Source organism: Candidatus Nitrosotalea sp. TS (assembly GCF_011319465.1).
GTDB lineage: Archaea > Thermoproteota > Nitrososphaeria > Nitrososphaerales > Nitrosopumilaceae > Nitrosotalea.
Genome location: NZ_RCMB01000009.1, coordinates 1 through 107089, shown reverse-complemented (window position 1 = coordinate 107089; position 107089 = coordinate 1). Strand labels below are relative to the sequence as shown.

The following is a 107089-nucleotide window of genomic DNA, read 5'->3' as shown; positions in this document are numbered from 1 at the left end:
ATTTTCTGAACAGAGTCTTGCGGCATGTGGGTTTATGTCTATGTTGTAAACATGACATTTTTTCTTTTTTGCAGCAACTATGGAAAACATTCCTACTCCGCCAAACATATTGATGATTACTTCTCCGTCTTTTACCAAATCAGCTATTCTGAGACGTTCAGTTGCAAGTCTGGGCGAAAAAAATGTCTTTTCAACATCCACCTTAAATCTGCAGCCATGTTCTTTGTATTCTGTCACTGTGTTGTCTTCTCCGGCAAGCAACTCTAGTTGACGAATTCTGTAATCGCCTTCTACTGGAGACGATTGATAAAAGATTGACTTGGCAGTTTTCACCTTCTCCAAAAGAATTTCGCCTATTAGTTTTTTTTTGGAAAGTAGGGCGTCTGGGATTCTTAATATTATTATGCTTCCTATCTGGTCAAAGGCACCATACAGCTCTTCAGTTTCCTCTGGTGTCAATATGCTTGCCATTGCTTGTTTTAGCATCTTTGTCAATTTCTATAATAGAAATGCCCAGATTGTTTTTGTTCTCTATCTAACCTACTTTCTGATTTGTTTACTCTGGGCCTCATGCTTGTTTCGTCTCTTCGATAGGTAATCTCAAGTGACCTCAAAAATTGATTCATTCCTTCAGATTTTGGCATTGGGGATGTGGCATGTCCTTCTCTACCGGGGTTACCATGGAATATTACAAGAGAATCTGAAATCAAATCCATAAGCTGTATATCATGATCAATTATTATTGCTGATTTTCCATACGAGCGAACAAACCTCTGAATTAATTTTGCCATTGCAATTCTGTCTTCTACATCAAGAAACGCAGAAGGCTCGTCAAGTGCATACAGATCAACTTTTTGTAATAAACATGCGGCAATTGCTACTTTTTGAAGTTCGCCACCTGACAAATTTTTAACTGATTTATTGTAAAGTTTTTTAATTTTCATGGGATTGAGAATAATCTCTTCTTCTGTTGTTCCGTCAATGCCTCCATTGTTTGCTTTTTCTAATAAGGCGATAACTTCTACGTCATAATCATTTGAAAGATACTGTGGCTTGTAAGCTATCTTGATTTTGGTATCTATAGTTCCAGAATCTATGTTCTCAACGCCAGCTATCATCTTCATCATGGTTGTCTTTCCCAACGCATTTGCACCAACTATTCCAAGTACCTCGCTCTTTCGGATTATGCCTGCATCAATTGTTAGAGAAAAGTTGGCAAATTTCTTCTCTAATGCAGGGTATTCGACAATATTTTCTGCCATGACGAATTCATCTGTTGACGTGGATGCGTCAAATCTAAATGCCACATCTCTGAACCTCACATTCTCATTGGGTAGATAGCCATCCAAGAAGACGTTTATTCCAATTTTTGTTGAAAGCATGTTTGCAACTATTCCATATGCTGCAGGCTCTCCATAGACAATCTCAATAAAGTCACTGAGATAATCTAGCAAAGTCAGGTCATGTTCAACCACCATGACACTTTTTTCCATTTTTGCAAGATTCTGTATAACGCGTGCTACTCCCATCCTCTGGAAAACATCATTGTACGAAGAAGGCTCGTCAAAAAAGTAAAAATCGGCCTCTCTTGAGGCGGCTACCGCTACTGCAATTCTCTGTAATTCCCCTCCGCTTAACTCTGATATCTTGGTATCTAGTGCATTTTGCAAACCAAGTTCTTGCACAAGCTCAGGAATTTTATTTCGCTCATCATATTTTTCAAGCAATTCTTTTGCAGTTCCGTCAAAGACCTTTGTAAGATTGTAGACTTGTTGTGGTTTTATGGAGGCCTTCAAATCGTTATTTGCGATTTTTTCAAAATGCATCTTCAATTCTGTACCGTGGAAATGTTTCAAAATCTCACTCCATTCAGGAGGTGAAGAATGATTGCCAAGATTTGGTCTGAGATTTCCGGACAAAATATTTACTACTGTACTTTTTCCTATTCCGTTCCTTCCAAGCAAACCCATTACCTGACCTTTCTTTAGGGAAGGAATTCGATATAGCCTAAATGAGTTTAATCCGTATTGGTGAATCTTGTCTGATTTTAATTCCTCTGCAAGGTTGACAATTGTTATTGCATCAAAAGGACAAACCTTTACGCAAATACCACATCCATTGCAGATGTTTTCATCGATCTGGGCTTTTGCAGTCTCTTCGTTTAGTATTATGCAGTCTGCTCCTGATTTGTTTACTGGGCAATATTTGATACACTCAAGCCCGCACTTTTTTGTCTGACAGGATTCCTTATCAAGAACCGCTACTCGATGAGTCATGGCTAACCACGACATTCTTAATTTATATCTCTATCAAGGAAGATTAATACAGGACATTATTTGTCAAACTAATCAAGCCGGCCATAGCGTTGGGGTCCGACCCGGTCCCATTCCGAACCCGGAAGTCAAACCCAATGTCGCTACTGTGTTACTAAGGTGCGAGAGCCCTTGGGAAGCAGTAGTGCTGGCGCCCTTCTATTCTAATGCAACAGAGTTGGGAGAGCCTTTCCATACTACTTGCGTGCAATATTCTTGTCAATGCCTCTCTTTTGGGCATCATCTGGGAAGCTTTCTACATAATCTGATATCAGTGTCCTTATGGTCTGGTCAATCTCTTCCACCGAACCTGTGTCAGTGAAGAGGTATGATATCTCGCTACAACTTACTACATATCCATTGGCGTTAGGGTCTATGGTAAAAGTTAGTTTAGGTAACTTTTGAGTTCCTACCATACATTATCTATATCGTAACAAAGACTAAAAAGATCTCTGTTTATTTGATAGATCTATGGCCAACTGTGCAATCTGCGGTGAAAAATTTGCCGATGACATACGATTTCTCAACCACATGATGGAAAAACACGGATTTAGGAATCCAAATGTTGGAACCACTGATCGAAATAGCAGAGGATATTAATTCAGTTATTATCTCCGTTCAATTCTAAAGTTACTTTAATGGTATTTTTTGGCTATTTGAAAGAAGAGTCTTTACTCTCATGAAAAGCGCCTTTGTAGTTTTACAATCATTTCCGTATATTAGAGGAGTGTCCTTCAAAGGAGTCTTTCTAGATTTTCTGCTTTAGTATGAAGAAAACCAATGGTAAAATTCCTGCTCTTCCACCATATGCTGTTTTATCTGTCACAAACCAAAACATCCTTGTTGAATCGTGATCCTTTGGAAAGATCTCTGATTTAATTTCTTTACCTATCTCAGTATAATGACCAACAATTAGGATGTTTTTTCCTGCAAGTGACTTGGCAATGCTTGCAAATTTTGAGCAATGATAACAGCTATCATCATAAATCAATATCGGTAGTAGATCCTTGATGTTCATGTCTTTAATTGGCTTGCTTTGGATTAAAATTTTGTGAAATAACTTTTTATTGGCTCCACATGCGCTAAAAATCATGGGTTTGAGTTCGCAAAATGATTATCTAGAAATTCAAATTTTAGAACAGATATGGGCCTAAATTACTATCGCATTCTCAAAAGAGTACGAGAGGCCAGAAAACTTGTCATCAAAGGGATAACAGCTGCCGGTTCTGGTCATCCAGGTGGATCATTTTCTATGGCTGAAATTATGGGGATGTATGTACTCTAAATTCCTTCATTATGATCCAAAAAACCCTCTCTGGCAGGACAGGGACAGGTTAGTCCTATCAAAAGGTCATGCATCTCCTGGACTTTTTTCAAATTTGGCAGTTGCAGGATACTTTGACAAGCCTGAAATGGAGACCCTGAGAAAATTTGGGAGCAGACTGCAAGGTCACCCAGATTTCAAGTGTCCAGGAGTTGAATTCTGTGGAGGTTCGCTTGGACTGGGACTGTCATTTTCAATTGGTATGGCACTTGCAGCAAGAATAGATGGCAAAAATCATCATGTTTACACTATAATTGGAGATGGCGAATCAGATGAAGGACAAGTCTGGGAGGCAGCCATGGCAGGATCGAAATTTAGACTTGATAACTTGACAGTTTTCTTGGACAGAAATTTCATTCAACAAGACGATTACACTGAACGGGTCATGCCTCTTGACGAAGAACTAGTTGGTGATGATATCTCTGAAATGTGGAAAAATGCAGCAAGGTGGAAAGTGGGTGACAAGTGGAGATCTTTTGGATGGAATGTTATAGAAATAGACGGTCATCGCATAGAGCAGGTTGTAAAGGCAGTACATTCTGCATTGCAGACTAGGGGTACACCATCGCTAATTGTGGCACGAACTATCAAAGGAAAATCAGTTGAACACATGGAGGATAATCCAAAATGGCACGGTGTAGCGCCAAATCCACAAATCTCTCCAATAATTGATCTAGAGCTTGACTGTCAGTTTCTTATCGCCCCGTCTATTATTGCAGGGGACATGACCAACCTAGAAAACGAAGTAAAAAGAGCTGCTCATCGGAAGATCTGACTTTATACATCTTGATGTAATGGATGGTCAGTTTGTCCCTAACAAAACATTTGATCATGAAAAAATAAAACAACTACGACCAATCACTCACATTCCATTTGACACCCATCTTCATGATAAATGAACCAGTAAAACATGTTAGAGACTATGCTAATGCTGGCAGCGATATTATCACAGTGCATGCAGAAGTTTGTGATGAATCAAGCTTTGGTGAAATTCATGATATTCTACGATCAAATGAGATTGGTCTTGGTCTGGCAATTAATCCTGACACAGAATTGCCGTCTTGGTCTGAAAAATTCATTCCAGATTTGGACCAGTTGATAATAATGTCAGTTGTTCCTGGAAAGTCAGGTCAAAAATATATTGAATCAACTCACGAAAAAACTCAAAGAATATCAAAATTCCTTGCAGAGCGAAACTTCCAAGGTCTAATTGAGGCAGATGGAGGGAGTAGATCTATCAAACGTGGAATCGTGCTTCTTGGACGGTGCTAGGGTATTTGTTGGAGGCAGTGCCATAATAGGACAAAAAGATGTACGTCTAACCATTACCGAGTTCAGAAAGCACTTGATGCACGCAAGAAGAAAACTTTTGATAAATAAAGCTCACAGTCTTGGCGGTACAGAACTTGTAAACAAGTGGATAGATCTTCACGAAGTAGGAAAGAAGAAAACAGAACTTCTTCAAATTGCAAAGGAGGCTGGCTTTACTTGACAGAATTTGCAGATATGAGAACAGTTTACGGGGATACTTTGATCAAGATTGGAGAAGAAAATCCAAACGTGGTTGTAGTAGGTGCAGACACCACTGATTCACTTAAAACAAAGCCATTTGGTAAAAAGTTTCCAAATAGATTCTTCAATGTGGGAATTGCAGAAGGAAACCTAGTAACTATTGCAGCTGGTCTTGCCAACGAAGGCAAAATTCCTTTTGCCAGTACCTATGCTGCCTTTCTACCTGGTAGATGTGTTGACCAGATAAGAAATGCAATTGCGTATCCTACAAGAAATGGAAAAAATGGACTAAATGTGAAGATGGTTGTTTCTCATGGTGGCTTGAGTGTGGGTGCTGATGGGGGATCTCATCAACAAATTGAAGACATTGCAATAATGAGAGCTATTCCAAACATCAAGGTTCTAATTCCTGCAGACACGATTGCCGTAGAAAAACTCACACGACTAATCTCACAACAATATGGACCATTTTATATGAGACTGACAAGATCAAAATCACCAATCATACATTCACAAGACCAAGAATTCCAACTGGGAAAAGGAATTGTATTGCGTGATGGCGCTGATTGTACCATTGCAGCATGTGGAATAATGGTACAGATGGCGCTTGATGCTGCTGATGCGTTAAAACAGGAAGGAATTTCATGCAGAGTGATAGACATGTTCTCGAATAAAGCCAATTGATTCTGATCTTTTGGAAAAAGCAGCACGTGAGACAGGTGGTATTGTTACATGTGAAGAACACAATATCATGGGAGGTTTTGGTTCTGCTGTATCTGAGGTAATCTCTGAGAGATATCCAGTACACATGAGACGAATAGGTGCCAAGGACCAATTTGGCGAATCTGCACGAGACAGTGAAATTCCACTGTTATTAGAAAAACACGGTATGACATCAATTCATATATCTAATGCTGTTAAAGACATCAGGAGTAAGAAACAATGAAGATATTTCTTGATACTGCAAATCTTGCTTCGATAAAAATGTACAATGACATGGGTCTTGTAGATGGAATAACAACCAACCCATCACTTTTGGCAAAGGAGGGAGGAGATCCACAAAAAACAATGGAAGAGATTGTTCGAACTGTAAAAGGAGATGTAAGCCTAGAGGTAGTCAGTACGGAGACTTTGGGAATGATAGATGAAGGAAGACGTCTTCAAAAATATGGCAAAAATGTTGTTGTAAAATGTCCACTAACTGCAGAAGGCCTCAAGGCATGTAAAATTCTAACATCTGAAGGAATACCTGTTAATGTGACTCTTTGTTTTTCCGTAAATCAAGCCATATTGTCCGCAAAGGCAGGGGCAAAATATGTGAGTCCATTTATCGGAAGATTGGACGATAATGGTCAGGATGGAATTCATTTGATTCGAGAAATTCATGAAGTGTTTCAAAATTACAAATTTAGCACACAGATTCTAGTTGCAAGCGTAAGGCACCCAATGCATGTTGTAGAGGCAGCAAAGATTGGGGCAGATGTAGTAACCTTACCTCCTGATGTATTGGGAAAGATGCTAAAACACCCACTAACTGACATAGGCCTAAAGAATTTCCTTGCAGACTGGGAAAAACTCAAGAAAGAAAATCCAAACATCAGAATTTAGCTAGAACTGAATAGCTAATTGTCAATGCTTTCCAATCCACTGGTATCTGTATTCCTTCATCAAATAGTTCTGATTTGATATCATTGGAGTCTGTCTTGGAATGCGGCTTGGCCTCAAAAAATCCCTAGACTTCCTTTGTATGGGATTGGCACTCTAAGCTCTTTTGGATTTTTCAATAAAAATCCATACTTGTGGTCAAGAAATTCACTACTTGCCAAGTGTTTACTGTAATCAGACTTTAGCTCTTTTGCAGTATTGTATACCTTGACATCATAAAGTTCTGCTCTGCCTATTATTACCCCAGTTCTAAGGCTCTCTTTGTCAATTCCTAGTTTTTTGCAAACCTCTGTTTTTATTACAAGTGGCGCATGCACAAGAAATTCGCCTCTGAATTTGGTGTTCCATGTTCTCAACTCGACAGTTTTCTTGCCCTGAATTATGAGATCTGCGTATGGTTGAGAGACTGACAGACATTTCATGTCAGTCTGTTCCTAGTACATTTAGGACTCGCTTTGGAATCTCATTTAATCTGCTTACAGCAAGAGTACGTTCGTAGCCTAATCTTCTCAAGTTGTTTGCTATTGTGATCGAATATCCTGTATCGGAACCAACACCTATTGCTACCATCTTTATTCCTAGCAGCTTGAAATCTCTCATTATTGATCTGACAGCATCTGGATCTGATGGCTCTCCATCGGTTAGTGTAAGAAAGATGTCAGGTTTTTTTGAACGTATTGTGGGCAGTAAGAGATTGTAAACTTCAGCTAACGGAGTACTGCCGTTGGCCTTTATTTGTGCAAGTCTCTTTGCCGCAGTATTATTCCACTGCAAGTTTTCAGGTTTTATCATCCAACACTGTTACTTGTTTCTGTTCTGTGTTAAACGCATACACTGAAAACTGTACTTTTAAAAAGTCTAAAACTTCGCAAAGAGCAAGCGTTGCTTTTTTGTACTGTATTTCTTGCTCAGCTATGCTAGAAGAGTGATCAAGAAGTATGAATATTCTTGTCTTGATTGCTATCTTCTTGTCTGCGATGAATGGTTTGTGGCCTTCCATGTAGGTCTCCTGGTCAAATTCGTCCCCTGTAACCAAATGTTGTTCTTTCCAGCCTGACTTCCATTCTTTGAATTTAGCTTTTAGATTATTGATCAAATCGGTATCGTAGATTCTAGTTTCATCCACATTTGTTAAAGCAGGAATGCTAATGCCTATGACATCCGTTGTTAGACCCTTATTTTCACTCCTTTTTGCTTCTTCAAGCAAGACCTTGAATTCATCAAATACCTGTTTTCCTTCTGTAATTTTTGTTGGATCTAGTTCTCCAAAGTCACTTTCTCTGTATTTTGAAACCTTGTTCAGTGTTCTCATGAATTCCTGCTCTGTCATGGCAATTCCTGAGGCAATTTTTGGTATGGAGATGGGAATAGTAAGAAGCGGATCAATTTCCAAAGATCTGATAATTTCAGAAGCCTTCTTTTCCATCCAATCAGTTCCATATTTTTTCTCCACTGCTTCTTTTATTGCCTCATTAGCTATTTTTGCCGCTTTCTGAATTTTCTCAAATGCACTCGGAGGCATCTCTCCCTTTATGTCTCCCAACAGGAAATACTGTGTAAATCCCTCGACAAGTCTATTGTGACCATACAATGAATTGAGTAATGGTCTGTACAACCACGCAAATCCGTAATTGAATATTATTTCTTCATCCATCCCCTGCCAATATTCTCTGCCTATGGTCTCTATTCTTCTCGTTTCTAATGTATTTAGTATAAATCCAAATGCGTGATCATTGCTTAGAATTTTAGTTGAATGCCTTATTCTCATTGCTTCATACCAGAGAGCAGTTCTGAACTGTCTGTATTTTTGAAAATCTGTGCCTTGGTATTTGTCCAATGGGAAAATTACAACTTTGTTTTCCCGTCAACTTTGTTTGGACTTCTTTTTGATCCTTGATGTTTAAAGTGATATTTTCCTTTCCAGACCATCGTCGAACTAGAAACGTGCCTATCTCAAGTATTGTGTCATTTCTTAGTTGTAGTGAACGCATCAATTTCCAAACATCGATGTTATGATATCATTTACTTTTTGATATTCTACATTGCCCCACTGTGCATATACATTTGCAAATACAATGTCGGCAGCTTGTCTTGGTTTCATTCCGGAATCAAGTATCTTGCCAAATGCTATGGTTTCACGCAGACTGGGTGAATAATACAATTCTTCAACTGCGGCTGCTTGTCGTAATGTATTTGCAAGCCTGATTCCCTGAGCGAGCTCATTTTCATGGGACCCTTTTACATATTTTTTTACTATTTGTAACTCGACATCTTCTGGAGGATAATCAAGCCTAATCCTTACTGGAAATCTACTGAGCAACTGTGGCGGAAGTTCTTTGGTACCAACATGTGATAGTGGATTTATAGTTGCAATCACAAACCATCCCTTTGCAGCCTCAATTAACTGACCGCTAGATTCTTTGAGTACTAGCTGCCTTCTATCATCCAACGCTTCATCTAATCTAAGCAAAACATCTGCTTCAGCCGAGTTTACCTCATCAAGATAAAGCATGTTGCCTTCTTTCATAGATTTTACCAGTATGCCTTCTTCAAAGCCCACTGTTCCACTCTCTAGCGTTTTTGAACCTATCAGGTGGCTCTCACGAGTTCTTAAACTAAAGTTAATTGATTCAAGCTTCATCTTTTTTCTTGCAGCAAACTCTCTGACAAGCGTAGTTTTACCAGTTGCCCTTTGGGCCTATTATGAGAACAAATAGGCCTGAGGCATATGCTTTATCTAAAATTTCAAAGGAATTATTCCAGTCTATGTACAACTGCTCCGCTAGCATAATTGATAACTGATTTTTCCTTAATTTAAGACTGTCTTAATTTATCCGCACTAGTTCTGGTTTTCAAGTCTTGCATAAGACTCGTCTAGGATCTTATGTAGCGTCTTATGCCATGCATCGTAACCATCTGGTGTCTTTGGAAAATCATGGTAATGCTCTGTCAAAGCCTTGTTTTGTTGTGCAGTAAACCTTAATCCCTCAGCTAATTTTTTGTTCAAAGCTCCTCTTATCATCATTCCAAGCTTTCCTAACTGTTCCAAAGTCAGGATGCTCTCCTTTACTTATGGCCTCAACATCCAGCTTTGACAAAAAGTGTTTCATTCCATAGTTTATCTGTTCATTTGTCAGAGTTTGGAGTAATCTTCGGAAGATCTCAAGTCCTGCAGTTTTGTAGCCGTAATCATTAATGAAATCAATGTTGTATTGCCATAATCCTCGTTCGCTGACGTCTCCTGCTTCGATTGCTTCAACCGCGTTCTTTCCAATTATTGTTGCAGCAACTATTGCAGGACCGATGCCTCCAGCATCTAGTGGTTTTGGCATCCATGCAGAATCGCCTACCAACATGTATCCATTTGCAACCAAGCAATCATTCTGTCTTCTTACTGAGACTTGCCAATTGCCTGTTACATTTACTGAGTCACTTTGGTCATCAGATAATCTGGGATTCTTTATTGCCTTGTTAATCTTGACATAATCGTTTATCAATTTGGTAACATCATCGCTTTTTCCTAACCTTTGATTTCTTTTCAGCAGCTCTTTTTGCTGTACGCCTAATCCTATGTTTACTTTATTTTGACCCTTGGGAAAGACCCAGCCGTATCCTCCAGGAGCAATGTCTTGATCTAAATGTATGATGCAGTAATCTGGGTCAAAATCTATCTTATCATCCACGCCATGCTCGAATTTCATTATGTGTCTTCCCGTGGATTCTAAATCGTCACGGTCAATCTTTTTTTCAATTTTTGAACTTATGGATAGTCCATTTCTTAGCATTGATGTAACGCCTGTGGCATCAATCACTATCTTTGCAGTTTTCTTGAATGGTTCATTAGAGATAAGATTGGTTCCTTCTACTCCTACAACAGCACCGTTTTCATATGTGAGACTTCTTAGTGCCACAGAAAACTGCATGTTGATTCCCATCTTCCTTGAGTCACTAAGCTGACGTTTGGGCAGTTGTTGTCTATTTAGCATGAAACCGTCTCCATCAAAAGGAATTGAAGTTTCTCTATCTGGTGAAAAGGCCATCACTCCTTTAACGGGATGTTCAATCTCTGGATTTCCCCAACTGATCTTTATTCTCTCTGTCATGTAATCGACAGTGTTCTTACCTACTGCATCTCCGCAAATCCAACCGTTTATTGTCTTCTTACCTACGGTTGGTTCTTGATTTCTATCTATAACTAGAATTGATAATTTTTGATTTGAATAGAAAGCGGCTGATTGTGCTGCGATCATTCCAGCCAAACCTCCACCTGCTACTATAATGTCGTAATCAGTTTTCACAGCCAAAAAACGGGATCTACTCTATTTAAAAGAACCGTATCTACACAGATCAGGTTTTTGGGTCGGTTCGTCGCGGCTTCCTCACAGCGTATGCTCAGACTGGAGCGGCAAAATATTTTACCTCATTCCCTTTTGTCTTGGGTCTTCAAATACTATTAAACTATGCTTCAAAGACAGAAAATTTTGTAATTTAGACCTTCAATAATTCAGTATATGTTTTTGTAATGTCGGATTTTTTGTAAATTGGAACTTTTATCCTAATTTTTACTGCATTATTTTGTTGCAAGCTGATGTTCTTTCTTGCGAGTTCGCCTTTCCCTATTCTGAGAAATAAAGAAGAATCTTCAAAGTACATGTCAATGTTATCTAGAATTTCATCTAGCTGTAATTTAGAAACTTTGGAAACCAGCGTCTTTACAAAGCCTTCCGCCCTTTTCTTTGTAAGTATGATTCTAAAAAGCAGGATTGTATTTCCATAGTGGCCTACGATTTTCTCCTGTGCAAACTCTTCTTCTTTTACCTGAAATATGTCAAAAAGGGGCATGAAAATTTTGTTGCTATCTTCAGTAGCGTGAAGTATCACCTCGATACTCACTTCTACTTGGTTTGCCATAGCACTAAGTATCTTGTATGGCGATTAAACTATTTGGCTTGCAACAGGACAGTCTCTGCTTCTGCAGTTCTGATTAGTTTTGCCTTTTCGATTCCTATGTGCCTTACATGAATTACTTTCTTAACTGCTGCCATTATGTCAGAATTTATCTTACCAAAAGCAGTAGCCTGGATAAACTGGTCTATTGTCATCTCTGGTATTGTTTTTGCCATTACGTCCTTTGCAATCAGCCTCAAAGCATGCTTTCTTGAGGTGTTAAGCTTTTTCTGAGTTAAGGCAATAATCTTGACTCTGAAAAGATATCCGTCCTTAGTTCTTACATCTCCGATCAAAGTAATCAAAGAAGAGCCGCGTCGCACAAGGCTTCTGAGAAACTCCTTGGCATACTCATATCGTTTAAAGATTGAAATCGCAGTATCTCCTTCTACTTTGCTTATTTGGAAGTAAAGCTTGAATTGATGTTGAGAAGGATCGCCTTTTACAATGTCAAATAAGGTAACTTCGACAACTCTGCCGACAGCACTTTCATCGTCAGTTATGGGAATATACGCAATTGGTGCGTTGTTGAACGCTAAAGGAGCGATAACTGTAACCCATTTTTTCTCTCTCCACTTGTCTTTGACTCTTGTAGTCTTTTGGCGTGCCAACTAAAACCAACCTTTGAAGCCAAAATATAAGTTATGTCAATACTTTTCGTACTCAAAACAAGATCTAAACTTCTCCTCAAGCCGACGTTAAAGACTTTTTAAAGTAACTTTTTGCGGCTTAAACTATCGTGATATGTGATTTGTACAATATTTTAGATTGTGCTTGTACCGACGTATTTCTGTAAAACCTTTGGTATTGCTATGTGTCCGTCCTTTGTTTGAAAGTTTTCCAGTATTGCAACCATTGTTCTTGTAGTTGCAACAAGAGTGCTGTTTAGCGTATGAAGGTACTGTGGTTGCTCGTTTGTCTTATCGCGGAATCTTATCTTGAGCCTTCTTGCCTGAAACTCAAGACAATTCGAACAAGAGATTATCTCTCTGTAATTGTTCTGACCTGCCATCCATGCCTCTAGATCATATGTTTTTGCAGAAACCTTTCCCATGTCACCACTTGAAAGTAACACGACTCTGTATGGTAACCCAATTTTTTGATAAAATTCCTCTACGATGGCAAGCATTTTTTCATGCTCATTCCAAGATTCCTCAGGCCTTGAAAAAACAAATTGCTCTACTTTTTCAAATTGATGGACTCGAAATATCCCTTTTTGGTCACGGCCATGGGCTCCTGCTTCCTTTCTAAAACACGGGCTAACTCCTGCATATCTGAGAGGCAAACTTTTTCCTTCTATTATCTCGTCTGCATGCATTGAAGCGACTGCATGTTCTGATGTGCCAATTAGGTAAAGATCTTCTCCCTCCACCTTGTAAATCACATCTTCAAAATCATGTGCAATTATTGCCCCCTCCATGGAATTCTTGTTTATCATGTAGGGAGTTTGAATGGGCGTGTAATTTTTTTCAGATAGAAAATCTAGTGCAAACTGGATTAATGATTGGTTTAGCTTGACAAGTTGATTTTTCAGATAGTAAAATCTTGCACCAGATACTTTAGCAGCTCTTTCAAGATCCACTAGATCAAGACTTTGTGTCAAGTCTATGTGGTCTCGTATCTTGAAATCAAACACGGGGATGTTTCCCCATTTTTTTATTTCCTTGTTTGCCGTTTCATCCTTTCCAGTAGGGACTGACTCGTGAATCATGTTAGGTAGCGTTAGGGAAAGTTTCTGGTACGATTCTTCAGCTCTGACCTGAGTCTCTTCTAGTCTCTGCAAATTCTCTGAGACTGAGCGCATTTGTTCGATAAGACTTGACGAATCTTCATTTGCTTTCTTTTTCTTTGAAATCTCTACTGATATCTGATTTCTTGTTTTTCTCAGTTCGTCTGTTTTTATTATCAGTTCTCTTCTTTCTTTGTCTAGTTTTATGAGTTCATCAAGCGAGAAATCCACATTTCTTGCTTTGAGCATATTTCTTATTTTGTCAGGACTATCTCGGATGAGTTTTGGATCTAGCATTAACTGGTCACTCTGAGAATAACTTGAGTTTGTTCAAGAACTTCATCAATAGTAGAGATCAGTGTTCGTATATTTCCTTTACCTTCAAATGTAAGAATTAGCGCTTCTTTGGCATTTTCAATTTTAAAGGACAAATCCTTTGGAAAATCTACATTGTCAGGTTCCAAAGCTTTGCGAATAGCTTCTGCCTTTTTTTCAGAAATGTTATTTAGAAATACTTGCACTTTGCATTCTAGAGACATTTTCTTGCAGGTAATCTAGGAATTCATCTAATTTATCCTTGGTAATTCTGGCACCGGCGGCAGCATTATGCCCGCCACCTACTCCTGAAACTCTTGAAGCACATTCTCTCATGAGTAGCCCTAAATTCACTTCTGATTTGCAGCCTGTTGATTTTCGTGAAGAGAATTTTATGGTGCCCTCCTCGCCATTTGTTCTAAGTATTATTATCTTTCCAGTGTTTTTTTGTGAACCTCCAAGAAGTGAAGATACTGCCCCTGTCATGTTTTCTGGTACTAGGCCCTCGCCATTTACAAGTACGTAAGAACCATTGTCTGTTACCCTCCATCTTTCGCTTGATAGTGTATTCATGTATGTTCTCAAAAATGTCCTGTATTCTACCAAAATGCCCTCTCCTTCTTGCAACATTTTTGTTCTATCTCCCATGCATATTGCAACCCCTACGCCGGCCTTGCGTATTCTGCCACACGAGTTTAACATTGTAGAGAATTCTCTTGCATCACGCAAGAAGCTTCGTCTGTCCTCTCCTACCAGCGTGTATGTGTAACCGACAAGCTCGTCAATAATATCACTAGCATTCTTGCTTGGAATGAATTTTGAAATAGTTTGTAATAGAGTCCTTTTTTCGTCTTCAGTAAGTTCTGATGGCACTCTCCACCTGCCGCCATCTTTGAGTTTTATTCCAGATGAATTTAACAATGAGAGACATGCATCGCGATTCCACGTGAGACCTTCTATGAAAGGCTGTGATGTAAAGGCAAGAGCATCGGGAAGTGGTCTTGTTTCTCTTCCTACAAGAAGTATGTCAAGATCAATCTCAACCTGGTGATTCTTTTTTGCTGTTGCAGCAATTTCGAGGTTGACGCCAGTAAAAGATTTTTTCTCTCCCTGATCCTGTCTGTCTCCTAGTGCAGCTACTACTGCAATCCACGCCAAATCTGTATTTTCTTTGTGTAATGCATTTGAAACTAAATATGCCATACCGCCGGCTGATACGTCCAATCCGCCATCTAGGCCATATTTCCAGGCATTGATGACTCTTTCATTATCCAATTCTTCTTGAGGAATTTGATGATGGTCAACAACCATCCAGTTATCATCAAGTGCACCATCCAATTCTTTTGCAAATCCTCCTCCAAGATCAGTTACGATGTGAAATTGCCTTGAATCGTTTTTGAGTTTATCAATCAAATTTTTGCTAAACTCATTGACTGTTTTAACAGTACATTTTGCTCCAGATCTGATAAGAGATTTTGTTACAATACTTCCAGATGTAATTCCGTCACAATCTAGATGAGTTATTACAGAAATATTTTTGCCAGACCTTATGCAATCAGAAACTTTGTCATGAAAATAGGATAATGCTTGGTCAAGCTTACTCATTACTCAAGTTGAGCAATGACTGCCTTATATTTCCAAGTTTTGGGAATGCGGTCGATCTTCTTGTAATATGAGGACAACCTGTGAACTTTGGCCTCTAACAATTCAAGCGATCTGACATTTCTCTTATCGGACTTGTGAGCCTTTAGATGCTTTTGCAGACCTAATGCCTTTGTAACAAGATTGTTGAGGTCTTCTGGCATGTCTGGCTTGACTCCTCTTTGTTCCAAAATCTGCACTATTGATTTTTTAACAACTTGCTTGGTAAGTGGAATCGCATATTGATCTCGTAACTTTATGCCAATCTCGCTTGTCTTAAGACCCTCTTTTGCATACTTTACTACGAGTTCTTCTATCTCATCTGGAGTCTGCTTTATCCAAGTTGGTGAACTAGGAGTAACAGGTCTGATGGAATGAGATTTTCCGTGTCTATGTGAATGGAGTCGTCCCACGAAGCGCTTGTTTTTTCAGCAAACATAAATGTTACTTGCAGATCGGATGCTCCAGATTGCATAAGAGTTAAATATCAACAGAAGTCATTTTGAGTAGGTGCTATAGAATGAACAAACCAATAATTATTGGAGCTGCACTACTCACTCTCTTCGTAGTCTCATCATTTGCTCCATACGCTGCGGCACAGTACGCAGGTGTGGGAGGCGGTGGTACGGTTACTCCTAGAAGAGCAGCTGAAGCTAGCGCGATCAAGAATAGCTGATGTACAAGCAAATCCACACGCTGGTTCTGGTACGCCATACCTTGACGCTAATGGAGTCATTGGCGCAACAATTATCTCTGGCGCAATATTCGGCGGAATCTTCATTGCTTTCGTCGTAAGAGCAAAGCAAGTGGAAAAAGCAAGAAAACAGCACTAGATCTTCTCTTTTTCTTATTTTATTATTTATTGCAGGGATCTGCCTTGCCAAATCCCACAGAAATGTATATATCGTACATAAATTGTTTTGAATAATATGATGAGCGCGATATTCATGCTCGTAGGCATGCTATCTAACTTTGCAGGTCAAATAGGTCCAAACTATGACCCGCTCTTTTACGACGTCATGACCTACATATTTGCAACGATGATGTTCGCAGTATTCTTACTCGGCGTCATTGCTTTCTGGCTCAGAGCCCACGGATTGGGTCAAAGCGCTGTCCGCGAAAGATGGGTGGCAGAACTCGATAAGCACTTTGAGCGCGAAGGTATTGGTCTGATACCAGACAACGGCAAATACTGGTAGAATTCCTCCTTTTTCCTTCTTTTTAATCAAGCCCAAGGTATCGTAAGATTCTTTGGTGTTTCTAATTTGCTTTAGATGTCGTAAGATTAGTGATTGTTCTGACTAGTAGGGGGGGTAAATGTTGGTGCGCCTTCACTGTTCTTTGTGACAAATTCAGCCTTGTAAGTGGCACCATCTTGTAAAACGGTATTTATGAAATCAGGCGACTCTAGTCCGTTGACATAGATCTTGGACGTTTTGTCATCCGTATCGCGATAATCAAACCCGCTTATCCACAAGAAATGGCCAACCGTAAATGCATATGGCTTGGTCCAGGCAGCATGAATTACTCCATCATCTGATAGAGTGTACATTGACCGTTGGCAGTTTGGTGTAATCCCAATATTGGCAGGTATGTTTTGTTTTACTCCGTCTACGTAGATCTCCATGGTGGCACTTATTTGGTAGGTTATGTCACGGCCGTTTATGCATTGGTAAAGAGGATCATCTGCTTTTACTATTTTTTGTATTACTAAGGTATTGGTTAGTGCTATTCCGATTCCTATGGCCGCCGTAATTGCAAGATATCTGAAGGTTTTTCTTCGTTTTGAAGGATCCCCCATTCCTGGCCAGATCATGAGCTTGTTTTAGGCTGATCGAGTTATATACATTCACATCTTGTATGCGATGCTAAAATAATTTGGTGAAAAATATGTAAAAGAAATTTAGAGTGAGGACTCGCCGCGCTTCTTGGTTCCTACATCTATGGCGTCATCTACATTATAGATGAATATCTTGCCTTCACCTGACATGCCAGTACTTGCATGAGATGTTATGGCATCCACAACTTTGTCCACCATGTTATCGTGTACTACCACATAGATGTTTATGTTCACATTATAGGCAGATTGAAATCGTCCACTTCTACCGGATGAGACCATCTCTCTTGGTCTTTTTCCTCTACCTTTTGCTGTGAAATATGTGAAGCCACCGATGTCAAGTTGCGTTAATGCACTAAAGACTGGCTCTAACTTGTCTTCTGGAATTACAGCTTCTATTTTCTTCATAGCTAGATTCATTGCAACTATGAAATGCTTTTATTAAAATTATTGCTTAGAAGTATATTCAAGAAGAACTAATATCATAGAAAGATAATTTTAGGATAAAATACCTTTTATAGAACAAAATCCCAATTTTGAAAGAATGAGCGAATCTAAAGTCAAGAAGGTTCCAATCGTAGGAAAAGTTCAAGAAAAGCTCAAACAAGGAATAGATAACTACAGAGCAGCAGGTGACGCAGCACCAAAATTTGACGTCTATGATGTGATAGAAGAAGTTTTTGCAGCAATTAATCCAACAGTAGCTGACGAAGGTAAAGTAACAGTTGATGAGGTCAGCGGTTGCTTGCGAGCTTCATATCTGGATAGAAAGATCCATCTGAGAAAAGTCACAAACAGATGATGTCAAAAATTATGCAAAAGAGTGCATTGAGCATCATGGAAAAACCCGTAACGGGAGAACTTGATGCAGGCTCTGGCGTAAAACTAGTTGGTACAGCAGAAAGAGTTGAAGACGATGTAGCGATGGTGTTCAAGGCAGTAGATGAATTACCAGAAATGCCATATCCAGAACACTTCATACAACTGAATTCGTATCTGCACATGTTTGACAAACCTGAAGGAGTGATTGTCTACTTCGACAAGGAAGGAAATGAAATGGAATTCCAAGTTCCAAGAAGTAACAGACTCATGGGTGAAACCAAACGTAGAGCTCGTATATTGAACACATTGTTGAAAAATAATGTAGCTCCTACAATCGAACCATCAGAGAAATGCCTCGAATGTCCTCATAACGAAAAATGTTACTACACATCTGAGGACAAGGTAAAGTGGGGATTCTGGGCTCGTGGAAAATGGCGCGAACTTAAACCCAAAGACAGCATCCTATAACTACACTTTTTTATACTTTTATTTTATGGAATACCAATAATTGTATTTGATTTTTCATCTCTGATCACAACTGAATTTTCTGGAATCCATTCGTACGGTGTAACTAGATATTCCATGCCTCCAATTGCCAGTGTGACATATTTGTATCTTGTAACTAGTTGCTTATTTCCCACAGATCTAATTATGCAGAGTAGAATTATGTACTCCTATATTTCAATAAATTAATTCTCATCATTCTTGAGGAAAACGCGAGTTTTGTACGGTTTTGGCAGATCTTTGTGATAGTAGAGTGCCTTGATTCCATGTTCAAAAGGCATTATCTTAATCGAGTCTGTTGGTTGTAACGTATTGTCAGTTTCTCTGAGATACTGGCTTCAGTTCTCTCTCAGACATACTGAGAATTTCATCTACACTTTTTCTGCTTGGTTTCAATATGTAAAAAATTCAACTCTTGTATATAATGTAGCTTTCTAATGTTTCATTATGAATAATAGTTCAATAGGTCTAATGTTAAATACAGTAAATGTTTTCAAACGTTTTGTATGGTTGACACTAAAATTGATTGGTTTGATGATTTTCTAGGTCTTGGATACCACATGTATGATGTTAAACCAACAATTTTCCTAATGTTTGATGGAAGAAAAAAGGTTGGCAATATTTGGAACAAAATAATAAAATATTTTCCAGACGATGAGATAAAAATCAGATTTGTAGAAAAAGAGTCTAATTATGACTTTGTTCTTTACTGTCAATCACGCATATTGTCAACTACATGGGTTTTCTTAAAATCTCTCAAGATTTCTGAACATTACAAACAATTCAAAGAAGACTATGAAGGCACTGCCAATCTGAAGCTTGCACTGTATATCCCAAAAAAAGAAACATATGAACTTGAGATATTCAAATATATAAAAAGAGTCACGGACGTCAAATTTCCAGCCGAATCTGAAATAGAACAAGATTTCATACTGTCAAGGTCAATTAAGAATCTGCAGAGTAGACCTGACAAATATTGATGACGAATCTCTGAAATAGATTTTGAAAACACTACATGTGTGATTTTAGCAAATTTATCCAGTCAGTCCAATCCAAGCTATAATACATCAATGGTTGTCTCTGTGGGTAGCTTATCACTGATCTTGTTATTGCAAAATCATATTTTTTTAACTGGTTTTTTTTATCCTTGAACGTTATTCTCAGAAAATTCACTTTTCTTATTGTAACGCTTTCTGCATCTACTAGGGAATTTAACGGGCATATCCAGCTCTTGGAATTCTTGGATATGTCCTCATCTAGATCCGCCTCGGAATAATGGGCAAGTTTTGTTACTTTGGCCTTGTCATCCCCAAAGTACTTTTCTCTCTCTTTTGACATGAGTTGCAGGAATCTTGGCACAAAGATCAGGTTTTTGTTTGTTAATGCAAGAACTCCTTCCTTGCTTTTATGGAAGAAACCTGATAATCCGTGAGCAATGTCCCAAATCTTTGGAAGAGAGGCTGTGATGTACTCATCATCATCGATATTAATTCTCATTAAAATGATGCAACCTGTTATAGTAAATCAATCTATCTTGTTGATATGAAAATATTAAAAATAACGTGGATTTTATGGATGGCCTTCGCCTTCAAATGTCATTCCATAAGTTCCGACATGTTTGCCTTCTTTGATTCTCTTGTATCGATACGCCCTTTCACCAAAGTAAATGGCAATCGTAATTCCAAGAGCAACTGCGGTTGCAACGAATATAGTTATGTCCGCTTCTGCCATGTCAAACATACTTTGTAGCTTGTATAATAATTTTTTTTAAGATTTTTTGAAATTTTATGATACCATGTTTGATGATCAAAATGGCGATCAGTTGTTACTGTATCATAAAAAGAAGTTTTTAGGATAAAATACCTTTTATAGACGGCACCTTCTCTACGAAAAGATGTCGGAAACAATCTCGAGAATGCCATTACAGATACTATCTAAGCACAAATGGCCTATCGTTTTTGCCCTGGCAACATTGGTTGTTACAATGTCAGGATTCACTGCAATGCAAGAGGCCAACGCACAATTTGGTCCGATTGGTAATCTTGCCAATCCTCAAAAGACAAATGAAATTCACTGTGGTCAAGCAATGACGCCACCAGGCAACGGAACTTTTGGTGGTAGCGAAGCTCCATGTATTGATACGGGAGACACGACCTTCATGTACATCGCAGCTTGTATCGTCATGATTATGACTCCGGGAGGTGTAGGCTTCCTATACGGTGGCTTGTCACGAAGAAAACAGGCACTCATGGTGATCTTACAAAACTTCATGGTATATTCAATTGTCAGCGTTCAGTGGGTCATTTGGGGCTATTCAATCATGTTCGGTCCATCTGCAGATCCATATGGTTTCATTGGAAACTTGGATTGGGTTGGACTCAATAACGTCTTCCATAATGCACCAGCTGATGTTTATGCACCAACAATTCCACATTTGGCCTATGTGATGTTCCAGCTCATGTTCGCTGCTATCACACCTGCATTAGCAATCGCAGGATATGCTGATAGAGTGAAGATGAGTGCGTTCCTAATACACATCGTATTATGGACTACGTTCATCTACGACTTTGTTGGACATGCAAACTGGTCACTTGGAAGTCAGGGTACTTCGGTAGGTTGGTTAGCTAAAATAGGAACAGAAGACTTTGCAGGGAGGTACAGTCATCCACATTACATCAGGTTTTGCTGGATTAGCTGCAGCCATGTTCCTTGGACGAAGAATAGGTTATGGAAAGGCTCCATTTGAACCTCATTCGATTCCGCTAATCATGTTAGGTGCTATACTCCTCTGGTTCGGTTGGTTCGGTTTCAACCCAGGAAGCGCAGGATTTGCAGGTTTCCTTGAAACACAAGCATTCCAAAACACAAACCTTGCAACAGCTGTTGCAGCAATTTGGTGGATGTTTTTGGCTTGGGCTCACACTGGGAAAGCGAGTGCGATAGGTGCTTGTAACGGAGCAGTAGCCGGACTTGTGGCAATTACGCCAGCATCTGGATTCATAGGCACATGGGCATCAATAATTGTAGGCTTTGCATGCGCAACTGTCTGCTTCTATTGTGTCCTGATAAAGAATAGGGCAAGAATAGATGATGCTCTAGATACTTGGGGTGTACACGGAATGGGCGGTGTACGTTGGTGCTCTCTTAACGGGTGCATTTAGCGAAACACGTATCAATCCGTATGGTCACAATGGACTATTCTTTCGGAAACCCAATGCAGTTTGTGATAAACTGTGAAGGTGCAGGATTCGGTGCAGCATGGTCATTTGGTATCACATACATCATATGGAGAATACAGGATGCAATTTGGCCTGGTGGTGTAAGAGTAACGCCAAAAGAGGAAGAGATAGGCTTAGACTTGGCACAAGTAGGAGAAAGGGCATACTCGCAGTTTGCGGAGTAGCGCTTTCAAGAACCCCTTTATTTTTCTGTTTATTTTCTATTGGGTACTTAAAATATGATCAAAATGAGACTTGAGTTTGTATTGATTTTAGAAACGGTAAAAAGGATGGGGGCTTAGACTCAAGCGATGGTCGATAGATGGCTAGTATTTTGTGGCTTGCAATTTGTAAGTGGAATGCATAGGATTTTTGTGGTCGATTTTATACGCGAACTCCGATCTTCATGTTTATTGGGAGGTTTCTTTTTCTCACTTGGCGTATTTGCCATAACGCGATGGGGATACGATAGGTGGAAGTCAAAACAAAAACCAAGACGACGCAAATAAAAATTTCAAACTTTTATTGTAATTTAAAATAATTTTTTAGAGATTAGGTTTGTTTATATCAACCACATTACGAGGATCCTTGATATTATTTGTCCAAAGCCAATCGTCTCGTTTGAACAGAAAACGAAGATTGCTAATTTTTGCAGTAATTACAGCTATAGGAGTAACGGTTGCACTTTACAATGCATTAAACGGCTTCAATTACACACATTCAAAAGAATGGAGTTTTGATTCTTATCAAAATAATACTGCGCCTGCAGACTTTGCGCCTTTTCAATTAAATTCTCCATCGGGACTGTGGATGGTAAAGTCTGATAGCTCGGCTCCATCGCCGCCTAATGTGCTAGTAGCATCGCCTGTAGCGAACAGCTCGGGGTACCATATGCAAATAATGCCAAACTCTCCTATGGTATCTGATGCACAAATAAGCGTGAAAATTAAGATAATTCCAGGTCATGCTGTAGAACAAGCAGGCCTAATAGTGCGTTTTATGGATCCAAGTCACTATTTTGTTCTGGTATTGGACCCACTGAATAATAGAATCTCACTGTGCAAATCCGACACTGAATTCCTAATTTGTAATTACGAAGCTCACGCTATAGTCAGTGTAGGGACAGTGGCATACATTGCAAGCCACCATATCGTCCCAAGGCATAGGCGGTTGGTTGGATGGTGTAGAGTTTATCAAAGCCAATAATCCAATACTATCTGACAGGACAAGTTGGATTGTGGACCAAGGATGATACTGGAGCAGATTTTGATGATCTGTCAATAAACTATTGATAACTCAATAATTTTCGATAACAGATTTACAAATTGAAAGTTTAATAAAACGATTATCTGAAACCAAAGTATGTTATTTGGAATTTTTGCCGTATACATAATCCTAGAATCATATCTGTTGAAACAACACTCAGAAGCAAGAAAATTTTTCTTGAAATTGAAAATAAGCTGAAATTGAACATCAAGAAATTTCATGTATCTGAAGATTGTCGCATTCTACATGTCGGTACTTGGACATGAATGGGATAATCATCCTGGATGGAAAAAGTGCACATGACATAGAACATCTTTGCATCGCTACTAGAATTTCGTCGATAAGTACGATGAAAAGTCGTACTCTGCAATCAATTTTCAAGATACTAGTAAAGCTACTAGTATCTGAAAATCGTGTATGCGTAGGCGTACATTTTCACTGTGCCTCAATAGGCAGGAATTAGTATGGCAAAGACCAAGGATTTGCTGTGAGCTCAGATAATGATAACAACACTAAACGAGTCGGCCTCAAAAGTCAACTAGTTCTTGCGTTAATTCCAAGTTTTATTTCGCAGATGATTGCATTTTATCGAATCAAAAAAGTGTTTTATGGAGTTATAGTTGAGGTTGTAATTTTTTTCATTGCACTGGTAATCAACTTGGCAATATCTTGGCCTGCCGGAATGATAATTGCCTTGCCGATAACAGTTGGAGTGCCAACATATTACATCAGAAAGTGGACTTTGGAATTTAATCGTGAAAATAAAGGATTATTCAGATAAGTAAACTATCAAGTCGGGGACTTTAATAAAATGAAAAGAGAGGGGGTGATTTTTCTAAATCACTTGCCAAGGTCTTGTTGCAAATGTAACCGCATAACCGACTCCAATGATTATTGATTGATATACAATGTTTGTATATGGAATTGGTTTTACGATTGGGTCGCCTGTTACGACTATTGTTTGTCCTGGACCAAGACCTGGACCGATGCTTGCTATGTTAAGCTGCGTATGCATGTGATATACTGCTGGTTCTAGAGCTCTAATTGTGAGCTTGTATGGAACCACTCCGTTTGCTGGAATCGTGATTACGTTTCCAGGTGGATCTCTTGCGACGATCTCCCATCTGTTACCTGCGTTTGGAGAGTCACCGTATACTGTGTACCAGCCTCTTAGGTCTCTGTTTACGAGGCTCGTAAACTTGCCAGAGTCTGTCAGAGTATCGCCTGTTTGGACAGATTGTTTAGACCAAGTCTCATCGTCTATCCTAACGAAACGGCTTTGCAGCTGTGCCTGTACACCGTGAGCTTCTGCATGTTGGAACATTTGTGCAACTGATGGTCCAACTGCTCCGAGTGCGACTATCACACTGATTGCAGCTACAATAAACTTCTTATCGACCATATCGCTTAACTAATCCAACTGACAAACAACAATGATATATGTTTTGCCCTGCCTGTTGTCGATCTGAAATAAACGTGAGGCAAATGATGATTAACATCCATGTTCATCATGGTGGCATTGATTATTTGCTACTAAATTAATACTAGTATTTCATTCTGGAGTTAGATATATTTTATAATTTTTAGGCTAGATATGTAATAAATAGAATTAATATTGTAGTTTCTATAACTGATACTTTAAATAAACAATTAACAACTCACCATACATGGCACAAATGCCGGCACTTATTCCAAAAGAAGTTGAGATCCAGAGACTGAAGAAGATCTGGATGATCATCATCGCAATGGGATCTGTCGCTGCATCAGTAGAGGTCGACAACTTTGTTGACGGCTCTTTACATCAAACATCCATCAGAGACAGTGCCTTCACACCAGCACACTGGTGGTTATACAGCCACTTTATTGCTCTACCATTAGGTTGGGCTTCAGTAGCAATGTATGACAGAAAGGTACCAATCCTGAGAGGTCCAAACAACTCGATGAATACTGGTCTTAAGATGACTATTCTAGGTTATCTTGCAACCATGTTTACAATCGGTGTTAATGAATTGTGGCACTTTTGGTATGTAGAGGAAATCTTTGCAGTTCCAAACCACTGGATGTTCAATATGGGTGTAGTCGTAGCATTCATGGGCGCACTTGCCTATGTAGTTAGAGTCTACGCACGTCTTGTCGAACTTGGCGCAGAAACACCAGGTGAGAACCCATACGTTGCAGAGATGTACAAGATGGCCTTAGAAGGCAAACTGTACAGCAGATCAATCCCATAAACACGCGCACAACGCGCATTTTTTCTTATTTTTGAGATCAACTAATGTGAAATTAGTGCTTTCGTTCGGGAAAAACTTAAAAGCAAATGCCTTTCTAATTAAGCCAAATGACCTTACCAAAAGGATTCGGTTCAGGTGGCGGCGCCTCAAGTTCTGATGTCTCCAAGATGATTGGTAGACGTATAGAGAACTACATTGGTCCAATCACAGGCATATTCATTGCCTTGTGGCTAGGCACATGGGGAGGAGTTGCCGTTGCAGTTACCTACTATCCGTGGGCATATCCACCGCCAAGTGCACATTTTGCACTGACTGTTTTGACCATCATTGAGTCTATTGGATACCTATTCTGTGTTAAAGTAGCAACAGAGGGTACAGATAAGGCAAAGACATACAATGGTCTTATCGCAGGTGTGATCGCAGCAATCGCCGTCGCAACAGTTTTGACAGATTGCTTCTTCTTCGGATAAAAGGAATATCCATTTTTCCTTTCTTTTATTAAATACGCCTCAGCCTAGGCTTTCTATAATGCTGATCTCGTACATCATAAAATTTTATATACATCACCTAGTCATTAGTAGCTAATGGTCTGGCTAAGACGATGTACTCACTACTTATTCATAGTAGTGGTAGCAGTAAACTCGACCTTGTTGACAATCAACGCGGGAGACTACATCTTCTATACTGACTGGGCATGGACATCATATGTGATATTCACTTTATCACAATCATTGATGCTCGCAGTCGGTGCAGCATATTACCTTACGTTCACTGGTGTACCAGGAACAGCAACCTACTATGCGCTGATAATGACAGTGTATACATGGATTGCAAAAGGTGCGTGGTTCTCCTTAGGATATCCGTACAGCTTCATCGTTGTACCAATATGGATCCCATCTGCAATACTGATGGATCTGGCGTATTGGGCAACCAAGAGAAACAAGCACATGCTTATCTTGGTTGGAGGTGTGCTGTGTGGAATGTCAATGTCGATGTTTAACATGGTTAATCTATTGACAATAGATGATCCATTAGAGACTGCATTCAAGTATCCAAGGACTACATTGCCTCCATACATGACTCCTATAGAACCTCAAGTCGGAAAGTTCTATGATAGTCCTGTAGCGTTAGGTGCAGGTGCGGGCGCAGTTTTGACAGTCACAATGACTGCATTAGGCTGCAAATTAACAACCTGGACTTACAGATGGATGGCAGCTTGGTCTAAATGGGACTAAAACCCCCTTTTCCTTTTACTTTATTTTATTAGGACTAGCCTTAGGTTTCCTCAACATCACTTTGATTAAAAAAAGTTACACAATGTGTGATCTTTTGTTATCATCGTAGAGGAAATTCTATTTTGAAATTATTCTGTATTGAAGCAAGAATATAGATTAATTTCATCTACACCAAAGCCCTTTGTAAAGTGGGCTGGAGGAAAAAGACAACTCTTGCCTGTGATTGCAAATCATGTTCCAAAGTTTGAGAGATATTTTGAACCATTCTTGGGCGGAGGTGCAGTGTTTTTCAGCCTGGTCTCTCAAGAAAGACGTGTCAAATGGTTTGTCTCTGATTTGAATTCTGATCTAGTCTTGTCTTATGTTACAATACGAGACCGAGTAAAAGAATTGATTTCTGCCTTGGAATTGCATTCTGCATATTATTCAAAGAACGCAAGTTCATACTATTACAAGATTCGCGAGAGCAACCCAAAAGGCCAGATTGATAAGGTATCAAAACTCATCTTTCTCAACAAGACATGTTTTAACGGACTGTATAGGGTAAACAGCAAGGGAAAATTCAATGTGCCTCTTGGCAAGTATGTCAATCCAAATATCGTAAACAAGGAAAACCTTCTTGCAGTAAGCGAGATACTACAATCAAAAGAGATCTCAATTAAATGCCAGGATTTTGAGCGGGCACTCAAAAATGCATCAAGTGGAGACTTTGTCTACCTGGACCCGCCATACCAGCCAGTAAGCGAGACTGCAAACTTTACAAGCTATACAGGAAAAGATTTCGGTTACGAGGACCAGGAAAGGCTGTTTGCCAAATTCAAGGCACTAGACAAAAAAGGGGTCAAGGTGTTGTTATCAAACTCAAAATCTGATGAAATCATAGAACTATTCGACGAGTTCTCTGATGGTATTATAGAGATAAATGCAAATCGATTCATAAACTCTGTATCCAGAAAAGAACTGGCCACACTGAACTTTTGATTAAAAATTACTAGTGTCTGGCGGTATCATCAGATAAAGTAAAATCAGAGATGCTTTAGAGTTGTAAAGTGTGAGCAATACAGAAAAAAGTGATCTATTGCATCTTGCTGAATCTGTAAGTGTGGAACTCTTGGAGGAAAAAAAGCCGCTGCACGACATACTGTTGGCATGCAAGCAGATATGCAAAACACTCCAGATCTTGGACGAGAATTACTGGATAGAACTTGAATTAAATGGATATCTGGTAAGATACAAGACTCGGGACCAACTTTACGATAACCTACCAAACTATAGAAAAACTGACTGGAAGTTCTATGATCTGTACGGGAACATGATATCTCTGCCGCCTGACATTGCGAATCTTTTTGGCAAATCAATCATATATCACTCTGTGGCGGATCTTGAAAACAGCAATCAGATTGTAATAGGGAATCAGTTTTTTGAAAAATTCAATAAATTCATCACTGACCATGGGATGGATTATGCGTCAAAAAACGTAAGAATACATGAGGCAAAAGTCTCAAAAAATGAGATAAACCAGGTGTTAACGGGACTCAAGAGCAGAACTCAGGAATTTCTTGACGGTATCATATCGATTCTTGAATTTGGCCAAGTGTCATAGCCACATAACTGATTTCTAAATTTAGTGATTCGCTTCAGGCAACTCATGAAAAGTTAATCTTCTGGTTTCACCTTATCTTATCATTGTTAGGGGTTGGCAAGGATTCAAAAGTATTCTGTCACAATCTACTGATTCCAGTTGTACTTTTAGACTCTAATCATTCAACAACTATTGGCCAAATTTTTGATGCCAAGAAAAGGAAAACATGAGCTCGTTTGGTTCCATCGGCGGCCTGTTGATAGGACTCTTAGGTTTGTTAGCTGCCGCTTACGGGTTAAATCCTACTACCCCTTATGCAAGCCAGGCCTTCTCGGTAGGTGTTGTGGGCGCAGCAGCTGGCGGTATTATTGTTTGGCTAAGTGGTAGAAAACCAAGAAAAAATATCCTTGTTCAACAATCTGAAAACAACTCTTCAAAGAATGATTCTTTTCAGGAACTGATAAAATACAAGAATCTTTATGAAGGGTCTCCTGTCATGCAGCGAACTGTTAACACTGATGGAATAATAATTGAGTGCAACCAAATATACGTGAAGAACTTTGGTAATGAAAAAAGCGACATTATTGGAAAATCCCTCTTTGAACATACAGCTGAGCAGAGCAGAGAGAATATGCAAAAAACATTTGAAAGCTGGAAGAAAAGCGGCAGGGTTGAAAACGAGGAGATCTGGCTTAAACGAAAAGATGGTAGTACATTTCCGACCTTGCTTAGTGCAAATAACATATACGACGACAAAGGCCGATTAATTGGAAGTAATACCATGATAAGAGATATTTCTGAAACTTATCATGCGCACAAAATCGTGGATGATCATGAAAGGCAAAAAATCCAACTCGATGAATTGAAGAAGATGGATGCACTAAAAGAGGAGTTTTACATGATGGTCTCAAAAGAATGTCAAATACCTACAGAACGAGTAAAAAAGTACTGTGATATTCTAAAAGATTCTGTAGCTGGAAACCTAGACGCCAAACAGCTTGAAACAGTAAATGAGATTCATAACAATGCTGGTAAATTAGAACAATTAATACAAGACATAATTGATGTGCAAAAACTCAACGGCAACAAAATGGAATTTAAAAAGGAAATATTGCAAGTTGATGAATTTATGCGCAATATGGATGATGTTTTCTCCCCCAATGATGGAAGAAAAGAAGATTGAATTTGTCTCTCATGCCTCTACAAAATATGCACTTACTAGCGATAAAATGCGCTTGAAGCAGGTGTTTTACAATTTGGTACAAAACGCAGTTGACTTTGTTCCGCAAGAGGGGGGAAAAATTGAGATTTCAGCACGTGAGGAAGGAAATTCCATCTTATTTCATGTCAAAGATAACGGAATAGGAATATCTGAGAAGAGAAAAGAATCAGTTTTTAAGAAATTTTACCAGGTGGAATTATCCTTTAAAAGAAAATATGGAGGAAGTGGATTTGGACTGGTCATCTGTAAGGGGATTGTAGAAAATCTTGGCGGAAAAATTTGGTTTGAAAGTAAGGAAGCGGAAGGAACCACATTTTATTTTTCAATTCCAAAATAAAGTCATCAAAAAACATTAAGCTTCGAACGGGATTCGATCCCGCGACCTTTACCTTACCAAGGTAACGCTCTACCAGGCTGAGCTATCGAAGCATGACATGCTCGCTCTTGTGAATCCTTATTAATCTTACTTGGTTTTGAAAATATTTTTCATAAAACGTTTAATTTCTCCAAACTTGTGCTAATAAAACGCAGGAGTCGCCGAGCCTGGCCAAAGAAGGCATGGCCTTTGGATGCGCGGGACTTAAGATCATAAAAATGGGTGATCCCGTCTCTTAGGGGTTCGTGGGTTCAAATCCCACCTCCTGCACCTTTTATCTTTGGTGCTTGATTCCTCTAGCGTTTAAAACTTCGTACACTTCGGAAAGTGAAAATACAAATCCGACATGGACGCAGTCTTTCTCGTCACACAATAAACAATAAAGCTCGCCGTTTTGAACTGCAACTTCTGCAATTCTGTTTTTGATGTTGTCTTTTATCACTACTCTGTCACCATCGGCTGATATTTTTTCTAGCTTGGGTGCATATCTTGCAAAGGTTTCGTCCTTTTGCATAAGATCTTCCATCATGAATGTAATGTATCCTGCAAAGCTGTTGACGCCTTTCATTGCAAGTTCGTGCCTGTTTTTCTTGTAGATGTCGTGGAATCTGTTGTAGACTTCTTCTGAAACTGTTATTGATTTGAAACCCGCTTTTGGCAAATTATGTACCTATACCGTACTTTAAAGTACTGATATTTAACGGTTCTGAACGTGGAATTGTTAACTTGTTGTCAGATCTTATTTGCGCAAGCTGCGCTGTCTATTTTGTGGCATTCCATACGTGATATTTTCTGAGGCAAAACAGAATGCTGATCAACATCACCACTCCAAAGATAACAAAAAGAAGTGGAATGGCTGTACCTGATTGATTGTTATGTGCTATGATATTGTGTATCACTGCGTAGGAAATTATTGAAAAGGCGCATGTAATAATACAGACTCTGACAATGAGTTCAGTAGCAATAGTTGCCATAACACAAGCCTGCCTCCAAGCTTAATGAATATGTTCTAATTATCTTTTGATCTGTTTTCAGATTGTATTTTAAATCAGATCTACCGTTTCTTTGAATGGTAAAATCGCGAATCTTTGATTCGAACTTTTAAGTATTTAGTATTAATGATGCGCGGTTTTTAATTACTTTTTTTGCGTTTATACCATCAATAGTGCGCCGCTTGTGATTTGAACATCCACCCTGCAGCACTTGGACCATACCAGACCATACCAAAGTACCTGTCAGCAGGGGCCTAAAATTTAGGTCTCTGCTGAATTAATAATTCTAAATACCAGAGAACCCGATTAGGAACCAGTGACACGAGGATACAATCCTGAACAAATAAAGGAAAAACTGATTGATGCTCTAAGCAAATCCAAAACCGGCCTTACCGGCATGGAGATTGCCGAAAAACTTCGTATCAACCGGGTAACAATGTCAAAATATCTCAAAGTTTTTGCAGCAGAAGGCCTTATCAAACAAAAAAGCATTGGCAGCATGAGCCTGTGGTTTGTTGAAAAAGGCGTGGACCAGCTAAATTTTCCAGCAGATCTTTTCCAGGTAAAAAATAGGTATCTGGAATATGTCTTATCTGCAGCAAGCCATGAGGCGCACAATCTCATGAGAACATCACTGCATTCTGGCGCAAACCCGTCCAAACTGGTAAGTGAGGTAATCGTACCTGCAATAGACGCTGTGGCAAATTCTTATGAAAGCGGAAAGATAGGAAAGTCGGAAAAGAACTTTCTTGACGAGATAATATCGTCGTCAATATATCTAATCAGACTATCAGAAAAAGAGGTAAACTCTAAGAAGAATATTGTAATTGTCGCAACTGATTACCAAAATTCACTTCTTGCGCAAGCCGCTGCATCTGCATTTCAGACAGAAGAATGGAAAGTATCGCTTTTGGGGGACATGTCTTCTGCAATAGATGTATTATTTGATATTGATTTGCAGAGGTTTCTCAACAAGGTGTGGGTAAAAAGAGAGGGAATGATGATAGTTGTCATATTTTCTTCTACGGAAGGTGCAATCAAGTTCTTCTCTCAAGCAGTTGATGCAAGCAAGGAGAAATTTAGCAAGAATCTCTATCTTGCACTATGCAGCAAAATTACGAAAAAGCCAAAAGTTACGGCAGATTTTATCTCAGATGATTTGGAAGCGTTACTGCAGTGGTCCCAGACTGTTTTTGAAAGTTCCCAGAATTAATGCGACAAAAGTTTTATTATCTTAAATGGAATCTCTGAGAAATCAATTCCTTTCTCTGTTGACAACAGCAAGACATTTTCTTTTACGGGAAAGCTCATGATTATCACTTTTTCTCTGTATGACATGGCAAATTGTACTGGCCCTAGCACCTTGTCAAACTCGCGCCTCATTTTTGCTCTCAGGACCAATTCCATGTACAGCATTTCGTCGTCTCTTGAATCCTCTAAAGACTTGAATCCCTCTCTCATCCCTCCTGCAAACAATCTTCCTTTTTCATTTATGATACCCGCAAACCTGATCTTAGGATCAAGATCCATTACTTTTTTGCATATTTTTTCATAATCCATGGCCTGTCATCCTATCGCCCAAATGCACTGGCAGGTTGATTCTTGGCAACAGAGGTGATATAGAAGTCACAACTATTTATCGAGATCTCTTGTGGAAACCTGTCCAAAATAGTTAAAACAAAAGTGGGCCGAATGGGATTCGAACCCACGACCTTTCGATATCTGAATAATTTTATCAGTCGAACGCTCCAGCCAAGCTGAGCTATCGGCCCAAGAAATTTTCCGATTCAACTGTCATTTAAGTCTGCTGGCTTTTCAGTTCAACTACTTATCGGGGTTTACAAACAAGCTCAGTTATTGGGGCTGGCTTTTCCACTTGATGGAACAACCCATGGACGGGTCAAAGTCTCGCTCTATCTTTTTTCCTGAAAGCAATTTCTCTACATTTGAAATCATTGTCTTCTCTGTAGGGTTGTCTTCTGGTTTCATTGCATTGTCTATTCTGCCATGGAAAACAAGTCTTCTGTCACTGTCAAAGAGAAACGGGTCTGGAGTGCAGACTGCGCCGTATTTTTTTGCAACTTCCTGCTGTCTCGTCTACAAGATACGTGAATTTTATGCCTCGCTCTTTTGCAAACGTCTTCATGGCATCAAAACTGTCGTCTGGATAGTTTGTCGGGTCATTGCTGTTAATCCAATCATTGCTAATTTTCCCTTGAATTTTTCAGCAACTTCGTTCATTGCGGAAACCTTGGCTTGTACATATGGGCAGTGGTTGCACATGAAAACAACCAGTAATGCCTGGTGTTCCTTGAATTCTGATAGGGCGTGCTTTTTGTCATCTATTCCAAGCAGGCTAAACTCTGGCGCCTTGTCGCCTGTTTTTAAAACGATCTCGGATTTGAGTAAGACCATGATATCTTTTTGGTGTGACAATATCAATAAAATCTTTGTCACACAAAGAGAACAATTAAAATCTGTGCGCTTTTCAATCCATGCAATGGGCTGGTAGTTCAGCGGTAGAATACCCGCCTTGCACGCGGGGGGTCAGGGTTCAAATCCCCTCCAGTCCACTCCTTACGATGGTTACACATATCGCTTTCCGGTCCAGAAATTCTCAAATACTGCCTTTTCTCCGGGCAAAGTAGCGACAAATCATTTGCTTTTTCTTTTTTTATACCTGACTTGGAACTCCAAAATAGAAACGTTGTCATCGAAAACAGTAATGGATGGTAAAATACAAGCCGAGTCTATAGATTCTTATGATATAACGTTTTCATTTCTGTTTTTAATGGAGATTCTACAAGAATTATTTCATATGAATCACAGTAACATTATTCAAAAGAAAAACAAAATCCATTGCGGAAAACGGAATTCCAAAACCTACTAATCCATCCCTGAAAAAGTGGGGGAGTTTTTTTAATTCAAAAACAAACAAAATGGTTGATATTGTACTTATGGTTCCTATGCTGCTAAATATGATACGGGGCAACAACTGCAAAATAATGCTGTTAAAGTCGATCGTAATATAGTAATTTCCTATTAATGATGAAAATACACCGACTAGACAACCTGCTAGCAAGCTTCTTTGAGTTGGTGTCAAATAATAGTAATGAAAAATTGATTATTGTAATAAAGTCTTCTGAGATTCAATAATATTTTAGCCTTGTAGAAAACACTGGAAATTAAAAGGAAATTTCTGTTTATCCTGTAGCAATTGTATGCTATCCGCATGGTTCAAACAGGTCGTATTCTAAACTATGAAACTCTGGTTGACCAGACATCAAACATGGACCACTTGTGACAACTTGGGCATCTCATGTATCTTTTTTTCCCAAGTCTGATTACTGTAAACGATGCGGATCCGCCAGGTATCCACCTGTAATCAAATATGTGCGAGCATTTCGTACATGTAAGCCTGGAAAGATATCCGTATCCCTTGCTTGGAAGAACTCTGAAAATTACAAAAGAGGCAGCTAAAATAACTGCAATAATCACAAATACAACTTCCTTCATTGTACAGATATCGTTAGACACTGAATAAAAGCATTGGATATCTTTGTTATTGATCCACCTTTGACAAATCCCATCCTTTTCTACCAATCAAACCACAAAAAAACAAGCAAAATACAAAAAATACAAGGGGCCATTTTTTCCTATTTTTTCCTATTTATCCAAAATGGCATCCATAGCATTCTTTATACTATGGAAAATACCGGGCAACATTAAATGGCCTGGGACTTTGACTCTGAGATGCTGCTTTATCTTGCTATGATTACTGCCGGAATCTTCTTGGTGCCAATGGAGTCAAATCCACCATATCTTTTTGCCATAGGTGCAGCACTTGTAGTATCAGGAGTTGGTCTGGTGTACCGCAAAGTAAAGAAGAACTAGTTTCCCTTGAACTTGGACTCTGCCTTGAGTTTGCTTATCAGCTTGCTAAATATCTCGTTGTGGCCAACATCTGTAAAGTTAACAGTACCGCCCTCTTTTACCACCTGTCGCTCAAACTTTTCCTTGACTGCAAATGTTACAGATGAATAGTGTATTTTTCCTTTGATCTTTTCCTGCACTGTAGTTTCAGTGTCTGGAAAAGTTGAAAAATGAAACGCAATTCCGTCTGCCCAAAAGATTGTGGGTATGCCACCCCCTGCTGATCGCGCAGTTGCAATCACCTGGGTGACCCAGTCATCAAACTTTAGCTCGAGCACTTCATGTATGATTAATTCCTTCCAAGGATCTATTGTTATTTCCAAACCTAGTTTCAACTCTAGTCTCGTTTTATTTAAAGAAGAATGGTCCATGAGACGCGATTTCTGAAAGATGGATTTAAATACTATATCGTTTCTGATTAGCTAGGTAATTAGAAAATGCAAGATTGGAGTCAAGCAGGCGTATACATACCATTGGCCGTTGGTTTAATCCCCGGATTCGTGTACTGGTGTGTAATCACTGCAATAAAGAAACACAAGTAAGTTACCACCTTTTATTCTTCTTTTTGTAATTGTATCACGCCTGAGTATATTTTGGTAAAAGCTTCTAGTCCACGTTGTATAGATTATGATATGTCGCATATGATTAATCACTTGCGCAAAAAGTATGGTATATGAGAATCATAATTCTTTCAGGTCTGCTGATTTTTGCATTGTTTTCAGCCGGCATTCTTTGGACATCGGCAGAGGGAACTGCAGCCCAGTCTCCATGCCAGCAAAATGCCCCGCAAACAGGCGAGAATCTACCTCCTTCAACTACACTTACAGTTGTTGTCTGCTCCACATACAGCAGCAAGGCGCCAGATGGAACAACGGTAGTCTTGGGCGAAGTTGAAAATACCAACAGCTTTCCAGTATCAAACGTCAAAGTCGGCATTACATTTGAGGATGCCAACAACAATGTACTAGAATACAAGACCGGCACCACACTTCTCCAAGTTGTAGCACCAAACTCCATGGCACCATTTTCAATATCCTCAACAAAGGCCAACCCGTCAATTAGCCAAGTGGCAGTTGACCTGGCAGGCTTTACGCCAGCGTCTGTAAAAGATCAGGTGTTGACAATACCGTCAATCTCACTTCAGCTATCTGACAATCTTATCTTAGATGGCACCCTCAAAAACGGAGGAACATCCACTTCCACAAATACCCATCTATATCTAATAACATATGACGTATTTCAAAGAGTAGTTGCAATTGATACAACTACGGTACCAGACACTGCTGCAGGAAATAGCGCAAACTTTACCATAACGTCTACCCCTAGCAGCAGAGCAAAAACATTCCAGATCATTGCCGAGTCTGACAATTACCAATCGATGCCTACTGATGTCACAAACATCATTGCGTCGTTGCCTGTCCTGATAAGCAACACAAACGTCACAAATCCTTCCGGAGGCCAATATGCTTCCATACCAGTAGATGCTCCAGTCAAGATAAGCAGCGACTTGAGGTACCTGCTTAACAGTCCGCAACCCTATGTCTATTATGTACAAGTAAAGAAGTTTGGAGGACAGGTAGAGTTTATTGGAAATACGACGGGCATATTCTTGGGCGGAACTGACCAGGACCACACAGAATCCATATCCTGGACTCCTGATAACGCGGGCCAGTATTATATCGAAACATACGTGTGGGACTCTAACGGCATACCAATTTCATCTGCAGGAACCAAGATTAACATCGCGCTTGTCAAATAGTGATATCATTTAATTGGTATCTGTAGTCATATCTATATGAAAAAATACAGGACAGTAGCCCTTGGCGGAACATTTGATATTTTACATATAGGACATATGGAACTTTTGCGCAAGGGGTTTGGCATATCTACCAAAGTCATTATTGGGCTGACAGGAGACGAGCTTGCTGCAAAAAAAGGCAAGCACCTGATTCATGATTATGTACAAAGGTACCACGCCTTGGAAGGTACCATACAAAGAAATTTTCCAGGTGTGGTGTATACATATTAGCAAGCTAGAAAATGACTTTGGCCCGGCAGTCTTGGAAAAAGAGGTAGAGGCCCTGGTTGTAAGTCGAAGAGACTGCATTTCAGGGAAATGAACTCAATATGCTTCGAAGACAGAAAAAACTTGCCCGATGTTGACGTGATTGTAGTGCCAATGGTTCTTGCAAGGGATGGTATACGCATATCAACATCACGAATCAAGAGATGCAGAGATTGACTCTGATGGCAATATTCTTGACCGTTGACTAGTCTATATTTGAGTAATCGTTCTAAAACCCCAAAAATACCTCTGTAGTACCATTGAAGGAAATAACTGACAGCATGCTAAACAAAATGTCTTCTGATATCGATCTCCTAAAGGACGGTCTTGATCCTGCAAACATTGCATTTTGGTACAAGAAGGTAATTGCAGAGGCAAAAGAGATGGCGCCGCCGTGGTTAGTAGACAAGATAAATGTAAAACAAGATCCAATTTTGTATCTCAAGTTCAACTTGGATATCTCAAAGCGCGCAGTACGGTATCTCATGATTGCAATAGGAAATAACATCGATGACATGCCCTATACGACCAAGCTGTACTTTCTCAAAGTGCAGGAAATTGTATCGCAAGAAATGGACAAGTCTCTGGTGTAGAATTATTCTTTAGTTATTTCTACTACATTTTGGGTGACTCTGGTATCAACAAGCCTGTTGGCCTCTTCTATTACAGACTGGATAAAATCTGCAAAGGATTCTGCTCTGACCTGTCCTTGAAAAGTATGCTGATGAGCTGATTTGTCCTTGAGCGATATCACAAGCTCATTTTCAATGATTTCAAGTATTCCAGCTATGAAGGTTTCATTGTTGTCTTTGATGTAGATTAGGCTTGCAAGCTTTTGCGCTTCATACTCGTCTTCACAGGATATCTCTTTTTTCATCTTCAAGACTTGTCAAACAAGAACTGGTCTACCTGGTCCTTTGCCTTTTCTCGCTTCTTTTTAAAATCTGCAATGAATGGCTTTGTGGCATCCTTGAGGTTGCATTTGCATTCGCCGCAAAGAAGCTCGCCTGCCCTGCACTTTCTTGCCCGCTCGTCTGATTCTTTCTCGGTGTCAAAAAAGTATCGCAGGTACCAAAATACAGAGCATATGCTAAAGTTTGCCCCAAGCTTTCGCTGCATGTCTACAGTTGGCTGGCCTCCGGTAAATGCACTTGAGATCTTTTTGTCTATTGCCTCCTCTGTATCGGTTGTAAATATTGCAGTCTCTGGAATGGAAGATGACATTTTTCCCTGCATCCCAAGTCCTGGCAGAAATTTAGAGTGGATCTGTGCAGGCTTGGGATACCCCATCTTTTCTGCAATATCCCGTGTGACACGCCAGTATGGATCCTGGTCTATTGCAGCAGGTATGAGAACAGGTGTCGGCTTGCCTTCTATGACTGACGGAAGAAAGCATGGCGCAGCCTGGATTGGAGGAAAACCTATCATTCCTATATTTGTAGAATTTTGAAATCCAAAGACTGCCTTGACAGTTGAAAATGTTATGCGTTTTGCTATCTCAAGTGCTATTGGGTAAATCCTCTTGATGTCTTTAGTATCTACCAGAATCTTTGTCTTTTTTGGATCAAACCCTACTGCTATAATATCATAGATGTTCTCTGTTGTGTGCTTTGATACGTCCTGGAATGACTTTTTCATCATTATACAAAAACTTTTCATCGTCAGTAATCTGGAAGATGAGGATTTGCACCAAATTTTTCTTGCAAATATTTGGTAAATATCCATGGCAGCAAATGTCCCATGTGGATAGAGCCTGAGGGACCCCTGCCTGTATACAGGTAAAACTTGTTGCCTTTTTCATATTCTGTTAAAATTTTATCAAAATCTCTGTGGCTGAAAAAATATCCAAGCTTTAGCATCGGGTGAACCTCGCCTGTTATCTTTTTTACGCGTGCCTGCAGCTCGTCTGAAATTTTTTCAGTGCCAAATTTCTGTATCAATTTGTCATAATCGATATCGCCTTCTACGCTCCAAGGGGTTACTGTGAAATCCTCAGACGACATTCATGGTTTAGTTAGGTTAAGGTTTAAAAAGTCTTTATGGTAAACTGGCATGATACAAATGGGAACAAAAATTTTCATAAATCTCCCGGTGAAAGATCTAAACAAATCTAAAGAGTTTTTTGCAAAACTTGGTTTTACCTTTAATCCACAATTTACTAATCAGAATGCAGCATGTATGATAATCAGCGAAGATAACTATGCAATGCTTCTAGTAGAATCGTTTTTCAAAACGTTCACAAAAAAAGAAATTGTTGATGCCAAGAAGAACACTGAAGTTTTGATTGCATTATCTGCAGAAAACAAAGCCAAGGTTGATGAAATGCTTGGCAAAGCCTTGGCTGCAGGGGCAAAGGAGCCAAGAGCACCACAGGATCACGGTTTCATGTATGGACGAAGCTTTGAAGATCCTGATGGTCATATTTGGGAAATATTCTGGATGGATCCAAAGGCAATAAATCAGTGACCCAACAATGCGATAAAAAAGTAAAAGACTAGCAAGTTTACCACAGTCACAATTGATCCTATTTTTAAAAACTCAAAGAACGTAAATGCCTTGATTCCCTTAGAATCTGAGGCCTGAATTATGATGACGTTGCTTGCAGCGGCAAGAATTGTTAGGTTGCCAGATATGGTACTTGCAGCTGCAAGCATCATCCACTGTGCCACGTTGTCACTTGAAAATCCATTGTTTATCATTACATAGTGGTACAGTGAGACAAACGGAACATTGCTCAGTACTTGGCTCAATGTTACACTTGTAGCAGAAATTACAGCATTGCTTTGTAACAAGTCATGTGGATTTGGAGTTGGTATGTGAGTCATTATCATGGGTATTGCACCTGATGACCAAACTGCCGCTGTAACTATGAACATTGCAGCAAAAAACACCAAAACCGAATAATCTCACATTCTGCATTATCTCTTTGCGTTCCTTGCTTATGAGATAGATTACTGCCGCACCTGATAGCGCTACCACGCTGACGCTAATGTTTGCAATCTGAAGAAAATGAAGTGCCTCTGTAACAAAAAAACCAATGATGGTTGCTACAAGTACAATTATGGAAATTTTTGCAAGCCTCTTGTTTTCTATGTGGAATCATCCAAGGCAATGCTTTGGTAATCAACAAGAACAAGTTCCTTTTTGAAATAAAAACGCAGTATATAGTATGTCAAAAATAAATTGATAATTGTGGGCACTGCAAGAAACTTTAGAAAATCAGTAAAGGGAAATGCTATCCCGCTTTGAATTGCAATCAAAAGATTCTGTGGGTTGCCAATTGGCGTCATGGCGCTTCCAACCGTAATGCTAAATGCAAGTGATATCAAAAATACTGCAGGCCTGATGTTTAGCTGTCTTGATATGTACACAACAAGCGGTATGCCAATTAACGCAATGGTGTCATTTACCAAGAAAGCAGAAAGAATTCCCATGCCAACAACAAAAATCATGAGTAACGCATTGACTGATCTTGCTTTTGCAAGCATCTTGACTGCAACCATTCTCAAAACTCCTGCCTTCTCAAGGGCAGAGACTATGCTGAACATGCCAAAAAGAAACATTATGACATCAAGTTGCACTGCCTTGAAGGCAGATTCGGGACTGATTATCTGAAAACCTATCATTAGTGCTGCCCCGATCAGCATGGACGCCCATATTGGTATCTTGAATCTTATTCTGCCAACTATGAGTATGTAGATGAACACAAAGATTGCAAGCGCAATGTATTCTTTCATGACTAGTTCGTACTAGTTCTACCCATTAATCTTATTTTCAAGACCCCAAAAAAGCATGCTTTAAAAAGTCTTTTTGGGTGTCTGTCATAATGTCTCAAGTTCTGCATCCGATAGAACAAAAGATCCTAAAGTCATTGCTTGAAAAGCAAAACCTGACACCAGAAGAACTATCTGAAAAATCCCAGTTATCAATAGACCAAGTAAGGCGTGGCATAGAATGGCTCAAGTTCAAAGACTTGGTCCAGGTCACAGAATCTGAAAAAAGTTTTGTCGCACTGGGAAAAAGGGGAACCGAGTCATTGCAAAAGGGACTGCCAGAGAGACAACTTGTCGATTATCTAAAATCACTACATGCATCCTCATGTGAAATCAACGAGGCAAAAGATCAACTAAAAAATGAATTTAGCCCAGCCATTGCAAACGCCAAGAAAAATGCCTGGATAGAAATACATGAAAACAGAATCATGCTCAAGGGGTACCACGATACCACATCAGAAGAAAAAATCATAAAATTAATTGCATCAAAAAATCCTGCAACTGTACTACTAGACGAGATAGAAGACAAGGACGCACTTGACTTGCTCAAAAAAAGGCCAGGAGTTTGTCACTTTTACCTCTACGAAATATACCACAGTGAGCGTAACAGAAAAAGGAACAGAGGCTGCCAAGAATGCAAGCCAGGTAACAGACGAGTCTGCAAGCCGCGCAATTGATGTGGAGGCACCTGCCCCTGTAGTCTTTGCAGCACGAAGCCATCCATTGGCAGACGTAATTGATGAGGTCAGAGAGATATTTGTCAGCCTGGGATTTGCTGAGCTGGTCGGTAACAGTACACAATCCAGCTTTTGGAACTTTGATGCATTGTTTATTCCACAGGACCATCCTGCAAGGGAAATGCAGGATACATTTTATCTCAAAGATGTCAGCGCAAAGTCCGTTGCAACACCAAAACAAATCAAGCAAGTCGACGCGGCCCACAAGAACGGATGGCACTATGACTGGCGTCTAGATGCTGCAAAAAGAATGGTCCTGAGAACTCATACTACATGTGTTACCATAAGGGCGCTGGCAGACCAAGAATACGATGAGGCAAGGCTATTCTCAATAGGCAGAGTCTTTCGCAACGAGAAGGTCAGCTACAAACATCTAGTGGAATTCAATCAGGTGGAAGGAGTAGTTGTTGGAAAGAACGTAACACTGCGAGACTTGATGGGATTGCAGATGGAATTTTATAGAAAAATGGGAATTAAAAAAGCCAAGTTCTGGCCAACATTTTTCCCGTATACCGAGCCTTCCCTCCAGTCCATGATATACAATGAAAGACTTGGCAAGTGGGTGGAGTTATTTGGAATGGGAATATTTAGACCCGAAGTTACAAAACCACTTGGCATAAAGAATCCAGTTCTTGCATGGGGAGGAGGAATTGAGAGAATTGCGATGCTAAAGTATGGGCTAGATGATGTTCGTGAACTGTACAACAACAAATTGGGATGGTTGAGGAGCGTACCAAAATGCCAGTAGTTACATTATACTTTAACAGGATAACAAAACTGCTGGGAAGAAAGATTGCAAAAGAGAAAATCATTTCCGCATTGCCATTTCTGGGTCTTGATATTGAAGAAGAAGCGCAAGACCACATCAATGTTGAATACAGCCCCAACAGGCCGGACTTTTCAACAGATTATGGCATAGTTACCAGCTTACAAGGCATACTTGGGATAAAGCTTGGAGTACCGCAACTCAGGGTCAAAAAAGGAACTCATGTGATAAAAGCAGATGCTTCCGTTGGAAAGGTCAGGCCATATATCGTTGCAATAGAGGCACTAAATGGAAAGATGGATGATGAAACCATACGACAGATAATCACAATGCAGGAAGATCTGCATAACGGTATTGGGAGAAAAAGAAAGAAGGTCTCGATCGGCGTACATGACCTGAGCAAAATAAAATTCCCTCTTGTATACAAGACTGTGGAGAGAGTCCACAGGTTTGTCCCACTAAATTCACAAGACAGCATGACTGTATCTGAAATACTTGATAAAAAAGAGACTGGCATGACATACAAGCACCTGCTGGAAGGAAGCAAGAAAGTTCCTGTTATTGTGGATTCTGCACAAAACACAATATCATTTCCACCAATAATCAATTCAAAGCTGACCGAAGTTACAACTGCAAGCAAAAATCTCTTGGTAGAGGTAACTGCCACTGACAAAAATGCCGCAGAAGACGCACTTGCCGTGGTGTCATATGCCTTGCAAAGTGCCGGATTCAAACTGTCATCTGTCAGAATATTGGGACCGAGAAACTCTACTCCACTGTTGGCATCTAGGAAAATGCTGCTTGATCCAGCACTTGTGAAAAACACGCTAGGGCTTGATGTATCAACATCTGTTATTGTAAAGTCGCTTCGAAAGAGTAGGCTTGATGCAACTGTAAAGGGTAAGCAAATTCTCTGCCTTGTTCCAAGATACAGGACTGATATCTTTGGGCCAATTGATCTTGTAGAAGAGGTTGCACTGGGATATGGTATTCAAAATCTAATCCCTACAATACCGCAGGCAAGCTCTGCCGGTCAAAAAAATAAAGTCACTGTATCACTAGAAGCAGCAAGGTCTACAATGATCGGTCTTGGATATTCTGAAGTGATGAACTTTGGATTGACAGGAAAACAGATTCTATATGATTTGGCAAAAAGAGACTCGTCTGGCATGATATCAGTATCTGACTCTAAGAGCCAGGAGCATCAAATACTGCGTGACGCACTACTTCCAGGATTGGTTGACGTCCTGTCAAGAAACATACACGAGACATATCCTCAGAAAATTTTTGAGATAGGAACTGCGTTTTACAGAGACGATCCAGTTGACGAAGAGATTCATCTTGCATGTGCAAGTGCGCACAACGATGTAAGCTATACAGAAATAAAATCAATCTTGCAATCCATTTTAAAGTCAGGATTTGATGTTTCCACCACAACAAAAATTTCAAATGATCCGTTATTTGTTCAGGGAAGAACTGCAGACATTCTTGTTAACGGTAAAAAGATTGGAATTATTGGGGAGCTGGCACCTGAGGTACTGGATAACTTTAAGCTTAGAATACCAGTAGCCGGCTTTGAAATAAAACTCACAGGCCTCATTTAGTTACGGAAGCCATTTTTGGCTTACCAGTGACCTGCATTCTCCAAGAAAACTTGTCCATATTGTTTGGCTATTGAGAATTCTGTTTCCCACGAGACATCGCCCTTACTTAATAGCTCACTTACCTGGAAAAAATAATTTTCCAAGTGAGGTGGACTTGTTATCAACACTTGACCGCCGCTATTTCCAACCTTAAATTTGTGAGGAATGCCTTTTGGAACTGTTACCACATCTCCAGTTTTAGCTTTCAATGTCTTGTCTCCAAGTACAAATTCATATTCTCCTTTGATTATGTAAAAACTCTCAGCGCCTTTTGGATGCATGTGTAATGCAGGTCCTACATTGGGAGGATGTATTACATAAAGTACTGTATATGCGCCATTAGTTTCAGAAGTAAAAGTCTTGATGGTAATCTTTGTACCGTGAAAATCAAATGTTTGTTTTATCATGCTGGAATTTTTTTTATTCTTGTAAAAAAGATTCGTTTATTTGCATTGGCCTTTCATGAATTCACGACCAGCTTTTTCTATCTCTTCCATCGTCATTTCTTTTTTCCTGGTTGCTATCGTCCACCTGTGGCCAAAAGGATCTGAAATAGCGCCTATACGGTCTCCCCAAAACCCATCCATCATTGGCATCATTGGCTTTGCACCGGCTGAAACAGCTTTGTTAAAGACAGAGTCTGAATCGTTCACATACAAGTATATTGCACCGCTTGGCCCTCCTGTTGATTTTGGCGACAAGCATCCCATTGATGGCATTTCATCAGAAAGCATTATTGCAGAATCACCAATTCTAATTTCTGCATGCATTATTGACTTGCCGTCTGGTCCTAGAAACCTGTTAACTTCCTTTGCATCAAATGCTTTTTTGTAAAATTCTATTGCGTCAGATGCTCCACTTATGGTCAGTGTGGGAGTAACAGAGTGATATCCATCTGGAATTGGTTTTACCATTATTGCCAAGTTTTGTTTGATCAAATTTATACCTTTTTGATTCCCAGTCATCTTTAGTAGAAATAGGGAGTCTTGGGTTCCAATTGTGACAAATTTATAATTTCTGAGCACGAATTTAGAAAGTTTAACAGGCAAGAAATGAAATTCTCTCGCTTTCGCAAGACAAAATTGAAAACCTTATCAAGTTATCATTAAAGAATAAAAAGTGATTGGATAGAAAAAAAGTTTTTTCAGGTATAAAATGGGAATCAATAGTGGGATATTCACGAGCAATTCGTGTAGGTTCTGTCATCTATGTTTCTGGTACTACTGCAACTAACAAATCTGGCAAGATAGTAGGAAAAAGAAATCCATACAAACAAGCAGTACAGGCAATAAGAAATATCGAGTCAACACTAAAGCAGTTTGATTCAAACTTGGAAAATGTGGTGCGCATAAGGATTTTTGTAGCCAATATCAAAGATTGGAAGAAAATCGCAAAAGCACATTCAGAGTTTTTTGATAAGATCAGGCCCACTTGCACAATGGTGGAGGTTAACCGGTTTATAGATCCTGAAATACTTGTGGAAATAGAGGCAGAAGCAGTAGTATAGTTCCAAACCACGAAATTGCACAGGCAACATTTTATACTCAAACCCTGACATCTTCAGAACTTCCATGAATATTGCATAAGAATCGCTGTTTTGTGCCTGTTATGCAACGTTGGATAAAACTCACTGGATTAATATTTGACTAGAAGATAATTCATTACGCCCCAAATGCACGCAGACGGACTGTGATGATAAAATATGATTTTTGGTCCACCCAGCCGTGCGACAGGGCACCCCGGTATGAAAACAAGATGAGGGTTTAGGCTAAAAATTACCAATGATTTTCTGTGAGTCAGAACCGGGGAACATTCATTTAATTTTTGAAAAATGTCTGTAATCGCAATAATTTTTGCTATTTTTGAACACAAAACGAGTCTTATTCTTAATTATGATACAACTTGACAATTATTGCAGAGACGGAAAACAACAGATCTATTGATATATTTGCCTTGTATAGATATACTATGGCAACTGCATATGTGCTAATAAATTGTGAACTGGGCTCAGAAGAAGCAATCATTTCACAGCTGAAAGCAATAGCCGGAGTAAAAGAAGTTCATGGTACGTTTGGAGCCTACGATATTTTGGCCAAAATTGAATCTCCAACAGTAGAAGCCCTCAGGGAGATTATCACATGGAAGATCCGTAAAATAGAGAAGATTCGTTCTACTCTAACTTTGATGGGAATCGAAGGTCAAAGTTAGTTTCCTAACTTTCTATCCCTACACTCTACATATTTTCAAGAGCATAATCTTCAATTTTTGTTTTTTCGTGCATGATATTTCTAAAAATTGCCAGAGCAAAAATTTATGAAATATAACACTAACTAGCGTTCTGCAAAAGACCTTTTAATTGTGTTATATCCTTGAGCAAATATGCTGCTACACTTCATATTTCTCGTAAAGGAGGAAGAACTTGAGCAAAGAAAGTGGGAATTCCAATATGTGGAAAAGATGGCCAATTTTTACAAGACATGGATTGAAAAGACATTTTCACAGAAGGTAGATGTCCAATCAGACGAGATGATAGTAAGATCTGGGGGAAGGTTTCGGATACTTGACACTCCTGTAATCATGGAAGACCATGTAAACAGAGGTGAAGACATTTTTCACTTTTATCTGACATATTTTAGGCCAATGTGGACAGACTGTACATGCGAAGGTTATTTTGCAGAAAACTTTGGGATGGCATGGTGGCAAAAGAGCCCACAAAAAGATGACGTCAATTTTCTAATGGAAAAAAACTGCACAAAGGTCTCTCACGAGCTTTCTCACGAGTTTCTCAGAAAAGCTAAATATAAGAACTATAAAGAACTCGTGCACGAGATATGGGACAAGCATCTTTTTGCAGCATTACCATTTGAGTACTATGATGCAAACAACAAAAAAACTGAGAAGGATCCGCTTTTTGCAACACTTGACACCTCAAGTCTGAAGCAGTAGAACATTGAAACTATGCAGTATATGCTAGACTAGGTTTCCAACAAAGGACTTGGCATTGAGCAAACTTGAGCAGCTCTTGCAAAGCTTGCGTCTGAAAAGCTGATCCGTGTCAGTAAAACGAACATGCGATATATCTGACTGTTCAACAATGTGGTTGCCGCATAGAGTCTGCCACTTTCCTGGCGGAAGGTAATGGTTCTTTGCAACCCCAAAATATCTTCCCCTTTTGTAATAGAACCATCCAAATGTCTTGTCCGATGTCTCGGCATCTTCCATTGCCATTATTTTAGCAATTTCCACACCATGACTGAAATAGGTTGCGTATCTTTCCTACTATTTATCTCTCAATGCATATATTTTGAAATCTTCTAAAAGACTATAAGTAAGTGTCTTAGAGTTTTTTCATGCCAGAATTCATTTGTCCTGACTGCGGTCAGAAAATGTTTCACGAAAATGAAACAACGTTAACTGTAGAAAAACAAGTTCATACAAAATTCTGTTCTGCTAAAAAGAAGCACTAGCACTTTGTGACAGAATAGATTCTATTTCCAAAGCTTGCTGTTTTAAAATCTATTTTGTTTTGTGGATCCTTTTTGCGAGCCTTGCTTAATTTCTCCAAGGTGACAAGTGCCTCGCCATCAAAACCAACTGAAGAACCATACACACCTTCTGAAAGTTGGTTTCCATGTTCTCCTTTCTTGATATCGTCTACAAGCTCATAGAACTTGACTGCTTCCCTCTTTGATATTGGGCCGCCGCTTGACTTGTTAAAACCAACAGCAATGTACATGCCGTTGTTTTTTACTGCAATTGGAATCTTGTGAACCTTGCCAGAATCACCTGGAATCTTTTCATTTAGAAGAATTTCACACTTGTGAAACATGCTGGAGATATATGCAAAAAAGCGATAGTTGGCATAAGTGCCATCAGAGTCTTCCTCACAATCAACAAAAACCCTATGAAGAATTTCAAGAGCCGCGTCGTTCATGCTTTGCAGACGTTCCTCGATCCTTCCTTTTCGGACCAGGTCTGATTTGCAATCTGTTGCGACCTTTTCAAGAATGAAAGGAGGCAGGTTATAATTTTTCAGAGTGGAAACATATGTTCCAGTTTTAGAAGCCCCAAATGTAGGAAAATTACCGCGACTCAATTTTTTTGTCCTCCATTTTTATAACAATTACCGTAAATCATCCCCAACTTGATCAGTTTTAGATAGCTGGTTTTTCCTTATAACTGTTCTCCAAAATGATGGATCTAAAAAATGGTGGGGCCGACCGGAGTTGAACCGGCGACACACGGGTCACTACAGCTCCAAACTGTACATCATCCTTTCGTCAGTGAAGCTAGTTAACCACTGGAGCCCTTAGCGGTGATCATGTGATCTATCCTGTCGCCATGCCAGGCTAGGCTACGACCCCACGCTTGGTCAATAAATGCACTTGAATTTTAATTTACTTAGTTTCTGAAGATTTATTGCAGACATGAGAACCTGATTAATTGGGAAAAAGTATGAATTCTACCAAACTGACACAGTTTTCTTTCATTTGCGTAACCTCAAAAAAATTAGTTGAAAAATCATGGTCAAACCAATAGTACTCATACTAGGAGCTATTCCTATACTTGCAGCCATCTTCATAGTTGTTCCTCAATTGACAAGGCCTGAGATTCAAAGCTCGGCAGTGAACTCTGAAGATGTAATGACTCTCCAATATACAAAAGAACATCTAGAAAAGATATCGTTTGGGCTCACCCAAAGCATCGGGGCAGATACTGCCGAAGTCTTGACAATACAAAATGATGGCTCTGTTGTGTACAGTCTTACAAAAAATGGCTACTCAGAGCCTGACATAAAATCTCAACTGTCTCAAGATGAATTTACGCAATTGAAGGCACTTGTAAAGGAAACTGGGTTTGTGGATATTCCAAATAACGTCTACCAAGTAAAGCCCGACGCTTCAAATTATGAAAAATATAGCATTCAAGTTACTCTCAATGGCAAAACTGTCAATCTTCAATGGGCAGACCAAAACGCCAGCCAGGAATTTGTCCCGCCGATTATAACTCAGGTACAGTCAAGCCTTGATGGAATCATAGGCGAGATAACAAAATAGGCACTCTGAAGAAAATGCGAGAACGTGTGTAATCAGTTCCACTGATGCATTAAATCTAGATCTGAAGGCATGCGTTTCCAGCTTGCTAGAACCATAAAATAAATAGATCTCGAGCCGATCAAACTACATGATTCCACTTTCAGGCGATTTTGGTAATGCAAAAGGAATAGTTCGAGAGAAGCTAGGATCATTTGAAACGCATAGGGGCACCTCAACTCTGAAGCGAGGTTTTGCTCATATGCTAAAAAATGGTGTTGTTATGGATGTTACAACAGTAGAGCAGGCCCAGATAGCAGAGGATGCAGGGGCTGTGGCAGTAATGGTACTGGATAAGCTTCCATCTGATGTAAGAAAGGCTGGAGGTGTAGCTAGGACAGCTAGCATTAGAGTTATTGAAGAGATAATGGATTCTGTAACCATACCCGTGATGGCAAAATGCAGGATAGGCCATGTCTATGAGGCAAAGGTCTTGGGAGAAACCGATGTTGATATGATTGATGAATCCGAAGTGCTCACACCGGCAGACGAATTTCATCACATCTGGAAATGGGATTTTACAACACCTTTTGTTAACGGCGCAAGAAATCTGGGCGAAGCACTGCGAAGAATTGAAGAAGGCGCAGCAATGATTAGAACAAAAGGCGAGCCTGGAACTGGGAATGTTGCAGAAGCTGTGATTCACATAAAAAATGTAAATACCGAATTGCGACGCATAAAATCAATCTATGATGCTGGAGACGAACAAGATCTAGTCAGTATTGCAAGGGAGCTCAAAGTATCGTACTCACTTGTTGAAGAGACTGCAAGTCTTGGCAGGCTGCCAGTAGTAAATTTTGCAGCAGGTGGCATATCAACTCCTGCAGATGCTGCATACTTGATGACTCTGGGATGTGACGGAGTCTTTGTCGGCTCTGGAATATTCAAGTCTGAAGATGCAAAAGAGAGGGCACAAGCTGTAGTCCTTGCCACAACATTCTGGGAAGATCCCTGACAAAGTAAAGGAAGCGCAAAAGATGGTAGACGAGAGACAATCCATGTTGGGACTTGATACCAAAGAATTTGGAACTTAGGATGCAGGAAAGAGGCAGTACTGCATGACCGGCGTAAACATTGGCATACTTGCTGTCCAGGGCGATGTTGCAGAGAACTTGACTGCTACAAGAATGGCAATGGATGAGCTCGGAGTTGAAGGAGTTGTAACTGAAGTAAAAAATCCAGACCAAATCTCAGATCTTGACGGACTCATCATTCCTGGAGGGGAGAGCACTGTAATTGGAACACTTTCACTAGTTAACGGTTCTTTGAAAAAGATAAAAGAAAAAATTGCATCTGGCATACCAGTCTTGGGTACATGTGCCGGAATGATACTCTTGTCAAAGAAGGCAAAGGATAGGGTTGTAGGAGATATGGAACAGCCACTGCTAGACTATCTTGATATCAAGATAGAGCGAAATACTTTTGGAAGGCAGAAGGACTCGTTTGAGGCAGATGTTGCACTTGAAAAGATCGGTGTGCCAAAGTTTCGTGGGGTCTTCATAAGGGCACCATCAGTCATAGATGCAGGCAAGGATGTAGAGATACTATCAAAATTCAATGAAAAAATAGTTGCAGTAAAGCAAGGAAACATCATCGGCACTTCATTTCATCCCGAACTTACAGCAGATCTTTCAATACACAAGTACTTTGTTAATCTAGTGCAAAAGAAAAACTAGAACTTCTAATCTGAGCTGCCTAGGACGATTTATATTAAATTCAGATCATTGTAAGTATGTTTATCATGGATATAGGGACAACTCCTGAGCTTGTTTCTGGCGTTTACAAAAAACTAGAGGAAAATGTTTCAAAATATAGAAAAACAATAAACAGACCGCTAACTTTGGCAGAAAAGATTCTTGCAGGACACTTGGAAGATATTGATACTTCAAAGGACTTTGAGCCTGGCAAGTCGTATGTCTTTCTCAAACCAGATAGAGTGGCATTGCAGGATGTCACAGGTCAGATGGTAATACTGCAATTCATGCAATCTGGGCTGAAACGAGTTGCACTTCCAAGCACAGTGCACTGTGATCATCTCATACAAGCTAAAGTGGGAAGTGTGGAAGACACCAGACTGGCTCTTGATGAAAATAGCGAAGTTTACAAGTTTCTTGAATCTGCCTCAAGAAAATTTGGTTTAGGATTTTGGAGACCGGGTGCTGGAATAATACATCAAGTAGTTTTAGAAAATTATGCATTTCCAGGAGGACTGATGATAGGGACTGACTCTCATACTCCAAACGCAGGCGGGCTTGGGATGGTGGCAGTGGGAGTTGGTGGTCTAGACGCGGCCGAAGTCATGGCTGGATTTCCTTGGGAGCTTCTATATCCAAAAAAAATTGGCATTAATCTAAAAGGCGAACTAAATGGCTGGACTGCACCAAAAGATATCATACTATACGTTGCATCAAAGCTTACGGTTTCAGGCGGAACAAACTCCATTGTGGAATACTTTGGGCCCGGTGCTAGAACAATAAGCTGTACAGGAAAGGCAACAATAACCAACATGGGAGCAGAGATCGGAGCTACATGTTCATTGTTTCCATATGATGAAAAAATGGAAGCTATCTTAGGGCGACAGGCCGTGAAAAGATTGCCGACATTGCAAATGCTCACAAGGAATCACTTGCTGCCGATCCGGATGTTGAGCAACATCCAGAAAAATATTTTGATAAAGTAATTGAAGTTGATCTTTCAAAACTTGAACCGTATATAGTAGGTCCACATACGCCAGACCTTGCAAGGACAATCTCACAGCTTGCAGACGATGTCAAGAAAAATAACTATCTAGATACAATCTCTGTTGCACTGATTGGCAGCTGCACCAATTCTTCTTACGAAGACATGACAAGAGCTGCAAATGTGGCAGAGCAAGCAAAGGCCAAAGGATTGAAAGTAAAGATCCCTCTCTTGGTGACACCAGGCTCTGAACAGATACGCGCTACAATAGAAAGGGATGGACAGATGGAGACACTACAACAAGTTGGAGCAACTGTACTGGCAAATGCATGTGGGCCATGTATTGGACAATGGCAAAGACCTGAACTAAAACCAGGTGAGCCTAACACTATCATCACATCATATAACAGAAATTTTCCGGGAAGAAACGATGGTAGAAGAGAGACGATGAACTTCATAGGAAGTCCAGAGCTGATTGTTGCACTTGCTCTTGGAGGAAGGTTGTCATTTAATCCGCTGAAAGACCAAATTACTGCATCTGATGGCAAAAAATTCACACTAGAGCCTCCAAAAAAGGCACCAGAAGTTCCACTGCTAGGATTCCAAAGTGTAAAAGATGTCTACGTCCCGCCTTCTGATATTCCAGATCTTGTTGCAGTAACAATTCCTGGAAACAGTAACAGGCTTCAAAAACTTGAACCATTTGCGAAATGGGATGGAAAAGACTTTGTAAACTTGCCAATCTTACTGAAGGCAAAAGGAAAATGTACGACAGATCACATATCACCTGCAGGTTCCTGGCTGCAATTTCGAGGCCATCTTGATAAAATCAGTAACAATATCTTCTTGGGTGCAGTTAATGCGTACAACAACGAAGTAGGAAAAGGAAAAAATCTCCTCACTGGTACCATCGATGCTTTTCCAGCCATTGCAAGACAGTACAAGGACAAGGGATTGCGGTGGGTTGTAATTGGTGATTCCAACTATGGCGAGGGAAGTAGCAGGGAGCATGCTGCCATGTCTCCAAGATATCTTGGATGCGCTTCAGTAATAGTGAGAAGTTTTGCAAGAATTCATGAAACCAATCTGAAAAAACAAGGCGTACTTGCATTAACATTTGCCAATCCATCTGATTATGACAAGATTAGGGAAACTGACAGGATCAGCATTGTAGGGCTCTCAGAGATACAGCCAGGCAAACAGTTGCAAGCATACATCAATCATGATGATGGTACCAAGGAGGGCATGTTGCTAAACCACTCTTACAACAATTTCCAGATAAAGTGGTTCCAAGCAGGATCTGCCCTTAACATATTGCGTGAAAGAGAAAATCTCTTGCACTAGCTACTCAGCAACTTAAAATGTTTTGGTGTGGTATTATCTGTACAATGAGCCGTAGGTTTGACCCAAGTGAATTGTACAACAGAGTAGTGCACTATTACATTGACAAAAAAGGATATTCTAAAGAACAGGCAAATCAAATAGCCCAAAGTGTTGTTCAAAGAGAAGAGACAAGGCGCATATGTAAAAATGTAAAATGCGGCCATTCAGTAGACGATCACATCAGAACAAAAGAGACGTGTCTTGTACTGGATTGTGATTGCAGGCAATTTGTCATCTAGAAACCTTTAGGATTATCTTTCCAAACTGAGCGCTTTCTTCCATCTTTTGATGTGCAAGCTTGACATCTTTGAGAGAAAATACGCTGTCAATTATTGGCCTTATCTTATTTGATTTCATGAATTTGTGCAGTGAAATCAACTGTAATTTTGTGCCAAGATATGCGCCAGTTATGCTGGCTTCCTTGCTGTAAAAAGCTCTAATGTTTACATTGGCTTCTCCTCCAGTGGTTGTACCGCAGGCAATCATTTTTCCGCCAACCTTGAGTATCTCAATACTTGTAGGCCATGTCTTTGCCCCGACATGATCAATTACTGCATCAACACCTTGGTTCTTGGTATGCTTTAGGGTCTCAGCCATCACATCTGATTTGCTTCTGTCTATGACCAGATGTGCTCCAAGTTTTCTTGCAAGGCCTATTTTATTTTCATTTGATACTACCGTTATGATTCTAAAGCCTCTTGCCTTGGCAAGAAGTATTGCAGCAGAGCCGACACCGCTGTTTGCACCCCAAATGAATACAGTGTCGCCTTTTTTGCATCTTGATCTCTCAAGCATATTCCATGCAGTAAGATATGATATGTTCAGTGCACATGCTTCAATGTCTGTAAACCAGCTTGGCTTTTTTACAATATTTTTTTGTGGAACTTGGACGAGTTCTGCATAGCCACCATGATACTTGCCAAAGCCTCCTATGATGGAGTATGATGTTCTTGGCACATCGCTTTGTATGGCGGGATATACTACAACCTTGTCACCTTTCTTGAATTTCCCAAATCCCTCCACAAGGGTACCAGAAATATCACAACCTAGGATGTGAGGAAATAAAACTTGCTTGCCAGGTAAACCGTTTCTAACCCATATGTCAAGGTGGTTTACCGCGCAATAATCCACTTTGACTATTGCATGACCATTTGCTGTCTGAGGCTCATTGATTTCTTCATACGACAAAACATCTGGACCGCCGTGTTTTCTAATTACTGCTGCCTTCAATTATGTAACATAAACAAAAATCACTATTTAAAGAAAATATAATTTTTGAGGCTTTGCAAAAAGGAGTCTATCAGGACTTTAGGTTATGCATGGCTTGCAAGTCCTTTGCAAACTGTTGCAACTCATCTGGGATTGCCATCTCGATTGAATCTTTCAAAGAGAGGTTTTGTTCCTTTTTCTTATTCCACACGTTAGAGTTGAACTCTGTAATTGGTTTTGTGAATTTTGTCCAGTCTTCATGATTTTCTTGCTTGTGGAAACTTTTCCTTGTGAACTGTCTTGTCAGAGTATAGAATCTGCCAAAGATAATCTGTAATAAATGGCGTTATCGGTGCCAAAAGAAGAAGCAATGTGGAAAGAACTTTGTGCAGTGTAAAAATTGCCGCATTTCTTTCCTCTTCGCTAAAACTGTCGCTGTATGCACGACCCTTTACCATTTCAATATAATGCGCAGCAAATACATTCCATGTAAACTCGCGAATGCTAGTTGAAGGAATGAAAAAGTTGTAATCATCAAACCCCTTCTTGCATTCTGCTACCACTTTATCCAATTCTGACAGTATCCATCTATCTGCAGGATATGTCTTGTCTGACTTTACAATAGGAAAGCCTGATAGGAATCTCGATATGTTCCAGAGTTTGCTTAGAAACTTCTTTGTAGTTTCAATTTTTTGCTCAGAACATCTAAAGTCATAACCGAGGTTTATCTCGCTTGCACTCCAGAACCTGAATGTATCTGCACCAAATTTTTGAATTACCGGGAGAGGATCGATTACATTTCCTTTGCTTTTGCTCATTTTTGTCCCGTGCTCATCAACACCATAGCCCATAATCCATGCCTCGCTCCACGGAGTCTTCCCGGTAAGCTGTTCGCATCTCAAGACTGTGTAGTAGAGCCAAGTTCTCACGATGTCTTTTGATTGTGGTCTGATTGTTGCAGGATACGTCTTTTTGAAAAATTCCTCGTCATGGCCATACTTTGAGACATATAGCGGCGAGACGCTTGAATCCATCCAGGTATCAAAAGTTCTTTCCTCTCCGACAAACTCTGTTGCACCACATTTTGTGCATTTTGAGATGGGGCTTGGATCTTTCCACGGTCTGTAATATTTGCCAGGCTCCGGTATGTGGGGCTCTGAGCATTTCTTGCAGTACCATATTGGAATTTCTGTTCCGTAAAATCTTCTCCTTGAAATGGGCCAGTCAATTGTTATTGATTCTAGCCAATTCATGAGGATCTGTTTGTGCATCAAAGGATGAAAGACAATCTTGGAGCCCAGTTCCTTTATTTTTTCCACGGACTCTTTTTGTTTTAGATAATATTCTTCCATCGGGATTATCTCAATTGGCGCCTTGCTTCTCTCAGAAATGGGAGTTCTGTGATTGATGCTTTCTACTTTCTCGACCAAGCCTTGGTTCTGCAGATCCTCGATTATCTTCTCTCTTGCCTGTTTTACTTTGAGTCCTGCATATTGTCCTGCAACTTCGGTCATTCTGCCATTTTTGCCAATAGCTACAACTTCTTGCAGTTTGAGTTCTCTGAATAACGCAACATCGTTTTGATCACCATAGCTGCAAACCATTACAGCTCCTGAACCAAATTCTTTTTCTGCTGAAGGATGAGTTCTAACCTGAACCTCTCTGTTAATGACTGGAATTATTGCGCTCTTGCCTATGGTATCCGCATGCCTTTCATCTTCTGGATTTACAATTATTGCCTGACATGCACACAAAAGCTCAGGCCTTGTACTGGCTATTGTAAGAACCTTGTCGGAATCTTTTATCTTAAATTTCATGTAAACTAGTTTGGTTGGAATTTCTTCATAGGTTATTTCTGCATCTGCAATGGTGGTTCCAGTAATCCAGTCATAGTTGTTTGGCCTATTTGCAATGTATATCAGCCCCTTTTTCCACAACTCTATGAATGTGGACTGGGTAAGTGCTCGATATTGTTCAGAATCAGTTCTATAGTATTCTGAAAAGTTGCCGCTAAGTCCTAGGCTTTTCATTATCTGAATCATCTCTGCCTCTAGGTCATCTAGTGCAGTAGCGCACAATTTTAGAAACTCTGCCCTGTCTGTCTCATGCATACGTATGTTGTGCTTTTTTTCCGTGTACATCTCCACAGGCAGGCCGTTTCTGTCAATTCCTATTGGAAATAATACGCTCTTTCCTGTCATTCTTGCAGTTCTTGCAATCATGTCTATCTGTGCATAGTGAGCCGCTGCTCCTATGTGCCAAGGTCTTCCAGATGGATATGGTGGAGGAGTATCAATTACAAAAACCTCTCCTTGTGGCTTGAAATCATAGTCCCTAGAATCTTCCCATTGTTTTAAAATCTGCTTTTCAATCTCAGGATTCCATGCGGTTTCCTTTATTTTTGGTTCCATGTTACTATGATCTTGAGATCTGTGAGATAATGTGGGCTCCTTTGTTATAGCCCTCATAGACGTATACCCCAACCGCTTCCACATTCTTTGGCATCTTGGGAACTAGAAGTTTTATTATTTCAGTTGACAGGTTTTCAACTGTTGCCTCTCCTTCTAGCAGATATGTTGTATGTTTTGGAACCCGGAGATCGAATTTTCCCTTGGGACCATCAAATGCTATGTTATAATGAATATCATCTTCTTTTGCAAGATATTTTCTGTTGATGAAGAATTTGTGATCTAGAATTGAAATCACTTCCTTGATGATCTTTTTTGCCTCTCCAAAATCAACAAGCAGGTTGTTTTTCATTTCTCCTACAAGTTCTACCATGACTGATGATGTATGGCCATGAAGGATAGAGCACTTTTCTACCAGCGGCAAGATGTGGGCGTAATCAAATGCAAACGAAGGATCCTCGATGAATATGGAACCTGTCTGCACGTCTTTTGTTTTGTAAAGTACGATATCTTCAAGCTCTTTTAGTTTGGCAGCAAGTTTTGGATGACCAATGGCAATTATCTTTGCATCAGAATTTTCTTGTTTTAGTTCCTTGTATTTTGTTATGTCTTTTTCATCATCTATGATTTCAATGAGACCTTTTTCCGTCTTAAAATCGACGTTAACTTTATTGCCATTTTTCAATGTAAGGCTGTAATCGTATTCATATTCCACTCCAAGAAATGTCAGCATCTCAGCTATGGAAAGCTCTGTCCTGCTTCTTAGGAGGTTTCCCTTTTTGTCGATATAGCGAAAATCCGAGTCAAGAATTGCCGAACCGCTTGGCATTTGAAAAATTTTGGATTGTCCGTATATAAATTCTGTACAGGTCGCTTTGTCAGTGAAAGTACTATTTTGCTAAAGAGTTGAGCGTCCTTGCAAGGTTGATGTCATTTTGTGTTATTCCGCCTGCATCATGAGTTACCAATTCTACCTTGATCTTGTTGTATACGTTGAACCATTCTGGATGATGGTTCATCTTTTCTATGTGCATGGAAGCCTTGCTCATAAAGCCAAAGGCCTCTATAAAGTCGGCAAAAACAAAATCTTTGTGAAGTTTACCAGTTTACAACACTCCATCCTTGCAAACTTGCTAGTTCTTTTTGGATTTGTTCCTCGGTTAGTTTGACAAGTGCCATGATTTTTTCTAGCGAATCCTATATTTAACTCTCATAGAAAAAGTACTAGATCGTAAATAAAATGACAAATCCTGTAACGAAAATACATGAGCAGATGATTCATGCAATACAAAAAACACTAGCAACAAAAAAAATTGCAATAGCATTTTCTGGCGGTGTTGATAGTTCACTATTGGCAAAAATTTGCTCTGACATTGGACTTGATGTGACACTACTTACAATAGGATTTGAAGGCTCACATGATATTGAATTCTCAAAAAAGATTGCAGCATTGCTTGGCTTCAAACACTTCACTTACATTATACAAAAAGAATCTTTTCCAAGTGTTGCAAAAGAAATTAAACTCAAAATCAGCACTGACAATCTTTCCTGGAATGAGAACTGTATAGCATTTTACTATGTATCAAAACTTGCAAAAGAGCATGGCATTGAAAAAATTCTCACAGCAAATGGAATCGATGAACTCTTTTGCGGGTATAATGCGTACAGGGAGGTTGTAGAAAACGGAGAAAAAGCAGTGATGGCTCTAATGGAGTCAAAACTTGAGAATGAAATTAAAATGATGAAGGCAGTAGATGTGATATCTTCGGGGTTTGGCGTAAAAATATTGCAGCCGTTACTTTCTGAAGGGTTTGTCGCCTTTGCAAAAACTGTTCCAATAAAAGACAAGATAAAAAACAAGGATGACCTGAGTTCGAAAGCACATAATTCGAAAACTTGCCCTGTCAGTTGGAGTTCCACGCGACTCTGCACTGAAAAGAAAAAAAGCACTACAGTATGGTTCGCTTATTCACAAAAACTTGATGAAATCTAAGAAAACTTGACACAGGACTTTTTGACTATGCCATGGACGTTTTTGATTATCTGGTCAGATGCGCCAAGGTGGTTTTCTGGGACAAAGATGTTGTCTATCTCATCTCCTGTGAGGTGAGATGATATTGCATCGTCATCTTTTACGGCATCTCTGAAATCAATCTCGCTTTCTAATGCTGCAAACGCGACACGCTGTATGTCTCTGTATGCTTCAAATCTTGGAACCCCTTTCTTTATGAGCGCCTCTAGTACAAACTCTGCAAAGATTTGGCCCCTTGTAAATTCTAAATTCTTCCTGATTCGCTCTTCGTTGACATGCAATTCTTTTAGAATTTTTGTCATTGCTTCTAGCATCTCATCGAGTAAAATGGCACTTGTGGGTAAAATGAATCGCTCATTTGCAGAATTTGAAAGGTCCCGTTCATGCCAAAGAGGGAATGTTTTCAAATGTAACCGAAATCTGACTTCGTAATAGCTTTGAAAGCGACGTAACGCGCTCGCTTTTTACTGGATTTCTCTTAACTGGAACAGCGCTACTTCCCATCTGTCCTTTCCTGAATGGTTCTGCCACTTCGCCTATCTCTGTTCTCTGGAGATTTCGTATCTCTACTGCCAGTTTTTCCAGCGTAGATCCAATTAGCGCCAGGGCAAAAACATATTCTGCATATCTTTCACGTGGTACCACTTGGGTTGTTACATCTGCAGGAAACAAGGCAAGTTTTCTTGCAACTCTTTTTTGAACTTCAAGTGCCTTTGCTCCCATGAGGGAACCTGTTCCAACAACCCCCAAAGTCTTGCAAATTAAGATTCGCTTCTTGATTTCTTCAATTCTTTCAATGTGTTTTGCCATTTCAAGTGCAGGATTTGCAAATTTTAAACCAAATGAAATTATGCTTGCGTGTTGGCCGTGAGTTCTTCCTACCGCAGGTATTTCCCTGTATTTTATTGCCAATTCTGATAAAATGATGGCAAGTTTTGCTATCTTGGGTTCTATTATGCGAATTGTGTCCCTCATCTGCAAAGAATTACTGGTATCAACAAGATCATTGCTTGTCAAACCATAGTGAATCCAAGGTCTTGCAGAAGATTTGCATAGCTCGCTGAGTGCCTCTACAAGAGCGGCAGTGTCATGATCGCTTTTTGCCTCTAGCTGTTTTACTCTTTTTGTAGTTATTTTTCCAGATCTTGCCATCTGTGCAATATTTTGTGCCGCACTTTTTGGAATCATTCCTATCTCTGATTGTGATTGAGCTACAGCTGCCTCGATCTCTAACTGGATATGAAATCTTTTTTTGGTCATCGAAAACTTCCTTCATGGCGTCTGTTCCATAACGGCCTGCATCAATTGGCAGAATTGGCATGTCTGAAGTAAACCATACTAGCAAAATAAATCTACTTGAAGAAGATGCAAATCAAACTCTCTTCCTCTCATCGCCAATCTTTTATACTGATATCCAAACGTGAGGATATGGATGGCTCCAAAAAAGAGAAAAAAGATGCAGATAACACAAGTGCCATGGACGAGCCTGCTGAGGACAAGGACTCTTCCCTTGATGGCAAAAAATTACATGATCTTTATAGACATACCACCAAGCTGATAAAATAGAAATTAGAAACCCGTGTCTTACTCATGATTTAAATTGTGTCCAAATATCCTTTTTCGCAGAAAGAAATGACTTCGTTAATTCCAAAAAAAATAGGAAATATGGAATATCGCATAGAGGCAGATGCTTCAAGAGGTATGAAGGTTCCAGTCACAATCTATGCAAATGAAGGAATTATTGCAAAAAATGCTAACTGATAGGACTATCACTCAAGCTGTAAATGTTTCCACGATACCTGGAGTTGTAAAACACGTAGTGGTGCTACCTGATGGCCATGAAGGATATGGCTTTCCAGTCGGTGGAGTGGCCGCCATGGATGCCGAAGAGGGAATGATAAGTCCTGGGGGCGTAGGTTATGATATTAACTGCCTTCATCCATCACTAGAGTCTATACTGAAGACGGAAATTGGAAGAGGATAACTGGAATTACAGGCAGTGACACTACCTTGTCATTTGATGTACAAGGCAAATCAACCATAAAGACAGAACCTATTCTGATTCTCAAGAAAAAACAAAATGATATCCTGCTCAAAATAACTACAAAGTTTGGAAGGGAACTACTAGTCACCAAGGACCATCCACTGCTTACAGATAGTGGGATGGTAGATGCAGGTCTAGTATCGATTGGAACTAACTTGGTCTCACATGGATTTGAAGGCCTAGAGTGCTTGGAACCTACCGAGGATGTCGTATACAATGTGAAAGATCTGAACAAGGCTATGGATGAATTGGGCATGAGCGACGTGGGCAATGCTAGAGCGCAGGTGTTAAAACATCTTGGCAGTCTAGGACTCACTGAATTAAAGACAACAAGCAACAAGCTTCCAAGGATACTAAAGCTGCTCGGCATAATACTAAGCGATGGCACAGTTCCTCAGGGAAGCAAATATGTTTCCATCTATGGAAAATTAGAGGATCTCAAATCAATAAAGAATGATCTGAATTGGTTGGGAATAAATTCCATTATAATCTCTCGGCAAAGGCACCACAAGATAAATTCACACTATGGCGAAGCTGCTTTCCAATCTGTGGAACACTCAATAAAGATATCATCTCGAGGGTTCAGAGTTATCCTGCATGCAATGGGCATTCCGTCTGGAAACAGATCTGCACAAAGATACAGAATACCGCCTTGGATAAAATCTCTTAAAGCATGGCAAAAGAGGCTTTTTGTTGCTGCATATTTTGGAGGCGAACTTACCAAACCGATTTCTAACAATGGTTATAATTTTACCATGCCGCATTTAGTGTCAGCAAACTGGAGACTTTGTTAGATAACGCATTTGAAATAGTAAATGACATAAAAGAAATCCTTGACTCTCTTGATGTAAAGACATCAACGCCAACATTAGTAGATGGCTATACCTATAACGGCAAGAAGGGTACGACAAAGGCAGTACGTTTGGGGATAGAATCCAATGCCGAAAACATGCTAAAATTTCTCAGTACTGTGGGATATGTTTACAACAAGGAAAAAGAGGTGCTGGCCAGTATGGCCTCGCTGTATCTGTGCTTTACTAGTGAGATCAAGGAACAAAGAGATAATGCACGACAGACAGCGCGAGAGATGTATTCGAGTGGAACAAGTTCTGGACAGATTTTAGCCACGCTAAAAGGCGAGTATTTTACTCAAAGCTTCATAGAGCACTCGATATGGTCTGAGAGGAAATCAGCAAGGGTTTGGGATGTCATACGCTTCAACGAGTTTATGCAAGAAGTTTCAATCGGTGATGGATACGCGTGGGACCAAATAACAGGCATAGAAGAAACTGATTATAACGGCTATGTTTATGATCTCTCCATTAACGATCACAACCATAATTTCATTGCAAATGGTGTTGTGGTATCAAACTGCGGTGTGAGGCTGGTTAGGACAAATCTTACTGAAAAAGATGTAAGGCCAAAACTAAAGGAGCTCGTACTTGAGCTCTTCAAATCAATACCTTCAGGGGTTGGCTCAAAAGGAGCAGTAAAGCTGAGCCCATCAGAACTTGATGAGGTTCTTGTACGTGGTGTACAATGGGCAGTCGATCATGGATATGGCTCAAAAGATGACGCTGACGTATGCGAAGAAAACGGACAAATAAAAAATGCAGACCCAGGCAGAGTGTCACAAACTGCACGCAAGCGAGGCTCTCCACAACTTGGCAGTCTTGGTTCAGGAAATCACTTTCTTGAGGTTCAACGTGTTGATCAGATTCATGACAAAGAGGCTGCAAACAGGATGGGAATTTACAATGAAGGACAAATCATGGTGCTAATCCACTGCGGTTCGCGAGGATTTGGACATCAGGTCTGCAGTGATTATCTTAGGACATCTGAACAGGCACTTCAAAAATATAAAATTAATCTAGTCGATAGAGAACTTGCCTGCGTGCCAAACTCTTCTGAGGAGGGTGAATCCTACAGAAAAGCAATGTTTGCGGCATTGAACTTTGCTTGGAGCAACAGGCAGATGATCACACACTGGACAAGAAAGGCGTTTGAGCGAGTCTTTGGACAAACAGAAGAAGATTTGGATATGAAACTAATCTATGATGTGGCTCATAATATCGCAAAGGTTGAAAAACACAAAATTGATGGCGAGATACGTTCGGTAGTGGTTCATAGAAAAGGTGCAACAAGAGCATTTCCAAAAGGCAGAGATGAAATCCCGCTAAAATATCGAGACTTGGGACAACCCGTCTTTATTCCAGGATCTATGGGTACTGGCAGCTGGATTCTTTTGGGAAAACCAGGTTCGATGGACTTGAGCTTTGGTTCTACTGCTCATGGTGCAGGAAGAATGATGTCAAGATCAGCTGCAAGACGCAGTTTCACTGAGAGCCAAGTTCAAAAGTCTCTTGGTGACAAAGGAATTTTCATAAAAGCTCTTACAAGAGAAGGCGTTGTTGAGGAGACACCGGAGGCATACAAGGACGTGGACGCTGTGGCAAATGTATCTCATGAAATGGGTATAGCAACAAAAGTAGCTAAACTTGTTCCTATAGGGGTAATCAAGGGATGACAGAGGAAGACAAAGAACTAGAACTTTTGAAGGCAAAACGATTACTTGAGATGCAAAAAAACATCTCACAAAAACAGAAGACTGAGGAATTAAAGACAAACCAGCCAGCTACCACGTCTACTATATCGCCGCGAGACATTGTTGTCAAGAAGCTTGGTTACAGGGGCTTGAAGTTCTTGAGAATGCAGAGGCGCAATTTCCAGAAGAGACCAGGATGGTTGTAGAAAAACTTGCAGAGTTGCTGCAGTCTGGTGAGGTTACTGAAATTATTGATGGGGGAAAACTGCTCACACTTTTTAGGTCAATTGGAATCCGAGTTAAGGTGCAAACCACAATCAAAGTTGAGCAGGATGGCAAGTTGGTATCATGGTCAGACAAACTAAAGGGAGAAACTGACGAATTAAAAGAAGAGACTGGTGAATTAAAGGAAGAATCTAAAGTAGATACTCTGGATACCTAGCAGGAAAATCCTTAGTTTATTTATGCCAATAAATCAAATTTTATAATTGTGTAATCAATCTGGAAATGTAAGATGGTTATTTTTGCAGACTTTGGCTGGGGAACTAGATGAATAACAGACCGACTATCTTAGAAATTGCAAGTACAAAATATGAAACAGATATTGAGCTAATTTCTTCTGCAATGGATAACCTGCAAATGATTTGTGAAGTACATGATGGATTTCTCATCAGCGAGCCCATGAATCGATTTGGCTGGGCGTTTTTCAAGATATTGATAAAAGATGAGCTCTTGTCTGCAATGCAACTAAAACTTGATGACAAAATTCGAGCGTCTAAAGGAAAAGCATATGAGGAAAAATTTGCAAGTTTTATGATAAACTTTTTTGAAAGTAAAAACGTGAAAGTAAAAGTAAAACTAGTTGAAGCCTAAACTCTTCTTCCTCGTTTACCGCCCTTCTTGCGGGTTGTATCGTGAGGAATAGGCGTTACATCATCAATTCTGCCAATCTTAAATCCACCTCTTGCCAGCGCTCTGATTGCTGCTTGTGCTCCAGGTCCAGGAACTCTTGATCCTACTCCACCAACAGCTCTTACCCTGATGTGAAGTCCTGTGAAACCTTTGTCATGAGCGGATCCTACAACTGCTGCAGTAGATTTCATTGCGGCATAAGGAGATGACTCGTATCTGTCTGCATTTACATGTCTTCCACCAGAGCTGATGGCTACCGTCTCGGCGCCAGAGACATCTGTGATATGGACAATAGTATTGTTATAACTACTGTATATGTGGGCAACGCCCCATTTCTCCTTAGTCTCTTTAGTTTCTTGCTCTGACAACATTTCAGAACTCTATAACGGGTTTAAAAAACATTTGTTCAGAAATTATGAGTAATCTCAATCTTGGATAGTTTGGAAGACTGTTATTGTGAAAACGTACTTGATTTCTAATCCTTGCCATATGCTTGTTTATGAGTGCCAACTCTGCGGAGCTCTATTACGTTATTGGAAAAATCAACGGTGTAGATAATTCTATTACTCTTATCGAGATTATAGGCACATGCACTTTTAGACTCTGATTTGTAATCGCCTAGTTTGATAGGGTTTTCAGACTTTACTAGTTCAGTCAAGTGCCGAGTCTACCCTTTTTTGTAAATCAGAACTCAATGAACTTGTATTGTTTGATAAACTTCTTGTTTGGCGCAAGTATCCACAATTTAACTATGTAAGTCTTTGAGCAGTTCTTCTAAAGTGCTTCGTATTATCTTAGCCTTTGACTTTATCGGACTTCATATTCTTTGATGTCTGCTATCTCTTCTGGCGTGAGATCGTCCACTGTCTTCTTTGGGTTTCTTTGTGGCTCGTTGCATGTTATCTTCACTATGTTATAGCATAGTAGAATAATTAAAACTATGTATAACTATGCGTAACTATTGAAGACGCTCCGTCTCAATTCACCCCGTCTGCTTCGCAGTTGACTAGAAAACATTAGGATCTAAGGTGAACCCATCCGCATCGTTTGAGGGGCGTTTCTCGTTCTCCGTCTCTGAGAGATACATTTTTGCCGCTGGTAACGCGACCTATTTCAAAAAGGGGCACATCTAGTCTCTTTGCAAGCCTTCTGACTGCTTGGATCTTCTTTGCAGGAACTGTGGCAACTATCTCGTACTCTTCGCCTCCACAAAAGACAAGATCTGTCAGACTCATTCTCTTCTTTTCTGCAAATGTTTCCACATCTTTTCCAGTCGGAACTGCATCTATGACAAATCTCTTTTTGCTCAATCTGCTCATATCATTTAGAGTTGTAGATAGGCCGTCGCTTGAATCCATGGAAGAAGAAAAATATCTTGCCGCCCTTAATCCAAACTCTAGCCTAGGTGTGGGCAAAAAGACACTTTTCTTGCATTTTTTAACAAATTTTGGCTCTGCTTTGATGTTCCCAAGTATGATCTTCAGCCCTGATGAAGAGTACCCAAAGGGTCCTGATGTAATTATGAACATCACCCTTTTTTTGCCCCGCCCCTTGGTAGTTATTTTTCCCGTACCAATTCCAAACATGGATACATCAATTACAATCTCCTTTCCTTTGTTTACGTCTCCCCCAACTATCTTTACATCAAATTCTCTTGAGGCTTGAGCAAAACCATCTGCCAGATCATTTATCATTTTTCTAGTAAATCCCTGAGGAATGGCAAGTGAAATGGTGGCATATCTTGGCTTGACTCCCTTGCAGGCAAAATCGCTCACACATGAAACCATGCTCTTTCGTGCAACTTGGTGTAACTTCATGCCAGTTGGAACATCTGTACTTTGAACCAGCATGTCTGACTTGACAGCAAAATTTCTATTGGCCATTGCTAGGATCTCCAAGTCTTCTGGGACAAAACTTGATTTTTGCCCAAATCTGCTCTGAAATATACTAATGATTTCTACTTCGTCTGGATTCTTCATAGCTTTTACTTACTAGATGCGAGACCTCTTTTTCTATAGATTTTGCTTTTTTCAAATTGTTTGATTCCGTAGAAATTCTGATACTATGCTCAGTGTTTGATTGTCGTACAAGAACCCAACTGTCTTCATCTATGATTGATTTTACTCCCATCCATTGTTATCACGTGGCTGAATTTTCCTTTCATCTTTTTGCTCAATATCTCCATTGTTTTTTTATGAAATTTCGAGTCTACATTCACCTTGACTCTACTTTGGAAATATCCCTTCCATGAACTTTGAAATATCAGAAAATTCTCTAGTTCCAACCATTGATGCAATCAGACCACTTGTGAGTCAATCCATCTCTGCACATGTTAAACTCAGGTAAGATAAAACCGGCACTACTTCCTTCTCCACCTGCTTGAGAGTTTGTTTTTAACATCAAATCCACAACATTAGCTTCTCCCACCTTGGATCTCTTGACTTGACCTCCCTCGTTATTGATGAATTTCTCAATAGCAACACTTGTGTCTATGCTCAAAACAAATTTTTTGTATCCAATTTCAAGCGCTTTGGCAACCCCCAGTCCTAGTGTGACATCAGGTGTTTGTTTCTTGCCGTCTTTTACTACTACAAGTCTGTCCCCATCCAAATCAAATGCAAATCCAATGTCTGCTTTTTTAGATAATTTTACCAGATCTGATAATCTATCTGCAGTTGGGTCAGGCCCGCGCGAAGACTTGCCTGGAATGTCATTTATTTTTTTTACTTTACATCCTATCTTGCCCAAAAGTAATGGGGCCACTTCAAAGGCTGCTCCGCCTCCCGTATCAACGACAACATTTGGTTTACCGCTTACATTACCAATCAATTTTGCAGCTTCTTTGATATAACTAGAATCAATTTCTGATTCTAAACCTATTTTTGCTTTTGGTCGTGGTTTTTCTTTTAACATCTGTTCTAGTTCTGATTCGTTAATCCCTCTTCCCTCTATGATGAACTTTAATCCGTTCCATTCTAGGGGGTTGTGGGAGGATGTGACAATCAGTCCGCTCCCATATTTTCTTGATTCTCTGAATGCAACTGGGGTAGGTGCCACCCCTAAATTGTACACTGAGATGCCTCTTTCCATGAGTGAGGCAGATGCAACATGAGAAAGAATTTCACTTGACGGTCTGGTATCTCGTGCCAGAATGCATTTTTTTGATTCTATGAGATGTGAAAAATTACGACAAAAATGTATTATGTCTTTGAGATTAAGATCATCAGCAAAAATTCCGCGTACCCCGGAAATTGTTACCTTCAATGAATCCAAAGCACAAAGGCTTTTTATAAACTCTGATGGCATTGCGAACCAATGCCTCGATAGCTCAGCCTGGTAGAGCGAACGCCTCGTAAGCGTTAGGCCGTGGGATCGAATCCCACTCGAGGCTCATAAAATTAAATTTTCTAAAATCTATCAAACAATTGCTATTGTACTGTTCTAGCAGAAAGTCAAAATTGTTTCTTTCTTTGTTGTGAGTCATTGAGAGTCTCTATGTCTAACTCTAGTTCTTTTGCAAGTCCTTTCCACCATGCTATTACTTCTGTCACGCCTTATACTCCCCAAACATACCCCAGACTACGCCTTTATAGATCTGTCGATTGTCTTATCACTGACATACAGATCTAATTCTGATCTAAAAAATTTGTCAAAAAGTTTGAAAAAATATTCTTTTACATCTTTTCTCTTTTTGCAAATGTAATGTCCACAAATGGTATTTTTGAAATTATGCCAAAAACCAAAATTGCCTATTTTTAAAATTATAAATAATTTCAAAAATGGATTGTTTTAAAATTTAGTAGGTATCTTAGAGATCTAGACCGAAAGAATCAGCCAAACTCTGGAATTGTACGTAGGTTTCTAGGTATTGCTTGCCCTTTGAAGTTATGACAAATGTATTTTTGCCATCAAACTCTATCTTGTTTATTAGACCTGCTCCAGTTAGGTTGTCGATAAACTTGGAGAGCCTTGAATGTGATAAGTTAGCCTTTGTTAGGAGTGCTGTTACATTGATGCCGCTTACGCCACTTTCTTCTGTGACAGAAAGCAGATCTCGCACTATCTGCATACTAGATCTATACGCTACCATATTCGGTACTTATAAGGCGAGGTGATATAAGGGTATTACGCTTCCTGGCAAAATACCTGTTGCTCTAAAATGATTCTATCATGAAATAGGTTTTATCCCTTTTCAACATCTGGATCTCATTGGACTTTACCTGTGTAGAAGGGTGCTCTAAATGCTGTATCGAAAGAGAATACTATCCATCTGTACAATTTGGCAAAATAGGAGTGCTCATCTTGCCTGATGAGAAAGAAAAAGTCGAACTTTTGGCAAAAAAGCACTCTGTTGCACCAGTAATTCTTCCAAGGATAGGGGTTTCGGAAAAAAATGACAAGCCCGATGAAATTCTTGCATATCAACTAATGGGAAAGGAACTTGATGGAAACACATGCCCTTTTCTTGATACTGAAAGCAATGACAGATCGCCCCATGGTGGATACAAATGCAAAATATACCAAGATAGGCCTCTTGCCTGCAGGGCTTATCCTTTGATGGAATCTCAGCCACCATCTCTAGATCCAAAATGCAAATTTTGTGAAAGCTGTTCTAGTCCAACTGGAAATATACATTCTGAGCTTGAATCGCTTGTCAAAATAAAGAGCAAGATGGAAACTAGGGCCAGATACGTATGGAGATATGCTACAGGAGTAGGCGATGCGTCAAATAAATCTCAGATAAAGACTGGCTGGTTTTTAGTTTGACTTGTTAACCCTTTCATGAGTACCGGGATAATGTTCCCCGAGTTTTTTGGAATAACACTTACTGCATAATGATCCCTTGACGTTCCATGTGTCCATGGGATGGTATTCGTGATCCAACGAACCGTTGCATAAAGTGCATTTTTTTGTTTCTTCCAAGTTATTGAAATTCGTTTTTTTCGTTATAAAAATGATGTTAAATACCACCAATTTCATACTGTAAAACAGCGGTAGACGGATGGCTAATGTGGACCTCCTGCAAGAGACCTATCGGTCACCCATCTGCCGCTACTTTTCATAGAAATTTTAGAAAAGATCTTGCACTATTTTTCGGATACTTGCAATCTCGTCTTCTTCTTGCTTTATCTTCTTCTCAATAACACGTATCATGGAATCTAGCCATACGTGATGTGAGAAGAAATTATGGTATGTATTTGCAGCCGTCATCTCATCGTCAACAACGGTATCTTCCAGAAACTTTGTCGCCACTGTATCTGTAAGTTTTAAAATTCTCTGGTTTAGCTTGACACTCTTGAAAATTGGCTCTAGTTTTGCAATGTCTTCTTTAAAGTCCCCTTTGGTAAGTATTATTTTTTCATGAAGAATTTTAAAGTAAACTGCAACAAAAAAGAGTGTCGCATATCTTTTTGTTTTATGTCCTCCTTTCTTTCCATAGTTTAATGTCTTTTTTGCATATTCTTTTACAACATAAGGGTACAACAATAACCTGCAATCGTCTTTTAGCTTTTCATTGAATACTTCATCATACTTGACTTCCTCTTGGTAAGAATTGTGCAGGAGAGCTGTATGATTCCGTAGGTCTCTGCTCAATTCCTGCCACAAATGCCTGTATGGCATCTTTGGCAACAATTACTTTTTTGTGATTGTCTGGAAGATACTTGTTGTATGTCGAGTCTCCAATGAATTCTGATTGCTGTGATTTTGCTTTACTGTCAAACGAGCCTGCTTGTATTTCATAAAAATATCCGAAAATTCTCCATCTGTGATTTTATAGACTTGTGAAAATCCATCAAAGAAACCAGATCTTTTCCTCTCACTGCATTCTGCGAATTTCTGTACTTTGTAATGTTGTTCTGGTCAAGCTCATCGGCAGCCTTGATTATGGTCACGGTAATGCTTCCATCCAAGTTGTGAGTTCGCTTTGCATGATCTAATACCGAATTAGACGTTTGCGCGCCATTGACTATCTGCGGTGCATGTAAAAGTATTGAATTATCCTCCAGTTCCTCAAAATCATTTACAACTATAGTTATGCCGTTATTGTAGTAAAAGAACTTGTTAGGAGATTCCTGTAAAGTCTCGCGCAAGCCCTTGTTTACAGTAGTTTTAAACTGCATCCATTGTCTTATGTTTGATTCAAAGACATAATCCCTGTTTTTTGTTACAAAGTTAGTCAGCTCTCTTAACTTCAATATTCCAAGCAACGTATTCTGGTATCTCAGTTTGCTCTCTAGCCTTATTGTAGCCTTCTTTCCCACTGCAGGTTTTTTTATCCTGTCCCAAAGTTTCTGGATTATTGTATCTATGTCATGTATCTCAACAGACTCGTAATTTTCCTCATCAACTTTTTGGTCGGTAACATAAATACACTCAATTTTTAGATTTTTTTCTTGGATCTGTGTTACCAGGCGTGCAATTTCGGGTCGCATCTTTGCAATGTCTTTTGTGCGCAAACTTTGCACGTCTTGCCTAAACTTGGCAATGGCTTCCATGGAATGCGAAGTTCCATATTTTGATTGAAAGAGATAGATCTTGTCTTCTGAAAAGTCAACTGGCAGGTATGCATCTATACCAAGATCGTTTGGGCCGTCAATGATTGCATCGGTCGCATCATCCTCTGTTGCCTCAAATACTCTAGTAAGCACCCATTGAAGAAAATTATGGCCTTTTTCAACTTCGTTTTGTGCATCTTCAGCATATTCTCTTACACTGTCTCGTATATTCTGAGCAAACCCTTCTAGTGGTTGCCCATTAGATGACTGTTGCAAGAGCGGTCTTGCACCTGGTATGTATTCTAATAGTCCATTGGTTCTATCTGCCAATCTAAATTTGGTAGAACTTGGTGTATTTAGTAAAGTAGGTTATTATGATATCATAAAAGGTGAGGAAGGGATTCGAACCCCTATAGATTCGCTTTGCAGGCGAACGCATAGCCGCTCTGCCACCTCACCGCAATCAAAAAGGTTTCCTATGAACAATTAAATCTTTTAGATCAGAATTTTGAAAACTGTTTTGCAGCTAGCCTAACATCTTCTGCCTTGATTGTTTTTCTACCCGCATGTGTGGACATTTCAACTGCACTCTTGGCAATGGATGTTCCAACCTCTTCCAATATTCTTCTCAGTTCGTTTGCCGACTCGTCACTTACTCTGTCGGCTCCTGCCTTTTTTAGGATCCTGTATATTGCAGAAAGACCAAATTCAGACGTTGTCATATTTTAACTCCATATGCCTGTGATAAAAGACTTCAAGTAGAAAAAAGAGTATCTGGGAATCGATTTATACACACTATTTTGTGGCTATAGTATACAATGAACTGGCTGACCGATGCCCACATCCATCTATCTGATGAAGAATTCAAACCCGAATTGCAGTTTATGCTTACTGCCATGAACAAGATGGGACTGAAAGCATGTTGCGTATCTATGGATTATTCTAGCTCACATGCAACGTTAAAACTGAGCGAACAAAGCCCGCTAGTTCTGCCTTTTCTTGGTATACATCCAGAGAAGGCAAATGGCGATCTGGAATCTGTAGTGTCCCTGATCATGGAAAATTCTAATAAAATATCAGGTATAGGAGAGATAGGTCTTGACAAGACATACGTCTCCGATGACACAGGTTTTTGCCAGGCAGGTTAGTGTTTTTGAGAAGATGCTATCTCTTGCAGAAAAACTTGAAAAGCCAATATCGATTCATTCAAGAAAAACATTAGAGGAGATATTTTCAATTTTACCATCGTATCACCTCAAGGGTGTTCTGTTACATTGGTTTGCAGGAAACAAAAAGCAACTGGAAAAAGCCATGGATATTGGTAGCTATGTTTCGTATGGTCCTGCAATGGTGTATTCACAAGATAAACAAATTCTTCTTTCTCTGACAGAGCCTGACAAGATCTTGCTGGAAACAGACGGGCCAGTAAAGTTCTCAAAATGTTTTGGATACAAGACTGCGCAAATAACCTTCATGCCAAGTGTTCTTTTCTGCGCATCACAAATTCTAGGTAAACGATACGATGAGATGCTCCAAATCGTAGAAAAAAATACGAACTCGTATCTTGGTATATAGGTATAAAATACCCCTCTGCCAATCCGTAACGTGAATAGAGTCAGACGAATCTCCACAGAACTAATGGCTACTTATAAAGGAGAATTTGGCACTGATTTTAAACAAAACAAGATACTACTCAACGAAGTTGCAATAGTAAGATCCAAGGGACTAAAAAATGAGATTGCAGGTTATATCACGACTCATTTGAAGCGAGAACTTGAAGAGCAAAAGGAAAAAGAATCACGAGCAGATCAGCCAGAACATGTCCATCACGAAGAAGAGATGGAAGAACAACTGATTAGCTAAACCTGTCAAATTCATAACCAAAAATTCCATATTGAACCAATTACGTTTCTAAACCATGATAACAGTCAAACTTCTTGGTGGTGCCAAGCGATCTTTCTCTTCTGACAAGATATCGATTGAAAAAAACACCATGACCGTATCTGATCTGCTTGTTTTTCTCCAGGACTCGGTCTCGCAAAATACGCCTGCATTTGATGCCAAAAACATTCTTGTTGCCTGTAAATGGAGTAGACTCGTCTGCTTTGCAGGGAACAGAAACATCTCTTAAGGATGGGGACGTTGTTAGTATAATTCCCGTGGTGCACGGCGGTGGTAAAATGAGCATTAACTTTAGCATTTCAAATTATAATGTAGAGTTGGCCAGGCTGAAGAAAACTAGTACTGATCCAATAAAACTCCTTGAAGACTTGCGAGTGAGATTTCCAGGTGTTATAATTCAAGGTATCAGGTCACAGTATATTCTAAATGCAAGTCATGTAAAGAGAATCATTGAGATCTCATTGGCAGCAAGCAAGTCAAACACACTACTTTCTAACAAAGTTGAAACTGACATCCTTATGAGATTTGCATGTACAAGGCAGATAAGCGAAGCAATAAACAAAATAGGATTGAGGGAAAACAGTGCTTCTGTTTTGATAATGATTGGCAAAAAGCCCCTGATAAAAAAACTCCTTGCTGAGATTAGTCACATGACAGAATCAGTTTTACCATTTCCAAACAATGCTAATTTCATAAAGAAGGAATTCAAAATAACAAAGAAAGAACTTGACTGTGTGATGTCAAAGGAACCACTTGAGGATCTCATAGTTGAGAGATCTGCAGTTTTGATCCATTAGTATAGACATTGTTCAATCGATTCCATTGTGGAATGTAGTTGAACTAATCAATTTCTAATACATAGAAAAGCTACGTCATCTTTTTAAGAAATGTGAGAAAAAGCTCTTTTATGGAACAAAAACTAACATGTGCAAATCATGCCGATGAAGAGATCATTCTTGACCAAATAGGCTGGACTATGTTTAGATGCCCAAAATGCGGCAGCGATTATTCTATTGGAAGAAAGGTATTTCATTAGAGATTACTCCATCGAGTCTCGCTTTAGTTTTAGGGTGCTTACTATGTCTTGGTCCTTTAGCACTGAAACACCAGTTAGATTTCCAAGAATCTCTATTATGACATTCCAATCATATTCTTCAAGCGACACTTTATTTTTGATAATTCCTGCAACAGAATCGATTATGTCTTTTGAGGATAACTCTGAGCCGCGTTTTTCAATTGTGATTCGGTAGGATTCGTCTGGCTGCATGTCGCTGACATGTTCTTGTACTGCCTTTACTATTGTATCAAGTTCAGTCTTGATGGACTCTTGAATCGGTATGAATCTATGGCAATATCTGATACTCCATGGCTCATCGAGAATTTTTGCCTTGATTTTATCCACTACCTCAAAGGGGTCAAGTGATGTATCCACTATTACTATGCCAGAAAAATCGCTATTTCTCACCCTTGCTTCATCATCCCCCAATGTCTCAAGTATGTTTGAAATCTCGTCAGATGATTCTTCCTCAAAATGACGACTACATGTTACAATTAGATTCAAACTAGCGCAAGTAGCTCCTTTTCACTGATTTTTCCTTCTCGTATTGTACGAAATTTACTTCCAACAACTTCTATGATGGTTGACTCGACAGAATTTGGTATTTTTCCACCGTCTAGCAATATGTCGTATCCTTCTAATTCTTTTATTATCTCATGTGGATCTGCAGAAGATGGCCTGCCGGCTATATTTGCACTTGTGCCAACAAGCAGTTTGCATTCTTTGAGAAGTTTTAGTGTGCATGGATGACTTGGTACACGAACAGCTATCTTTTCATCAAGACCAAGTGATTTTGCAATCTTTTCTTCTTTTATGCCAAGAATTAGCGTTAACGGACCTGGCCAGAACTTGGCTGCAAATTTCTTTGATAATTCATCAAAAATGGCAATCTCTGATATTTCAGAAATGGAAAAACCAAGTACAGGCAACCGCTTTGATTCTTCGCGTCCCTTGATTCTGTAAATTGCCCTAACTGCTTGGCTGTTGAATGGATCACACCCTATTCCATATACTGTATCTGTTGGAAATACTACGATGCCTCCACTCTTGACTGTCTTTGATGCCATGATTATTCCATTATGGTCGCAGGGTACGATCATGATTTATCTGATAAATAGTAGTAAATTATCTCTTGTTCTAAAAACGATATAAGGTTGAACCGCGTATATCATACATGGATGAAGAAATATCACAATGTCATTGTCCCCCCGGCGGAGAAACCTACGTAAATGATGACGGTATGGACATCTGTGTTTCTTGTGGCGGCTGGGTACAACCTACTGTGTAATGACATTTGCAAATAATGATAGATGCATTGGTGTGTAAGTCTTTTATAGTAAAATATTTTCTCTAATTCTTGATGTCTGACGAGTTTGAGAATGAGTTTGAAGATGAATTCAATGACGATATAGAAGATGAATATGAAGACGTTGAAACTGAATCTGACTAAATTCTTAACCCAAAGGAATCTGCAAATTCTCTAAACCCGCGATAGGCTTGTAAGAATTCTCTGCCCCTTGAGCTGATTCTGTACTTGCAAGCTCTGTCTGATGTGGTCTGTTCTAAAAGGCCTTGTTGAACCAGAGTTTCCAAGATTTTTGCCAGTCTTCCGTATGAGACATTGGCTTTTCTAATTAGGTATGTTACACTTGCACCTGATTCATCTGGAACCTCATCTCTTGTAGTGGAGAGAATGTCTCCTATGATGCTCATGTGGGTTCTATATACCGCTGCCAAATTTTAGACCTCCTCTTAAGGGAACTTGAGAGATTGGAATGAACAGAGCACCAAGTCCTATTATCTTTGTAGAAAGTGAGACGAAATATAGTACTGATTTTGGAAATACTATGGAATACCAGCCTAGGAATTCGCCCAAAGCAAGCAACCCAAGTCCGGCAGCAACGAAGATAGTGCTACGATTCCTATTTTCCATATACGACATAATGGTCTCAATCGTCCCATATACCAATAGGATAAAAGAAATTGACCTTATAATGTGCTCAATTGAATTTCCCGGTATGATGAAAAGTGGAAATATGATTGATTTGAAGTATCGAGATTTTGGAAAAAATGATTTTATGCCATGTGAAAATGCAATGAAAAAGTATCCTATAGTCTGAATTCCAATTCCAAGTGTCTGAATCCAACTGTCAATCTGTGCATAGTTTAGTATGAATGACTCTATCATGATATCCAAATCCGACAACTCCAAAACCTATGCCAATTGAAAAAAAGGCAATGTTTAGCCTGAATAATGTCGGGCTTCCTGTATTCTTGAATCCAATGTAGGAAAAAATTCCTAATGCAAGTCCTACAACAAATCCCAATAAATTCAGAATTGTTTCTTCAAGAATTATATCAGATATTAATGCCAACTAAACGCATTAGCATTCTGAAATTAATTAAAGCCTTGTAGTAGCTTTTTTTCTACCACTCATCAAGAGTTCCTGCTGCCGCGCCGTTTGTATCTTTGACATAATCTCCCAATACGTCAGAATATATGGCATCCTTGTAGGCTATGAATTTGACATATTCTCCATACGTAATGTCCAAGGAACATTTTGAACATTTTACATAGGAAAAGTCGTCCCCTAATTCAGCAATAGCATCGCACTTGGGGCACTTGACCTTCATGCTATGTTATAGTGATTTTCCCTAATATCTCTTCTTAAAGAAATAAATTGCTAAATTTTGATGTACTTGATATGGCAAGAAACTGCACTAAATGTAAAAAGGAAATTCCTGATAATGTAGAGCTAGATCCTATAGCCGCAGCCTACCCTTGTTGTAACGAATGCTGGGAGGAATGGAAGCAGTACAGGGTCATGGTTATGAATGAAATGAGACTAGACATGTCAATGCCAGACCATCGAAAAGTTGTAAAAAAATACGAAAAAGTCTTTGTCGGAGTAATGACTCCTGAAGGCGAGATCGTAAATTTTGCTGATGAGAATCAGCGAAAACCTGACAAGCCGCTCTAAATTCTTATTTCTTTTTTGGCCCTCTCGGGGATTATTAGGTAAAGCCTCTTCCTTGAATCCGCGTCAAGATGATTCACAATCTCTCCAATCGTACTTGATATCTTGTTTTTTTGTTCATCTGTTAATGAAAGATATACCTCTAAAATTCCGTCTAGGTTAAATGCGATTATCTTTTCGGGATGACTTGTAATCTCAATAATGTATGTGCTAAACATCACATGTCTTTGTTCTTCTGTTAGATTGCATAATACTTCAAGCCATGTCTTAAACAAGGTTGAAAATTTGTCAAACTGGATGGTAGGGCCTGCTTGTAATGCATTGTTTATGATCTCTGCCTTGTCTTCCTTTGACATTGAAAAAAACTCCTGACAGTCTTTTTTGTAGTATGGGTTTACGGAGAAACTCAGGAAGATTTGCCAAGGAGACAATAATGTTTCCAGCATAATTTGGTTCTGACATGTAAAGTTGCAGTTTCTCTTCTTTGCTAAAATTGTATTGTTAAGATTTGGCTTAAATATATCCACATATGCTCCTCCATTATGCCTTCTACAGTTATTGTTGGTGGTTTCTATGGGGACGAAGGTAAAGGTAAGATCGTTTCGTATCTTGCTATGAAAGATAATCCTGTAATCGCAGTTAGGGGAGGTGTGGGACCTAATGCAGGTCACACAATAGAGCATGAAGGCAAAAAATACAAAGTAAGAATGCTCCCAAGTGCATTTCTAAATCCTAACACAAGGCTATTGGTGGGACCAGGTGTAGTGTTAAGCTTGGAAGTATTGCTAAAAGAAATATCTGAATTTGGTACTCAGGACAGATCCTTTGTCGATTATCAATGTGGAATAATTGATGATTCTCACAGAACAGCTGATTCTCAAGGAAGACTCAAAGAATCTATTGGTAGCACAGGAACAGGAACTGGACCTGCCAATGCAGATAGAGCCATGAGAACACTCAAGCTTGCAAAAGAGATTGATTCTCTTGCACTATATCTTGATGATATTCCTAATGCAGTTAATTTTGCACTTGAAAGGAAAGAACAAGTTATAGTAGAAGGTACCCAGGGAACTTTTCTCTCGTTATGGCATGGAACATATCCATATGTTACCTCAAAGGATGTCACGGCATCTGGAATATGTGCAGACGTGGGCATTGGCCCAAAAAGCGTCGATGAGGTAGTAATTGTCTTCAAGTCATTTGTCACTAGGGTAGGAGAAGGCCCGCTGAAAAATGAAATAAGCCCAGAACAGGCAGTTGCAAAAGGATGGCAAGAGGTTGGTACTGTCACAGGTAGGCAACGAAGAGCAGCAGAATTTGATTTTGAACTTGCAAAACGATCTATAATGCTAAACAGCGCAACGCAAATTGCAATCACAAAGCTTGATGTGGTATATCCTGAATGTGCTCACATGCAATCGTTTTCTGACCTCAGCTCACCTGCCAAATATTTCATAAAAACTATTGAGGACAAGCTGAAGGTGCCTGTAACCTTGATTGGCACAGGCCCTGAAGTCAATGACACCATTGATAGAAGAAACCAGTAAAATAATAAACGACTACTTTTAATGGGGTGATTTTAGGAGTGACTCTATGGTTAAACATCCATGTTATGTCGAAGTCTCTGACATGAATGAATTTTCACGACTTGTTTGCGCCCTGGAGAGAATTCCTCGTACGTGCTTTTCTTTTGCGATGGATGGAAAGGACGTAATTTCTGTCCAGATGGATCTACTAAAAGAAAGGCCAGTGAGCTATTACGTACAAAACACAAACACAGGTCATTATCTTTCATATGGTTTCAAAACAAACAAGGAAGATTGCAATATTGTCAACACAATAACAAATCCGACTTATCTCTACTCTCCAATCATAAAGATAAAGACATTGCCAGAATCACTCAAACCAGAAACTGCTGAATCTGAAGTAATGTACGAGTCGCTTGAGCTTGAAGATCTTACAAGCCTGATAAAACTAAGCTATGGATTTGAAGAGTCTCCCTTCCCGCTGTTTGCATTTTCTGACGGTACAAAATGGCTTGTAGGCGTATTCATGAACTTTAACGAATCTGATGAGGCATCATATTTCTGCCATGTCAAAATTGACTATGAACCCACAAAACCATTCCTAAAATATTCAAGCAAGGATGGCATTGAACCCTCCTTTGTTAGCGGCCTAACCGAACATGGTTACTCGTACCTTAAAGTAATAAAGCTAAAAGGCAAACACCCCCTAGTCAAGCCATGATCGGTTTTAGAAAAAGAATAGAAAAAGCCTCATCAGGAAAGAGCAGAATAATACTTGCAAATGATCTGGACGATACCAGTGCCGGCATATTAGAAAAAAAAACAATTGCTAACATAAACAAGCTGAGCAAATATCTTTGTGCAATTAAATTCAATTTTCACGTAATACTGCCTTTGAGCGACAAAAGTCTAACAAAAATAAATCGACTCGCTCACAGCAAAGGACTACAAACAATTGCTGATATCAAACTAAACGATATAGGAAATACAAACATGATTGCTCATACAACGACTTTGGAGATGTGGATTTGACGCAGTCATTGCAAATCCAATCATGGGACCTGAGAATCTCAAAGAACTAGTCAAGACAGCTCACAGCGATGGGCATGGCGTGATAACGCTAGTGCACATGAGTCACCCTGGTGCAAAGCTAGGATACGGACTTGGTGTAAAGGATCCTAAAACAGGTAAAATGCAAAAACTTCATGACTTGTTCTTAAAATGGTCGTATTCTTCAAACGTTGATGGAATTGTAGTGGGAGCCACAGTGCCTGACATTATATCTTCAACATCTAAATCTGTCAAAGGTCGCTGCGAGATTTATTCACCAGGCGTAGGAACACAAGGGGGAGACGCAAGAAAAACTCTGCAAGCAGGTTCTAGTTATCTGATAGTTGGAAGAACAATTCTCAATTCTCAAAATCAAATTTCAGAAGCAAAAAAGCTTCAGCAACTAAGTCTCAAATCCTAGTTCGCTTACTTTTTTCATCAAATTCTGTGCTGTTTTGTATGTTAATTTCTTTAGTGCATCATTGAATTTGAGCCATATGAACCCAAGATGCTCATGTGATATCTCTACATGTTCTGTTGCAGTCTTTGCTAAAAAGAAAACAACTTCCTTGTGCACAAGTTCACCATTGCGTTGATAATGGTATTCCACCTTGTTCTCAAAACCCTCTATAAAACTCACGTCTGTTATGCCTGTTTCCTCTCTGATCTCTCGCAAGGTTGTCTGTTTGAATGTCTCTCCCTTTTTCGATATTTCCCTTGACAAAATCCCAATGTCCGGAAGGATAATTCAAAAGTAGGTACAATTTACCTGACGGTGATTCGCGATACAAGATTGCTCCAGACGATCTTTCCTCAAGCATGTCCGATGTAACTTTATAAAACTAGTATTTCTCTTTTCTATTTGCCCAGTCTGCGGCCCCTCTTCTGAAATGTTCTGATGGCGCGCATAAGATCAATTTTTCTAAATTCTGGCCAATAAACATCCATGAAAACAAGCTCGCTGTAGGCACTTTGCCACATTAGAAATCCACTCAGTCGCTTCTCTCCAGATGTCCTCAATATCATATCAGGAGATGATTGTGGCAGGTGCGACGTGTAAAGACACGATTCTATCACATCTTTGTCTATCTGGTTTACATCAAGCGAACCGTCCTTGATCCTGGTGGCAATCTTCTTTATGGCATCAACCATTTCGTTTTGTCCTCCGTAAGCCACTGCTATGTTGAGATAATGGTTATCATAGTCCTTTGTCACTGTTTCAAGCTTGTTTAGGATCTCTCTTAGGAAGTCTGGTAGTAGTTCAATACGTCCAATTGCCTTTACCCGCATTCGGTTTTTATGGATTCGCGGATCATTGTACAGTTTCACTAATCTTTGATTGATCAAATCGTAAAGATTGTCTAATTCTTCGTCATTTCGGGTTAGATTTTCTGCCGACAGGACATAAAGAGTAATTATCTTTATGTTTAGTTCCTCACACCAGTCTAACAGTTTCTCAACTGCATCTGCTCCTCTAAAATGGCCATTTGCTCTCAAGATTAGGTTTCTTTTAGCCCATCTTCTATTGCCATCAAGTATTATTGCTATGTGTTTTGGAATCTCTCCGGTTCGTATCTCTTTTTCAAGCTTTTTAGAGTAAAGAGTGTAAAAACCGCCCAACTGAAAAGTTATGTCTTTTATTCCGATAGCACCTCGCCACCTTTCTTCCTTCTATATTTGTGGAAGAGCAGTGACGCTGATATCAGTATTACTGCCAAACCTAAGAGCAACGGCGGAATCAATGTGAAAGGGCTCTCATCTCTTGTTATGACTGTATTGAATTGTGCAATTATTGGATAGAGTGATAACAGCACAATTATTCTGAGTATGTCTGTAATTGATCTGATACTTCCTCTAAACCAACTGCTTAGCAACGATCCACCGAGTATGCAACCAATTCCCATCCAGAGAAATGGTAACATTCCGGAGACAAACAATCCTATAGTCTGTTTGTCCATTACTACCTTGAGTAGCTCATCTGGTTTTGCAGTCGATATCTGTGAGCTAACCGAGCTGACTCCAGCTGTTATCGACGCTAGAACAAAAAGAATTCCTGCCACAAGTGTAAATACTCTTATGAATCCTGCAGGAGTTGGCTTTGTCCAATGCGACCACGCTCTGTCAATATCAAATGCCCTGATAAGAAATGCTCCTCCAAGAATACTTACCATTACTGCAAAAATTTCTTTTGTAAGTCCAAGTACTGTTGCAATTCCGCCAATAACTAATAGAATTCCAGGAACTCCTAGAAAGAATTTTGAATACTTTGAATCAAAAGCAATGGCCTTCAGATATCTTCCCAATACTGCATAAGAATATTCTACACTTCTGCTGACTCGCATAACAACCCGTTTGACTGATACTACAGGCAAAACATTTTGAATTATTGGAATTACACTTTCATCATCTTCGCCATCTGATACAATTACTGCGCCATTAGCTGAAAATACTTCTACTATGTTTCTTACCTGCGAAGCAATTTTTTCGTCACCTTGTACACCTTTATTTTCTGTTCCAGAAACAACTGCTACTTCTGCTTGGTATCCTTTGCTTATCAAATCTTCAAAAGTTTTAACAGCTGCAAAAATGGAATTGGAGTCTGCATCTTCTGGATCTTCAAGCGCGAGTCGCTGTGCTGCTTCAAGACAAGCATTTCGTCCTACTATTGGAGTGTTGACTCCTGCCTTGCTTCCTATGTCATCATCTCTGTCAACGCAGATTACTAGCAATCTACTAGTCTTTGTCTCTGTATTGCCCTTTCGTAAATTGGTCTCTTTGGTTGACATGATACAGGATAAAAATTGTATTTCCTATTAATTAATCTAATTTCTACCAAATATTACAAAAATTGAAGAAAGTTTTGACTCTCTCATGAGGTGATTTTTGATAAATCAGGGGCTTGTCTCATTGGACTTTGCAATAAATGAGTTGGTATCATTTCTCAATGATTCTATCTTTGACATCTCATCGGATATATCGTTGGAGGAAGCATTGTCCTTCATCTTGTTGGCCAGAGCAATAGTTTCTGTTAGATAGTCATTGTACTTTTTCAATGCCTCATCATAGTTGAGATAACTCTCACTCCATTGCGGAGGGGCGTTACTTTCTATAATCTCGGTTATGAGGGAAGTAGTTTGAGATGATGATGTCTGGGCTCTAGCTATAAAGTCATCTGGCACAATGGTCTTATTCATCAAGCCGTCTAGATCAGAATCCATCTCACTCATTATCAACAAATGTCGTTCTTTTACACTCTCAAGCTCATTTCCATAATCGGATACAACAAACGTTGGACCTCTATTTTGCGGCAGTATCCATATGACAGAACTTGCAGCTGTTATGGCCCCTAATACTATGATCGTAATGATAATGCCTTTTTTGGTTGGCATTTGGTTGACTCCCTTTATGGAGTTTAAAAGTATAACTCGAGTAAAACATTTTGATGATTCAATTGGCCAATCTGTTAATTTCATCAAGTTGGATCATTTCAATCTAAGAAATATCAAAAAAGTGCAATTATTTGTATAAATTCTAGATGTATGGCCTGAGAAAGACATTGTAAAAATTTAACAGCCTCTAGCGTATAGTGAAATAATTTTTACAGCGTCTTGCTATATACAACTTCTTTCGTAAGAACATGAAATGACTCAAGCATACTGCGTAAAATGCAGGAAGAAAGTCGAGATCGCAAATCCAAAAGAAGTTAAGCTAAAGAATGGACGACCTGCGGTAAAGGGAACCTGCCCAAAATGTGGCACTAACGTCTTTCGAATAGGAAAGCCTTAGAGGACCACTTTTTTCTTTTTTGAAGTAAATCAATATAGGTAGCACCATCTTGAACAAGGCAGTTGACAAAAGCCGAGTATGAAAAACTGCTCAAGAAAGTACAAGATAAGGTATCTGAGAGTAGGAAGGACACCACATCTAGATTTGAACTTCCAAAAGTAGATATCATGTGGCAGGGAAACAGGACATTCTTTCGTAACTTTTCAGAATTCCCAAAGGTCCTGCGCAGAGAACCTGAAAAAATACTCCAGTATTTGTCTAAAGAATTTGCAACTCCAGCTCAATTTGCAGGAGATAAAGCTGTGTTTGTAGGTAAAAAGGAACCCCAAGAATTTACATCCCTTTTGACCATATACGTCAAGGAATATGTAGAATGCCCTACATGTAAGAGTCCTGATACCAGAGTAGAAAAATCTAACAGAGTGCATTTTCTTGTATGTGAGGCCTGCGGCGCCAAATCGTCTCTAAAGGGCCAATATGCATAATGGCGTTTGCGGTAAAGGTCGTTAATTATCAACGTAATAGAATGCTAAACATATGCGACGTTGATTTGGTTGGAAGGACATTAGTTGAAGGGGACCTAACGATGAACCTAACTCAAAGTTATTTTGCTGAAAAGATTGTAGAAGAAAAAGAAGCAGAACAGCTATTGCGAAACTCTTCTATCATAAACATGGCTGGAGAAAAAACAATTGCACTATCTGTAAAAATTGGAGTAGGATCACTGAAAGGAATAAAAAAGATTGATGGTGTACCACTACTGCTAGTTTTTAAATTTTGAGAATACAACAGTTATATACGTACTGAGCAGATCGAAGACTGATAATTTTGGGAAAGCGCAAGGTACTAAACGAAAGCGAACTGAAGGAAATGAAAATACCAGAAGAGGGAGAAATGCTTGGTAGAGTTATCAAACTATTAGGTAGTGATCATGTCTTGGTAAGATGTACTGATGATAAAACAAGAATGGGAAGAATTCGTGGCAAATTGAAAAGAAAAATATGGATTCGTGATAATGATATTGTTGTTATAGCACCTTGGGATTTCAAGGCAGATGATAGGGGAGACATCACGTGGAGATACACATTATCACAGGTAGATTGGTTAAAAGAAAACGGCCACCTGGCAAAAGATTTCTGATAGCGCAATCAATTTTACCAAGTCTGTTTAATTCAAAATGTTGACCGATGAACTTGAAAAAAAATTAGCAAAAAGAATTGACGGTAGGCTTTTAGAAAAAGAAAGAGAACGAAAATCAGAAAAAGATGGATTTGACAAAAACAAAGTTCTAGATGAGGTTTTTGACAAGTCAACAATGATGACTCTTTCAGGGTTGAAAAACTCTGGAACGATTTCTTATGTGAATGGTGCTGTAGGCTCTGGCAAAGAATCGAAAACATACTGGGCCGTTGGACCATCTGGAAATGATCTAGCGTTGAAGATATACCTTGTAGCAACTTCAAATTTCAAAAAGAGATATCCGTATTTGTTGGGAGATTCTAGGTTTACAAAAATAAAAAAAGGCACAAGAAACCTGGTTGAGCTTTGGGCACAAAAAGAGTTTGGGAACCTAAGTCAATGCTTCAAGAAGGGATTGCCATGTGTGAGACCTATAACTGTGATAAAAAATGTGCTTGTAATGGAATTTGCAGGCAAAAATGGTGTACCGGAACCCACCTTGGTTGAGACAGAAGTTGATTACAATGATTATGAAAGCGTCGTGTCTATCATTGATGACTTGTATAATAAAGCAAAGATAGTGCATGCTGACCTGTCTGAGTATAATATCTTCAAGACGAAAAAAGGACTCTTGTTTTTCGATCTTGGCTCAGCTGTTGATATCAAGCACCCAAATGCGATCAAGTTTCTTGAAAGAGACATTAAAAATATAACCAAATTCTTTGTTAAAAGAGGATTGACGGTTACAAATCCATCTGATATAGTAAAGAGGATAATGAAATGATCTTTGAAAAAACCATTCTAGTCCCTCTTGAAAGGGTGGGCGCTTTAATAGGTAAATCTGGGAAAGTAAAAGCCAAGATAGAAAAAATATGTGCTGTTTCTTTATCTATTGACGGCCAAACAGGCGAGATAATTGTTAGAGGATCTGGCGATGATGTAGAAAATGTTATGCCCTTCAAAGCAGAAGAGATCGTACTGGCAATAGGCCGAGGATTTTCTCCTGACAAAGCCATGAGACTTCTTGAAGGCGAAAATTCATTACACATAATTGATTTACGAGAATTCGTGGGAAAATCAACAGCACAGATCGAACGAGTAAAGGTAGGATCATAGGCGAAGGTGGAAGAGTTAGAAAGAATGTTGAAGAGCTAAGTGGAGCTACGATCTCTGTCTATGGCCGTACCGTTGCAATAATAGGAGAGGGCAAACAGCTAAGGTCTGCAGTTCAAGCTATTACTGCTCTTTCAAATGGTAGCACCCATGGGAAGGTTTACAATGATCTTCAAGATTCAAGGAGAAGGCAAAAGATGGAAAAATTACAACTTTGGGAGGGTGAAAATATCTTTGAGTAAAGAAACATTCAGTCAAATTTCTCCTAGTGAATTTTTCTACAGAAATAGGGATCTTGCAGGTTTTAGCAATCCTACCAGATCCTTGTACACCTCAGTGAGAGAATTTGTAGAGAATGCGCTTGATGCATGTGATCAAAAGAAGATCCTACCTGATATTCACATGTCAATAAAAGCAGTGGATCCTGAACAATCTGACCCAAAACCATATGTCTTAACCGTCAAAGACAATGGTCCTGGCATTGACCCAAAACACGTGCCTCATGCATTTGGCACTGTTCTTTATGGTTCGAAATTTGGACTCAAGCAGGCAAGGGGAATGTTTGGCCTTGGTGCCACTATGGCAATATTGTATGGTCAAATCACTACAAACAAACCAGTCACCGTGAGAAGCTGCGCTGATGGAAAAATGTCTGATGAATTTGTAATGCTGCTTGATATTCAGAAAAACAAGCCTGTAATTTTAAAACACAACACAAAGGAAGCATCAAAGACAGGACTCTCTGTCAGTATAGTGCTCGAAGGAGATTATTCAAAGGCAGGATCAAAAATACGTGATTATGTTTCTCAAACATCACTTATCACGCCTTATGCTTCAATAACATTTGAGGATCCATCCGGAGAAAAATTCCATTATCCAAGAATTGTAAAAGAAATGCCGCCTCCACCGACAATAATAAAATCACATCCGCATGGTGTAGATGTTGAAACCATAAGGAGGATGATAGTAGATACTCATTATCAGATTCCAGCAGTAGACAATAAAATGATAGATAAAGTAAAGAAGGAACTAGGTTTACAAAAGAAAAATCTCACAACTAAAGATATGCTTGAAAGAGCTCAGAAGCGTTGGTCAGATCTATCAAGACCTGTAAGAACAATAGTTGCTGTCATGTCATTTCTAAACGTAGATTTTGATGGATTGCAAAAAATAAGAATTGATGATATTGATGTTGCTAACAAAAAAATTACTTATTGGGACTTTGGTACATCGCAATCTCATGCAATAGAACTTGATCCGGAAAGCCCATACTATAAACAACTTGCAAGCACAATTCAAGGTGATACACTACTAACATTCTTGACTAAAAGATTCCAGAGAGTGGGTCCAACTACTGCCGAAAAGTTCTGTGAATTTGCAAAATTCAAACCCGAAAGAAGGATAGGCAGCATGACAAACGAGGAGTTGGTCAGATTAGCCGACGCATTACAAAAATTTGATGATTTTCTGGCACCCGATCCAAGCTGTCTTGCACCATTGGGAGAAGAGCCTCTTTCTAAAGGAATTATGAAGTTCTTCAACCCTGAATTTGCCTCTGTGCTACAGCGCAATGCATCTGCATATTCTGGATTTCCATTTGTAGTGGAGATGGGAATTGCATATGGCGGGGATATACCAACAGCTGGGCTTAAGGTATACAGATTTGCTAACAGGATTCCCTTGCTTTATGATGAAGGAAGTGATGTTGTGCTAAAGATTGTCAACGAGATGGATTGGAGTAGGTACAAAGTAAAGGGGGATCCGCCGCTTGTGATAGTCTCTCATATCTGTTCCACCAGAATCCCGTATAAGACTGTGGGAAAAGAGAATGTTGCCGATAGGCCAGAACTTGAGCGCGAACTAAAGAACGCATTACAATATTTGGCAAGAAAACTTGCCGTTCACATGTCAAGAAAGGGAGCTGCAGACATGGAGAAGAAAAGAGCAAATCTTTATGCAAAATATGTTCCATTAATATCTCAATTTGCGACAGAATTATCTGGGAAGAAAAAAGAGCCAAATTATAAACGACTAATAACGATGGGAAGTGAAATTGAAGAACAAGTCTAACCAGAGAACCGCAGAAGCAAAAAAGCAAAGCTTCTTTCTCTGTTGCAAAAACATGGTCTTAACATATATGACAATCTTGATCAAGGAAAGTTTCCCCAGTTTGTTATTCCAAGTAGATCTGTAAACAATATTGTCTACGACAAGAAACTAAGGCAGTATATTCTAGGTAATGCAAACGCAGTTAGAAGCTCAAGAAACATGTCACAGCTTCGCTCTTACACACAACTTGCATGGCTTGCATTTTTTGTTAATAGATTGGTAAGAGAGGGCAAATCGTCTACACTGAGAGACATTTACTATTCTTCTCAGGCATTTAGTATTGATTTTGAAGACCAGCCAGAATCTGATAACATCATAGTAGACTTGGAAGCTGTTACCCTGAGCCCTCGTGAAGAATTTCACATCTTTCCTGAGGAGAGAAGCAGTGTATTTGGAGACCTGACTATTGAATATACAGTACCGGGATATGAAGGCAAAAGAATGAATCTTTCTGATCACCCTGATGGTTATCTCATAGGTCCAAGTCTTAGCAGTGCAGAATTGGTAGATACTAGTGCAGAACTAGTCATAGCAATTGAGAAGGGTGGTCTTTTCACAAGATTTGTAGAAGAAAAGGTGCACAAAAAATTCAAGTCAATTATAGTGGATACTGCAGGTCAGGCACCACGCTCTACAAGAAACCTTTTGAGAAGGTTGAATCAAGAAATGGGACTTCCAGTGGTAATTCTAGCTGATGGAGATGTGTATGGAGAACACATTGCCATGGTTATAAAATCTGGCTCAGCTAATGCTGCTCATTTACGCGAACTAACTGTCCCAGATGCCAAATGGCTTGGAGTGTGGGCTACTGACATTGAAAAATACAAACTTCCCACTATTCCAATGACTGAATCTGACATTAAGAGAATCTATGATTTACAAAAGGACCCAAGATATCAAGGAAGGAAACTGGAAGAAACAATTGGAGGTCTTTCTAAAACTTAAGAGAAAAGCAGAGTTGGAAGCATTCTCAAAATATGGACTGACAAATATTACTGACAAGTATCTTCCAGCAAAGCTAGAAGAATCAAAGAGCTTCTAGTTTCTTTATTCTTAGCGTAAGGACGCCGTTTCTATATTTGAAGTCGTGTATGCCCATGTCTGGTGTTGTCTCTATTGGGACTTCCTTTGAAAAGTGGCCTGAGCCTCGTACGTATAAGACTCCGTTAATTAATCTCACAGTTACCTGTTCTTCTGGCCTGGCACCTCTGCTACAAATACAATTTCATTATCGCCTTTAATGAGATCATACACCCAATTCTTTGTCTCTGATTCTTTGGGAACATATTGCGGCTGACTGTCTTTTGTCATTTTCTTGAGTACTCTAACCCAATAAATCATGATTACGGCAGTTATTCCAATTAAAATAAAACTAACATATCCTGCATCATCTCTTAATGATAATACGTATACAACTCCCAAAAATAGTAAAACCATAAGCGGTATTATGAAATCAAACGACTTGTCATTAGAATAACGGCTCTTGTAGCTAGTCAATCTGTTCTGTATCAACAACCATTCATCCAAATATAAACACTCGTCGGTTTTGCAATCTAATTCTAGTTTGTGCTCTGCAGATATGCTATTAATTGTCAACTGAGGGTTTTGAGGTTCCCCATCTCTTGAAAAGATCGTGTTCGATGTTAAATTGGTCAAGACACTTTCCAACAACGTGATTTATCAGGTCGTCTACATTTTTTGGCTTGTTGTAGAATCCAGGCATTGCAGGTAGAATGACTATTCCTATTCTTGCAAGCTTGAGCATGTTTTCAAGATGAATGCTCGTTAGCGGTGTTTCCCTTGGAACAATTACCAGTTTGCGAGATTCCTTTATAGTAACACCAGCGGCACGTGCAACAAGAGTTTCTTCATAGCCATTAGCTATGCTTGAAAGCGTTTTCATGCTGCAAGGTATTATGATCATTCCATCTGTTTTGTGTGTGCCACTTGAAACATTTGCAGCCATGTTGGAATCCTCAGAGTAATTGCCTGCTAATGATTTGACATGGCTTAAATCAAAATCTGTTTCCAATGCCAGGCATTTTTTAGCCCATTCAGTCATTATGAGATGAACATCAACATTACAACGTTTTAGAACTTCAAGCATTCTTATTCCATAAACAATGCCAGAACTGCCTGTCATACCTACTACTAGTCTCATGACAGAATTGTTCGTCTTCGTTATTTAATTTCATAGCTTTGGGCATCTTTAATTATGGCAAAATTTGTCTCAGCACTTGTGAGCGTAAATCTGGACGATGTTGAAGAAAAACTTGTTTCAGAACTTCGGTTATCATCGCATGCAAGCAAAAGTTTTTGTCTTGGTTGTAAAGGAAGGAAAAAAATCAGCAAAAGATGTTGCACAAAGTCTTGGCATATCAGATTTGCAAGCATCTGAGCTGACAAAAAATCTTGTTGACCTTGGGAGGCTTTATTGATATTACAAAGACAGAATTTGAGTCCATGCATCCAAGGTTTGCTGTAGTTAACATGTATCGAAGAATGTGTTTGAGAGAAAATATTCCTTTTAAAAAGAATTTGCTGGTTGACAACATATCGATTGTTTTAGAAAAACCATATGATGATGCAAGAACTAAATAGAACCCAATATTGAAAAGGAACAATGTCTGACGAACAAGACTCTTGTAAACATGAGATAGTTTACTTTGGAGTTACTAACATAAACTATGAAAAACGAACTATTGGTTCTGTAGACATTTGGCGTTGCGTAAAGTGCAAGAAAGTCTTTTGTGAAGAAAAACAACTTGGAATTGAAAGTATTGTCGATTATGTTGGAATGCCAAAAATAGCTCCAGATCAGAAATGGGCAGTTCTTCTATGCAATCTGAAAAAGCACAAAGACAAATGGAAACTTGTTAAGATTAAGAAAGATGATGAAATTCAACATGAATGTTTGGAAGAAAAAGTCGTTACCCTCAAAGTAAAGGACTTTAAAATAGAAGATGACAAGCACTGGAACTTTTTAATTGAAAACTCTGTAAATAAAGCCGTAGAGATATAAGAACACAGCATGAATCTTGAGGTTCATATCAAAAGCGTGCGTGGCAGTCAAATGGCAGCCAAGATAACAGGTATCTTTAACATAGACAGTCATTCCTTCAAGTTTAGTGCAATTGCCTTTGGAAGGATTGGTGGCCACAACATTGGAGCTAAAATTTCAAAATCAGTTCAGAAGGAATTGGTAACGCTTGGTTATGACGTGGATGCAGTGATAGGTGAATTGCAACAAAAGCTAGTTCGCGGAGATATATCGCTACCTGAAGGCCTCACGAAAGAATCTTTTGCAGACGACTAAAATCCTGCTTCTTCTAGCGCTTTTGCACAAGCACAACTTCTTTGCTGAGGAATCAGGTCAAGAAGCATTCCAAGAAGATTCTTTGTAGTTTGAACATTCTTCGACAATGTTTCTAAAACTTCTTTTGCAGTTACTGGTTTGTCTGCCCATACATCATAATCTGTAACGGTGGAAACTGAAGCATAGCACATTTGAGCCTCTCTTGCAAGTTGGCATTCTGGAACCAGAGTCATTCCTATTATGTCAGCCCCTATGACATTTTTGTAGAACTTGGATTCTGCTCTTGTAGAGAATCTGGGTCCCTCTATGCAGACATAGGTTGCGCCTTTGTGCAAGTGCAAATCCATCTTTTTTGCTGCACTGTATACCGATTCCTGAAGCTCAGGACAAAAGGGATCTGCTACTGATATGTGCACTACTTTGCCGTCTTCAAAAAAAGTATACTTTCTTGATTTTGTAAAATCAATAAACTGGGTGGGGATTACAACATCTCCGGGTTTTAATTTTTCTTGCAGGCTGCCAACAGCTGACGGTGCTATTATTCTCTTGATGCCCATTTCTTTGAAGGCCCAAATATTTGCTCTAAAGTTTATCAGATGTGGGGGAATTGTGTGCTTTCTACCATGTCTGGGCATGAAAGCAACTCTTCTGCCTTTGTAAATTCCGACAGTTATCGAGTCTGAAGTCTTTCCAAACGGTGTTTCTATCGTGATCTCCTTGCTCTCGCTCAGTAATCCTGGATCATAAATTCCAGTGCCGCCAAATATTCCAATCTCAGCTTGTTCTGTCAATATTTCACCAGTGACTCGTATCGATATTTCTTGATTGCTTTAGATCCTTTCAGGTCTGTTAATTCTATGATGAAAGCAAAGCCTGTAACAATTCCGCCCGACTTTTCAACCAGCTTGGCTGCAGCATTTGCCGTGCCGCCAGTTGCAAGCAAATCGTCACATATGAAAGCCTTCTCGCCTTTCTTAACTGCGCCACTTTGAATTTCCATTGTGGCAGTACCATACTCTATGTTGTATGTCAGTTTATGTGTGGGGCCAGGCAATTTTCCTTGTTTTCTTACCATTATCATACCCTTGTTGTATTTGAGAGCAAGTGCACATGCTAGCGGAAAACCTCTTGACTCTATACCAACAAAAACGTCTACGTCCTTGGGATGAATGCGTTTTGAAAACTCTTCTACTACAAGTGAAAGTGCCGCTGGATCTCTCAAAAGGGGGCTAATATCTCTAAATAATATGCCTTTTTTTGGAAAATCGGGTATCTCTGCAATTCTCTCTTTTAGATTCACAAATGCTTCACAAGCTGGTGGATGTAAAAAATATTTCTTAATTTGGAGTTTATTGGATTGTTATGGGCGTGGTTATTGTGCCAACTATGGTCTTCACTTGCACGGTATAGGATCCAGTACTAAATGATGTTGGAACAAGCCATTCTGTACTATAGTCTCCACGGTTTGTTGACTGGATATCTAAAGTAACAAGGGTAGAGTTGCTTGCAAGTATGCTAATAATCACACCAACTTGCTGGCCTGCACCAGTTCCTGAAATTTGAACAAGTGATCCTGTAGAATAGATTGGGGGACTTTTATCCAATTGTATCGTCATTAAGGATTGAGATTGCACGTTCACGTCCAAACTTTTGTGATCTATACCGCTTGTAGCGTCGAGCTTCCAAGTGCCAGGTACCCCGTCATCAGGTATTCTAAAGTCAAATGCCGAAAAGATCCCTTGTTTGTCTACAAATGTTTGTTCTGATTTTACTTGCTGTCCATTTGGATTTGATAAAGCAAGCTGTACTATACAATCTGGGTTGGCATTTCCGAAGATAAGGAGACCATCTCCAGGTGAGTATGTGTCTTTTACAGTTCTAAGGGATATCTGTCCACAACCAGTCTGAAGTCCTACTGAAAAGTCGTCTTGCACCTTGGAATCTCCTCTGGTTAGTACTGCTGAGTAGATGCCTGGAGTAGTAGGATGTTAAATTAAATGAATATGTGGCTAAACCACTCGGTCCTATTAAAATGATATCTGAAAACTTTTCTTGATCAGAAGGATCTACTATTACAAGATTCAATGTAGAAGTAGGCGGTGCTGAGATGCTAAGAACAGGCTTGTCAGTAATTTGGTAATTTAATTTATCCAAAGTGGCCGTTAGACGCGTTACTGGTTCTGCACCAACTCCAATGTAGAGTGGAATTGAATCGCTTCCTTGTGTTGCAGTGATAACATACGTGCCTGTAATGGCTGCAGGATCTATTGGATATGATAATGATATCTTTCCATCAGCGGTAACATTGACATCTTTTGCATATATCTGATTGTTGGTCGGATCTGTTATTGTGATAGATACAGGTTGATTAGATATTGCAGTACCGTTTATGGTCACAACTTGTCCAGGGTCATACTTTTGTTGTGCTGTTGATATTGAGATTTGATGAGTAGTTGTCACAGTATAGTCTTTACTGACTTGATCTTGCCCGTCGGAAACTACAACTGTGTATTTGCCAAACGGCCTGTCATTAGGAATTATTTGTGACACTGCATAGTTTCCAGTTTTATCCGCAGTTGCTGTAAATGTCGTTATGCTTGTTCCTGTTGAATCCTCTATGGAAATTGCTACAGTGCTACCGGGATCAGCTGTACCGCTAATTGATCCAGTGTCTCCTGGATGCAAGATAGGATCTACATTTACAGTCAATGGAACTACTGATTGATTTACTGTACGAGGAGGCGGCGGTGGTTCTATGGATGTAGTAAAAGTTTTCTGATTATTTGCCTGGTCCTTTAGAACAAAATCTGCAGTTCCTGGCTGCTGACTCTGAGGAACTGTTGTGGTGATTACAAAGTTTCCATCACTGCCTGCTGCAAAACTATCTATTTTTTGACTTCCCAAATACAAATCAAGTGGTGCTGACGATCCAAAGCTTTGTCCAACGACTCGAACATCAAAACCTGGTGCCGGTGTTGAAGGTATGATTCTGAAACTCGATGTTCCCAATATTCCTGGGTTTATGGTGGGCGGCGGTGGTTTGTTTGTATTTTGTGATCTGATTTGTATTCGATGGTAGGATTTTGTGATATCACTGGAGCTCCAATTTCACCGGTGCCTAACTGATTGTTATTCAAATCAAATGCACTCCATACAAGATCTGGAGTAGACTGGTCTGTGCTGATTGTAAGTACTGTTGAGTTACCGGGGCTGATTGGATTTGAAGCAAAGAACGATATGGTTGTAGGCGATGTTTTCTTTCCTATCCAACCGCTTCCCAATGTAAAAGATTTGAAATTTCCATTTTTAATCTGTAAAGTAAGAGATGAAATGCCAAAAGTGCTTGAAGGACTATTGGTGACCTGGATCTGCGTTTTACCGTCTGGAGTATTTGTTGAGGTTACTGTCACCAAGTTAGATGCAGCATGTACCATTGGCATGAGACCGGTAAACGTACTGCTAATGAGCAAAACGATAAGGATGGTAGATTTTAATAACACTTCTCAACGAAAGAGCGACCTGCCTCTAAATTAAATCTTAATGATAAATCATTCATTCGTGTTGTTTTTACTTGTATGATTTATGAGTAAAGTAAATATTCTAAAAAACAGCTAAATTACTCTCGTCGTGAGTAGGGAAGGCTTGCCGGTGAGCCTAGGTTTTGATTCTGTCTTATCCGCTCAGCTATTAGTCTGTACAATGTCCTAAACTGGTCTTTTGTTTTATCTGTCAAAAATTCAGTTTCGCCTATGGCAATTTTTTCACAGATGTATCTGCATATTTCCTCTCTGTCGAATTTCTCCCATCCTAGATGTCTGATTTTCCTTCCAAATCTCATTTAGATTATCAATTATGCTTTTTTTCCCTTTGGATGAAACAATTTCTTTAGTTAGAGCTTTGTATCCCTCTTTTCTCAGTTTAACTTCGTATGTTTGATTCACGGCATACAGGTAATCCTCATCAATTATCAGATCTTCCAAGAACTGCTTTGCTTGTCCGCCAAGCTCAAAGAATATCAACTGAACCTTTTTGAATTGATTTGATTCAAGTTGGGTTGAGATCTGATCAGATTCATCTGTGTTGTCAAGCAATACAAATGTGTCATATCCGTGATTTCTGTAAAAGATAGCCAAAGACATGACCGAGTTTTTACTGTAAGCGGGAACTATGTTCAATGGATTCATGGATAGGTTTGGATCTTTGAGAAATTTGTCAAATGCATTTAGATACATACAGTCTGACATTGTTTCGACAATAATCACTGGTCTTGAATTAAATCCAATCTGTCTGTCAACGATGGATTCTGTTAGTCCTCTTGCAAGACCATATAATATGGGAATTAATGTCTGGTCGTCTGCATTCCAATAATCATAGTAAATGTGGCTTAGGTGTTTTCTTTTATCAAGTTCAACCACCAAAAGATTTCCAGGAGTGTAATCAAATATCATAAACGGTGAATGAGTGGCATACAGTATTTGATTGGACCCTGCAAGACCTTTGAGAAGATCAGATATGCCTCTTTGTTGTGCAGGATGCAAGTTTCTTGCTGGCTCGTCAAGCAATAGTATTGCTTCTTTTAGCTCAGCTCTTTGTGTCTCGCTGCAAAGTTTACTATGAAAGAAAATGTCCACTTGAATCCTTCAGCTCTTCTATTCAAAAGACCTGTATTGGTGACTGTTCCGTCCTTGTGAACATCAGATATTACAACACTCAAAATGTTTCCTGGGTTCCATCTCAGCTCTACATGAATGGGATCGCCCTTCCATGCGGGATTGAGTCTATCACTAAGCTTTCTGCTTGAATTGTGAAGCAGCTTTATCAGCCTTGAAGGGCTACCTTGAGCCTCTTCTAGCTTTTCTGCATCAAGTTCTGCCAGATAAAACAAATTCATAACAGTCTCTACTTTGTCAAACTCTTCGACATACTCTAATCCCTTGGCTCTGATCCCCTTTGTCTCTCTCAAGAACTCTTCCAAGTCTATGTTTCCAAGTATCTTTTTGTAATCTGAAAAGTAGACAAATCTTGGATGTAGCTTATCTTCAACAAAGTTTTCCAAGGCAGATCTTTCAGTTGTACCTATCAACATGTTATCAAATATGTAGTCCAAATCCTGGTAGATCTTTTTCCACTCTGATATTACCCGTGGATCTTCTGAGGCAAGCAAGTAGATGTTGTTGTTAAATTCTGACATCATGTTCATGAAAACGTCTCTTGTCCTTGGGGGAGACACTAGTAGAAATTTTGTATCAACACGTATCCTAATGGCGTTTGGCATGGAATTGACAAAATCTTGTATCCTGTCTACAAAATTTTCCCATGAATTGAGCCTTTTGCTTGCCTCTCCGCTTATCTTGACCTCTCCAAAGTCATACTGGACGCGGGGATTCTTGTTTGTCCTGTAAATCTTAACTTTTCTTATATCCTGAAGATTTGGGAATTTTTCTCTAATTAGCGCAACCTCTTTTTCATTTAGATCAAAGTCTCCTTCCGCGAGCTTAATTTCGGATTTTAATTCTTCTGCCATCTCGTCGCAGAGATCTAGCTCTGAAACTTTTTGATCTTTATTTAGTAGAGTAAGAGCTTCAAGTATTGTTGTCTTGCCGCTCTCATTTCTTCCTATGAACGCGGCCAAATCTCCAACTTTGATCTCACCAGAATCATGAATGCAACGATAAGCTCTAACTCTAAATCTCCTAAGTCGCATCTAGCGGCTATTGCCCCGTCTGTGATTTAACTTATTCGTCAAAATTATCATGAGATTTCATTTTCCGACCAAATAGATATAAGGGAATTCACGCGGTTAGATTACAAAATGGCTGCAAGGAAAATAGCTTATGTTGTTTTTGTACTTCCTGTAGTGATTTCAGTAATTCTTGGCGGATTTGTTCTGTCAAACGTTTTGGCACAGCCTGATAGGCAACTAAACATGTGGCAGATTAACTTTGCAGTCCAACCTGCTCAAGAGGGCAGCAAAGATATCAAAATAGTGAATCTTTTGAGTTCATATCCTGTATCTACACCATTGAACTTTACTGTACGAGTAAACAACACTTCTTTTGACTGTGGAGACTTGTATATGACAATCTACAATCTGCAGACCCCTCAAAAACAAGCCGTAGCTCAGAATGCCTACTTTTCACAGTGCTTTGTCCAAACAAACTCTACACTTCCACTTCATGAGATATTTTCTCCAGTTATCAATAGCACTGGAACCTATCAGATTGTAGCCGATATGAAGGACAAATCATATCAAAATGACATAAACGTAACTGCCACATTTAACGTCCAATAACTGAATCATATGTTATTATATTGCAATCAACCAAGTACTAGTGAGGAGTAACGTTATTGTTATTGAGATATAGTTATGGCTAAAAAGAAAGACAAAAAATCATCAAAGAAAACTGAAGCAAAGAAAGTAGAGGTAAAAAAGCCGGAAACAAAGAAACCTGTAGCAGAAGTAAAGAAAACTCTCAAGGCAGACAAAAAGAAGATTTCAGAGGCAAAGAAGAAGCAAGCCGAACCTACTGAAGAGGAACTTGAGGAGATTGACGAAAAAGAGATTGAAAACTTTGAGATTGAAGGACTGGACATGGAAAAACTCAAAACAACGGTACTTGGTCATGTTGCAAAACGTGGCGATGACGGCATGTTTCAAAGTGAATTATGGAAAAAACTCAAACTTTCAAGCAGAGATGGCTCAAGGCTTGCCCTAAAACTTGAAAGGCAACACCTGATCAAAAGAGAAAAGATTTTAGAAGATGGAAGATGGACATACAAACTTAAGATTGCTCATGTCCCTGTAAGCACCTTATCGATAGAATCTGCACCCTGTCTTATCTGTCCTGTAGAACAAAAGTGTACGCTAGAAGGTGAAGTGAGCCCGAGAACATGTCCTCTTATAGAACAATGGGTTTTAACGGAATTTGGAAATTCTAAAAAACCAAAGAAATGAAACTATTAGACGCACGTCGTGATCTGTATAGGAGATTAGCTCATCAAGAGGGGTATAGGAGCAGAGCTGCATACAAGCTCAAAGAACTAAACCTCTCTTACAGAATTATCGGACCGGGGTTTCACGTTTTGGATTTGGGATGTTCTCCGGGAGGATGGACTCAGGTAGCTCTTGAATTGGCAGGGAACAGGGGAAAAGTTATGGGAATCGACAAAGCATTTGTTGAAGAGATTCCAAATGCCACACATAATACGCGGTGACATTGAAGATGAATCAATTGTAGAATCAATCTTTGACTATTTTGGTGGAAAGATAAATGCTGTAATATGCGACATTTCTCCACAAATTACTGGTACCTGGTCTATGGATCACGGTCGTCAAATCTCTCTAAACTATGCTGCAAGCAAGATAATGGATCACGTTCTTGCGCGAAAAGGCAATGCGCTGTTTAAGGTCTTTGACGGTGAATATTCAAATGAATTCCGAGACTATATGAAGAAAAAGTTTGCCAAAGTACAGCTAAAAAAACCCAAAGCCAGCAGAAGAACAAGCAGTGAATTGTATCATGTCTGCTTGGGCTATCTTGGAAACTAGATTATAGACAATACTTCATCTACACGGGCATCTGTTTTAAAAGCTGCAGGATTAAGGCTTGTTGCACTTGCTCTAAAGCCTGCACCTTGGATTTTTTCTATTGTTTTTGCCAGTGATATTGGTGCAGAGTGTTTCATGTGGGCAAGCTCGTCAATTGTAAAGTATGTGGGAGGCATATCTGTTTCATCTATGCATCTTTCTAGTATCTTCTTGCATGATTTATCAACTTGAAATTGTTTTTCTTCAATAATCATTTCATTTACAAAGTCCTTGTTGTAGAGATTTCCAATCCAGAGTGGACCTGCAAGCTCTGCCTTCAAATTGCAAACCTCACATTCGTATTTGACTTCGCTTGTAACATGCCTATTGCCGCAATTTTTACAATGTAAAATGTATCCCATTTCGTCCTTATCGCTTGTTTTAACAAGCACTTTGACGTATGCCTTGTAGTAATGCATGTTATTTTGCACAAACAGAGGTACTATCTTCACATCCAGTCTTCCTGCAACTATGTTTATGCACCCAAGAATTAGCCTGAGCGCAATTTCGTCTCCGTATTCAACCCTGACTGGAACACCATAATACTTTCGCTTACATGCAGCAGGAAATAGGCCATGTAACACTGTAAGGTCTGTAGCTGTAACAGAAAGAAGGCCACCGTGAAATGCAGCCCTTATTCCACAATCAATGTATTTTGATGGAGATCCAAATGGATCAATGTCCACAATTGCTCCTCTCTGATCTCTTTTAGAATGTAAGCTAAGAAACCTGCAAGCCTCGTTTTCTGAGAAAACACAATTTGTAACATTGTTTAATTTAGCGATATTTTCTGCAATCTCTAGAGCTTTTGGATTTACGTCATTGATGAAAACTTTCTCTACTGAATTCAATTCATTTGCGACCCTGACACTCCTTGCACCTATGCCTGCAAGCGAATCAAGAAAGACTTTGGGACCCTTGAAAGTTTTTAGAAATGCGGCATATGCTATTATGGAAAAGTCTCTGTTTATTTTCGCTCTTGGATTGAAGAAAGCAGGTTCCATTGGGGGGACTTTCTCTACTAATGCCCCCTTGGGCACTAGAAGCCTGGTAGTGCCCTCAACTATTTCAGCAAGATCTGATTCCAATTGCATGATGTAATCTAAAATGATTTAATACATCTAGCGCAAGAACAACTCAAATGTTAGTATGCGGAGTAGATGACGCTGGAAGGGGATCAGTCATTGGTCCGCTTGTTATTGCAGGCATATGCATTGAACGCAACAAAATAAAACGACTTTCTGATATTGGGGTCAAGGACTCAAAGCAGCTTAGCCCTAATGCGCGGGAGAATTTATACAAAAAAATACTTGCAATAGTGGATGACTATTATGTGGCAAGAATTCCGCCGCATGTTATAGATCAAAGTGTGAAAAAGAACGAATTGAACCAACTGGAGGGAAAATACATGGCAAAAGTAATTGCCAAACTAAAGCCTGATTCTTCATACGTTGACTCATGCGACGTAAATCCAAAAAGATTTGGGCTGTTAATCTCAAAACTTGCTCACGCCAAAAAAGTGCACTCTAGTCACCACGCTGATGCAAAATTCCCAGTTGTTTCTGCAGCTTCTATCATAGCCAAGGTAAATAGAGACAGAGCAATTGAAAAGATAAGAAAGAACTTTAACGTGGGAAGCGGCTATCCATCAGATTCTAAGACGATGAATTTCATCAAAGGTGAAATTAACTTGAATGGAACACCGCCAAAATTTGTAAGGAAGAGCTGGAAACCAGTAAAGGTTCTACTCGGTGTAAACTGAATTATCCGAGATATTTTGCAACGATCATGCTATGATCCTTCTCATATGGCGCCAAGTTGATCTCTTGGACTATCTCAAAATTGTCTTTTAGTTTCTTGGCCTCATTGCGTGTTATTTCTGCAGGATCTTTTGTAACATCTATGCTTCGCGTCTTTATTACAAGCATGAGAAAACCGTCTTTTTTTAGATACGTCTTACAATTCAGGATGGCAATCTCGGTCTGGTCTGGTTGGGCAATGTCAACGTAGACAACATCGACAGTTCCATAAACTGAAAAATACTCTTTGGGATTTCTTGCATCTTGAAGAATGGGCTACTATGTTTGATCTGTAAGATGCAACTCTGTCAAGAAATTCTCGCGCGACTCTGCTTGTATGCTCAACAGCAAATACAATCCCGCTTGGGCCTACGATATCTGAAACATGACTTGCGGTTGTTCCGGTGGAAACTCCAAGGTAAAGAACTCGTGATTTTCTAACTATTGGAAGAGCACTGAGATTATTCATTATGGCTGAGCCAAGCTTGCTTCTGTACGGATCCCATGCCCTGAACTCCTCATCCTTGATTTTTACTAGTTTTTCTTTGTAAACTTGGTTTCCTGGAACGAGATTTAAAGTTGCAAGCCTTTTTTCTCCATCAATCTTAACCCAGAAAATGTTATCTTCTTCGTTTTCCAAATTTCCTTCGTTTTGACTGTTGCCAGTCGTTCTTTTTGTCTCTTTGTCTGCCAAAGTCACCGCCACGTCTTCCTCCGCCTCCTCCTCTTTGATCAAACTGTCTACGTTGCTGCATGGGTGGTGCTGGTCTCTCAGGTGGAGGATCTTTGTATTTTTCTCCAATCTCGGTAATTCTTACGTTTAATTTTTCAAAGAGCGTATCAGTTTCTTCCTGCCCCAAAAACATCCACTCTTGCAGCAAGTGCTGCCTTGGCTGCTATTGCCCTTGCAATCTTGCCTCGTTGCCATTTGGGAGCTGCATGAACTAGAGTGTGTTGGAATAATAGGCCGTGTTTTGGAGGTTGCGCACCGGTCTTTAGAGCGCGGAAAAGTGCCTTTTCTGCACCCAATACCTGAATTGTACTTGCAGGCATGGTAGCTAATCTTTTAAGACTTCCAGCTCTTCCAAGTATTCTGGCTCCTACCGAAGTTCCTAAAATTCCAGAAAGATTTGGAGCGATTACTTGCATCTGAGACTCTATGTGTTTTTCTAAATTGGCTCTCAACTCAGATAGCTCCAGGATTTGTTTTGCAAGATTTTGTGCTATGGCAAGATTCTCATCAGAAATTTGTCCTCCTCTGCTTTTTGCTTGCAAAAGAGATAGCATCTCCACCTTTTCATCAGGAAATCCTGCATCTACATACACTTGTTGATTGAGGTTGTCCCTGTTGCCTGCCAGAACTATTTTAGAATAACCAATGATTGTATCAATTAGATTGTCTAGCTCTGGAAAGTGAAGACCATACCACTCTCTGAGCCTTGAGCTTAGCAGGTTGATTATTTTGTCAGTCTCATCGAGTGCGCCAATAGCTTGGATAATGTGAAGATCTGGACTCTCGGAGATCTCTGTAACCTTTGAAGAAGAAAGCTGCATTGCAAATTCTCTTAGTTTTCCTCTGGCATCGCCTTCATTTGTTGCAAAACCCGAGTCTACAAGTACTCTGAGTTTGGAGGACTGGATTGTTTCTATCTTGCTCTCCTCCATAAGTTCCGCATCTATTGATCTTTTCTTTAGAATTTTGAGAAGGCTTGTATCATTGACAGATACGCTTGTTCCTATTTTGGAGAGAAATTGTTCAAGTTCATTAATGTTGGACATTTCTTTTTTTAATTCGATATAGTCCTTTGCAGGATTTCTAAATGGGATTGATTTTACACATTTGTTATTATCAAAAATTGCAACACCAAGCTCTGTTAGAATCACAGAATGCATACAAAGCATTTTCATGTCTTACTAAAAAAGGTAACATTGAATGCCCTGCATCAACTGTTATAAGACAAACATTTTTTATAATTAGAAGTGACTCCCGACATCTCTACAAATGTGGGGCCAATATCACTTGAACGACCCACAATGCTTGCCTCAGGCATTCTTGGCATATCGCTTGAAATTTTTGCTCGCTTATATAAGGAAGGAGCAGGTGCGCTTGTAACAAAATCGCTCAGCAAAGAGCCTTGGGAAGGATATCCAAATCCTACTGTAGTTGGGGTAAAAAGTGGATACCTAAACGCAGTCGGACTTTCAAATCCAGGTGCTCCTTATTTTGCAAAGATGATTTCATCTAACACGACAGTTCCAATTGTTGTTAGCTTGGTCGGCTCTATCCCAGAAGACTTTACTTTTATGATAAAACAATTTGAGAACGTCAAAGTTCTGGCATATGAGCTGAACCTGTCATGTCCCCATGTGGAAAAAGTAGGGCTTGAAGTCGGAGACGATCCTAGTCTTGTACAAAAAATAGTCAGAGAAGTAAAAAAAGCATCAAAGGTTCCAGTTATAGCCAAAGTCGGTCTTGGCTCATCTGATTATCTTGAAACAGTGAGGGCATCTTGCGAAGCAGGAATCGATGCAATAACTGCAATAAATACAGTACGGGCAATGGCAATTGATGTTGAAACCATGCGGCCCGTTCTAAGCCACAAGATAGGTGGATTATCGGGTACGCCGATAAAGCCAATCGCAGTACGATGTGTCTATGAAATATCGTCAAAATTTGACATTCCAATAATTGGTTGCGGCGGTGTGTCAAGCTGGGAAGATGCAGTCGAATTTATACTCGGAGGAGCCAGTGCAGTTCAGATTGGCAGTGCTGTTGCAGAAAAATTGGGCGGAACGTTTTCTGAAGTAAACAGTGGAATATCAAAATACATGGAAAAGAAAAATTTTCATAAAATTGGTGATATGGTTGGAATTGCAAAGAAATATTGATTCTTCAACAATGGTAACAATTGAGAAGGTAATAGACGAGACTCCAACTGTGCGTACTCTGGTTTTCTCTGATGATTTTCTATCCAAGGTATTACCTGGGCAATTTGCAATGGTTTGGATTCCAGGGGTAAACGAGTTACCAATGAGTATAATGATATCGCAAGAAAAAGGAAAGGCCGCTTTTACAGTTAGAAAACATGGTTTGGCATCTACCGCCCTTTACTCTGTAAAATCGGGGGACCAAATTGGAGTTAGGGGTCCGTATGGAAATTCCTTTACCATAAGGCAGGGAAGGCTATTGCTTGTGGGTGGAGGGACAGGGCTTGTTCCACTCATGAGACTTGCGACATTTTTGAAAAAGACTGATGATGTTACCATACTGATGGGTGCTAAAACAAAACAGGAGGTTTTCTTTGAAGGGCTTGCAAATAAACTTCTAGAACAAAACCCTCACAAAGTAATTGTAGTAACTGAAGATGGAACATATGGGGAATCAGGACTTGTTACTGATATAATGCAGAGGTTGCTCAAAGAAAGTAAATTTGATGCAGTCTATACATGTGGGCCTGAAAAAATGATGCACAAAGTGGTACAACTTGCTTCTGAAAACAAGATCTATGCAGAAGCCAGTATCGAAAGAATGATGAAGTGCGGGATGGGACTTTGTGGAAGTTGCTGCTTTGGAGATGTGCTGGCATGCAAAGATGGCACGGTATTTGACAGTCGATATTTGCTTACAAACAAGGAATTTGGGTACACACACAGAAGCAAGTCAGGCATGTTGGAGAACTATTAGACTTGAAATACAGGAAACCTTAAAATGCTATACGAATTCATTGAGATTGAAAATTGGGTCACCCAAAAGTCGTCCTAAGTGCTGATCGCACACTCATGTCGCCCTATCGTGGGATATCTTTGGCTACATTCTTTGGTTGTGCTCCTGCAATTGACCCACACAGACCAAAAAACAGCATGTGGTATTTTCTTTTAAAAGATCAAGTAACTCCAAAGATTCTCTTTGATTTCATTTGCAATCCTATCACACATACAAATGGAGTTGCCAATTATGCACCATATGGATTGCGAAAGGTAGAGGCCGCACTATTGAGAGACGGTTACAAACGCGAGGACGTGGTGGTTGCCCATCCAGATCACATTGACAAATTCATTGGTCCTGAAACAGAAGTTGTTGGTACGATATGAAATGGACCCGCTGGGAATGGGACCTGTTACAATGACATTCACTTATGGTCGCAAGCAGACATCATATGACGAATTTTACAATGCACATTTACACAGAAAAATTAACGAGGCAAAGAAAAAGAATGGAAGTCATGCCAAAGTAATTGTTGGTGCGTCAGGAACTTGGCAATATAATTACGATCCAAAGAAAATTCAAGAATACGGCCTGTATGCTGTATTGGAAGGAGAGCTTGGTGGCATTGCTCCTGAAATAGACGGTCACGCTGGTCAGTTCTTTAACAAATTAATCGGCGGAGAATTTGATAACATGAATCCTTTTGTTAAAAGCGATTTCAAAGTTGAAGTAAAAGAATTTGGAAGAGATGCCGAAAAGTTCCACGGAAGATTCATCCATTACTGGGATGAGCCTGAGATTGATGATATTCCTGATATCGTAGAACCTAGCATGCACGGAATGGTCGAGGTCATGCGAGGATGCGGAAGAGGCTGCAAATTCTGCGATGTTACCCTAAGACCCCTTAGATACTATCCTCCAGAGAAAGTAAAACGTGAGATCGAGGTCAACATAAAAAAAGGCGGACAGAGAAACGCCTGGCTGCACAGTGATGATATCTTTGTGTACGGTCTTGACCCAAGAAAGACAAAGAACATGGCTCCAAACAGGGAAGCACTCGAAGAGCTGTTTACTGCAGTAATGTCGGCTGGCGTAGTGCACACTAATCCTACTCATGGCACACTTGCAGGCGCAATAGCTGACGAAAAATTAATTCCAAATATTTCAAAAATCATTAATTCAAGTTCAACTAACAAGATCGGAATCCAGTGTGGCTTTGAGACAGGAAGCCTGCGATTGATTGGAAAATATGCAGACAGAAAATTATCCCCGTACAAGCCAGAAGAATGGCATTGGGTTGTAAAGGAAGGAGTCAAGACGTTGAACGAACATCACTGGATACCTGCATTTACACTCATCATGGGATTGGACAATGCCGAGACTGAAGAAGATGCATGGGATACCATACGCCTCATCAGTGAACTAGAAAAAGAACAACCCGAATCAATGTTTACCACAACACCTCTGACTTTTGTTCCAATTGGATTGCTTGAAAAATCAGAGTTCTTCGATATTGGAAATGAGATGACAGCAGCTCAGCTAGGTGTCATGTACAAGACATGGCAGCACAACTTCAAGTATGGAATTCAGAAATTCATGAACAAAACAGGACAGAACGGTCCCCTTAGAAGAAAAGCATTCACCACTCTTGCAAAAACTCTGGGCGGCGTTCCATTGAGTGCAATGGAAAAATATGCCAGAAAGAAAGGCGCAGAACACCGAAAGAGTAATTGATACAATCAAGACAAAGTACTGGTAGAAGAAACCAAATACATAAATTGCATCACCAGATGAACTAATTCGTGCCAACTCACGGTTCGCTTACTAAAGCAGGTAAAGTTAGAGGCCAAACTCCAAAGGTCCCATCAAGAGAAAGACATGGAGAAATTGGAATTACGAGAAATCGAGATAATTTTAGAAAAAGATTCATCCTAAAACGAGTTCCTGGTCAAAATAAACCAGGCCAAAGAAGAAGAAAGTAGTCATAATATCATCATTTTACTGTATTTTGAAAACAATATCTCATAATTGGCAATATCAGGAATCTTTTTTTATAGTTATGAATGGGGAATCTTTGCATGTCTGTGAATGAATCAAATTCTGTGGGCTGTTCCAAATTAATCGATGTACGAGGTTGCAAGGCACCAAACACAACCAAGCAAGGAAAACAATATTCAATTGATATCAACGATGATCCTAGAGTGCTCTTCAAAGATACTATCGGAAATGGAAGAGAGATGAAGTTTAAGCGAAACTGTACTATTACCATATCTCCCGAAAAGATATTCTATAATCGAGACGATGTGGAAATAAAGCCAGCCAGTATAACATAGATAGTCAATTCACAAGTATTGATTTTGTAAACACTTGTCATTGTAGGATTTTGAATACACGGGAGTACTTGTAGTTAAAAAGAAGATCGTGGATTGACAAAATTTGCCCAGATAGAATCAGAACAAATGCTAAAAGCGTGTATAGCGATATAGTATTGCATGGACGAATCTATCCTTTGGCACGAATGTGGGAAAGGAATTTGCTTTGAATTTTAAATTTTACGTTATAGCAGAAATTGTCAGCATATGTCTTCTTGTGTGGTTTGGTTCCACCCTTGTCAGAATTTCAGAACTTGAAGAAACCCCAATTGTATCTGATACGATAAACTTTGCAAATGCTGACTCTGGAGTGCAAAATTCTCTTTTGACAGTAGATGTTGCCCAAAATGACAAGTATGTAAAAATACAGATTACTCAGGGAAATCCAACTGTTACACTATGTCCTCAAGGAGACAGTGACAATGCAGACTGTGCACAGACTGACACTAATGTAATAGATCTAAAAGGAATTGATACAACAGACTCGTACTGTGTGGATAGTACAACCGGGAAGCTATACTCTAGACATTTCAGATAGTCAGAATGAACCTGTAAGCTATAACCTATCGGTTCTCCATCAACCTGGAGTAAACACTCTGCTAAGAATTACCGTGGAAGCAGCTATCTGTGGAGTAGCAAGTATTGGGTTTGGCTGGGTAATAATGAAGGAAAGAAAGAAAAGAAAATTGCAAGGGCTATAGCAAAGCCGGTGGGGTAAACTAAACCGTAACTTCTAGCATGAAATACTTGTCAACTTGCTTAAACATGTGGTAATGACAAATGTCATCAATTTCAAATCCGTGATACAAAATATTATAAAACATTGCATGTGGGTCACGGTGATGCATTCTGCACGGGAGCAAAACAAACTGGCCTTTATGACCTGTGTGGAGGTAGTCTTGATGAGAAGGGGAAACACCAATTATCATCTGGTGATGGCTAGAATTGATTCTCTGTACATTGTACCGTTATGGATTGTTACGAGCGTCCGGAATATCTGAGAACTGTATTAAAAGAAGTGTACAAGGAAGACTACAAGTCTGTTTTGGATGACATCAAGTTGGAGTTGGAAAAGTTGGTTGATATAGAAAAAGAGACGGAAAGATTTTTCAAAATCATGGAAAGTTAACCGTCTCAAATTACGAGGTGATATGAACAA

The 107089-nt window shown here is 39.5% G+C and carries 143 protein-coding genes, 6 tRNA genes, 1 rRNA gene and 15 pseudogenes (1 of these 165 cut by a window edge); 89 read left to right on the top strand and 76 right to left on the bottom strand.

Going from position 1 to position 107089, the window contains the following annotated elements:
- On the bottom strand, nucleotides 1-486 hold the 5' portion of the coding sequence (locus tag DYY67_RS04650) for a class I SAM-dependent methyltransferase (protein ID WP_166391163.1). The gene continues 342 nt to the left of window position 1, outside the view; only the first 486 of its 828 coding nucleotides appear in the window; it begins with the start codon at nucleotides 484-486; the stop codon falls past the left edge of the window.
- 5 nt (nucleotides 487-491) lie between these two features.
- Entirely contained in the window at nucleotides 492-2276 is a 1785-nt protein-coding gene (locus DYY67_RS04645; protein WP_166391161.1) for a ribosome biogenesis/translation initiation ATPase RLI, read from the bottom strand.
- Between the two features lie 73 nt (nucleotides 2277-2349).
- Here DYY67_RS04645 and rrf point away from each other — a divergent pair.
- Nucleotides 2350-2469 (top strand): 5S ribosomal RNA (gene rrf / locus DYY67_RS04640).
- Between the two features lie 40 nt (nucleotides 2470-2509).
- Here rrf and DYY67_RS04635 read toward each other — a convergent pair.
- Complete coding sequence (locus tag DYY67_RS04635) at nucleotides 2510-2728, bottom strand: hypothetical protein (protein ID WP_166391159.1); 219 nt, start codon at nucleotides 2726-2728, stop codon at nucleotides 2510-2512.
- Between the two features lie 55 nt (nucleotides 2729-2783).
- On the opposite strand from DYY67_RS04635, the gene DYY67_RS10760 reads away from it, so the two are divergent.
- The gene (locus tag DYY67_RS10760; RefSeq protein WP_255492813.1) at nucleotides 2784-2912 is read left to right on the top strand and encodes a hypothetical protein; all 129 of its coding nucleotides are present in this window, start codon (nucleotides 2784-2786) and stop codon (nucleotides 2910-2912) included.
- Between the two features lie 148 nt (nucleotides 2913-3060).
- On the opposite strand, the gene DYY67_RS04630 is transcribed toward DYY67_RS10760, so the two are convergent.
- The gene (locus tag DYY67_RS04630; protein WP_166391157.1) at nucleotides 3061-3330 is read right to left on the bottom strand and encodes a hypothetical protein; all 270 of its coding nucleotides are present in this window, start codon (nucleotides 3328-3330) and stop codon (nucleotides 3061-3063) included.
- Between the two features lie 256 nt (nucleotides 3331-3586).
- On the opposite strand from DYY67_RS04630, the gene DYY67_RS10755 reads away from it, so the two are divergent.
- The 6 genes and pseudogenes from DYY67_RS10755 (at nucleotide 3587) to fsa (ending at nucleotide 6756) form a co-directional block, all read left to right on the top strand.
- Nucleotides 3587-4411 carry a transketolase gene (locus tag DYY67_RS10755; protein ID WP_255492812.1) on the top strand — a complete coding sequence of 275 codons (825 nt, stop codon included), beginning with the start codon at nucleotides 3587-3589 and terminating at the stop codon, nucleotides 4409-4411.
- Between the two features lie 19 nt (nucleotides 4412-4430).
- On the top strand, nucleotides 4431-4535 hold the full coding sequence (locus tag DYY67_RS11890; protein WP_445082574.1) for a hypothetical protein: 105 nt from the start codon (nucleotides 4431-4433) through the stop codon (nucleotides 4533-4535).
- Nucleotides 4525-4908 carry a hypothetical protein gene (locus DYY67_RS10750; RefSeq protein WP_255492811.1) on the top strand — a complete coding sequence of 128 codons (384 nt, stop codon included), beginning with the start codon at nucleotides 4525-4527 and terminating at the stop codon, nucleotides 4906-4908. The genes DYY67_RS11890 and DYY67_RS10750 overlap by 11 nt, the downstream gene beginning before the upstream one ends.
- Entirely contained in the window at nucleotides 4895-5128 is a 234-nt protein-coding gene (locus DYY67_RS10745) for a hypothetical protein (RefSeq protein WP_255492810.1), read from the top strand. Before DYY67_RS10750 ends, DYY67_RS10745 begins: the two co-directional genes overlap by 14 nt.
- Nucleotides 5129-5142: 14 nt before the next feature.
- A pseudogene (locus tag DYY67_RS04620) lies at nucleotides 5143-6094 on the top strand (transketolase family protein).
- Nucleotides 6091-6756 (top strand): fructose-6-phosphate aldolase, encoded by a 666-nt coding sequence (gene fsa / locus DYY67_RS04615; RefSeq protein ID WP_166391155.1) that lies wholly within the window; start codon nucleotides 6091-6093, stop codon nucleotides 6754-6756. Before DYY67_RS04620 ends, fsa begins: the two are co-directional and overlap by 4 nt.
- Before the next feature lie 113 nt (nucleotides 6757-6869).
- On the opposite strand, the gene DYY67_RS04610 is transcribed toward fsa, so the two are convergent.
- From DYY67_RS04610 to DYY67_RS04565, 12 genes and pseudogenes are all read right to left on the bottom strand, one after another.
- The gene (locus DYY67_RS04610) at nucleotides 6870-7235 is read right to left on the bottom strand and encodes an ASCH domain-containing protein (RefSeq protein WP_255492809.1); all 366 of its coding nucleotides are present in this window, start codon (nucleotides 7233-7235) and stop codon (nucleotides 6870-6872) included.
- Nucleotide 7236: 1 nt separating this feature from the next.
- Nucleotides 7237-7605, bottom strand: a complete 369-nt coding sequence (locus DYY67_RS11550) for a hypothetical protein (protein ID WP_320415969.1) — start codon at nucleotides 7603-7605, stop codon at nucleotides 7237-7239.
- Nucleotides 7592-8581: a vWA domain-containing protein gene (locus DYY67_RS11545; protein WP_320415968.1), complete on the bottom strand. Its 990-nt coding sequence runs from the start codon at nucleotides 8579-8581 to the stop codon at nucleotides 7592-7594. The genes DYY67_RS11550 and DYY67_RS11545 overlap by 14 nt, the downstream gene beginning before the upstream one ends.
- Before the next feature lie 4 nt (nucleotides 8582-8585).
- The gene (locus DYY67_RS11540) at nucleotides 8586-8804 is read right to left on the bottom strand and encodes a hypothetical protein (protein WP_320415967.1); all 219 of its coding nucleotides are present in this window, start codon (nucleotides 8802-8804) and stop codon (nucleotides 8586-8588) included.
- Nucleotides 8804-9602 (bottom strand): annotated as a pseudogene (locus DYY67_RS04600) (AAA family ATPase). Before DYY67_RS04600 ends, DYY67_RS11540 begins: the two are co-directional and overlap by 1 nt.
- Before the next feature lie 50 nt (nucleotides 9603-9652).
- Nucleotides 9653-11063, bottom strand: a pseudogene (locus tag DYY67_RS04595) (NAD(P)/FAD-dependent oxidoreductase).
- Nucleotides 11064-11301: 238 nt separating this feature from the next.
- Nucleotides 11302-11724 (bottom strand): RNA-binding domain-containing protein, encoded by a 423-nt coding sequence (locus DYY67_RS04590; protein WP_166391153.1) that lies wholly within the window; start codon nucleotides 11722-11724, stop codon nucleotides 11302-11304.
- 29 nt (nucleotides 11725-11753) lie between these two features.
- Nucleotides 11754-12371 (bottom strand): 30S ribosomal protein S3ae, encoded by a 618-nt coding sequence (locus DYY67_RS04585; RefSeq protein ID WP_166391151.1) that lies wholly within the window; start codon nucleotides 12369-12371, stop codon nucleotides 11754-11756.
- Between the two features lie 152 nt (nucleotides 12372-12523).
- Complete coding sequence (gene serS / locus DYY67_RS04580; RefSeq protein WP_166391149.1) at nucleotides 12524-13786, bottom strand: serine--tRNA ligase; 1263 nt, start codon at nucleotides 13784-13786, stop codon at nucleotides 12524-12526.
- Nucleotides 13786-14010 (bottom strand): KEOPS complex subunit Pcc1, encoded by a 225-nt coding sequence (locus DYY67_RS04575; RefSeq protein ID WP_320415966.1) that lies wholly within the window; start codon nucleotides 14008-14010, stop codon nucleotides 13786-13788. The genes serS and DYY67_RS04575 overlap by 1 nt, the downstream gene beginning before the upstream one ends.
- Nucleotides 13991-15409, bottom strand: coding sequence for a DHHA1 domain-containing protein (locus tag DYY67_RS04570; protein ID WP_166391145.1), 1419 nt, complete (start codon nucleotides 15407-15409; stop codon nucleotides 13991-13993). Before DYY67_RS04570 ends, DYY67_RS04575 begins: the two co-directional genes overlap by 20 nt.
- Complete coding sequence (locus tag DYY67_RS04565) at nucleotides 15409-15858, bottom strand: 30S ribosomal protein S15 (protein ID WP_166391143.1); 450 nt, start codon at nucleotides 15856-15858, stop codon at nucleotides 15409-15411. Before DYY67_RS04565 ends, DYY67_RS04570 begins: the two co-directional genes overlap by 1 nt.
- A gap of 107 nt (nucleotides 15859-15965) precedes the next feature.
- Between DYY67_RS04565 and DYY67_RS10740 the strand changes: the two genes are divergently transcribed.
- Together DYY67_RS10740 and DYY67_RS04555 are read left to right on the top strand one after the other, a co-directional pair.
- Nucleotides 15966-16121 (top strand): hypothetical protein, encoded by a 156-nt coding sequence (locus DYY67_RS10740; RefSeq protein WP_255492807.1) that lies wholly within the window; start codon nucleotides 15966-15968, stop codon nucleotides 16119-16121.
- Nucleotides 16122-16374: 253 nt separating this feature from the next.
- Nucleotides 16375-16644 (top strand): hypothetical protein, encoded by a 270-nt coding sequence (locus DYY67_RS04555; protein ID WP_166391141.1) that lies wholly within the window; start codon nucleotides 16375-16377, stop codon nucleotides 16642-16644.
- Between the two features lie 86 nt (nucleotides 16645-16730).
- Here the strand turns inward: DYY67_RS04555 and DYY67_RS04550 are convergent, their stop codons facing one another.
- Nucleotides 16731-17261 (bottom strand): hypothetical protein, encoded by a 531-nt coding sequence (locus DYY67_RS04550; RefSeq protein ID WP_166391139.1) that lies wholly within the window; start codon nucleotides 17259-17261, stop codon nucleotides 16731-16733.
- An 87-nt stretch (nucleotides 17262-17348) separates the two neighbouring features.
- Nucleotides 17349-17702, bottom strand: a complete 354-nt coding sequence (locus DYY67_RS04545) for a P-II family nitrogen regulator (protein ID WP_166391137.1) — start codon at nucleotides 17700-17702, stop codon at nucleotides 17349-17351.
- Between the two features lie 124 nt (nucleotides 17703-17826).
- Here DYY67_RS04545 and DYY67_RS04540 point away from each other — a divergent pair, with 124 nt between their 5' ends.
- Both DYY67_RS04540 and DYY67_RS04535 read left to right on the top strand, forming a co-directional pair.
- Nucleotides 17827-18084 carry a hypothetical protein gene (locus DYY67_RS04540; protein ID WP_166391135.1) on the top strand — a complete coding sequence of 86 codons (258 nt, stop codon included), beginning with the start codon at nucleotides 17827-17829 and terminating at the stop codon, nucleotides 18082-18084.
- The gene (locus tag DYY67_RS04535) at nucleotides 18081-18572 is read left to right on the top strand and encodes a hypothetical protein (RefSeq protein WP_166391133.1); all 492 of its coding nucleotides are present in this window, start codon (nucleotides 18081-18083) and stop codon (nucleotides 18570-18572) included. Before DYY67_RS04540 ends, DYY67_RS04535 begins: the two co-directional genes overlap by 4 nt.
- 23 nt (nucleotides 18573-18595) lie before the next feature.
- On the opposite strand, the gene DYY67_RS04530 is transcribed toward DYY67_RS04535, so the two are convergent.
- The gene (locus tag DYY67_RS04530; protein ID WP_166391131.1) at nucleotides 18596-18745 is read right to left on the bottom strand and encodes a hypothetical protein; all 150 of its coding nucleotides are present in this window, start codon (nucleotides 18743-18745) and stop codon (nucleotides 18596-18598) included.
- A 369-nt stretch (nucleotides 18746-19114) separates the two neighbouring features.
- On the opposite strand from DYY67_RS04530, the gene DYY67_RS04525 reads away from it, so the two are divergent.
- Nucleotides 19115-19588: a hypothetical protein gene (locus tag DYY67_RS04525; protein WP_166391129.1), complete on the top strand. Its 474-nt coding sequence runs from the start codon at nucleotides 19115-19117 to the stop codon at nucleotides 19586-19588.
- A 31-nt stretch (nucleotides 19589-19619) separates the two neighbouring features.
- Here the strand turns inward: DYY67_RS04525 and DYY67_RS04520 are convergent, their stop codons facing one another.
- On the bottom strand, nucleotides 19620-20105 hold the full coding sequence (locus DYY67_RS04520; protein WP_166391127.1) for a hypothetical protein: 486 nt from the start codon (nucleotides 20103-20105) through the stop codon (nucleotides 19620-19622).
- Between the two features lie 72 nt (nucleotides 20106-20177).
- On the bottom strand, nucleotides 20178-20339 hold the full coding sequence (locus DYY67_RS04515) for a hypothetical protein (protein ID WP_166391125.1): 162 nt from the start codon (nucleotides 20337-20339) through the stop codon (nucleotides 20178-20180).
- Between the two features lie 163 nt (nucleotides 20340-20502).
- On the opposite strand from DYY67_RS04515, the gene DYY67_RS10735 reads away from it, so the two are divergent.
- The 5 genes from DYY67_RS10735 (at nucleotide 20503) to DYY67_RS04500 (ending at nucleotide 23873) form a co-directional block, all read left to right on the top strand.
- Nucleotides 20503-21354 (top strand): ammonium transporter, encoded by an 852-nt coding sequence (locus DYY67_RS10735; protein WP_255492806.1) that lies wholly within the window; start codon nucleotides 20503-20505, stop codon nucleotides 21352-21354.
- Nucleotides 21311-21769, top strand: a complete 459-nt coding sequence (locus tag DYY67_RS10730; protein ID WP_255492805.1) for an ammonium transporter — start codon at nucleotides 21311-21313, stop codon at nucleotides 21767-21769. The genes DYY67_RS10735 and DYY67_RS10730 overlap by 44 nt, the downstream gene beginning before the upstream one ends.
- Nucleotides 21770-21798: 29 nt before the next feature.
- Nucleotides 21799-22011, top strand: coding sequence for a hypothetical protein (locus DYY67_RS10725; RefSeq protein WP_255492804.1), 213 nt, complete (start codon nucleotides 21799-21801; stop codon nucleotides 22009-22011).
- 436 nt (nucleotides 22012-22447) lie between these two features.
- Entirely contained in the window at nucleotides 22448-23032 is a 585-nt protein-coding gene (locus tag DYY67_RS04505; RefSeq protein ID WP_166391123.1) for a hypothetical protein, read from the top strand.
- Nucleotides 23033-23579: 547 nt separating this feature from the next.
- Nucleotides 23580-23873, top strand: a complete 294-nt coding sequence (locus DYY67_RS04500; protein WP_166391121.1) for a hypothetical protein — start codon at nucleotides 23580-23582, stop codon at nucleotides 23871-23873.
- A gap of 54 nt (nucleotides 23874-23927) precedes the next feature.
- On the opposite strand, the gene DYY67_RS04495 is transcribed toward DYY67_RS04500, so the two are convergent.
- Nucleotides 23928-24494: a methane monooxygenase/ammonia monooxygenase subunit B gene (locus DYY67_RS04495; RefSeq protein ID WP_166391119.1), complete on the bottom strand. Its 567-nt coding sequence runs from the start codon at nucleotides 24492-24494 to the stop codon at nucleotides 23928-23930.
- A gap of 265 nt (nucleotides 24495-24759) precedes the next feature.
- On the opposite strand from DYY67_RS04495, the gene DYY67_RS04490 reads away from it, so the two are divergent.
- The 7 genes from DYY67_RS04490 to DYY67_RS04460 all read left to right on the top strand — a co-directional run bounded on the left by DYY67_RS04490 (nucleotide 24760) and on the right by DYY67_RS04460 (nucleotide 29699).
- The gene (locus DYY67_RS04490; RefSeq protein WP_166391117.1) at nucleotides 24760-25323 is read left to right on the top strand and encodes a methane monooxygenase/ammonia monooxygenase subunit C; all 564 of its coding nucleotides are present in this window, start codon (nucleotides 24760-24762) and stop codon (nucleotides 25321-25323) included.
- A gap of 107 nt (nucleotides 25324-25430) precedes the next feature.
- Nucleotides 25431-25793, top strand: coding sequence for a hypothetical protein (locus tag DYY67_RS04485; protein ID WP_166391115.1), 363 nt, complete (start codon nucleotides 25431-25433; stop codon nucleotides 25791-25793).
- 114 nt (nucleotides 25794-25907) lie between these two features.
- Nucleotides 25908-26558, top strand: coding sequence for an ammonia monooxygenase (locus DYY67_RS04480; protein WP_166391113.1), 651 nt, complete (start codon nucleotides 25908-25910; stop codon nucleotides 26556-26558).
- 138 nt (nucleotides 26559-26696) lie between these two features.
- Nucleotides 26697-27539 (top strand): Dam family site-specific DNA-(adenine-N6)-methyltransferase, encoded by an 843-nt coding sequence (locus DYY67_RS04475; RefSeq protein ID WP_166391111.1) that lies wholly within the window; start codon nucleotides 26697-26699, stop codon nucleotides 27537-27539.
- Between the two features lie 70 nt (nucleotides 27540-27609).
- Entirely contained in the window at nucleotides 27610-28161 is a 552-nt protein-coding gene (locus DYY67_RS04470) for an AbiTii domain-containing protein (RefSeq protein ID WP_166391109.1), read from the top strand.
- A 205-nt stretch (nucleotides 28162-28366) separates the two neighbouring features.
- The gene (locus tag DYY67_RS04465; protein ID WP_166391107.1) at nucleotides 28367-29323 is read left to right on the top strand and encodes a PAS domain-containing sensor histidine kinase; all 957 of its coding nucleotides are present in this window, start codon (nucleotides 28367-28369) and stop codon (nucleotides 29321-29323) included.
- A complete protein-coding gene (locus DYY67_RS04460) occupies nucleotides 29301-29699 on the top strand; it encodes a sensor histidine kinase (protein WP_166391105.1) in 399 nt (132 codons plus the stop codon). The genes DYY67_RS04465 and DYY67_RS04460 overlap by 23 nt, the downstream gene beginning before the upstream one ends.
- 18 nt (nucleotides 29700-29717) lie before the next feature.
- Here DYY67_RS04460 and DYY67_RS04455 read toward each other — a convergent pair.
- Nucleotides 29718-29791 (bottom strand) — tRNA-Thr (locus tag DYY67_RS04455).
- Nucleotides 29792-29889: 98 nt separating this feature from the next.
- Here DYY67_RS04455 and DYY67_RS04450 point away from each other — a divergent pair.
- A tRNA-Leu gene (locus DYY67_RS04450) sits at nucleotides 29890-30008 on the top strand.
- A 4-nt stretch (nucleotides 30009-30012) separates the two neighbouring features.
- Here DYY67_RS04450 and DYY67_RS04445 read toward each other — a convergent pair.
- Nucleotides 30013-30399 (bottom strand): hypothetical protein, encoded by a 387-nt coding sequence (locus tag DYY67_RS04445; RefSeq protein WP_166391103.1) that lies wholly within the window; start codon nucleotides 30397-30399, stop codon nucleotides 30013-30015.
- Between the two features lie 647 nt (nucleotides 30400-31046).
- Between DYY67_RS04445 and DYY67_RS04440 the strand changes: the two genes are divergently transcribed.
- Nucleotides 31047-31943 carry an ArsR family transcriptional regulator gene (locus DYY67_RS04440; RefSeq protein WP_166391101.1) on the top strand — a complete coding sequence of 299 codons (897 nt, stop codon included), beginning with the start codon at nucleotides 31047-31049 and terminating at the stop codon, nucleotides 31941-31943.
- Here DYY67_RS04440 and DYY67_RS04435 read toward each other — a convergent pair.
- The 3 genes and pseudogenes from DYY67_RS04435 to DYY67_RS11885 all read right to left on the bottom strand — a co-directional run bounded on the left by DYY67_RS04435 (nucleotide 31940) and on the right by DYY67_RS11885 (nucleotide 33145).
- On the bottom strand, nucleotides 31940-32290 hold the full coding sequence (locus DYY67_RS04435; RefSeq protein WP_166391099.1) for a DUF6659 family protein: 351 nt from the start codon (nucleotides 32288-32290) through the stop codon (nucleotides 31940-31942). The two genes, DYY67_RS04440 and DYY67_RS04435, sit on opposite strands and share 4 nt — an antisense overlap.
- 124 nt (nucleotides 32291-32414) lie before the next feature.
- Nucleotides 32415-32502 (bottom strand) — tRNA-Ile (locus DYY67_RS04430).
- An 82-nt stretch (nucleotides 32503-32584) separates the two neighbouring features.
- Nucleotides 32585-33145 (bottom strand): annotated as a pseudogene (locus tag DYY67_RS11885) (thioredoxin family protein).
- A gap of 87 nt (nucleotides 33146-33232) precedes the next feature.
- On the opposite strand from DYY67_RS11885, the gene DYY67_RS04420 reads away from it, so the two are divergent.
- A tRNA-Ala gene (locus DYY67_RS04420) sits at nucleotides 33233-33303 on the top strand.
- A gap of 685 nt (nucleotides 33304-33988) precedes the next feature.
- On the opposite strand, the gene DYY67_RS04415 is transcribed toward DYY67_RS04420, so the two are convergent.
- Nucleotides 33989-34246: a hypothetical protein gene (locus DYY67_RS04415; protein ID WP_166391097.1), complete on the bottom strand. Its 258-nt coding sequence runs from the start codon at nucleotides 34244-34246 to the stop codon at nucleotides 33989-33991.
- A gap of 213 nt (nucleotides 34247-34459) precedes the next feature.
- Here DYY67_RS04415 and DYY67_RS04410 point away from each other — a divergent pair, with 213 nt between their 5' ends.
- Nucleotides 34460-34624: an LPXTG cell wall anchor domain-containing protein gene (locus DYY67_RS04410; RefSeq protein WP_166391095.1), complete on the top strand. Its 165-nt coding sequence runs from the start codon at nucleotides 34460-34462 to the stop codon at nucleotides 34622-34624.
- Here DYY67_RS04410 and DYY67_RS04405 read toward each other — a convergent pair.
- Nucleotides 34621-35034 (bottom strand): hypothetical protein, encoded by a 414-nt coding sequence (locus tag DYY67_RS04405; RefSeq protein ID WP_255492800.1) that lies wholly within the window; start codon nucleotides 35032-35034, stop codon nucleotides 34621-34623. The genes DYY67_RS04410 and DYY67_RS04405 overlap by 4 nt on opposite strands.
- A 302-nt stretch (nucleotides 35035-35336) precedes the next feature.
- Between DYY67_RS04405 and DYY67_RS04400 the strand changes: the two genes are divergently transcribed.
- The 4 genes from DYY67_RS04400 to DYY67_RS04390 all read left to right on the top strand — a co-directional run bounded on the left by DYY67_RS04400 (nucleotide 35337) and on the right by DYY67_RS04390 (nucleotide 37321).
- Nucleotides 35337-36422 (top strand): FxLYD domain-containing protein, encoded by a 1086-nt coding sequence (locus DYY67_RS04400; protein ID WP_166391093.1) that lies wholly within the window; start codon nucleotides 35337-35339, stop codon nucleotides 36420-36422.
- Between the two features lie 36 nt (nucleotides 36423-36458).
- A complete protein-coding gene (locus DYY67_RS11535) occupies nucleotides 36459-36692 on the top strand; it encodes an adenylyltransferase/cytidyltransferase family protein (protein WP_320415965.1) in 234 nt (77 codons plus the stop codon).
- Between the two features lie 87 nt (nucleotides 36693-36779).
- The gene (locus DYY67_RS11530; RefSeq protein ID WP_320415964.1) at nucleotides 36780-36905 is read left to right on the top strand and encodes a hypothetical protein; all 126 of its coding nucleotides are present in this window, start codon (nucleotides 36780-36782) and stop codon (nucleotides 36903-36905) included.
- A gap of 104 nt (nucleotides 36906-37009) precedes the next feature.
- Nucleotides 37010-37321 (top strand): hypothetical protein, encoded by a 312-nt coding sequence (locus DYY67_RS04390; RefSeq protein WP_166391259.1) that lies wholly within the window; start codon nucleotides 37010-37012, stop codon nucleotides 37319-37321.
- Between the two features lie 2 nt (nucleotides 37322-37323).
- Here DYY67_RS04390 and DYY67_RS04385 read toward each other — a convergent pair whose 3' ends face one another.
- Together DYY67_RS04385 and DYY67_RS04380 are read right to left on the bottom strand one after the other, a co-directional pair.
- Nucleotides 37324-37605, bottom strand: coding sequence for a hypothetical protein (locus DYY67_RS04385; protein WP_166391091.1), 282 nt, complete (start codon nucleotides 37603-37605; stop codon nucleotides 37324-37326).
- A 2-nt stretch (nucleotides 37606-37607) separates the two neighbouring features.
- A pseudogene (locus tag DYY67_RS04380) lies at nucleotides 37608-38731 on the bottom strand (tryptophan--tRNA ligase).
- 58 nt (nucleotides 38732-38789) lie between these two features.
- Here DYY67_RS04380 and DYY67_RS04375 point away from each other — a divergent pair.
- Nucleotides 38790-39194: a VOC family protein gene (locus tag DYY67_RS04375; protein WP_166391089.1), complete on the top strand. Its 405-nt coding sequence runs from the start codon at nucleotides 38790-38792 to the stop codon at nucleotides 39192-39194.
- Here the strand turns inward: DYY67_RS04375 and DYY67_RS04370 are convergent.
- On the bottom strand, nucleotides 39188-39622 hold the full coding sequence (locus tag DYY67_RS04370; protein ID WP_338140779.1) for a hypothetical protein: 435 nt from the start codon (nucleotides 39620-39622) through the stop codon (nucleotides 39188-39190). The two genes, DYY67_RS04375 and DYY67_RS04370, sit on opposite strands and share 7 nt — an antisense overlap.
- Before the next feature lie 195 nt (nucleotides 39623-39817).
- Complete coding sequence (locus DYY67_RS04365) at nucleotides 39818-40465, bottom strand: ArsB/NhaD family transporter (RefSeq protein ID WP_166391085.1); 648 nt, start codon at nucleotides 40463-40465, stop codon at nucleotides 39818-39820.
- Nucleotides 40466-40554: 89 nt separating this feature from the next.
- Here DYY67_RS04365 and DYY67_RS11880 point away from each other — a divergent pair, with 89 nt between their 5' ends.
- From DYY67_RS11880 to pheT, 3 genes are read left to right on the top strand one after another with little or no spacing between them, the layout of a single operon-like run.
- Nucleotides 40555-41178: a hypothetical protein gene (locus DYY67_RS11880; RefSeq protein WP_445082573.1), complete on the top strand. Its 624-nt coding sequence runs from the start codon at nucleotides 40555-40557 to the stop codon at nucleotides 41176-41178.
- Nucleotides 41099-41986, top strand: coding sequence for a phenylalanine--tRNA ligase subunit alpha (gene pheS / locus DYY67_RS11875; protein ID WP_445082572.1), 888 nt, complete (start codon nucleotides 41099-41101; stop codon nucleotides 41984-41986). The genes DYY67_RS11880 and pheS overlap by 80 nt, the downstream gene beginning before the upstream one ends.
- On the top strand, nucleotides 41977-43608 hold the full coding sequence (gene pheT / locus DYY67_RS04355; RefSeq protein WP_166391081.1) for a phenylalanine--tRNA ligase subunit beta: 1632 nt from the start codon (nucleotides 41977-41979) through the stop codon (nucleotides 43606-43608). Before pheS ends, pheT begins: the two co-directional genes overlap by 10 nt.
- 20 nt (nucleotides 43609-43628) lie before the next feature.
- On the opposite strand, the gene DYY67_RS04350 is transcribed toward pheT, so the two are convergent.
- Both DYY67_RS04350 and DYY67_RS04345 read right to left on the bottom strand, forming a co-directional pair.
- Entirely contained in the window at nucleotides 43629-44054 is a 426-nt protein-coding gene (locus tag DYY67_RS04350; RefSeq protein WP_166391079.1) for a cupin domain-containing protein, read from the bottom strand.
- Between the two features lie 36 nt (nucleotides 44055-44090).
- On the bottom strand, nucleotides 44091-44561 hold the full coding sequence (locus DYY67_RS04345) for a VOC family protein (RefSeq protein WP_166391077.1): 471 nt from the start codon (nucleotides 44559-44561) through the stop codon (nucleotides 44091-44093).
- A gap of 254 nt (nucleotides 44562-44815) precedes the next feature.
- Between DYY67_RS04345 and DYY67_RS04340 the strand changes: the two genes are divergently transcribed.
- The 3 genes from DYY67_RS04340 to DYY67_RS04330 all read left to right on the top strand — a co-directional run bounded on the left by DYY67_RS04340 (nucleotide 44816) and on the right by DYY67_RS04330 (nucleotide 46593).
- On the top strand, nucleotides 44816-45154 hold the full coding sequence (locus DYY67_RS04340; RefSeq protein WP_320415963.1) for a RidA family protein: 339 nt from the start codon (nucleotides 44816-44818) through the stop codon (nucleotides 45152-45154).
- A 461-nt stretch (nucleotides 45155-45615) separates the two neighbouring features.
- Nucleotides 45616-45855 (top strand): Lrp/AsnC family transcriptional regulator, encoded by a 240-nt coding sequence (locus DYY67_RS04335; protein WP_166391073.1) that lies wholly within the window; start codon nucleotides 45616-45618, stop codon nucleotides 45853-45855.
- A 171-nt stretch (nucleotides 45856-46026) separates the two neighbouring features.
- Entirely contained in the window at nucleotides 46027-46593 is a 567-nt protein-coding gene (locus DYY67_RS04330; protein WP_166391071.1) for a hypothetical protein, read from the top strand.
- Between the two features lie 24 nt (nucleotides 46594-46617).
- Here the strand turns inward: DYY67_RS04330 and DYY67_RS04325 are convergent, their stop codons facing one another.
- Nucleotides 46618-46893, bottom strand: coding sequence for a hypothetical protein (locus DYY67_RS04325; protein WP_166391069.1), 276 nt, complete (start codon nucleotides 46891-46893; stop codon nucleotides 46618-46620).
- Between the two features lie 217 nt (nucleotides 46894-47110).
- Entirely contained in the window at nucleotides 47111-47743 is a 633-nt protein-coding gene (locus DYY67_RS04320) for a hypothetical protein (protein WP_166391067.1), read from the bottom strand.
- Nucleotides 47744-48170: 427 nt separating this feature from the next.
- Here DYY67_RS04320 and DYY67_RS04315 point away from each other — a divergent pair, with 427 nt between their 5' ends.
- From DYY67_RS04315 to DYY67_RS04295, 5 genes and pseudogenes are all read left to right on the top strand, one after another.
- Nucleotides 48171-48704: a hypothetical protein gene (locus DYY67_RS04315; protein WP_166391065.1), complete on the top strand. Its 534-nt coding sequence runs from the start codon at nucleotides 48171-48173 to the stop codon at nucleotides 48702-48704.
- Between the two features lie 127 nt (nucleotides 48705-48831).
- Nucleotides 48832-49802: pseudogene (gene pdxS, locus DYY67_RS04310) on the top strand (pyridoxal 5'-phosphate synthase lyase subunit PdxS).
- Entirely contained in the window at nucleotides 49799-50416 is a 618-nt protein-coding gene (gene pdxT, locus DYY67_RS04305) for a pyridoxal 5'-phosphate synthase glutaminase subunit PdxT (RefSeq protein ID WP_166391063.1), read from the top strand. The pseudogene pdxS and the gene pdxT overlap by 4 nt, the downstream one beginning before the upstream one ends.
- A gap of 65 nt (nucleotides 50417-50481) precedes the next feature.
- A pseudogene (locus DYY67_RS04300) lies at nucleotides 50482-52763 on the top strand (aconitate hydratase).
- A 44-nt stretch (nucleotides 52764-52807) separates the two neighbouring features.
- Entirely contained in the window at nucleotides 52808-53041 is a 234-nt protein-coding gene (locus DYY67_RS04295) for a hypothetical protein (protein ID WP_166391061.1), read from the top strand.
- On the opposite strand, the gene DYY67_RS04290 is transcribed toward DYY67_RS04295, so the two are convergent.
- The 4 genes and pseudogenes from DYY67_RS04290 to DYY67_RS04275 form a co-directional block, all read right to left on the bottom strand.
- Nucleotides 53034-54032, bottom strand: coding sequence for a zinc-binding dehydrogenase (locus DYY67_RS04290; RefSeq protein WP_166391059.1), 999 nt, complete (start codon nucleotides 54030-54032; stop codon nucleotides 53034-53036). The two genes, DYY67_RS04295 and DYY67_RS04290, sit on opposite strands and share 8 nt — an antisense overlap.
- Nucleotides 54033-54102: 70 nt before the next feature.
- Nucleotides 54103-56422 (bottom strand): annotated as a pseudogene (locus tag DYY67_RS04285) (valine--tRNA ligase).
- 4 nt (nucleotides 56423-56426) lie between these two features.
- Nucleotides 56427-57248 (bottom strand): 6-pyruvoyl trahydropterin synthase family protein, encoded by an 822-nt coding sequence (locus tag DYY67_RS04280; protein WP_166391057.1) that lies wholly within the window; start codon nucleotides 57246-57248, stop codon nucleotides 56427-56429.
- 61 nt (nucleotides 57249-57309) lie between these two features.
- Nucleotides 57310-57598 (bottom strand): annotated as a pseudogene (locus DYY67_RS04275) (4a-hydroxytetrahydrobiopterin dehydratase).
- Between the two features lie 61 nt (nucleotides 57599-57659).
- On the opposite strand from DYY67_RS04275, the gene DYY67_RS04270 reads away from it, so the two are divergent.
- Nucleotides 57660-58412 (top strand): asparagine synthase C-terminal domain-containing protein, encoded by a 753-nt coding sequence (locus tag DYY67_RS04270; RefSeq protein WP_255492797.1) that lies wholly within the window; start codon nucleotides 57660-57662, stop codon nucleotides 58410-58412.
- On the opposite strand, the pseudogene purB reads toward DYY67_RS04270, so the two are convergent.
- Nucleotides 58409-59772, bottom strand: a pseudogene (gene purB / locus DYY67_RS04265) (adenylosuccinate lyase). The gene DYY67_RS04270 and the pseudogene purB sit on opposite strands and share 4 nt — an antisense overlap.
- A 107-nt stretch (nucleotides 59773-59879) precedes the next feature.
- On the opposite strand from purB, the gene DYY67_RS04260 reads away from it, so the two are divergent.
- The 7 genes and pseudogenes from DYY67_RS04260 (at nucleotide 59880) to DYY67_RS04235 (ending at nucleotide 63913) form a co-directional block, all read left to right on the top strand.
- Nucleotides 59880-60017, top strand: a complete 138-nt coding sequence (locus DYY67_RS04260) for a hypothetical protein (protein ID WP_166391055.1) — start codon at nucleotides 59880-59882, stop codon at nucleotides 60015-60017.
- A 66-nt stretch (nucleotides 60018-60083) separates the two neighbouring features.
- Nucleotides 60084-60384: pseudogene (locus DYY67_RS04255) on the top strand (RtcB family protein); the annotation flags it as partial.
- Complete coding sequence (locus DYY67_RS04250; protein ID WP_166391257.1) at nucleotides 60381-61289, top strand: hypothetical protein; 909 nt, start codon at nucleotides 60381-60383, stop codon at nucleotides 61287-61289. The pseudogene DYY67_RS04255 and the gene DYY67_RS04250, both read left to right, overlap by 4 nt.
- Nucleotides 61283-63022: an RtcB family protein gene (locus DYY67_RS04245; RefSeq protein WP_178084791.1), complete on the top strand. Its 1740-nt coding sequence runs from the start codon at nucleotides 61283-61285 to the stop codon at nucleotides 63020-63022. The genes DYY67_RS04250 and DYY67_RS04245 overlap by 7 nt, the downstream gene beginning before the upstream one ends.
- Nucleotides 63019-63246, top strand: coding sequence for a hypothetical protein (locus DYY67_RS11525; RefSeq protein WP_320415962.1), 228 nt, complete (start codon nucleotides 63019-63021; stop codon nucleotides 63244-63246). The genes DYY67_RS04245 and DYY67_RS11525 overlap by 4 nt, the downstream gene beginning before the upstream one ends.
- Nucleotides 63237-63482, top strand: a complete 246-nt coding sequence (locus DYY67_RS11520; RefSeq protein ID WP_320415961.1) for a hypothetical protein — start codon at nucleotides 63237-63239, stop codon at nucleotides 63480-63482. The genes DYY67_RS11525 and DYY67_RS11520 overlap by 10 nt, the downstream gene beginning before the upstream one ends.
- A gap of 107 nt (nucleotides 63483-63589) precedes the next feature.
- Complete coding sequence (locus DYY67_RS04235; protein WP_166391053.1) at nucleotides 63590-63913, top strand: hypothetical protein; 324 nt, start codon at nucleotides 63590-63592, stop codon at nucleotides 63911-63913.
- On the opposite strand, the gene DYY67_RS04230 is transcribed toward DYY67_RS04235, so the two are convergent.
- The 5 genes from DYY67_RS04230 to DYY67_RS04220 all read right to left on the bottom strand — a co-directional run bounded on the left by DYY67_RS04230 (nucleotide 63910) and on the right by DYY67_RS04220 (nucleotide 67216).
- Nucleotides 63910-64323, bottom strand: coding sequence for a 30S ribosomal protein S11 (locus DYY67_RS04230; protein ID WP_166391051.1), 414 nt, complete (start codon nucleotides 64321-64323; stop codon nucleotides 63910-63912). The genes DYY67_RS04235 and DYY67_RS04230 overlap by 4 nt on opposite strands.
- A gap of 104 nt (nucleotides 64324-64427) precedes the next feature.
- On the bottom strand, nucleotides 64428-64610 hold the full coding sequence (locus DYY67_RS10125) for a type II toxin-antitoxin system RelE family toxin (RefSeq protein WP_218584692.1): 183 nt from the start codon (nucleotides 64608-64610) through the stop codon (nucleotides 64428-64430).
- 358 nt (nucleotides 64611-64968) lie between these two features.
- On the bottom strand, nucleotides 64969-65931 hold the full coding sequence (thiL, locus tag DYY67_RS04225; RefSeq protein ID WP_166391048.1) for a thiamine-phosphate kinase: 963 nt from the start codon (nucleotides 65929-65931) through the stop codon (nucleotides 64969-64971).
- Nucleotides 65900-66082, bottom strand: coding sequence for a hypothetical protein (locus DYY67_RS10710; protein WP_255492794.1), 183 nt, complete (start codon nucleotides 66080-66082; stop codon nucleotides 65900-65902). The genes thiL and DYY67_RS10710 overlap by 32 nt, the downstream gene beginning before the upstream one ends.
- A gap of 144 nt (nucleotides 66083-66226) precedes the next feature.
- Nucleotides 66227-67216 (bottom strand): phosphomannomutase, encoded by a 990-nt coding sequence (locus tag DYY67_RS04220; RefSeq protein ID WP_255492793.1) that lies wholly within the window; start codon nucleotides 67214-67216, stop codon nucleotides 66227-66229.
- A gap of 53 nt (nucleotides 67217-67269) precedes the next feature.
- Between DYY67_RS04220 and DYY67_RS04215 the strand changes: the two genes are divergently transcribed.
- Nucleotides 67270-67343: transfer RNA gene (locus DYY67_RS04215), tRNA-Thr, on the top strand.
- 417 nt (nucleotides 67344-67760) lie between these two features.
- On the opposite strand, the gene DYY67_RS04210 is transcribed toward DYY67_RS04215, so the two are convergent.
- Nucleotides 67761-68021: a winged helix-turn-helix domain-containing protein gene (locus DYY67_RS04210; RefSeq protein ID WP_166391253.1), complete on the bottom strand. Its 261-nt coding sequence runs from the start codon at nucleotides 68019-68021 to the stop codon at nucleotides 67761-67763.
- Between the two features lie 140 nt (nucleotides 68022-68161).
- Here DYY67_RS04210 and DYY67_RS04205 point away from each other — a divergent pair, with 140 nt between their 5' ends.
- Nucleotides 68162-68719, top strand: coding sequence for a YkgJ family cysteine cluster protein (locus tag DYY67_RS04205; RefSeq protein WP_166391046.1), 558 nt, complete (start codon nucleotides 68162-68164; stop codon nucleotides 68717-68719).
- A 303-nt stretch (nucleotides 68720-69022) separates the two neighbouring features.
- Here the strand turns inward: DYY67_RS04205 and DYY67_RS11515 are convergent, their stop codons facing one another.
- From DYY67_RS11515 to DYY67_RS04190, 4 genes are all read right to left on the bottom strand, one after another.
- On the bottom strand, nucleotides 69023-69574 hold the full coding sequence (locus DYY67_RS11515) for a hypothetical protein (protein WP_320415960.1): 552 nt from the start codon (nucleotides 69572-69574) through the stop codon (nucleotides 69023-69025).
- Between the two features lie 116 nt (nucleotides 69575-69690).
- The gene (locus DYY67_RS10700) at nucleotides 69691-70779 is read right to left on the bottom strand and encodes an AIPR family protein (RefSeq protein ID WP_255492791.1); all 1089 of its coding nucleotides are present in this window, start codon (nucleotides 70777-70779) and stop codon (nucleotides 69691-69693) included.
- A gap of 57 nt (nucleotides 70780-70836) precedes the next feature.
- A tRNA-Cys gene (locus tag DYY67_RS04195) sits at nucleotides 70837-70908 on the bottom strand.
- 41 nt (nucleotides 70909-70949) lie between these two features.
- Nucleotides 70950-71171 carry a histone family protein gene (locus tag DYY67_RS04190; RefSeq protein WP_166391044.1) on the bottom strand — a complete coding sequence of 74 codons (222 nt, stop codon included), beginning with the start codon at nucleotides 71169-71171 and terminating at the stop codon, nucleotides 70950-70952.
- A 96-nt stretch (nucleotides 71172-71267) separates the two neighbouring features.
- On the opposite strand from DYY67_RS04190, the gene DYY67_RS10695 reads away from it, so the two are divergent.
- The 5 genes from DYY67_RS10695 (at nucleotide 71268) to DYY67_RS10680 (ending at nucleotide 73387) form a co-directional block, all read left to right on the top strand.
- Nucleotides 71268-71597, top strand: a complete 330-nt coding sequence (locus DYY67_RS10695; RefSeq protein ID WP_255492790.1) for a TatD family hydrolase — start codon at nucleotides 71268-71270, stop codon at nucleotides 71595-71597.
- Nucleotides 71569-72024, top strand: a complete 456-nt coding sequence (locus DYY67_RS10690) for a TatD family hydrolase (protein ID WP_255492789.1) — start codon at nucleotides 71569-71571, stop codon at nucleotides 72022-72024. The genes DYY67_RS10695 and DYY67_RS10690 overlap by 29 nt, the downstream gene beginning before the upstream one ends.
- Before the next feature lie 30 nt (nucleotides 72025-72054).
- Complete coding sequence (locus tag DYY67_RS04180; RefSeq protein ID WP_320415959.1) at nucleotides 72055-72312, top strand: hypothetical protein; 258 nt, start codon at nucleotides 72055-72057, stop codon at nucleotides 72310-72312.
- Nucleotides 72313-72506: 194 nt separating this feature from the next.
- Complete coding sequence (gene cgi121 / locus DYY67_RS10685) at nucleotides 72507-73148, top strand: KEOPS complex subunit Cgi121 (protein WP_255492787.1); 642 nt, start codon at nucleotides 72507-72509, stop codon at nucleotides 73146-73148.
- A 110-nt stretch (nucleotides 73149-73258) separates the two neighbouring features.
- Nucleotides 73259-73387, top strand: coding sequence for a hypothetical protein (locus DYY67_RS10680; RefSeq protein ID WP_255492785.1), 129 nt, complete (start codon nucleotides 73259-73261; stop codon nucleotides 73385-73387).
- A gap of 3 nt (nucleotides 73388-73390) precedes the next feature.
- Here the strand turns inward: DYY67_RS10680 and DYY67_RS04170 are convergent, their stop codons facing one another.
- The 5 genes and pseudogenes from DYY67_RS04170 to DYY67_RS04150 all read right to left on the bottom strand — a co-directional run bounded on the left by DYY67_RS04170 (nucleotide 73391) and on the right by DYY67_RS04150 (nucleotide 76042).
- Nucleotides 73391-73912: a THUMP domain-containing protein gene (locus tag DYY67_RS04170; protein ID WP_166391042.1), complete on the bottom strand. Its 522-nt coding sequence runs from the start codon at nucleotides 73910-73912 to the stop codon at nucleotides 73391-73393.
- Nucleotides 73909-74508, bottom strand: a complete 600-nt coding sequence (locus DYY67_RS04165) for an L-threonylcarbamoyladenylate synthase (RefSeq protein ID WP_166391040.1) — start codon at nucleotides 74506-74508, stop codon at nucleotides 73909-73911. Before DYY67_RS04165 ends, DYY67_RS04170 begins: the two co-directional genes overlap by 4 nt.
- 346 nt (nucleotides 74509-74854) lie before the next feature.
- A complete protein-coding gene (locus DYY67_RS04160; protein WP_166391038.1) occupies nucleotides 74855-75121 on the bottom strand; it encodes a winged helix-turn-helix domain-containing protein in 267 nt (88 codons plus the stop codon).
- Between the two features lie 7 nt (nucleotides 75122-75128).
- Nucleotides 75129-75762, bottom strand: a pseudogene (locus DYY67_RS04155) (hypothetical protein).
- Nucleotides 75763-75835: 73 nt separating this feature from the next.
- The gene (locus tag DYY67_RS04150) at nucleotides 75836-76042 is read right to left on the bottom strand and encodes a hypothetical protein (RefSeq protein ID WP_166391036.1); all 207 of its coding nucleotides are present in this window, start codon (nucleotides 76040-76042) and stop codon (nucleotides 75836-75838) included.
- 71 nt (nucleotides 76043-76113) lie between these two features.
- Between DYY67_RS04150 and DYY67_RS04145 the strand changes: the two genes are divergently transcribed.
- On the top strand, nucleotides 76114-76389 hold the full coding sequence (locus tag DYY67_RS04145) for a Fe(2+)-trafficking protein (protein ID WP_166391034.1): 276 nt from the start codon (nucleotides 76114-76116) through the stop codon (nucleotides 76387-76389).
- Here the strand turns inward: DYY67_RS04145 and DYY67_RS04140 are convergent.
- Nucleotides 76386-76742 (bottom strand): hypothetical protein, encoded by a 357-nt coding sequence (locus DYY67_RS04140; RefSeq protein ID WP_255492783.1) that lies wholly within the window; start codon nucleotides 76740-76742, stop codon nucleotides 76386-76388. The two genes, DYY67_RS04145 and DYY67_RS04140, sit on opposite strands and share 4 nt — an antisense overlap.
- Before the next feature lie 186 nt (nucleotides 76743-76928).
- Here DYY67_RS04140 and DYY67_RS04135 point away from each other — a divergent pair, with 186 nt between their 5' ends.
- Genes DYY67_RS04135 through DYY67_RS11500 form a run of 4 tightly spaced genes read left to right on the top strand, consistent with a single transcriptional unit; the run spans nucleotide 76929 to nucleotide 79383 of the window.
- A complete protein-coding gene (locus DYY67_RS04135; RefSeq protein WP_166391032.1) occupies nucleotides 76929-77933 on the top strand; it encodes an adenylosuccinate synthetase in 1005 nt (334 codons plus the stop codon).
- A gap of 46 nt (nucleotides 77934-77979) precedes the next feature.
- Entirely contained in the window at nucleotides 77980-78633 is a 654-nt protein-coding gene (locus DYY67_RS04130) for a hypothetical protein (protein ID WP_166391029.1), read from the top strand.
- On the top strand, nucleotides 78630-78944 hold the full coding sequence (locus DYY67_RS11505; RefSeq protein ID WP_320415956.1) for an orotidine 5'-phosphate decarboxylase / HUMPS family protein: 315 nt from the start codon (nucleotides 78630-78632) through the stop codon (nucleotides 78942-78944). The genes DYY67_RS04130 and DYY67_RS11505 overlap by 4 nt, the downstream gene beginning before the upstream one ends.
- Complete coding sequence (locus tag DYY67_RS11500) at nucleotides 78910-79383, top strand: orotidine 5'-phosphate decarboxylase / HUMPS family protein (RefSeq protein WP_320415955.1); 474 nt, start codon at nucleotides 78910-78912, stop codon at nucleotides 79381-79383. Before DYY67_RS11505 ends, DYY67_RS11500 begins: the two co-directional genes overlap by 35 nt.
- Here DYY67_RS11500 and DYY67_RS04120 read toward each other — a convergent pair.
- From DYY67_RS04120 to DYY67_RS04105, 4 genes are all read right to left on the bottom strand, one after another.
- Entirely contained in the window at nucleotides 79366-79686 is a 321-nt protein-coding gene (locus DYY67_RS04120; RefSeq protein WP_320415954.1) for an NUDIX domain-containing protein, read from the bottom strand. The genes DYY67_RS11500 and DYY67_RS04120 overlap by 18 nt on opposite strands.
- Nucleotides 79687-79820: 134 nt before the next feature.
- Nucleotides 79821-80582, bottom strand: coding sequence for a polyprenyl diphosphate synthase (gene uppS / locus DYY67_RS04115; protein WP_166391027.1), 762 nt, complete (start codon nucleotides 80580-80582; stop codon nucleotides 79821-79823).
- Nucleotides 80583-80599: 17 nt separating this feature from the next.
- Nucleotides 80600-81748 (bottom strand): DUF373 family protein, encoded by a 1149-nt coding sequence (locus DYY67_RS04110; protein WP_166391025.1) that lies wholly within the window; start codon nucleotides 81746-81748, stop codon nucleotides 80600-80602.
- Nucleotides 81749-81853: 105 nt separating this feature from the next.
- Nucleotides 81854-82351 (bottom strand): hypothetical protein, encoded by a 498-nt coding sequence (locus tag DYY67_RS04105; protein ID WP_166391023.1) that lies wholly within the window; start codon nucleotides 82349-82351, stop codon nucleotides 81854-81856.
- 253 nt (nucleotides 82352-82604) lie between these two features.
- Here DYY67_RS04105 and DYY67_RS04100 point away from each other — a divergent pair, with 253 nt between their 5' ends.
- The 9 genes and pseudogenes from DYY67_RS04100 to DYY67_RS04065 all read left to right on the top strand — a co-directional run bounded on the left by DYY67_RS04100 (nucleotide 82605) and on the right by DYY67_RS04065 (nucleotide 88191).
- A complete protein-coding gene (locus tag DYY67_RS04100) occupies nucleotides 82605-82748 on the top strand; it encodes a DUF5679 domain-containing protein (protein WP_166391021.1) in 144 nt (47 codons plus the stop codon).
- 62 nt (nucleotides 82749-82810) lie between these two features.
- Nucleotides 82811-83233, top strand: a complete 423-nt coding sequence (locus DYY67_RS04095) for a translation initiation factor IF-2 subunit beta (protein ID WP_166391019.1) — start codon at nucleotides 82811-82813, stop codon at nucleotides 83231-83233.
- A complete protein-coding gene (locus DYY67_RS04090; protein ID WP_166391017.1) occupies nucleotides 83233-83529 on the top strand; it encodes a DUF424 domain-containing protein in 297 nt (98 codons plus the stop codon). The genes DYY67_RS04095 and DYY67_RS04090 overlap by 1 nt, the downstream gene beginning before the upstream one ends.
- Nucleotides 83530-83576: 47 nt before the next feature.
- Entirely contained in the window at nucleotides 83577-83888 is a 312-nt protein-coding gene (gene eif1A / locus DYY67_RS04085) for a translation initiation factor eIF-1A (RefSeq protein WP_166391015.1), read from the top strand.
- A 37-nt stretch (nucleotides 83889-83925) separates the two neighbouring features.
- Nucleotides 83926-84711 carry a serine protein kinase RIO gene (locus tag DYY67_RS04080; RefSeq protein WP_255492782.1) on the top strand — a complete coding sequence of 262 codons (786 nt, stop codon included), beginning with the start codon at nucleotides 83926-83928 and terminating at the stop codon, nucleotides 84709-84711.
- Nucleotides 84708-85043 (top strand): KH domain-containing protein, encoded by a 336-nt coding sequence (locus DYY67_RS10675; RefSeq protein ID WP_255492771.1) that lies wholly within the window; start codon nucleotides 84708-84710, stop codon nucleotides 85041-85043. Before DYY67_RS04080 ends, DYY67_RS10675 begins: the two co-directional genes overlap by 4 nt.
- Nucleotides 84992-85282, top strand: coding sequence for a KH domain-containing protein (locus DYY67_RS10670; protein WP_320415975.1), 291 nt, complete (start codon nucleotides 84992-84994; stop codon nucleotides 85280-85282). The genes DYY67_RS10675 and DYY67_RS10670 overlap by 52 nt, the downstream gene beginning before the upstream one ends.
- Nucleotides 85269-87110 (top strand): DNA topoisomerase VI subunit B, encoded by a 1842-nt coding sequence (locus tag DYY67_RS04070; RefSeq protein ID WP_166391247.1) that lies wholly within the window; start codon nucleotides 85269-85271, stop codon nucleotides 87108-87110. Before DYY67_RS10670 ends, DYY67_RS04070 begins: the two co-directional genes overlap by 14 nt.
- A gap of 198 nt (nucleotides 87111-87308) precedes the next feature.
- Nucleotides 87309-88191, top strand: a pseudogene (locus DYY67_RS04065) (DNA topoisomerase IV subunit A).
- Here DYY67_RS04065 and DYY67_RS10665 read toward each other — a convergent pair.
- The 3 genes from DYY67_RS10665 to DYY67_RS04055 form a co-directional block, all read right to left on the bottom strand.
- Nucleotides 88177-88329 carry a hypothetical protein gene (locus DYY67_RS10665; RefSeq protein WP_255492763.1) on the bottom strand — a complete coding sequence of 51 codons (153 nt, stop codon included), beginning with the start codon at nucleotides 88327-88329 and terminating at the stop codon, nucleotides 88177-88179. The pseudogene DYY67_RS04065 and the gene DYY67_RS10665 overlap by 15 nt on opposite strands.
- Before the next feature lie 2 nt (nucleotides 88330-88331).
- Nucleotides 88332-88661: a hypothetical protein gene (locus tag DYY67_RS10660; protein ID WP_255492761.1), complete on the bottom strand. Its 330-nt coding sequence runs from the start codon at nucleotides 88659-88661 to the stop codon at nucleotides 88332-88334.
- Nucleotides 88662-88734: 73 nt separating this feature from the next.
- The gene (locus DYY67_RS04055; RefSeq protein ID WP_166391013.1) at nucleotides 88735-89310 is read right to left on the bottom strand and encodes a UbiX family flavin prenyltransferase; all 576 of its coding nucleotides are present in this window, start codon (nucleotides 89308-89310) and stop codon (nucleotides 88735-88737) included.
- Between the two features lie 139 nt (nucleotides 89311-89449).
- Here DYY67_RS04055 and DYY67_RS10655 point away from each other — a divergent pair, with 139 nt between their 5' ends.
- The 3 genes from DYY67_RS10655 to DYY67_RS04040 all read left to right on the top strand — a co-directional run bounded on the left by DYY67_RS10655 (nucleotide 89450) and on the right by DYY67_RS04040 (nucleotide 90465).
- Entirely contained in the window at nucleotides 89450-89587 is a 138-nt protein-coding gene (locus tag DYY67_RS10655) for a hypothetical protein (protein WP_255492759.1), read from the top strand.
- Nucleotides 89588-89772: 185 nt separating this feature from the next.
- Nucleotides 89773-90171, top strand: a complete 399-nt coding sequence (locus DYY67_RS04045) for a hypothetical protein (RefSeq protein WP_166391011.1) — start codon at nucleotides 89773-89775, stop codon at nucleotides 90169-90171.
- 9 nt (nucleotides 90172-90180) lie between these two features.
- Nucleotides 90181-90465: a hypothetical protein gene (locus DYY67_RS04040; RefSeq protein WP_166391009.1), complete on the top strand. Its 285-nt coding sequence runs from the start codon at nucleotides 90181-90183 to the stop codon at nucleotides 90463-90465.
- On the opposite strand, the gene DYY67_RS04035 is transcribed toward DYY67_RS04040, so the two are convergent.
- The 6 genes and pseudogenes from DYY67_RS04035 to DYY67_RS04010 form a co-directional block, all read right to left on the bottom strand.
- On the bottom strand, nucleotides 90462-91256 hold the full coding sequence (locus DYY67_RS04035) for an S-methyl-5'-thioadenosine phosphorylase (protein WP_166391007.1): 795 nt from the start codon (nucleotides 91254-91256) through the stop codon (nucleotides 90462-90464). The two genes, DYY67_RS04040 and DYY67_RS04035, sit on opposite strands and share 4 nt — an antisense overlap.
- A complete protein-coding gene (locus DYY67_RS04030) occupies nucleotides 91253-91765 on the bottom strand; it encodes an adenine phosphoribosyltransferase (RefSeq protein WP_166391005.1) in 513 nt (170 codons plus the stop codon). Before DYY67_RS04030 ends, DYY67_RS04035 begins: the two co-directional genes overlap by 4 nt.
- Before the next feature lie 49 nt (nucleotides 91766-91814).
- The gene (locus tag DYY67_RS04025; protein WP_166391003.1) at nucleotides 91815-92399 is read right to left on the bottom strand and encodes a hypothetical protein; all 585 of its coding nucleotides are present in this window, start codon (nucleotides 92397-92399) and stop codon (nucleotides 91815-91817) included.
- A complete protein-coding gene (locus DYY67_RS04020) occupies nucleotides 92344-93474 on the bottom strand; it encodes an Ig-like domain-containing protein (protein ID WP_166391001.1) in 1131 nt (376 codons plus the stop codon). Before DYY67_RS04020 ends, DYY67_RS04025 begins: the two co-directional genes overlap by 56 nt.
- A gap of 11 nt (nucleotides 93475-93485) precedes the next feature.
- Entirely contained in the window at nucleotides 93486-93935 is a 450-nt protein-coding gene (locus DYY67_RS04015; RefSeq protein ID WP_166390999.1) for a hypothetical protein, read from the bottom strand.
- Nucleotides 93936-94081: 146 nt separating this feature from the next.
- Nucleotides 94082-96169: pseudogene (locus DYY67_RS04010) on the bottom strand (AAA family ATPase).
- A gap of 108 nt (nucleotides 96170-96277) precedes the next feature.
- Between DYY67_RS04010 and DYY67_RS04005 the strand changes: the two are divergent.
- From DYY67_RS04005 to DYY67_RS10645, 4 genes are all read left to right on the top strand, one after another.
- On the top strand, nucleotides 96278-96757 hold the full coding sequence (locus DYY67_RS04005; RefSeq protein ID WP_166390997.1) for a hypothetical protein: 480 nt from the start codon (nucleotides 96278-96280) through the stop codon (nucleotides 96755-96757).
- 75 nt (nucleotides 96758-96832) lie between these two features.
- Nucleotides 96833-97420 carry a transcriptional regulator gene (locus tag DYY67_RS04000; RefSeq protein WP_166390995.1) on the top strand — a complete coding sequence of 196 codons (588 nt, stop codon included), beginning with the start codon at nucleotides 96833-96835 and terminating at the stop codon, nucleotides 97418-97420.
- Nucleotides 97417-97680 carry an SAM-dependent methyltransferase gene (locus DYY67_RS10650; RefSeq protein WP_255492749.1) on the top strand — a complete coding sequence of 88 codons (264 nt, stop codon included), beginning with the start codon at nucleotides 97417-97419 and terminating at the stop codon, nucleotides 97678-97680. The genes DYY67_RS04000 and DYY67_RS10650 overlap by 4 nt, the downstream gene beginning before the upstream one ends.
- Nucleotides 97658-98014 carry an SAM-dependent methyltransferase gene (locus DYY67_RS10645; protein ID WP_255492748.1) on the top strand — a complete coding sequence of 119 codons (357 nt, stop codon included), beginning with the start codon at nucleotides 97658-97660 and terminating at the stop codon, nucleotides 98012-98014. The genes DYY67_RS10650 and DYY67_RS10645 overlap by 23 nt, the downstream gene beginning before the upstream one ends.
- Here the strand turns inward: DYY67_RS10645 and DYY67_RS03990 are convergent.
- Complete coding sequence (locus DYY67_RS03990; RefSeq protein WP_166390993.1) at nucleotides 98011-99147, bottom strand: tRNA (guanine(10)-N(2))-dimethyltransferase; 1137 nt, start codon at nucleotides 99145-99147, stop codon at nucleotides 98011-98013. The genes DYY67_RS10645 and DYY67_RS03990 overlap by 4 nt on opposite strands.
- Nucleotides 99148-99194: 47 nt before the next feature.
- Here DYY67_RS03990 and rnhB point away from each other — a divergent pair, with 47 nt between their 5' ends.
- Complete coding sequence (rnhB, locus tag DYY67_RS03985) at nucleotides 99195-99815, top strand: ribonuclease HII (protein WP_166390991.1); 621 nt, start codon at nucleotides 99195-99197, stop codon at nucleotides 99813-99815.
- Nucleotide 99816: 1 nt separating this feature from the next.
- On the opposite strand, the gene DYY67_RS11495 is transcribed toward rnhB, so the two are convergent.
- The 4 genes from DYY67_RS11495 to DYY67_RS03975 are packed head-to-tail and all read right to left on the bottom strand — an operon-like array spanning nucleotide 99817 to nucleotide 101745.
- Nucleotides 99817-100125, bottom strand: coding sequence for a fibrillarin-like rRNA/tRNA 2'-O-methyltransferase (locus tag DYY67_RS11495; protein WP_320415974.1), 309 nt, complete (start codon nucleotides 100123-100125; stop codon nucleotides 99817-99819).
- Nucleotides 100055-100492: a fibrillarin-like rRNA/tRNA 2'-O-methyltransferase gene (locus tag DYY67_RS11490; RefSeq protein WP_320415953.1), complete on the bottom strand. Its 438-nt coding sequence runs from the start codon at nucleotides 100490-100492 to the stop codon at nucleotides 100055-100057. The genes DYY67_RS11495 and DYY67_RS11490 overlap by 71 nt, the downstream gene beginning before the upstream one ends.
- Entirely contained in the window at nucleotides 100473-100712 is a 240-nt protein-coding gene (locus DYY67_RS10640; protein ID WP_255492746.1) for a hypothetical protein, read from the bottom strand. The genes DYY67_RS11490 and DYY67_RS10640 overlap by 20 nt, the downstream gene beginning before the upstream one ends.
- Nucleotides 100693-101745 carry an NOP5/NOP56 family protein gene (locus tag DYY67_RS03975; RefSeq protein ID WP_255492745.1) on the bottom strand — a complete coding sequence of 351 codons (1053 nt, stop codon included), beginning with the start codon at nucleotides 101743-101745 and terminating at the stop codon, nucleotides 100693-100695. The genes DYY67_RS10640 and DYY67_RS03975 overlap by 20 nt, the downstream gene beginning before the upstream one ends.
- Nucleotides 101746-101832: 87 nt before the next feature.
- Here DYY67_RS03975 and DYY67_RS03970 point away from each other — a divergent pair, with 87 nt between their 5' ends.
- The 7 genes and pseudogenes from DYY67_RS03970 (at nucleotide 101833) to DYY67_RS03940 (ending at nucleotide 107059) form a co-directional block, all read left to right on the top strand.
- A complete protein-coding gene (locus DYY67_RS03970; RefSeq protein WP_166390989.1) occupies nucleotides 101833-102741 on the top strand; it encodes a dihydroorotate dehydrogenase in 909 nt (302 codons plus the stop codon).
- Entirely contained in the window at nucleotides 102725-103537 is an 813-nt protein-coding gene (locus DYY67_RS03965) for a dihydroorotate dehydrogenase electron transfer subunit (protein WP_166391245.1), read from the top strand. Before DYY67_RS03970 ends, DYY67_RS03965 begins: the two co-directional genes overlap by 17 nt.
- A 53-nt stretch (nucleotides 103538-103590) precedes the next feature.
- Nucleotides 103591-105317, top strand: a pseudogene (locus DYY67_RS03960) (B12-binding domain-containing radical SAM protein).
- Nucleotides 105318-105360: 43 nt separating this feature from the next.
- On the top strand, nucleotides 105361-105540 hold the full coding sequence (locus tag DYY67_RS03955; protein ID WP_166390987.1) for a 30S ribosomal protein S30e: 180 nt from the start codon (nucleotides 105361-105363) through the stop codon (nucleotides 105538-105540).
- A gap of 96 nt (nucleotides 105541-105636) precedes the next feature.
- Nucleotides 105637-105891, top strand: a complete 255-nt coding sequence (locus DYY67_RS03950) for a hypothetical protein (protein ID WP_166390985.1) — start codon at nucleotides 105637-105639, stop codon at nucleotides 105889-105891.
- Nucleotides 105892-106096: 205 nt separating this feature from the next.
- Entirely contained in the window at nucleotides 106097-106468 is a 372-nt protein-coding gene (locus DYY67_RS03945) for a hypothetical protein (protein WP_166390983.1), read from the top strand.
- Nucleotides 106469-106900: 432 nt separating this feature from the next.
- A complete protein-coding gene (locus DYY67_RS03940) occupies nucleotides 106901-107059 on the top strand; it encodes a hypothetical protein (RefSeq protein WP_166390981.1) in 159 nt (52 codons plus the stop codon).
- Nucleotides 107060-107089 lie beyond the last annotated feature (30 nt).

What these genes read in the sequence shown, in the direction of transcription:
- DYY67_RS04645 (WP_166391161.1), bottom strand. Translation starts at nt 2,276, where the DNA reads ATGACTCATCGAGTAGCGGTTCTTGATAAGGAATCCTGTCAGACAAAA.
- DYY67_RS04635 (WP_166391159.1), bottom strand. Translation starts at nt 2,728, where the DNA reads ATGGTAGGAACTCAAAAGTTACCTAAACTAACTTTTACCATAGACCCT.
- DYY67_RS10760 (WP_255492813.1), top strand. Translation starts at nt 2,784, where the DNA reads ATGGCCAACTGTGCAATCTGCGGTGAAAAATTTGCCGATGACATACGA.
- DYY67_RS04630 (WP_166391157.1), bottom strand. Translation starts at nt 3,330, where the DNA reads ATGAACATCAAGGATCTACTACCGATATTGATTTATGATGATAGCTGT.
- DYY67_RS10755 (WP_255492812.1), top strand. Translation starts at nt 3,587, where the DNA reads ATGTACTCTAAATTCCTTCATTATGATCCAAAAAACCCTCTCTGGCAG.
- DYY67_RS11890 (WP_445082574.1), top strand. Translation starts at nt 4,431, where the DNA reads ATGGATGGTCAGTTTGTCCCTAACAAAACATTTGATCATGAAAAAATA.
- DYY67_RS10750 (WP_255492811.1), top strand. Translation starts at nt 4,525, where the DNA reads ATGATAAATGAACCAGTAAAACATGTTAGAGACTATGCTAATGCTGGC.
- fsa (WP_166391155.1), top strand. Translation starts at nt 6,091, where the DNA reads ATGAAGATATTTCTTGATACTGCAAATCTTGCTTCGATAAAAATGTAC.
- DYY67_RS04610 (WP_255492809.1), bottom strand. Translation starts at nt 7,235, where the DNA reads ATGAAATGTCTGTCAGTCTCTCAACCATACGCAGATCTCATAATTCAG.
- DYY67_RS11550 (WP_320415969.1), bottom strand. Translation starts at nt 7,605, where the DNA reads ATGATAAAACCTGAAAACTTGCAGTGGAATAATACTGCGGCAAAGAGA.
- DYY67_RS11545 (WP_320415968.1), bottom strand. Translation starts at nt 8,581, where the DNA reads ATGAGAATAAGGCATTCAACTAAAATTCTAAGCAATGATCACGCATTT.
- DYY67_RS11540 (WP_320415967.1), bottom strand. Translation starts at nt 8,804, where the DNA reads ATGCGTTCACTACAACTAAGAAATGACACAATACTTGAGATAGGCACG.
- DYY67_RS04590 (WP_166391153.1), bottom strand. Translation starts at nt 11,724, where the DNA reads ATGGCAAACCAAGTAGAAGTGAGTATCGAGGTGATACTTCACGCTACT.
- serS (WP_166391149.1), bottom strand. Translation starts at nt 13,786, where the DNA reads ATGCTAGATCCAAAACTCATCCGAGATAGTCCTGACAAAATAAGAAAT.
- DYY67_RS04570 (WP_166391145.1), bottom strand. Translation starts at nt 15,409, where the DNA reads ATGAGTAAGCTTGACCAAGCATTATCCTATTTTCATGACAAAGTTTCT.
- DYY67_RS10740 (WP_255492807.1), top strand. Translation starts at nt 15,966, where the DNA reads ATGAACAAACCAATAATTATTGGAGCTGCACTACTCACTCTCTTCGTA.
- DYY67_RS04555 (WP_166391141.1), top strand. Translation starts at nt 16,375, where the DNA reads ATGATGAGCGCGATATTCATGCTCGTAGGCATGCTATCTAACTTTGCA.
- DYY67_RS04550 (WP_166391139.1), bottom strand. Translation starts at nt 17,261, where the DNA reads ATGATCTGGCCAGGAATGGGGGATCCTTCAAAACGAAGAAAAACCTTC.
- DYY67_RS04545 (WP_166391137.1), bottom strand. Translation starts at nt 17,702, where the DNA reads ATGAATCTAGCTATGAAGAAAATAGAAGCTGTAATTCCAGAAGACAAG.
- DYY67_RS04540 (WP_166391135.1), top strand. Translation starts at nt 17,827, where the DNA reads ATGAGCGAATCTAAAGTCAAGAAGGTTCCAATCGTAGGAAAAGTTCAA.
- DYY67_RS04535 (WP_166391133.1), top strand. Translation starts at nt 18,081, where the DNA reads ATGATGTCAAAAATTATGCAAAAGAGTGCATTGAGCATCATGGAAAAA.
- DYY67_RS04525 (WP_166391129.1), top strand. Translation starts at nt 19,115, where the DNA reads ATGGTTGACACTAAAATTGATTGGTTTGATGATTTTCTAGGTCTTGGA.
- DYY67_RS04520 (WP_166391127.1), bottom strand. Translation starts at nt 20,105, where the DNA reads ATGAGAATTAATATCGATGATGATGAGTACATCACAGCCTCTCTTCCA.
- DYY67_RS04515 (WP_166391125.1), bottom strand. Translation starts at nt 20,339, where the DNA reads ATGGCAGAAGCGGACATAACTATATTCGTTGCAACCGCAGTTGCTCTT.
- DYY67_RS10735 (WP_255492806.1), top strand. Translation starts at nt 20,503, where the DNA reads ATGTCGGAAACAATCTCGAGAATGCCATTACAGATACTATCTAAGCAC.
- DYY67_RS10730 (WP_255492805.1), top strand. Translation starts at nt 21,311, where the DNA reads ATGTTCCTTGGACGAAGAATAGGTTATGGAAAGGCTCCATTTGAACCT.
- DYY67_RS10725 (WP_255492804.1), top strand. Translation starts at nt 21,799, where the DNA reads ATGGACTATTCTTTCGGAAACCCAATGCAGTTTGTGATAAACTGTGAA.
- DYY67_RS04495 (WP_166391119.1), bottom strand. Translation starts at nt 24,494, where the DNA reads ATGGTCGATAAGAAGTTTATTGTAGCTGCAATCAGTGTGATAGTCGCA.
- DYY67_RS04490 (WP_166391117.1), top strand. Translation starts at nt 24,760, where the DNA reads ATGGCACAAATGCCGGCACTTATTCCAAAAGAAGTTGAGATCCAGAGA.
- DYY67_RS04485 (WP_166391115.1), top strand. Translation starts at nt 25,431, where the DNA reads ATGACCTTACCAAAAGGATTCGGTTCAGGTGGCGGCGCCTCAAGTTCT.
- DYY67_RS04480 (WP_166391113.1), top strand. Translation starts at nt 25,908, where the DNA reads ATGGTCTGGCTAAGACGATGTACTCACTACTTATTCATAGTAGTGGTA.
- DYY67_RS04465 (WP_166391107.1), top strand. Translation starts at nt 28,367, where the DNA reads ATGAGCTCGTTTGGTTCCATCGGCGGCCTGTTGATAGGACTCTTAGGT.
- DYY67_RS04460 (WP_166391105.1), top strand. Translation starts at nt 29,301, where the DNA reads ATGATGGAAGAAAAGAAGATTGAATTTGTCTCTCATGCCTCTACAAAA.
- DYY67_RS04435 (WP_166391099.1), bottom strand. Translation starts at nt 32,290, where the DNA reads ATGGATTATGAAAAAATATGCAAAAAAGTAATGGATCTTGATCCTAAG.
- DYY67_RS04415 (WP_166391097.1), bottom strand. Translation starts at nt 34,246, where the DNA reads ATGAAGGAAGTTGTATTTGTGATTATTGCAGTTATTTTAGCTGCCTCT.
- DYY67_RS04410 (WP_166391095.1), top strand. Translation starts at nt 34,460, where the DNA reads ATGGCCTGGGACTTTGACTCTGAGATGCTGCTTTATCTTGCTATGATT.
- DYY67_RS04405 (WP_255492800.1), bottom strand. Translation starts at nt 35,034, where the DNA reads ATGGACCATTCTTCTTTAAATAAAACGAGACTAGAGTTGAAACTAGGT.
- DYY67_RS04400 (WP_166391093.1), top strand. Translation starts at nt 35,337, where the DNA reads ATGAGAATCATAATTCTTTCAGGTCTGCTGATTTTTGCATTGTTTTCA.
- DYY67_RS11535 (WP_320415965.1), top strand. Translation starts at nt 36,459, where the DNA reads ATGAAAAAATACAGGACAGTAGCCCTTGGCGGAACATTTGATATTTTA.
- DYY67_RS11530 (WP_320415964.1), top strand. Translation starts at nt 36,780, where the DNA reads ATGAACTCAATATGCTTCGAAGACAGAAAAAACTTGCCCGATGTTGAC.
- DYY67_RS04390 (WP_166391259.1), top strand. Translation starts at nt 37,010, where the DNA reads ATGCTAAACAAAATGTCTTCTGATATCGATCTCCTAAAGGACGGTCTT.
- DYY67_RS04385 (WP_166391091.1), bottom strand. Translation starts at nt 37,605, where the DNA reads ATGAAAAAAGAGATATCCTGTGAAGACGAGTATGAAGCGCAAAAGCTT.
- DYY67_RS04375 (WP_166391089.1), top strand. Translation starts at nt 38,790, where the DNA reads ATGGGAACAAAAATTTTCATAAATCTCCCGGTGAAAGATCTAAACAAA.
- DYY67_RS04365 (WP_166391085.1), bottom strand. Translation starts at nt 40,465, where the DNA reads ATGAAAGAATACATTGCGCTTGCAATCTTTGTGTTCATCTACATACTC.
- DYY67_RS11880 (WP_445082573.1), top strand. Translation starts at nt 40,555, where the DNA reads ATGTCTCAAGTTCTGCATCCGATAGAACAAAAGATCCTAAAGTCATTG.
- pheT (WP_166391081.1), top strand. Translation starts at nt 41,977, where the DNA reads ATGCCAGTAGTTACATTATACTTTAACAGGATAACAAAACTGCTGGGA.
- DYY67_RS04350 (WP_166391079.1), bottom strand. Translation starts at nt 44,054, where the DNA reads ATGATAAAACAAACATTTGATTTTCACGGTACAAAGATTACCATCAAG.
- DYY67_RS04345 (WP_166391077.1), bottom strand. Translation starts at nt 44,561, where the DNA reads ATGGTAAAACCAATTCCAGATGGATATCACTCTGTTACTCCCACACTG.
- DYY67_RS04335 (WP_166391073.1), top strand. Translation starts at nt 45,616, where the DNA reads ATGGCAACTGCATATGTGCTAATAAATTGTGAACTGGGCTCAGAAGAA.
- DYY67_RS04330 (WP_166391071.1), top strand. Translation starts at nt 46,027, where the DNA reads ATGCTGCTACACTTCATATTTCTCGTAAAGGAGGAAGAACTTGAGCAA.
- DYY67_RS04315 (WP_166391065.1), top strand. Translation starts at nt 48,171, where the DNA reads ATGGTCAAACCAATAGTACTCATACTAGGAGCTATTCCTATACTTGCA.
- pdxT (WP_166391063.1), top strand. Translation starts at nt 49,799, where the DNA reads ATGACCGGCGTAAACATTGGCATACTTGCTGTCCAGGGCGATGTTGCA.
- DYY67_RS04295 (WP_166391061.1), top strand. Translation starts at nt 52,808, where the DNA reads ATGAGCCGTAGGTTTGACCCAAGTGAATTGTACAACAGAGTAGTGCAC.
- DYY67_RS04280 (WP_166391057.1), bottom strand. Translation starts at nt 57,248, where the DNA reads ATGCCAAGCGGTTCGGCAATTCTTGACTCGGATTTTCGCTATATCGAC.
- DYY67_RS04270 (WP_255492797.1), top strand. Translation starts at nt 57,660, where the DNA reads ATGACAAATCCTGTAACGAAAATACATGAGCAGATGATTCATGCAATA.
- DYY67_RS04260 (WP_166391055.1), top strand. Translation starts at nt 59,880, where the DNA reads ATGGATGGCTCCAAAAAAGAGAAAAAAGATGCAGATAACACAAGTGCC.
- DYY67_RS11525 (WP_320415962.1), top strand. Translation starts at nt 63,019, where the DNA reads ATGACAGAGGAAGACAAAGAACTAGAACTTTTGAAGGCAAAACGATTA.
- DYY67_RS11520 (WP_320415961.1), top strand. Translation starts at nt 63,237, where the DNA reads ATGGTTGTAGAAAAACTTGCAGAGTTGCTGCAGTCTGGTGAGGTTACT.
- DYY67_RS04235 (WP_166391053.1), top strand. Translation starts at nt 63,590, where the DNA reads ATGAATAACAGACCGACTATCTTAGAAATTGCAAGTACAAAATATGAA.
- DYY67_RS04230 (WP_166391051.1), bottom strand. Translation starts at nt 64,323, where the DNA reads ATGTTGTCAGAGCAAGAAACTAAAGAGACTAAGGAGAAATGGGGCGTT.
- thiL (WP_166391048.1), bottom strand. Translation starts at nt 65,931, where the DNA reads ATGAAGAATCCAGACGAAGTAGAAATCATTAGTATATTTCAGAGCAGA.
- DYY67_RS10710 (WP_255492794.1), bottom strand. Translation starts at nt 66,082, where the DNA reads ATGGGAGTAAAATCAATCATAGATGAAGACAGTTGGGTTCTTGTACGA.
- DYY67_RS04210 (WP_166391253.1), bottom strand. Translation starts at nt 68,021, where the DNA reads ATGCAGATAGTGCGAGATCTGCTTTCTGTCACAGAAGAAAGTGGCGTA.
- DYY67_RS11515 (WP_320415960.1), bottom strand. Translation starts at nt 69,574, where the DNA reads ATGCCATACAGGCATTTGTGGCAGGAATTGAGCAGAGACCTACGGAAT.
- DYY67_RS04190 (WP_166391044.1), bottom strand. Translation starts at nt 71,171, where the DNA reads ATGACAACGTCTGAATTTGGTCTTTCTGCAATATACAGGATCCTAAAA.
- DYY67_RS10695 (WP_255492790.1), top strand. Translation starts at nt 71,268, where the DNA reads ATGAACTGGCTGACCGATGCCCACATCCATCTATCTGATGAAGAATTC.
- DYY67_RS10690 (WP_255492789.1), top strand. Translation starts at nt 71,569, where the DNA reads ATGACACAGGTTTTTGCCAGGCAGGTTAGTGTTTTTGAGAAGATGCTA.
- cgi121 (WP_255492787.1), top strand. Translation starts at nt 72,507, where the DNA reads ATGCCAAAAACATTCTTGTTGCCTGTAAATGGAGTAGACTCGTCTGCT.
- DYY67_RS10680 (WP_255492785.1), top strand. Translation starts at nt 73,259, where the DNA reads ATGGAACAAAAACTAACATGTGCAAATCATGCCGATGAAGAGATCATT.
- DYY67_RS04165 (WP_166391040.1), bottom strand. Translation starts at nt 74,508, where the DNA reads ATGATCGTACCCTGCGACCATAATGGAATAATCATGGCATCAAAGACA.
- DYY67_RS04160 (WP_166391038.1), bottom strand. Translation starts at nt 75,121, where the DNA reads ATGAGCATCATAGGAGACATTCTCTCCACTACAAGAGATGAGGTTCCA.
- DYY67_RS04150 (WP_166391036.1), bottom strand. Translation starts at nt 76,042, where the DNA reads ATGAAGGTCAAGTGCCCCAAGTGCGATGCTATTGCTGAATTAGGGGAC.
- DYY67_RS04145 (WP_166391034.1), top strand. Translation starts at nt 76,114, where the DNA reads ATGGCAAGAAACTGCACTAAATGTAAAAAGGAAATTCCTGATAATGTA.
- DYY67_RS04140 (WP_255492783.1), bottom strand. Translation starts at nt 76,742, where the DNA reads ATGTCAAAGGAAGACAAGGCAGAGATCATAAACAATGCATTACAAGCA.
- DYY67_RS04135 (WP_166391032.1), top strand. Translation starts at nt 76,929, where the DNA reads ATGCCTTCTACAGTTATTGTTGGTGGTTTCTATGGGGACGAAGGTAAA.
- DYY67_RS04130 (WP_166391029.1), top strand. Translation starts at nt 77,980, where the DNA reads ATGGTTAAACATCCATGTTATGTCGAAGTCTCTGACATGAATGAATTT.
- DYY67_RS11505 (WP_320415956.1), top strand. Translation starts at nt 78,630, where the DNA reads ATGATCGGTTTTAGAAAAAGAATAGAAAAAGCCTCATCAGGAAAGAGC.
- DYY67_RS04110 (WP_166391025.1), bottom strand. Translation starts at nt 81,748, where the DNA reads ATGTCAACCAAAGAGACCAATTTACGAAAGGGCAATACAGAGACAAAG.
- DYY67_RS04105 (WP_166391023.1), bottom strand. Translation starts at nt 82,351, where the DNA reads ATGCCAACCAAAAAAGGCATTATCATTACGATCATAGTATTAGGGGCC.
- DYY67_RS04100 (WP_166391021.1), top strand. Translation starts at nt 82,605, where the DNA reads ATGACTCAAGCATACTGCGTAAAATGCAGGAAGAAAGTCGAGATCGCA.
- DYY67_RS04090 (WP_166391017.1), top strand. Translation starts at nt 83,233, where the DNA reads ATGGCGTTTGCGGTAAAGGTCGTTAATTATCAACGTAATAGAATGCTA.
- DYY67_RS04080 (WP_255492782.1), top strand. Translation starts at nt 83,926, where the DNA reads ATGTTGACCGATGAACTTGAAAAAAAATTAGCAAAAAGAATTGACGGT.
- DYY67_RS10675 (WP_255492771.1), top strand. Translation starts at nt 84,708, where the DNA reads ATGATCTTTGAAAAAACCATTCTAGTCCCTCTTGAAAGGGTGGGCGCT.
- DYY67_RS04055 (WP_166391013.1), bottom strand. Translation starts at nt 89,310, where the DNA reads ATGAGACTAGTAGTAGGTATGACAGGCAGTTCTGGCATTGTTTATGGA.
- DYY67_RS10655 (WP_255492759.1), top strand. Translation starts at nt 89,450, where the DNA reads ATGCAAGCAAAAGTTTTTGTCTTGGTTGTAAAGGAAGGAAAAAAATCA.
- DYY67_RS04045 (WP_166391011.1), top strand. Translation starts at nt 89,773, where the DNA reads ATGTCTGACGAACAAGACTCTTGTAAACATGAGATAGTTTACTTTGGA.
- DYY67_RS04040 (WP_166391009.1), top strand. Translation starts at nt 90,181, where the DNA reads ATGAATCTTGAGGTTCATATCAAAAGCGTGCGTGGCAGTCAAATGGCA.
- DYY67_RS04005 (WP_166390997.1), top strand. Translation starts at nt 96,278, where the DNA reads ATGGCTGCAAGGAAAATAGCTTATGTTGTTTTTGTACTTCCTGTAGTG.
- DYY67_RS04000 (WP_166390995.1), top strand. Translation starts at nt 96,833, where the DNA reads ATGGCTAAAAAGAAAGACAAAAAATCATCAAAGAAAACTGAAGCAAAG.
- DYY67_RS10650 (WP_255492749.1), top strand. Translation starts at nt 97,417, where the DNA reads ATGAAACTATTAGACGCACGTCGTGATCTGTATAGGAGATTAGCTCAT.
- DYY67_RS10645 (WP_255492748.1), top strand. Translation starts at nt 97,658, where the DNA reads ATGCCACACATAATACGCGGTGACATTGAAGATGAATCAATTGTAGAA.
- DYY67_RS03990 (WP_166390993.1), bottom strand. Translation starts at nt 99,147, where the DNA reads ATGCAATTGGAATCAGATCTTGCTGAAATAGTTGAGGGCACTACCAGG.
- rnhB (WP_166390991.1), top strand. Translation starts at nt 99,195, where the DNA reads ATGTTAGTATGCGGAGTAGATGACGCTGGAAGGGGATCAGTCATTGGT.
- DYY67_RS03975 (WP_255492745.1), bottom strand. Translation starts at nt 101,745, where the DNA reads ATGCATTCTGTGATTCTAACAGAGCTTGGTGTTGCAATTTTTGATAAT.
- DYY67_RS03950 (WP_166390985.1), top strand. Translation starts at nt 105,637, where the DNA reads ATGTCTGTGAATGAATCAAATTCTGTGGGCTGTTCCAAATTAATCGAT.
- DYY67_RS03940 (WP_166390981.1), top strand. Translation starts at nt 106,901, where the DNA reads ATGGATTGTTACGAGCGTCCGGAATATCTGAGAACTGTATTAAAAGAA.